This is a genomic window from Pseudomonas sp. CFBP 5748 (assembly GCF_053850495.1).
Genome location: NZ_JBSPTN010000013.1, coordinates 1 through 113,337 on the forward strand (window position 1 = coordinate 1; position 113,337 = coordinate 113,337).

The 113,337-nt window shown below is 60.2% G+C and carries 104 protein-coding genes, 4 tRNA genes and 1 pseudogene (1 of these 109 only partly in view); 52 read left to right on the plus strand and 57 right to left on the minus strand.

Annotated features, from left to right (window positions below; genetic code table 11):
• Nucleotides 1-83 precede the first annotated feature (83 nt).
• The 6 genes from msrQ to ACWNZ1_RS23990 form a co-directional block, all read right to left on the minus strand.
• Nucleotides 84-704, minus strand: coding sequence for a protein-methionine-sulfoxide reductase heme-binding subunit MsrQ (msrQ, locus tag ACWNZ1_RS23965; protein WP_256453748.1), 621 nt, complete (start codon nt 702-704; stop codon nt 84-86).
• A complete protein-coding gene (gene msrP / locus ACWNZ1_RS23970; protein ID WP_256453749.1) occupies nt 704-1,717 on the minus strand; it encodes a protein-methionine-sulfoxide reductase catalytic subunit MsrP in 1,014 nt (337 codons plus the stop codon). Before msrP ends, msrQ begins: the two co-directional genes overlap by 1 nt.
• Nucleotides 1,718-1,780: 63 nt before the next feature.
• A complete protein-coding gene (pssA, locus tag ACWNZ1_RS23975; protein ID WP_135847183.1) occupies nt 1,781-2,638 on the minus strand; it encodes a CDP-diacylglycerol--serine O-phosphatidyltransferase in 858 nt (285 codons plus the stop codon).
• A 144-nt stretch (nt 2,639-2,782) separates the two neighbouring features.
• Nucleotides 2,783-3,799 (minus strand): ketol-acid reductoisomerase, encoded by a 1,017-nt coding sequence (gene ilvC / locus ACWNZ1_RS23980; protein ID WP_003185459.1) that lies wholly within the window; start codon nt 3,797-3,799, stop codon nt 2,783-2,785.
• 45 nt (nt 3,800-3,844) lie between these two features.
• Nucleotides 3,845-4,336 carry an acetolactate synthase small subunit gene (gene ilvN / locus ACWNZ1_RS23985; protein WP_003205610.1) on the minus strand — a complete coding sequence of 164 codons (492 nt, stop codon included), beginning with the start codon at nt 4,334-4,336 and terminating at the stop codon, nt 3,845-3,847.
• Nucleotides 4,337-4,338: 2 nt separating this feature from the next.
• A complete protein-coding gene (locus tag ACWNZ1_RS23990; RefSeq protein WP_135847184.1) occupies nt 4,339-6,063 on the minus strand; it encodes an acetolactate synthase 3 large subunit in 1,725 nt (574 codons plus the stop codon).
• Nucleotides 6,064-6,464: 401 nt separating this feature from the next.
• Here ACWNZ1_RS23990 and ACWNZ1_RS23995 point away from each other — a divergent pair, with 401 nt between their 5' ends.
• Nucleotides 6,465-6,887 carry a DUF4124 domain-containing protein gene (locus ACWNZ1_RS23995; RefSeq protein WP_406550150.1) on the plus strand — a complete coding sequence of 141 codons (423 nt, stop codon included), beginning with the start codon at nt 6,465-6,467 and terminating at the stop codon, nt 6,885-6,887.
• A gap of 6 nt (nt 6,888-6,893) precedes the next feature.
• Here ACWNZ1_RS23995 and ACWNZ1_RS24000 read toward each other — a convergent pair whose 3' ends face one another.
• The 3 genes from ACWNZ1_RS24000 to mrcB are packed head-to-tail and all read right to left on the minus strand — an operon-like array spanning nt 6,894 to nt 10,277.
• A complete protein-coding gene (locus ACWNZ1_RS24000; protein WP_256453751.1) occupies nt 6,894-7,223 on the minus strand; it encodes a YqcC family protein in 330 nt (109 codons plus the stop codon).
• Complete coding sequence (locus ACWNZ1_RS24005; protein WP_135847186.1) at nt 7,223-7,942, minus strand: hypothetical protein; 720 nt, start codon at nt 7,940-7,942, stop codon at nt 7,223-7,225. Before ACWNZ1_RS24005 ends, ACWNZ1_RS24000 begins: the two co-directional genes overlap by 1 nt.
• Before the next feature lie 16 nt (nt 7,943-7,958).
• Nucleotides 7,959-10,277 carry a penicillin-binding protein 1B gene (gene mrcB / locus ACWNZ1_RS24010; RefSeq protein WP_256453752.1) on the minus strand — a complete coding sequence of 773 codons (2,319 nt, stop codon included), beginning with the start codon at nt 10,275-10,277 and terminating at the stop codon, nt 7,959-7,961.
• A gap of 116 nt (nt 10,278-10,393) precedes the next feature.
• On the opposite strand from mrcB, the gene ACWNZ1_RS24015 reads away from it, so the two are divergent.
• The 3 genes from ACWNZ1_RS24015 to ACWNZ1_RS24025 all read left to right on the plus strand — a co-directional run bounded on the left by ACWNZ1_RS24015 (nt 10,394) and on the right by ACWNZ1_RS24025 (nt 12,890).
• Nucleotides 10,394-11,950: a bifunctional aminoglycoside phosphotransferase/ATP-binding protein gene (locus ACWNZ1_RS24015; RefSeq protein ID WP_265072384.1), complete on the plus strand. Its 1,557-nt coding sequence runs from the start codon at nt 10,394-10,396 to the stop codon at nt 11,948-11,950.
• Between the two features lie 91 nt (nt 11,951-12,041).
• On the plus strand, nt 12,042-12,383 hold the full coding sequence (locus ACWNZ1_RS24020; RefSeq protein ID WP_135847189.1) for a pentapeptide repeat-containing protein: 342 nt from the start codon (nt 12,042-12,044) through the stop codon (nt 12,381-12,383).
• Between the two features lie 234 nt (nt 12,384-12,617).
• Nucleotides 12,618-12,890: a TfoX/Sxy family protein gene (locus ACWNZ1_RS24025; RefSeq protein ID WP_135847190.1), complete on the plus strand. Its 273-nt coding sequence runs from the start codon at nt 12,618-12,620 to the stop codon at nt 12,888-12,890.
• Between the two features lie 245 nt (nt 12,891-13,135).
• On the opposite strand, the gene ACWNZ1_RS24030 is transcribed toward ACWNZ1_RS24025, so the two are convergent.
• The 4 genes from ACWNZ1_RS24030 to ACWNZ1_RS24045 are packed head-to-tail and all read right to left on the minus strand — an operon-like array spanning nt 13,136 to nt 16,685.
• Nucleotides 13,136-13,984, minus strand: coding sequence for a ChaN family lipoprotein (locus tag ACWNZ1_RS24030; RefSeq protein WP_256453753.1), 849 nt, complete (start codon nt 13,982-13,984; stop codon nt 13,136-13,138).
• Nucleotides 13,985-14,005: 21 nt separating this feature from the next.
• Complete coding sequence (locus ACWNZ1_RS24035; RefSeq protein WP_256453754.1) at nt 14,006-14,773, minus strand: heme ABC transporter ATP-binding protein; 768 nt, start codon at nt 14,771-14,773, stop codon at nt 14,006-14,008.
• Nucleotides 14,773-15,756, minus strand: a complete 984-nt coding sequence (locus tag ACWNZ1_RS24040; RefSeq protein ID WP_178084338.1) for a FecCD family ABC transporter permease — start codon at nt 15,754-15,756, stop codon at nt 14,773-14,775. Before ACWNZ1_RS24040 ends, ACWNZ1_RS24035 begins: the two co-directional genes overlap by 1 nt.
• A 50-nt stretch (nt 15,757-15,806) precedes the next feature.
• A complete protein-coding gene (locus ACWNZ1_RS24045; RefSeq protein WP_135847194.1) occupies nt 15,807-16,685 on the minus strand; it encodes a heme/hemin ABC transporter substrate-binding protein in 879 nt (292 codons plus the stop codon).
• Nucleotides 16,686-16,947: 262 nt separating this feature from the next.
• Here ACWNZ1_RS24045 and ACWNZ1_RS24050 point away from each other — a divergent pair, with 262 nt between their 5' ends.
• On the plus strand, nt 16,948-17,265 hold the full coding sequence (locus ACWNZ1_RS24050; RefSeq protein ID WP_135847195.1) for a Rieske (2Fe-2S) protein: 318 nt from the start codon (nt 16,948-16,950) through the stop codon (nt 17,263-17,265).
• Here the strand turns inward: ACWNZ1_RS24050 and sfsA are convergent.
• Entirely contained in the window at nt 17,221-17,976 is a 756-nt protein-coding gene (sfsA, locus tag ACWNZ1_RS24055) for a DNA/RNA nuclease SfsA (protein ID WP_135847196.1), read from the minus strand. The two genes, ACWNZ1_RS24050 and sfsA, sit on opposite strands and share 45 nt — an antisense overlap.
• On the minus strand, nt 17,976-19,148 hold the full coding sequence (locus tag ACWNZ1_RS24060; RefSeq protein ID WP_135847197.1) for a pyridoxal phosphate-dependent aminotransferase: 1,173 nt from the start codon (nt 19,146-19,148) through the stop codon (nt 17,976-17,978). Before ACWNZ1_RS24060 ends, sfsA begins: the two co-directional genes overlap by 1 nt.
• Before the next feature lie 329 nt (nt 19,149-19,477).
• On the opposite strand from ACWNZ1_RS24060, the gene dksA reads away from it, so the two are divergent.
• The 15 genes from dksA to ACWNZ1_RS24135 all read left to right on the plus strand — a co-directional run bounded on the left by dksA (nt 19,478) and on the right by ACWNZ1_RS24135 (nt 39,514).
• Nucleotides 19,478-19,921 (plus strand): RNA polymerase-binding protein DksA, encoded by a 444-nt coding sequence (gene dksA / locus ACWNZ1_RS24065; RefSeq protein WP_135847198.1) that lies wholly within the window; start codon nt 19,478-19,480, stop codon nt 19,919-19,921.
• Between the two features lie 232 nt (nt 19,922-20,153).
• Entirely contained in the window at nt 20,154-21,044 is an 891-nt protein-coding gene (gluQRS, locus tag ACWNZ1_RS24070) for a tRNA glutamyl-Q(34) synthetase GluQRS (protein WP_135847199.1), read from the plus strand.
• 77 nt (nt 21,045-21,121) lie between these two features.
• The gene (locus tag ACWNZ1_RS24075; protein ID WP_003176118.1) at nt 21,122-21,298 is read left to right on the plus strand and encodes a hypothetical protein; all 177 of its coding nucleotides are present in this window, start codon (nt 21,122-21,124) and stop codon (nt 21,296-21,298) included.
• Entirely contained in the window at nt 21,282-24,236 is a 2,955-nt protein-coding gene (locus tag ACWNZ1_RS24080) for a sensor histidine kinase (RefSeq protein WP_178084278.1), read from the plus strand. The genes ACWNZ1_RS24075 and ACWNZ1_RS24080 overlap by 17 nt, the downstream gene beginning before the upstream one ends.
• Nucleotides 24,237-24,258: 22 nt before the next feature.
• The gene (locus ACWNZ1_RS24085; protein WP_256453755.1) at nt 24,259-25,692 is read left to right on the plus strand and encodes a sigma-54-dependent transcriptional regulator; all 1,434 of its coding nucleotides are present in this window, start codon (nt 24,259-24,261) and stop codon (nt 25,690-25,692) included.
• A gap of 741 nt (nt 25,693-26,433) precedes the next feature.
• A complete protein-coding gene (locus ACWNZ1_RS24090; RefSeq protein WP_135847202.1) occupies nt 26,434-27,828 on the plus strand; it encodes a polynucleotide adenylyltransferase PcnB in 1,395 nt (464 codons plus the stop codon).
• 3 nt (nt 27,829-27,831) lie between these two features.
• Nucleotides 27,832-28,317, plus strand: coding sequence for a 2-amino-4-hydroxy-6-hydroxymethyldihydropteridine diphosphokinase (folK, locus tag ACWNZ1_RS24095; protein WP_135847203.1), 486 nt, complete (start codon nt 27,832-27,834; stop codon nt 28,315-28,317).
• 301 nt (nt 28,318-28,618) lie between these two features.
• Nucleotides 28,619-29,419, plus strand: coding sequence for a 3-methyl-2-oxobutanoate hydroxymethyltransferase (gene panB, locus ACWNZ1_RS24100; RefSeq protein WP_135847204.1), 801 nt, complete (start codon nt 28,619-28,621; stop codon nt 29,417-29,419).
• Nucleotides 29,416-30,276: a pantoate--beta-alanine ligase gene (gene panC / locus ACWNZ1_RS24105; RefSeq protein ID WP_135847205.1), complete on the plus strand. Its 861-nt coding sequence runs from the start codon at nt 29,416-29,418 to the stop codon at nt 30,274-30,276. Before panB ends, panC begins: the two co-directional genes overlap by 4 nt.
• A 184-nt stretch (nt 30,277-30,460) precedes the next feature.
• Complete coding sequence (gene panD / locus ACWNZ1_RS24110) at nt 30,461-30,841, plus strand: aspartate 1-decarboxylase (protein ID WP_007963888.1); 381 nt, start codon at nt 30,461-30,463, stop codon at nt 30,839-30,841.
• Nucleotides 30,842-31,182: 341 nt separating this feature from the next.
• Nucleotides 31,183-32,847: a glucose-6-phosphate isomerase gene (gene pgi / locus ACWNZ1_RS24115; protein WP_135847206.1), complete on the plus strand. Its 1,665-nt coding sequence runs from the start codon at nt 31,183-31,185 to the stop codon at nt 32,845-32,847.
• A 148-nt stretch (nt 32,848-32,995) separates the two neighbouring features.
• Entirely contained in the window at nt 32,996-34,933 is a 1,938-nt protein-coding gene (gene acs, locus ACWNZ1_RS24120; RefSeq protein ID WP_256453756.1) for an acetate--CoA ligase, read from the plus strand.
• A gap of 204 nt (nt 34,934-35,137) precedes the next feature.
• On the plus strand, nt 35,138-36,154 hold the full coding sequence (locus ACWNZ1_RS24125) for a class I SAM-dependent rRNA methyltransferase (protein ID WP_135847208.1): 1,017 nt from the start codon (nt 35,138-35,140) through the stop codon (nt 36,152-36,154).
• Between the two features lie 119 nt (nt 36,155-36,273).
• The gene (locus ACWNZ1_RS24130) at nt 36,274-39,207 is read left to right on the plus strand and encodes a DUF748 domain-containing protein (protein WP_256453757.1); all 2,934 of its coding nucleotides are present in this window, start codon (nt 36,274-36,276) and stop codon (nt 39,205-39,207) included.
• A 10-nt stretch (nt 39,208-39,217) separates the two neighbouring features.
• Nucleotides 39,218-39,514 (plus strand): DUF2845 domain-containing protein, encoded by a 297-nt coding sequence (locus ACWNZ1_RS24135; protein ID WP_256454432.1) that lies wholly within the window; start codon nt 39,218-39,220, stop codon nt 39,512-39,514.
• A 311-nt stretch (nt 39,515-39,825) separates the two neighbouring features.
• On the opposite strand, the gene ACWNZ1_RS24140 is transcribed toward ACWNZ1_RS24135, so the two are convergent.
• Entirely contained in the window at nt 39,826-40,179 is a 354-nt protein-coding gene (locus ACWNZ1_RS24140; protein ID WP_135847211.1) for a BON domain-containing protein, read from the minus strand.
• A 346-nt stretch (nt 40,180-40,525) separates the two neighbouring features.
• Nucleotides 40,526-40,951, minus strand: a complete 426-nt coding sequence (locus ACWNZ1_RS24145) for a pilin (protein WP_135847212.1) — start codon at nt 40,949-40,951, stop codon at nt 40,526-40,528.
• Between the two features lie 224 nt (nt 40,952-41,175).
• Between ACWNZ1_RS24145 and pilB the strand changes: the two genes are divergently transcribed.
• From pilB to yacG, 5 genes are read left to right on the plus strand one after another with little or no spacing between them, the layout of a single operon-like run.
• Nucleotides 41,176-42,876 carry a type IV-A pilus assembly ATPase PilB gene (pilB, locus tag ACWNZ1_RS24150; RefSeq protein ID WP_135847213.1) on the plus strand — a complete coding sequence of 567 codons (1,701 nt, stop codon included), beginning with the start codon at nt 41,176-41,178 and terminating at the stop codon, nt 42,874-42,876.
• 2 nt (nt 42,877-42,878) lie between these two features.
• On the plus strand, nt 42,879-44,096 hold the full coding sequence (locus tag ACWNZ1_RS24155) for a type II secretion system F family protein (protein WP_135847214.1): 1,218 nt from the start codon (nt 42,879-42,881) through the stop codon (nt 44,094-44,096).
• A gap of 1 nt (nt 44,097) precedes the next feature.
• Entirely contained in the window at nt 44,098-44,967 is an 870-nt protein-coding gene (locus tag ACWNZ1_RS24160) for a prepilin peptidase (RefSeq protein ID WP_135847215.1), read from the plus strand.
• Nucleotides 44,968-44,978: 11 nt separating this feature from the next.
• Nucleotides 44,979-45,602, plus strand: coding sequence for a dephospho-CoA kinase (gene coaE / locus ACWNZ1_RS24165; RefSeq protein ID WP_135847216.1), 624 nt, complete (start codon nt 44,979-44,981; stop codon nt 45,600-45,602).
• Entirely contained in the window at nt 45,599-45,805 is a 207-nt protein-coding gene (gene yacG, locus ACWNZ1_RS24170; RefSeq protein WP_135847217.1) for a DNA gyrase inhibitor YacG, read from the plus strand. Before coaE ends, yacG begins: the two co-directional genes overlap by 4 nt.
• Here the strand turns inward: yacG and ACWNZ1_RS24175 are convergent.
• The 3 genes from ACWNZ1_RS24175 to ACWNZ1_RS24185 all read right to left on the minus strand — a co-directional run bounded on the left by ACWNZ1_RS24175 (nt 45,802) and on the right by ACWNZ1_RS24185 (nt 47,255).
• Nucleotides 45,802-46,017, minus strand: coding sequence for a hypothetical protein (locus tag ACWNZ1_RS24175; protein WP_003185533.1), 216 nt, complete (start codon nt 46,015-46,017; stop codon nt 45,802-45,804). The two genes, yacG and ACWNZ1_RS24175, sit on opposite strands and share 4 nt — an antisense overlap.
• A 63-nt stretch (nt 46,018-46,080) precedes the next feature.
• On the minus strand, nt 46,081-46,767 hold the full coding sequence (locus ACWNZ1_RS24180; RefSeq protein ID WP_135847218.1) for an energy-coupling factor ABC transporter permease: 687 nt from the start codon (nt 46,765-46,767) through the stop codon (nt 46,081-46,083).
• A 74-nt stretch (nt 46,768-46,841) separates the two neighbouring features.
• The gene (locus ACWNZ1_RS24185) at nt 46,842-47,255 is read right to left on the minus strand and encodes a tautomerase family protein (protein ID WP_135847219.1); all 414 of its coding nucleotides are present in this window, start codon (nt 47,253-47,255) and stop codon (nt 46,842-46,844) included.
• Nucleotides 47,256-47,406: 151 nt separating this feature from the next.
• On the opposite strand from ACWNZ1_RS24185, the gene ACWNZ1_RS24190 reads away from it, so the two are divergent.
• From ACWNZ1_RS24190 to ACWNZ1_RS24210, 5 genes are all read left to right on the plus strand, one after another.
• On the plus strand, nt 47,407-48,300 hold the full coding sequence (locus ACWNZ1_RS24190) for a LysR substrate-binding domain-containing protein (protein ID WP_406550151.1): 894 nt from the start codon (nt 47,407-47,409) through the stop codon (nt 48,298-48,300).
• Between the two features lie 68 nt (nt 48,301-48,368).
• A complete protein-coding gene (locus ACWNZ1_RS24195) occupies nt 48,369-48,995 on the plus strand; it encodes a DUF1780 domain-containing protein (RefSeq protein ID WP_003205682.1) in 627 nt (208 codons plus the stop codon).
• Nucleotides 48,992-49,519: an MOSC domain-containing protein gene (locus ACWNZ1_RS24200; protein ID WP_135847221.1), complete on the plus strand. Its 528-nt coding sequence runs from the start codon at nt 48,992-48,994 to the stop codon at nt 49,517-49,519. Before ACWNZ1_RS24195 ends, ACWNZ1_RS24200 begins: the two co-directional genes overlap by 4 nt.
• A 52-nt stretch (nt 49,520-49,571) precedes the next feature.
• Nucleotides 49,572-49,745 carry a DUF3094 family protein gene (locus ACWNZ1_RS24205; RefSeq protein ID WP_039593877.1) on the plus strand — a complete coding sequence of 58 codons (174 nt, stop codon included), beginning with the start codon at nt 49,572-49,574 and terminating at the stop codon, nt 49,743-49,745.
• A 60-nt stretch (nt 49,746-49,805) separates the two neighbouring features.
• Complete coding sequence (locus ACWNZ1_RS24210) at nt 49,806-51,104, plus strand: NAD(P)/FAD-dependent oxidoreductase (RefSeq protein ID WP_135847222.1); 1,299 nt, start codon at nt 49,806-49,808, stop codon at nt 51,102-51,104.
• Nucleotides 51,105-51,287: 183 nt separating this feature from the next.
• Here the strand turns inward: ACWNZ1_RS24210 and ACWNZ1_RS24215 are convergent, their stop codons facing one another.
• The 9 genes and pseudogenes from ACWNZ1_RS24215 to rluD all read right to left on the minus strand — a co-directional run bounded on the left by ACWNZ1_RS24215 (nt 51,288) and on the right by rluD (nt 58,148).
• Nucleotides 51,288-52,151, minus strand: coding sequence for a methyl-accepting chemotaxis protein (locus tag ACWNZ1_RS24215; RefSeq protein ID WP_406550194.1), 864 nt, complete (start codon nt 52,149-52,151; stop codon nt 51,288-51,290).
• Nucleotides 52,143-52,913 (minus strand): annotated as a pseudogene (locus ACWNZ1_RS24220) (MCP four helix bundle domain-containing protein); the annotation flags it as partial. The pseudogene ACWNZ1_RS24220 and the gene ACWNZ1_RS24215, both read right to left, overlap by 9 nt.
• A gap of 145 nt (nt 52,914-53,058) precedes the next feature.
• Nucleotides 53,059-53,135 (minus strand) — tRNA-Pro (locus ACWNZ1_RS24225).
• A gap of 93 nt (nt 53,136-53,228) precedes the next feature.
• A tRNA-Lys gene (locus tag ACWNZ1_RS24230) sits at nt 53,229-53,304 on the minus strand.
• Between the two features lie 5 nt (nt 53,305-53,309).
• A tRNA-Pro gene (locus tag ACWNZ1_RS24235) sits at nt 53,310-53,386 on the minus strand.
• A gap of 7 nt (nt 53,387-53,393) precedes the next feature.
• Nucleotides 53,394-53,469, minus strand: a tRNA-Asn gene (locus tag ACWNZ1_RS24240).
• Nucleotides 53,470-53,769: 300 nt separating this feature from the next.
• Nucleotides 53,770-56,334 carry an ATP-dependent chaperone ClpB gene (gene clpB / locus ACWNZ1_RS24245; protein ID WP_135847224.1) on the minus strand — a complete coding sequence of 855 codons (2,565 nt, stop codon included), beginning with the start codon at nt 56,332-56,334 and terminating at the stop codon, nt 53,770-53,772.
• A gap of 129 nt (nt 56,335-56,463) precedes the next feature.
• The gene (gene pgeF / locus ACWNZ1_RS24250) at nt 56,464-57,189 is read right to left on the minus strand and encodes a peptidoglycan editing factor PgeF (RefSeq protein ID WP_265072389.1); all 726 of its coding nucleotides are present in this window, start codon (nt 57,187-57,189) and stop codon (nt 56,464-56,466) included.
• Nucleotides 57,186-58,148, minus strand: coding sequence for a 23S rRNA pseudouridine(1911/1915/1917) synthase RluD (rluD, locus tag ACWNZ1_RS24255; protein ID WP_003205696.1), 963 nt, complete (start codon nt 58,146-58,148; stop codon nt 57,186-57,188). The genes pgeF and rluD overlap by 4 nt, the downstream gene beginning before the upstream one ends.
• A gap of 151 nt (nt 58,149-58,299) precedes the next feature.
• Between rluD and ACWNZ1_RS24260 the strand changes: the two genes are divergently transcribed.
• From ACWNZ1_RS24260 to ACWNZ1_RS24275, 4 genes are all read left to right on the plus strand, one after another.
• Nucleotides 58,300-59,316: an outer membrane protein assembly factor BamD gene (locus ACWNZ1_RS24260; RefSeq protein WP_265072390.1), complete on the plus strand. Its 1,017-nt coding sequence runs from the start codon at nt 58,300-58,302 to the stop codon at nt 59,314-59,316.
• 125 nt (nt 59,317-59,441) lie between these two features.
• Nucleotides 59,442-59,675: a PP0621 family protein gene (locus ACWNZ1_RS24265; protein WP_135847227.1), complete on the plus strand. Its 234-nt coding sequence runs from the start codon at nt 59,442-59,444 to the stop codon at nt 59,673-59,675.
• Nucleotides 59,665-61,254, plus strand: a complete 1,590-nt coding sequence (locus ACWNZ1_RS24270; RefSeq protein WP_135847228.1) for a two-component system sensor histidine kinase NtrB — start codon at nt 59,665-59,667, stop codon at nt 61,252-61,254. The genes ACWNZ1_RS24265 and ACWNZ1_RS24270 overlap by 11 nt, the downstream gene beginning before the upstream one ends.
• Nucleotides 61,251-62,597: a sigma-54-dependent transcriptional regulator gene (locus tag ACWNZ1_RS24275; protein WP_135847229.1), complete on the plus strand. Its 1,347-nt coding sequence runs from the start codon at nt 61,251-61,253 to the stop codon at nt 62,595-62,597. The genes ACWNZ1_RS24270 and ACWNZ1_RS24275 overlap by 4 nt, the downstream gene beginning before the upstream one ends.
• A gap of 85 nt (nt 62,598-62,682) precedes the next feature.
• Here the strand turns inward: ACWNZ1_RS24275 and ACWNZ1_RS24280 are convergent, their stop codons facing one another.
• From ACWNZ1_RS24280 to ACWNZ1_RS24315, 8 genes are all read right to left on the minus strand, one after another.
• Nucleotides 62,683-63,048 carry a DUF6124 family protein gene (locus tag ACWNZ1_RS24280; RefSeq protein WP_135847230.1) on the minus strand — a complete coding sequence of 122 codons (366 nt, stop codon included), beginning with the start codon at nt 63,046-63,048 and terminating at the stop codon, nt 62,683-62,685.
• A 781-nt stretch (nt 63,049-63,829) separates the two neighbouring features.
• A complete protein-coding gene (thiO, locus tag ACWNZ1_RS24285; protein ID WP_280944389.1) occupies nt 63,830-64,930 on the minus strand; it encodes a glycine oxidase ThiO in 1,101 nt (366 codons plus the stop codon).
• 54 nt (nt 64,931-64,984) lie between these two features.
• Entirely contained in the window at nt 64,985-65,386 is a 402-nt protein-coding gene (locus ACWNZ1_RS24290) for a type IV pilin protein (RefSeq protein ID WP_135847232.1), read from the minus strand.
• 10 nt (nt 65,387-65,396) lie between these two features.
• The gene (locus tag ACWNZ1_RS24295; protein WP_265072392.1) at nt 65,397-68,498 is read right to left on the minus strand and encodes a pilus assembly protein; all 3,102 of its coding nucleotides are present in this window, start codon (nt 68,496-68,498) and stop codon (nt 65,397-65,399) included.
• Nucleotides 68,485-68,961 (minus strand): pilus assembly PilX family protein, encoded by a 477-nt coding sequence (locus ACWNZ1_RS24300; RefSeq protein ID WP_135847234.1) that lies wholly within the window; start codon nt 68,959-68,961, stop codon nt 68,485-68,487. The genes ACWNZ1_RS24295 and ACWNZ1_RS24300 overlap by 14 nt, the downstream gene beginning before the upstream one ends.
• A 10-nt stretch (nt 68,962-68,971) precedes the next feature.
• Complete coding sequence (locus ACWNZ1_RS24305) at nt 68,972-69,685, minus strand: PilW family protein (RefSeq protein WP_135847235.1); 714 nt, start codon at nt 69,683-69,685, stop codon at nt 68,972-68,974.
• Nucleotides 69,682-70,143 carry a type IV pilus modification protein PilV gene (gene pilV / locus ACWNZ1_RS24310; protein WP_135847236.1) on the minus strand — a complete coding sequence of 154 codons (462 nt, stop codon included), beginning with the start codon at nt 70,141-70,143 and terminating at the stop codon, nt 69,682-69,684. Before pilV ends, ACWNZ1_RS24305 begins: the two co-directional genes overlap by 4 nt.
• Nucleotides 70,140-70,622, minus strand: a complete 483-nt coding sequence (locus ACWNZ1_RS24315) for a GspH/FimT family pseudopilin (protein WP_256453761.1) — start codon at nt 70,620-70,622, stop codon at nt 70,140-70,142. Before ACWNZ1_RS24315 ends, pilV begins: the two co-directional genes overlap by 4 nt.
• Nucleotides 70,623-70,709: 87 nt before the next feature.
• Between ACWNZ1_RS24315 and ACWNZ1_RS24320 the strand changes: the two genes are divergently transcribed.
• The gene (locus ACWNZ1_RS24320) at nt 70,710-71,249 is read left to right on the plus strand and encodes a GspH/FimT family pseudopilin (RefSeq protein ID WP_256453762.1); all 540 of its coding nucleotides are present in this window, start codon (nt 70,710-70,712) and stop codon (nt 71,247-71,249) included.
• On the opposite strand, the gene ispH is transcribed toward ACWNZ1_RS24320, so the two are convergent.
• The 6 genes from ispH to murJ form a co-directional block, all read right to left on the minus strand.
• Nucleotides 71,203-72,150 carry a 4-hydroxy-3-methylbut-2-enyl diphosphate reductase gene (gene ispH, locus ACWNZ1_RS24325; RefSeq protein WP_135847239.1) on the minus strand — a complete coding sequence of 316 codons (948 nt, stop codon included), beginning with the start codon at nt 72,148-72,150 and terminating at the stop codon, nt 71,203-71,205. The two genes, ACWNZ1_RS24320 and ispH, sit on opposite strands and share 47 nt — an antisense overlap.
• A 182-nt stretch (nt 72,151-72,332) precedes the next feature.
• A complete protein-coding gene (fkpB, locus tag ACWNZ1_RS24330; protein ID WP_116833486.1) occupies nt 72,333-72,770 on the minus strand; it encodes an FKBP-type peptidyl-prolyl cis-trans isomerase in 438 nt (145 codons plus the stop codon).
• A complete protein-coding gene (gene lspA, locus ACWNZ1_RS24335) occupies nt 72,763-73,287 on the minus strand; it encodes a signal peptidase II (RefSeq protein WP_135847240.1) in 525 nt (174 codons plus the stop codon). The genes fkpB and lspA overlap by 8 nt, the downstream gene beginning before the upstream one ends.
• Nucleotides 73,280-76,111, minus strand: coding sequence for an isoleucine--tRNA ligase (gene ileS / locus ACWNZ1_RS24340; RefSeq protein ID WP_135847241.1), 2,832 nt, complete (start codon nt 76,109-76,111; stop codon nt 73,280-73,282). The genes lspA and ileS overlap by 8 nt, the downstream gene beginning before the upstream one ends.
• 13 nt (nt 76,112-76,124) lie before the next feature.
• Nucleotides 76,125-77,063, minus strand: a complete 939-nt coding sequence (ribF, locus tag ACWNZ1_RS24345; protein WP_178084279.1) for a bifunctional riboflavin kinase/FAD synthetase — start codon at nt 77,061-77,063, stop codon at nt 76,125-76,127.
• 129 nt (nt 77,064-77,192) lie between these two features.
• Nucleotides 77,193-78,731, minus strand: a complete 1,539-nt coding sequence (murJ, locus tag ACWNZ1_RS24350) for a murein biosynthesis integral membrane protein MurJ (RefSeq protein ID WP_135847243.1) — start codon at nt 78,729-78,731, stop codon at nt 77,193-77,195.
• Between the two features lie 254 nt (nt 78,732-78,985).
• Here murJ and rpsT point away from each other — a divergent pair, with 254 nt between their 5' ends.
• Nucleotides 78,986-79,264, plus strand: a complete 279-nt coding sequence (gene rpsT, locus ACWNZ1_RS24355) for a 30S ribosomal protein S20 (RefSeq protein WP_003185593.1) — start codon at nt 78,986-78,988, stop codon at nt 79,262-79,264.
• Between the two features lie 200 nt (nt 79,265-79,464).
• On the opposite strand, the gene ACWNZ1_RS24360 is transcribed toward rpsT, so the two are convergent.
• The 6 genes from ACWNZ1_RS24360 to rplU all read right to left on the minus strand — a co-directional run bounded on the left by ACWNZ1_RS24360 (nt 79,465) and on the right by rplU (nt 85,387).
• Entirely contained in the window at nt 79,465-81,498 is a 2,034-nt protein-coding gene (locus tag ACWNZ1_RS24360; RefSeq protein WP_456027927.1) for a toxin-antitoxin system YwqK family antitoxin, read from the minus strand.
• A gap of 81 nt (nt 81,499-81,579) precedes the next feature.
• A complete protein-coding gene (locus ACWNZ1_RS24365; protein ID WP_135847245.1) occupies nt 81,580-82,035 on the minus strand; it encodes a CreA family protein in 456 nt (151 codons plus the stop codon).
• A gap of 9 nt (nt 82,036-82,044) precedes the next feature.
• The gene (gene proB / locus ACWNZ1_RS24370) at nt 82,045-83,163 is read right to left on the minus strand and encodes a glutamate 5-kinase (RefSeq protein WP_135848070.1); all 1,119 of its coding nucleotides are present in this window, start codon (nt 83,161-83,163) and stop codon (nt 82,045-82,047) included.
• A gap of 203 nt (nt 83,164-83,366) precedes the next feature.
• Entirely contained in the window at nt 83,367-84,590 is a 1,224-nt protein-coding gene (gene cgtA / locus ACWNZ1_RS24375; protein WP_135847246.1) for an Obg family GTPase CgtA, read from the minus strand.
• 190 nt (nt 84,591-84,780) lie between these two features.
• Nucleotides 84,781-85,038 (minus strand): 50S ribosomal protein L27, encoded by a 258-nt coding sequence (rpmA, locus tag ACWNZ1_RS24380; RefSeq protein ID WP_003176049.1) that lies wholly within the window; start codon nt 85,036-85,038, stop codon nt 84,781-84,783.
• A 34-nt stretch (nt 85,039-85,072) separates the two neighbouring features.
• A complete protein-coding gene (gene rplU / locus ACWNZ1_RS24385) occupies nt 85,073-85,387 on the minus strand; it encodes a 50S ribosomal protein L21 (protein ID WP_003176051.1) in 315 nt (104 codons plus the stop codon).
• A gap of 239 nt (nt 85,388-85,626) precedes the next feature.
• On the opposite strand from rplU, the gene ACWNZ1_RS24390 reads away from it, so the two are divergent.
• From ACWNZ1_RS24390 to ACWNZ1_RS24400, 3 genes are all read left to right on the plus strand, one after another.
• Nucleotides 85,627-86,595, plus strand: coding sequence for a polyprenyl synthetase family protein (locus ACWNZ1_RS24390; protein WP_280944391.1), 969 nt, complete (start codon nt 85,627-85,629; stop codon nt 86,593-86,595).
• A 195-nt stretch (nt 86,596-86,790) separates the two neighbouring features.
• Nucleotides 86,791-87,132, plus strand: a complete 342-nt coding sequence (locus ACWNZ1_RS24395; protein ID WP_135847249.1) for a zinc ribbon domain-containing protein YjdM — start codon at nt 86,791-86,793, stop codon at nt 87,130-87,132.
• 204 nt (nt 87,133-87,336) lie between these two features.
• On the plus strand, nt 87,337-87,594 hold the full coding sequence (locus ACWNZ1_RS24400) for a PA4570 family protein (RefSeq protein ID WP_116833489.1): 258 nt from the start codon (nt 87,337-87,339) through the stop codon (nt 87,592-87,594).
• A 115-nt stretch (nt 87,595-87,709) separates the two neighbouring features.
• Here the strand turns inward: ACWNZ1_RS24400 and ACWNZ1_RS24405 are convergent, their stop codons facing one another.
• From ACWNZ1_RS24405 to ACWNZ1_RS24420, 4 genes are all read right to left on the minus strand, one after another.
• On the minus strand, nt 87,710-88,327 hold the full coding sequence (locus ACWNZ1_RS24405; protein ID WP_135847250.1) for an FKBP-type peptidyl-prolyl cis-trans isomerase: 618 nt from the start codon (nt 88,325-88,327) through the stop codon (nt 87,710-87,712).
• 204 nt (nt 88,328-88,531) lie between these two features.
• The gene (locus tag ACWNZ1_RS24410) at nt 88,532-89,020 is read right to left on the minus strand and encodes a TIGR00645 family protein (RefSeq protein WP_014340287.1); all 489 of its coding nucleotides are present in this window, start codon (nt 89,018-89,020) and stop codon (nt 88,532-88,534) included.
• A 131-nt stretch (nt 89,021-89,151) separates the two neighbouring features.
• Entirely contained in the window at nt 89,152-89,493 is a 342-nt protein-coding gene (locus ACWNZ1_RS24415; RefSeq protein WP_135847251.1) for a PA4575 family protein, read from the minus strand.
• Between the two features lie 346 nt (nt 89,494-89,839).
• Nucleotides 89,840-92,278 carry a Lon protease family protein gene (locus ACWNZ1_RS24420; protein ID WP_135847252.1) on the minus strand — a complete coding sequence of 813 codons (2,439 nt, stop codon included), beginning with the start codon at nt 92,276-92,278 and terminating at the stop codon, nt 89,840-89,842.
• 290 nt (nt 92,279-92,568) lie between these two features.
• Here ACWNZ1_RS24420 and ACWNZ1_RS24425 point away from each other — a divergent pair, with 290 nt between their 5' ends.
• The 7 genes from ACWNZ1_RS24425 to lanM all read left to right on the plus strand — a co-directional run bounded on the left by ACWNZ1_RS24425 (nt 92,569) and on the right by lanM (nt 99,883).
• Nucleotides 92,569-93,057, plus strand: a complete 489-nt coding sequence (locus tag ACWNZ1_RS24425; protein ID WP_135847253.1) for a DUF3015 domain-containing protein — start codon at nt 92,569-92,571, stop codon at nt 93,055-93,057.
• Nucleotides 93,058-93,145: 88 nt separating this feature from the next.
• The gene (locus ACWNZ1_RS24430; protein WP_456027928.1) at nt 93,146-94,999 is read left to right on the plus strand and encodes an Lnb N-terminal periplasmic domain-containing protein; all 1,854 of its coding nucleotides are present in this window, start codon (nt 93,146-93,148) and stop codon (nt 94,997-94,999) included.
• 112 nt (nt 95,000-95,111) lie between these two features.
• Nucleotides 95,112-95,468 (plus strand): hypothetical protein, encoded by a 357-nt coding sequence (locus tag ACWNZ1_RS24435; protein WP_135847255.1) that lies wholly within the window; start codon nt 95,112-95,114, stop codon nt 95,466-95,468.
• Between the two features lie 72 nt (nt 95,469-95,540).
• Nucleotides 95,541-96,032 (plus strand): GreA/GreB family elongation factor, encoded by a 492-nt coding sequence (locus ACWNZ1_RS24440; RefSeq protein WP_135847256.1) that lies wholly within the window; start codon nt 95,541-95,543, stop codon nt 96,030-96,032.
• Between the two features lie 226 nt (nt 96,033-96,258).
• Complete coding sequence (locus tag ACWNZ1_RS24445; protein WP_178084280.1) at nt 96,259-96,402, plus strand: hypothetical protein; 144 nt, start codon at nt 96,259-96,261, stop codon at nt 96,400-96,402.
• A 160-nt stretch (nt 96,403-96,562) separates the two neighbouring features.
• Complete coding sequence (locus ACWNZ1_RS24450; RefSeq protein WP_280944392.1) at nt 96,563-96,721, plus strand: hypothetical protein; 159 nt, start codon at nt 96,563-96,565, stop codon at nt 96,719-96,721.
• Nucleotides 96,722-96,805: 84 nt separating this feature from the next.
• The gene (gene lanM / locus ACWNZ1_RS24455) at nt 96,806-99,883 is read left to right on the plus strand and encodes a type 2 lanthipeptide synthetase LanM (protein WP_456027929.1); all 3,078 of its coding nucleotides are present in this window, start codon (nt 96,806-96,808) and stop codon (nt 99,881-99,883) included.
• A gap of 175 nt (nt 99,884-100,058) precedes the next feature.
• On the opposite strand, the gene ettA is transcribed toward lanM, so the two are convergent.
• On the minus strand, nt 100,059-101,723 hold the full coding sequence (gene ettA, locus ACWNZ1_RS24460) for an energy-dependent translational throttle protein EttA (RefSeq protein WP_135847259.1): 1,665 nt from the start codon (nt 101,721-101,723) through the stop codon (nt 100,059-100,061).
• Nucleotides 101,724-101,994: 271 nt separating this feature from the next.
• Here ettA and ACWNZ1_RS24465 point away from each other — a divergent pair, with 271 nt between their 5' ends.
• The 6 genes from ACWNZ1_RS24465 to ACWNZ1_RS24490 all read left to right on the plus strand — a co-directional run bounded on the left by ACWNZ1_RS24465 (nt 101,995) and on the right by ACWNZ1_RS24490 (nt 111,183).
• Nucleotides 101,995-105,843, plus strand: a complete 3,849-nt coding sequence (locus ACWNZ1_RS24465; RefSeq protein WP_265072397.1) for a sensor domain-containing protein — start codon at nt 101,995-101,997, stop codon at nt 105,841-105,843.
• A 225-nt stretch (nt 105,844-106,068) separates the two neighbouring features.
• The gene (gene glyA / locus ACWNZ1_RS24470) at nt 106,069-107,322 is read left to right on the plus strand and encodes a serine hydroxymethyltransferase (RefSeq protein ID WP_135847261.1); all 1,254 of its coding nucleotides are present in this window, start codon (nt 106,069-106,071) and stop codon (nt 107,320-107,322) included.
• A 224-nt stretch (nt 107,323-107,546) separates the two neighbouring features.
• Entirely contained in the window at nt 107,547-108,086 is a 540-nt protein-coding gene (locus tag ACWNZ1_RS24475) for a hypothetical protein (RefSeq protein WP_256453768.1), read from the plus strand.
• 304 nt (nt 108,087-108,390) lie between these two features.
• On the plus strand, nt 108,391-109,704 hold the full coding sequence (locus ACWNZ1_RS24480; RefSeq protein ID WP_256453769.1) for a C4-dicarboxylate transporter DctA: 1,314 nt from the start codon (nt 108,391-108,393) through the stop codon (nt 109,702-109,704).
• Between the two features lie 59 nt (nt 109,705-109,763).
• The gene (locus tag ACWNZ1_RS24485; RefSeq protein ID WP_256453770.1) at nt 109,764-110,468 is read left to right on the plus strand and encodes a FadR/GntR family transcriptional regulator; all 705 of its coding nucleotides are present in this window, start codon (nt 109,764-109,766) and stop codon (nt 110,466-110,468) included.
• Between the two features lie 22 nt (nt 110,469-110,490).
• Nucleotides 110,491-111,183 (plus strand): GntR family transcriptional regulator, encoded by a 693-nt coding sequence (locus tag ACWNZ1_RS24490; RefSeq protein WP_135847265.1) that lies wholly within the window; start codon nt 110,491-110,493, stop codon nt 111,181-111,183.
• 146 nt (nt 111,184-111,329) lie between these two features.
• Here the strand turns inward: ACWNZ1_RS24490 and yjiA are convergent, their stop codons facing one another.
• The 3 genes from yjiA to ACWNZ1_RS24505 all read right to left on the minus strand — a co-directional run.
• Nucleotides 111,330-112,298: a GTPase gene (gene yjiA / locus ACWNZ1_RS24495; RefSeq protein ID WP_265073117.1), complete on the minus strand. Its 969-nt coding sequence runs from the start codon at nt 112,296-112,298 to the stop codon at nt 111,330-111,332.
• Between the two features lie 203 nt (nt 112,299-112,501).
• On the minus strand, nt 112,502-112,699 hold the full coding sequence (locus ACWNZ1_RS24500; RefSeq protein ID WP_003182142.1) for a YbdD/YjiX family protein: 198 nt from the start codon (nt 112,697-112,699) through the stop codon (nt 112,502-112,504).
• Nucleotides 112,700-112,715: 16 nt separating this feature from the next.
• A protein-coding gene (locus ACWNZ1_RS24505) for a carbon starvation CstA family protein (RefSeq protein WP_135847266.1) crosses the window boundary here: on the minus strand, nt 112,716-113,337 show its final stretch. Its footprint extends 1,445 nt past the window's final position; 622 of the gene's 2,067 nt are visible here — the last part of the coding sequence; its start codon lies off the right edge, out of view; the stop codon is at nt 112,716-112,718.

The window sequence follows — 113,337 nt, forward strand, 5'->3', positions numbered from 1 at the left end:
TTGAAACTCAAGGAGTTTTCCGTTTCGACTGCGCCGGAAGTGGGGCGAATTATAGACGTCCAGAATTTGCCGTCAACCCTTAATTACGCTTTTGTTGCAGATTGAACCTTGCGCCCCTTTAAACGCGGGATTCGGCGCATAACCGGCGGCACCCTCAGCATCAACAGCACGAAGCCTATAAAGGCGTAAATAGACCACTCTTTCAGATCCGCCCGCACAATCCACAACATATGCAGCAACCCAAGCCCCAAAATCAGATAAACCAGGCGATGCAACTTCTTCCAGCGCACACCCAGTCGCCGCTGACTGTAGCGATTGGATGTGATCGCCAGCGCGAGCAGACCGAGAAACCCAAGGGCCCCGACAATAATGTAAGGTCGCTTGCTCAGCTCAACGCCCAGTTGCGACCAATCGAACCCCAATATGAAAGCTGCGTATCCACTCAGGTGCAGCACCACATAAGCAAAACACCACAACCCCAACTGACGCCTGACCGCGATCCACCCCGCCCACCCCGTCAGTTTCTGCAGCGGCGTCATACTCAAGGTGATCAACAGCAAGATCAGCGTACCCAATCCGAGCCGATCCACCAGGACCTTGCCCGGGTCAGGCCCCAAGGTGTTCATCAACGCTTCGTAAAGCCAGAACAACGGCCAAACCGCCGCGGCGACAAAGACGCCAATTCGCCAGACTGGAAAACGCATCAGTAGTCCTTCCTCAAGTCCATCCCTGCATATAAAGAAGCGACTTCATCCTGATAGCCGTTGAACATCAACGTATCGCGAACATTGGGACTGAATAACCCGCTCGGCAAACGGCGTTCGTGCGCCTGGGTCCAGCGCGGATGATCGACCGTCGGATTGACGTTGGCATAGAAGCCGTATTCATCGGACGCAATACTTTGCCAGGTCGTCTTCGGCTGCTCGCTAACCAGGCTGATACGTACAATCGACTTCACACTTTTGAAACCGTACTTCCACGGCACCACCAACCGCAACGGCGCGCCGTTCTGGTTCGGCAACTCCCGTCCGTACATCCCAACCGCCAGGATTGCCAGCGGGTTCATTGCCTCGTCCAATCGCAGGCCCTCGACATAAGGCCAGTCGATCAAGGCGAAGCCGGAGCGCTGCCCGGGCATGGTTTTGGGATCCTGCAGGGTTTCGAAGCGGATGTATTTCGCCTTGGAGGTCGGCTCGATCTGCTTGAGCAGTGCGGAAATGGGAAAGCCAATCCACGGGATGACCATCGACCAGGCTTCGACACAGCGCAGTCGATAAATCCGCTCCTCCAACTGATAGGGCTTCATGAAGTCTTCCAACCCATAACGCCCCGGCTTGCCCACCTCCCCGTCCACCACCACGCTCCAGGGTTCGGTTTTCAAGGATCCGGCATTCGCCGCCGGGTCGCCCTTATCGGTCCCGAACTCATAGAAGTTGTTGTAGTGGGTGGCGTCTTTGAACGGCGTAATGGGCTCATTCTTGACCGTGACCGCGCCCCATTGAGTGGACGGCAGTTTCTCGGCAAACCAGGATGGTGCCTTGCCGGGCTCGACATCGGCATACCGCGCCGCGTCGGCAGCACTGGCCCAACGCGGCAGGCTACTCACGGCGAGGCCGGCCATGGTCGCACCCAGCATTTGACGACGAGATAGATAGAGGGATTCGGGCGTGACGTCCGATTCACGGCAGTCGGACGACTTGGGGATCTTGATCAGCATGACAACTCCGCAGTATTGGAGGGCAGGTGCACCAATAGACTGCGGAGTATGGGGGAAATTACATCACTCGGCGCTTTTGTGGCGACGCAGGTGCAACAGGTATTGAACCGGGCCGGACGCCGCGTAAGCGAGGAATACCAGTAACAGAATTCGCGGCGGATCACTGAAGACCACCGCGAACACCAGCACCACCGCCAGAATCGCAACGAATGGCACACGCCCCTTCAAGTCCAACTCCTTGAAGCTGTTGTACTTGATGTTGCTGACCATCAGCATCCCGGCCGCCGCTACCAGCAACGCCACCAGGAACGACATTTTCGAACCCTGGATGCCATAGTCGCTGAATGCCCAGACCACACCGGCCACCACACCTGCAGCTGCCGGACTGGCCAAGCCGATGAAGTAACGCTTGTCAGCCTTGCCTACTTGGGTGTTGAAACGCGCCAGGCGCAACGCCGCACCGGCCACATAGATGAAGGCGACCATCCAGCCGACCTTGCCCATGTCCCCCAGCGCCCAGCCGAAAGCTAACAAAGCCGGCGCCACGCCGAAGGCCACCATGTCGGACAGCGAATCGTACTCGGCACCGAAAGCGCTCTGGGTATTGGTCATGCGGGCCACGCGCCCGTCCAGACCGTCGAGCACCATGGCAACAAAGATCGCAATGGCAGCGAAGGCGAAGTAACGACTCGCCCCAGCACTGTCACCGGCGCTCAACGCGGCCTGAGCGCTCATGGAACTGATGATGGAATAGAAACCGGCGAACAGGTTCGCGGTGGTGAACAGATTCGGCAGCAGATAGATGCCACGATGCCGGACCTTACGGCCTTCAGCGTCATGGCCTTCTTCGATGTGCTCATCGATGGGTAGCAGGCTTTCGGCGTCAGGAGCCTGGTTTGGCTCGTCGGGACGTTCGCTCATGGACAATACCTTGCAACGGTGTGAAAAAATTCGACAGGTGTCTGGGACGACGGTTCGACCGCAAACGATGCAGCTTTATACCAGAAGCCACCGCCCAAACGAAAAAACGCGGCCAAGGCCGCGTTTTTCGATCAAGCTCGCGACTTAGTTCTTGGCCTTGTCGACGATCTTGTTGGCACCGATCCACGGCATCATCGAGCGCAGTTGCTCGCCGATGATTTCAATACCGTGGGCGGCGTTGTTACGACGCTTGGCGGTCATCGAAGGATAGCCGGTGGCGCCTTCACTGATGAACATCTTGGCGTATTCGCCATCCTGAATGCGTTTCAGGGCGTTGCGCATAGCCTGGCGGGACTCGGCGTTGATCACTTCCGGACCGGTCACGTATTCGCCGTATTCAGCGTTGTTGGAGATCGAGTAGTTCATGTTGGCGATACCGCCTTCGTACATGAGGTCAACGATCAGCTTCAGTTCGTGCAGGCACTCGAAGTAGGCCATTTCTGGCGCGTAGCCCGCTTCAACCAGGGTTTCGAAGCCGGCTTTGACCAACTCGACGGTACCGCCACACAGAACGGCTTGTTCGCCGAACAGGTCGGTTTCGGTCTCGTCCTTGAAGGTAGTTTCGATGATGCCGGTACGACCGCCGCCGACGCCAGCTGCGTAGGACAGGGCCACGTTCTTGGCATTGCCGGACGCATCCTGGTAGATCGCGATCAGGTCAGGGATACCGCCGCCTTTCACGAACTCGGAACGTACGGTGTGGCCCGGGGCCTTCGGCGCGATCATGATCACGTCGAGGTCGGCGCGTGGCACAACCTGGTTGTAGTGGATCGCGAAGCCGTGGGAGAAGGCCAGGGTGGCGCCTTTCTTGATGTTCGGCTCGATTTCGTTTTTGTACAGGGCAGACTGGAACTCGTCCGGGGTCAGGATCATGACCAGGTCGGCGGCAGCAACGGCGGAAGCCACGTCGGTGACTTTCAGGCCATGGGCCTCAGCCTTGGCAACGGTAGCCGAGCCCTTACGCAGGCCAACAGTCACGTCAACGCCGGAGTCTTTCAGGTTGCACGCCTGGGCGTGACCTTGGGAACCGTAGCCGATGATGGCGACTTTCTTACCCTGGATGATCGACAGGTCGCAGTCTTTATCGTAGAAAACTTTCATGAATTTCCCCTCTATCCGGCCTTTCAGGCCATTCGCTAATTTGGTTTAGATGCTCAGTACTTTGTCGCCACGGGCAATCCCGGTGACGCCACTGCGTACGGTTTCCAGAATCGAGGCAGTGCCGATCGATTGAATGAAGCTGTCGAGCTTGTCGCTGGTACCGGTCAACTGAACGGTATAGACGCTGGCGCTGACATCGACGATCTGCCCACGATAAATATCGGTAGTGCGTTTGATCTCGGCACGCTGTGCGCCGGTGGCCTTGACCTTGACCAGCATCAGTTCGCGCTCGATGTGAGCGCTTTCCGACAGGTCCACCAGCTTGACCACCTCGATCAGCTTGTTCAGGTTTTTGGTGATCTGCTCGATGATTTCATCGTGGCCAACAGTGGTCAGCGTCAGACGCGACAGGGTCGGGTCTTCGGTTGGCGCCACGGTCAGGCTTTCGATGTTGTAGTTGCGCTGCGAGAACAGGCCCACTACACGAGACAGAGCACCCGGTTCGTTTTCCAGAAGCAGGGAAATAATATGTCGCATGATTAGGTACGCTCCGTCTTGCTCAGCCACATATCGCGCATGGAGCCGTCTTTGATCTGCATCGGGTAGACGTGCTCACTGGTGTCGACCGCAATATCGATCACCACCAGGCGGTCCTTCATGGCGAACGCTTCCTCCATCTTCGACTTCAAATCTTTCGATTCGGTGATGCGTACGCCGACGTGACCGTAGGCCTCTGCGAGCTTGACGAAATCAGGCAGCGATTCCATGTAGGAATGCGAGTGACGGCTGCCGTAGCTCATGTCCTGCCACTGGCGAACCATGCCCAACACACCGTTGTTCAGGATGACGATCTTCACCGGCAAACCGTATTGCAGGCAGGTGGACAGTTCCTGGATGTTCATCTGGATGCTGCCCTCGCCCGTGACACAGGCAACGTCGGCATCCGGAAAACTCAACTTGATGCCCATGGCCGCCGGAAAACCGAAGCCCATGGTGCCCAGGCCACCGGAGTTGATCCAGCGGTTGGGCTTGTTGAACTTGTAGTACTGCGCGGCGAACATCTGGTGCTGGCCCACGTCGGAGGTCACAAAGGCATCGCCCTTGGTCACTTCGCACAGGGTTTCGATTACGGTCTGCGGCTTGATTATGCTGCCGTCGCCCTTGTCATAAGGGAACAGGCCACGATCGCCACGCCATTCATCAACCTGCTTCCACCAACTGGCCACGGACTCCTTGTTCGGAGCCTCGCCGATTTCCTTGAGGATGGCGACCATTTCGGTCAGCACGCTCTCTACCGGACCGACAATCGGCACGTCTGCCTTGATGGTCTTGGAGATGGACGCCGGGTCGATGTCGATGTGGATGATCTTGGCGTTCGGGCAGAACTTCGCCGGGCCGTTGATGACACGGTCGTCGAAGCGCGCGCCGACTGCCAGGATCACATCGGCATGGTGCATCGCCAGGTTGGCGGTGTAGCTGCCGTGCATGCCGAGCATGCCGATGAACTGGCGATCGGTGCCCGGGTAGGCACCCAGGCCCATCAGGGTATTGGTGACCGGCAGGTTGAGCATTTTTGCCAGTTCAGTCAGCGGCGCTGAGCCACCGCCAAGGATCACACCACCGCCGGAGTACAACACAGGGCGCTTGGCCGCCAGCAGCATTTCAGCTGCCTTGCGGATTTGCCCGGAGTGACCGCGTACGGCCGGACTGTAGGAACGCAGCTTGGCTTTTTTCGGGAAGATGTATTCGAACTTCTCGGCCGGGTTGGTCATGTCTTTTGGGACATCGACCACGACCGGGCCCGGACGACCGGACTCAGCCAGGTAGAAGGCCTTCTTCATGACTTCCGGGATTTCCGACGCGTGCTTGATCATGAAGCTGTGCTTCACGATCGGCCGGGAAATACCGATCATGTCGGTTTCCTGGAACGCATCGGTGCCGACCATAGTGCTAGGCACCTGACCGGAGATGATCACCATCGGGATAGAGTCCATGTACGCCGTGGCGATACCGGTGATGGCGTTCGTGGCGCCTGGACCGGAAGTCACCAGTACCACGCCGGCCTTGCCGGTGGCACGGGCATAGCCGTCAGCCATATGAGTGGCCGCCTGCTCGTGACGAACCAGGATATGGGTCACTTCCGGTTCTTTGAACAGGGCATCATAGACATGAAGAAGAGCACCACCGGGGTACCCGTAGATATATTTGACGCCTTCGTCACGCAAAAAGCGGACGAGCATCTCACCGCCAGATAAAAGCTCCACGTTGTTCACCTCTAAAACGCCAGAATACCGACCCACAACAAGGGGACGGGTCTTAATAGGTTTACTTCTCGGCAGAGCATGAGCGACGGTGGTCGCCGACTACGTCAGCACTGACTGAGCAAGTATTGGGATCGTCCCAAGTGTTGCGGGCCTTTCCCACCCAGCGCGAGGTAACGCGTTGCGGGTGTAACAGGTCGGCGCGGATGTGCGCCTCATGATCTGCCGAGTGGGTCTGCTTCTGGCAGTCCCTCTACAGCGGACTTTGGATTCTTCTGTTTCGTCTTCTGCAAGTCAAGTCGTCAATGTACTTTATTCGAAGTAAGCGCATGAGAACGCAAGAAAAAACCTTTAAACGGCAACTGTGTTAGCTTCAATTGCGCAACCCACGACAAGGAAACAGCATGCGAATGTTCTTCTTGATGGCCAGCTTGCTGGTTGGCCTGAGCCCGACGTGCATGGCCGGTCAGGTCTACAAATGGGTGGACGCCCAAGGCGTGACGCATTTCGGAGCCCAGCCGCCCGAAGGCGTGCAGACCACGACCGTGATCAAGTCCTCGCCGTCCGTCGCTAAACCACCAGCGCCCCCCTCTGGTGGAGTCATTGGCGACCAGAAGGCTATCGATCAACAGGTAAAGAAACAGATCGCAGAACAGCAGGCCCAGCTCAAGGTGTTCTGCGATCAGGCCCGGACCAACCTGGCGCAATTGCAGAACAACCCGAGGGTGCGTGAGGACGTGGAAGGGGAAATGCGTCGCCTCACCGATGAAGAGCGACGCCAGCGGATCGATGAGACCCGCAAGCAGATCGAAGAACATTGCCAGTAATAGCGATCAACCGACGTCGCTGATCAACTGGTCAAACTGCGACAGCAGCCGCTGCAACTCGATGCCCTGCCCTGGCCGCTGGGCATAGACCATTTCAGCCATGGCGAGGATGCCTGAGGCGTTGGGCAGCGGTAGGTCATTTTCCAGGATGGCTTTCATCCGTGGCAGGAAAATCCATTGCAGCCATTGCTCGAAGTCCAGGGTATCCACCGCGAACGGCTCGACGCTGGCCAGCGCTTCGACGGAAGGCGAAACGCTGCTCCACCAGCCTTGGACCCTCAACTCCCGCTCGATCAGCAGCAACTGCTCGGCAATCTGGGGAAAACGCGTATCCATCAGAGCGAAACCTTAGCCTTCTGACGGGCCAACGCCGCGCCAGCGGAATCGCCTTGTTTCTCGCGAGCCTGGGCGATCAATTCCCACAAGCTGGCCTGAAGCGCCGGACGACCGCTGGTGAGTGTCAGGCCGCGACGGGCGAGTTGTTCGGCTTGCGGCGCATCGCCCTGGGCCATGCGCACCTGGGCCAGGCGATAAAGCACCTGCGGTTCACGCGGTGCTACTCGCTGAGCACGCTCCAGGCTGGAGGACGCACCATTGAGGTCGCCGCCGGCCTGCTGCTGTTGCGCGGTAGTGAGCAGGGCCAGCACCGGACCGTCCAATTGCTCATCGGCGGACAAACCACCCGAACTGGCCGACGGAATGCGGCTCGGCGTCGAAGGCATGCTGTAGCTGCCCTGATCGATCGGCGAGGTCTCGATAGGCCCCGGGGTAATGGGGCCCGGCGTGATCGGCGTGCTGCTGATCGGCGCCGAGGTCGTAGCGCCACCACCCGGCACCATCACCACGACACCGGTGTCGCCTTGAGGGATCGCCTGAGGCTGGCCCTGCACCGGCCGCTTTACCGTCGTTTGCCGGAAACCGCCGTTGGCCGAGATCCGCTCACTGTTGGAAACAGCGGTGCCGGAATCAACGACCGGAATCGAACCGCGCTGTACGGTAGAGCAGCCACTGAGCAAAGCCACGGCCGTTACCGCTGGAATCAACCACTTGTTCACTTGAAACCCTCTTTGCTTAATTCACCCAATCCTTGACCCAATCCATCACCGACTCGGCGGGACTCGTGCTGCCACAGGCAGCACCGGGTGGCGGCTCGCTGCCGCGAATATACGGCATCTGTACAGCGCCCGGGCAATTGGCGTCGGAACCTTGTCCAGTGCGCGAATCGACCCAGGCCTGAACGATATTGTCCGGTTGTGGCATGTCCAACGGCAATGGGTCAGCCTTGCGCATGAAACTGGTCCAGACCTGCAACGCCCCCGTGGCGCCGGTGAACGGGGTCTTGCCGTTATCATCACGTCCAAGCCAGACCACCGCCAGCAGATCCTGGCTGAAACCGGCAAACCAGCTGTCGCGCGAATCGTTACTGGTACCGGTCTTGCCCGCCAGGTTCAAGGTCCGGGGCAGCACGTTATAAACCGAACTGCCGGTGCCTTCACGCATGACCCGCTGCATCGCGCTCTGGATCAGATAAATGGAAGCCGGATCAAAACGCTGCTGGATCTGGAACGGGTAACGCTTGAGCGGTTCGCCATCGGCGGTCAGCACGCTACGGATCCCGCGCATCGGCGTATTGAAACCACCGTTGGCCAGGGTCTGGTACATGGCCGCCACTTCGATTGGCGTGAGACCACCAGCCCCCAGCAGCATCGATGGGAAAGCCGGGAATTCGCGGCTTACCCCCAGGCGCGCCAGGGTCTTGAGTACGTTCGGCACGCCGATTTCCAACCCGAGGCGAGCCGTCGAGAGGTTGTAGGAATGCGCCAGCCCCTGGTACAGGAACACCGTCCCGTGGGAGCGGCGATCGTAGTTCTGCGGTTTCCAGACCTGCCCATCCGCCCCTTTGACCGAGAACGTTTCGTCCGACAGCCAACTGGTCAGCGTGTACTGGCTCGGTTTCTCCAGCGCGGTAAGGTACACCGCCGGCTTGATCAGCGAGCCGATCGGCCGCACAGCGTCCAGCGCCCGGTTGAAACCGGCGAAGCTGGCCTGGCGGCTGCCGATCATGGCCTGGACTTCGCCGGTTTCCGGGTTGGTCACCACCATGGCGGCTTCGACTTCGTCAGCGCCCTTGCGCCCGCCCAGCCGTTTGAAGGTGTCCTCGACCGAGGCTTCGGCCTTCATCTGTAGGATCGGGTCGAAACTGGTGAAGATGCGCAGACCTTCTTCGGTCAAGTCTTCGTCGCGGTAGTCTTCACGCAGCTGGCGCTTGACCAGGTCCATGAAGCCTGGGAACGAGCTGTCCGCCAGACTGCCGCGCTTGGTCACGCCCAGTGGCATTTTCTTTGCCGCTTCAACCTGCTCGGCGGTCGCCACGCCTTGTTGTTGCAACAGGTCGAGCACCAGATTGCGCCGCTCGAGGGCACGCTCCGGATTACGCCGCGGGTTGTAGGAAGACGGCCCCTTGACCATGCCCACCAGCAACGCCACCTGATGCAGCTTGAGCTCGGACAATGGCTGGCTGAAGAAGAACTGGCTGGCGAGACCGAAACCATGCACCGCCCGCTGACCGTCCTGGCCGATAAACACCTCGTTGAGGTACGCCTCCAGGATCTCCGGCTTGTCGTAGTGCAGCTCCAACAGCAGCGCCATCATGGCTTCGGTGAGCTTACGAGACAGACTGCGCTCGTTGGTCAGGTAGAAGTTCTTGACCAACTGCTGGGTCAGGGTACTGCCGCCCTGGCGCATATGGCCGGAGGAGGTGTTGACCCAAATGGCCCGGGCAATCGACTTGGGCGAGACGCCGAAGTGATGGTAGAAGTCGCGGTCTTCGACGGCGATCAGCGTATCGAGCAGGAACGGCGGAACCTGGTCGATCTTGATCAGGATCCGGTCTTCAAGGTTCTTGGGGTACAGGCCACCAATCAACAGCGGCTCGAGGCGCACCACCGACAAGCTCGCATTGTTGGCGCCAGTCAGCGCAGCTACATAGTCGCCAGAGAAGCGCACCCGCACCGGTTGCGCCTGCTCCATGCCTTCATAGAACTGGAAACCGCGGGTATTGAGGTCGACGGTATTGCCATTGACCGAGGCCGCACCCGGACCATTGGCCACGCTTTCACGGCGATAACCCAAGGCATCGAGTTCGGTCAGGAAATCATCCTTGCTCAGCTTCTGTCCGACGAACAGCTCCAGCGGCCTGGCGTAGACCTTGGCCGGGATCGTCCAGCGCTTGCCGGAGAACTTCTCCTGGACCACGGCATCGAGATAGACCGCAAAACCGGCGAGCACGACAAGGCCCACCAGGCTAAGTTTAAGGGCCCAGCCCAGCCAGGGCCGCAGGCGGCTGGCGGGTGGTTTCTTGGGGGTACGGGGGGATCGGGTACGAGTCATGGCGGCGGATTATACGCACTTTGCGGCGGTTCAACATGAGCCCGACGAGGTTTGCGTTAACGTCGCTTGCGGCCATAATGACGGCCTTGAATTTTCCAGTCTCTGAAGGACCGCCCGTGAGCCAATCCCTGATCGCCGCCCTGCAAAACCCGGCCCTCTACCCGCATCCCGTCGAAGGGTTCCAGGTCATCGAAACCCACATTTCCTGGGTATTGCTCACCGGGCCATACGCCTACAAATTCAAAAAGCCGGTGAACTTCGGTTTCCTCGATTTCACCAGTCTCGAGGCGCGCGAGCATTTCTGTGGCGAAGAGCTGCGCCTTAACCAGCGCTTGACCCAGGACCTGTACCTGGAAGTCCTGCCAATTACCGGCAGTGCCGAAGCGCCGCAATTGGCGGGCGACGGCCCGGCCATCGAATATGCCCTGAAGATGCGTCAGTTCCCCCAGAGCCAACTGCTCAGCACGCTGCAAGCCAACGGTGAACTGACCACCGCCCACATCGACGAAATGGCCACGCAGATCGCCCAGTTCCACCTTTCCACGCCCAAAGTGCCAGCCGACAATGCGGCCGGCACCCCGGACAGCGTGATGGCGCCGGTGCGGCAGAACTTCGAACAGATCCGCCCGTTCCTCAGCGACAAAGCTGACCTGTTGCAACTCGAAGCGCTGCAAGCCTGGGCTGAAAGCAGCTTTGATCGCCTCAAGTCGCTGTTCATCCAGCGCAAGGCCGAAGGTTTCATCCGCGAATGCCATGGCGATATCCATCTGGGCAACATCACGCTGATCGACGGCAAAGTGGTGATTTTCGACTGCATCGAATTCAACGAGCCCTTCCGCTTCACCGACGTCTACGCCGACACCGCGTTCCTGGCGATGGACTTGGAAGACCGTGGCCTCAAGTCGCTGGCGCGGCGATTCGTCAGCCAATACCTGGAACTGACCGGCGATTACCGGGGCCTTGAACTGCTGAACTTCTATAAGGCCTATCGCGCCCTGGTCCGCGCCAAGGTTGCGCTGTTCAGCATGCCGGCCGAAGCCGATCCGGTGCAGCGCGCCACCACCCTTCGCCAATACCGCAACTACGCCAACCTGGCCGAAAGCTACAGCACCATTCCGTCACATTTCCTGGCCATTACCCACGGCGTTTCGGCCGTAGGCAAAAGCCACGTCGCCATGCGCCTGGTGGAAGCACTGGGGGCGATTCGCCTGCGTTCGGACGTAGAGCGCAAGCGCCTGTTCGGCGAGCAACATGTGCCCAACGATCCACAAGCCGGTATCTATAGCAGCGACGCCAGCAGCGCCACCTACGCGCGCCTGCATGAGATCGCCGACATGATCCTGCACGCCGGATTCCCGGTGGTGGTCGACGCCACCTACCTCAAGCGCGACCAGCGCGATGCAGCAGCGAAAGTGGCCGAAGCCACGGGCGCACCATTCCTGATTCTCGACTGCAACGCACCGCAAGCGGTCATCGAAGCCAGACTCGCGCAGCGTCAGGCCGATCAGAAAGACCCTTCGGACGCGACTCTGGCGGTCATCGCTGCACAACAGGCCAGCCGTGAAGCCCTGACCCCGACGGAAATCCTTTGCAGCAAACGGGTCCAAACCAACGAAAGCGGTACCCTCGACGTCGTGGTTGCGCAGATCCGTCAGCGCCTGCCAGGCCTGTAGAAAACTATTTCGGCCGTGAAGCGAGACCCGGCTTCACGGCCGCCAAATAGTGGCACTATACTGGCGTCATAAAACCAACAGGTGCTATGAAATGAGCCTCCCCAAGCTTCTCAATACCCCGCTTTATGCCTTGCTGCGCAAAGACGATATTGCAGGTTTCAACAGTGAGCGCCCTCAAGGTCCGGTCGACATGCGCGGCGGTGATTTTCGTGGCCTTGATCTGCGGGAACTGAACGCCGACGACGTTGATTTCAGCGACGCTTACTTCCGCTCCGCTGATTTGCGCGGCATCGATTTTCGCAAAGCGTCACTGGAAGGCGCGAGCCTGGCCCACGCGCAGATATCCGGCGCCTACTTCCCGCCTGAGCTGTCTGCCGACGAGATTCTGATGTCGATGAACTTCGGCACCCGGCTGCGTTACCGCACCCGCTGATCCTGTGGAAACCGGGTAGGCCAAGATGCGGCCGCCCCGCCACAGACCGACCCGAACTCCAGCGCCCCCGCCCGCGCTGGAGGACGTATCGTGCGGCACCTTCCCTCCGCATCGTGCGTAATGCATTAGAAGCTTTTGCGTCGAATCCCACCAAAGAATCACGCTTTTCCTACTGACCGCTACACTGCTCAGAAGCTTGCCCAATGCACCAATCGGCCGTCGCAAGGAGGCTCGATGAATGATGAGTTGCAACACCTGAAGAATCTCGGCAAGACATCAGCCCAGTGGCTGCATGCCGTCGGTATACACAGCGCCTCGGATCTACGCCGGCTTGGCGCGGTGGACGCCTATCGGGCCGTGCGCACTCGCGGCTTCCGGGCTTCCAAGGTGTTGCTGTATGCGATCGAAGGCGCATTGATGGATGTGCACTGGAACGACCTCCCCGCCGAACGCAAGGAAGCCCTGAATCAACAACTGGACGCTATCTCGACGCGGCATAAAGCCTGACTACCCTCGTTTTGCCGACTGACGTGGTAACCGTTCAGGTTATTTCGGGAAATCGAAAAACAATGTTTGACATGGTAATGAGAATCGCTATGATTACCACATCCGGTCGCGAGACTGGTCGATATTTGAACAGCCCTTGGTTCGGACTCTCAGATATCTCCTCATCAGGCTAATCACGGTTATTTGACCCGGCTTTTGCCGGGTCTTTTTTTGCCTGGAAAAAGCCTCTCTTCTTTAGCGCGATCTCACCCCTTGGTGTGTTCACGCATCTGTGCGCAGTAATCCTGAGGCGGTGTGGCCGGGGTGTACCACACATAGTCGGCCATGGTTGATGTCACGTCGCTGCCTTCCTCGGCCAGCATCAAGACGATCGGAGCTTCGCTGGCCCCAAGATCCAGCGCATGCAGCGGCACACCAACATCCTTTCGCCCATGCCAGGCGCCGGCGAACAACAATGCGGGGGTGGGCGCGTCCAGTAGACGTTCAGCCATGCGCCGGTCACGCTGCTGCTGGACCGCCAGCATCGCCGGCATTTGCGATTCAGGCAGCAGGCCGCAGTGGGATTCACGGATCTGTCCCAGCAGTTCCCCCTTCACAACCGTCGCATTGGTGCGAACGCCGCTCAAGCCCGGCGCTTGCCGATAGAAACGCTGGATCTCGGCGGCGTCCAGATTGGCCGCCAGCAAAGGATAAGGTTGCGTCAAGACGAACTCGATGACAGGCCCATACAGGCTCCAGTCCCAGCCCGGCGACCAATCCAGCGCACCGGGCAGGTCCTTCGGCAAGGTCGATAACTGGCGAACGGCAGCAATCCGTGGTTGCTGCTGCGGCGTCAGCATTTCCAGCAACAGACTGCCTTGAGCCCGCCTCTCGGCCAAGGCCTGAAGCAGCCATAGCTGTAGCGCGTGGTGATCGCGATTGTCGTGTTTTTCACCCACCACCACTCGAGACGCTGTCGCCAAACGCTCGACCAGCGCCTGGGGCGTGACGACCTGACCAGTGTGCAAGTCTCGGATCCGCCCGCTGACCGGGGGCGGCGCAATGCTCTGACAAGCCGTCAAGACACTCAATGTCAGGATCAGGATCAGCCGCACGTCTACATCCTCAAGAAACCCTCAACGGGCAATGATCAATGGATGCCCGCGCTCCGGATGGGACTGCACCAGCACTTCCAGGCCAAACACCGCTTTGAGCGGTTCCGGGCGCAGCACCTGCTGCGGCGTGTCCAGGGCCACGGGCCGGCCAGACGCAAGCAGCAACAGACGATCACAGTAACGCGCCGCCAGGTTCAGGTCATGCAGGATCACCAACACGGCAGCGCCGCGATCGGCGAATTCACGCACCGCCTGCAGGATGGTGTGCTGATGCAGTGGGTCGAGCATCGAGGTCGGCTCGTCCAGCAACAAAGTTTGACCCGCCTCACCCGGCCACAGTTGTGCCAACACCCGCGCCAGATGCACCCGCTGACGCTCGCCCCCGGACAACGCCAGGTAACTGCGTCCGTGCAGATGCGCCGCGTCCGCGGCTTGTAGCGCCGAGGCGACGATTTGATCATCGCGTACCCGGCCACTCTGATGCGGCAGGCGCCCCATGCCGACGACTTCCTCGACACGGAACGCAAAGTCCAGGGTCGAGGACTGCGGCAAGACCGCCAGGCGGCGAGCGCGCTCGGCACCGTCCCACTGGGCCAGCGGTCGATCGTCGAGCCAAACCTGGCCCTGGGCCGGACGCAATTGGCCGCACAGGCCGGCCAGCAAGGTACTTTTCCCCGCGCCATTGGGCCCAAGCACGCCGAGCACTTCACCGGGATTGAGTTGCAGATCGACGTCCGCCAGCACGCTTTGCCGACCACGATGAATGTGCAGGTTCTGCGCTCGCAACATCAGGCGCGCCCTCGCAACAATAAATAAAGGAAGAAAGGCGCCCCGATAAAGGCCGTGACGATACCAATCGGCAGTTCCGCCGGGGCCAGCGCCAAGCGTGCCACCAGATCGGCGAACAGCAGCAGGCTGGCACCTGCCAACACTGAAGCTGGCAGCAACACGCGATGGTCGGGGCCCGCTATCAGTCGCACCAAATGCGGCACCACCAACCCGACAAAACCGATCATGCCCGCTGCCGCCACCGCCGCGCCAACGCCCAGGGCCGTGCAGAACACCAATTCACGCTTGAGGCCTTCAACATCAACGCCCAAATGGGCCGCTTCGGACTCACCCAACAACAGCGCATTGAGCGCTCGGGCCCGACGTGGCAACCAGAGCGCCACGCCGGCGCTGACCAGCAACAACGGCCACAACCGCGCATAGCTGGCGCCGTTAAGACTGCCCAGGTTCCAGAACGTCAGGGTGCGCAGGGTCGCGTCGTCCGCCAGGTAGGTGAACAGGCCGACCGCCGAACCGGACAACGCGGTCAGGGCGATGCCGGCCAGGAGCATGGTCGCCACGTGGGTCTGGCCGTTGCGCCGACCGAGGCGATAGACCAGGGCCGTGACCCCAAGCCCGCCAAGAAACGCACACAACGACAACACATAAGGGCCGAACGCTTCGGGCAACCCACCCAGCGCCGAACCAGCGACAATCGCGAAGGCCGCCCCCAGCGCCGCGCCGCTGGACACGCCCACCAGCCCCGGGTCGGCCAGCGGGTTGCGGAACAGGCCCTGCATCGCCACACCGGACAATGCCAGCACTCCACCCACCGCCAACCCCAGCAAGGTGCGCGGCAAACGGATCTGGCCGAGGATCAGCTCAGCCTGCTCCAGACCATCGGCAGCGACCGGCAGACCCAGCAGGCGCAACGCGGCGCGCAAGGTGTCGAACAGCGGCAAGCTCACCGGCCCCAGGGCCAGGGACAGCCAGATCGCCAACAGGCACAGCAGGCTCAGGCCGATGAATAAGGTGCGCGGCTTGACCACCGGCCTCATGGCGCCTTGGCCGACGCGGCCGGATAGAACCCATCCGTCAGTTTCACCAGGCTTTGCGGCAACCGTGGCCCCAGCCCGCCCACCAACAACGTCGGGTCAAGTTCCATGACGCGTCCATCCCTGGCGGCCCGGGTCGAGGCAAGGATCGGGTTTTCCTTGAACAATGCCGCGCGGGCTTCTTCACCCTTCAAGGCACGGTCGGCGAAGACCAGCACCTCAGGATTCAGCCCGGCGAGGTTCTCCATGGAAAATGGCTTGTAACCGCTATGGGTCGCCAGATTGTGACCACCCGCCTGCTGCAACAGCCAGTCGGCGGCGGTGCCCTTGCCGGCAACCAAGGGTTTGCCGCCGGCGCCCCCGATCAACAGCAACACGCCGGGCGTCTTTTGCTTGAGTTGGATTTCGCTCACCCGGGCTTTTTGTTGGGCAAGCTGCTGTTGATAACCGTCGAACAGCTGCGCGGCCAGGGCCTCGGCCCCCAGCAATTGCCCCAGGTGCCGCAAATTGCCTTGCAGGGTCGGCAGATCCGGCGTGGCCGAGAACAGTTCGACCTGTACGCCGGCGCCGCGGATCTGCGACAGCACCGGGGGCGGCCCCATTTCTTCAGTGCCCACCAGGATCTGCGGGCGCAGGCTCAGCACGCCTTCCGCCGACAGCTGACGCTGATAACCGATACTCGGCAGGGCCCGCAAGGATTCGGGATGCTGGCTGGTGGTGTCCACACCCACCAGTTTCGATTCACCACCCAGCGCGCTGACCCACTCCGACAAGGCACCACCGGCGCTGACCCAGCGCTGCGGCAAATCGGCCGCAGTGGCCCACGGGCTGGCCAGCAGTGCGACACACAACCAAACAACACGGATATTCAGGCGCATCAGGCAGCTTCCTCAAAGAAGTTGTTCACAGGACCGGGCATGGACGTGCCAGGCCAAGTATCCTCAGTCACCTGCGAAGAAGGCGCCATTTGATAATTGTTTTCATTTGACCGTCAAGCATGAACCTTTTGCCACACGAAACCTGTGGGAGCGAGCTGCTCGCGATAGCGGTGTGTCAGTCACTGAAGTGTTCAATGTGGCGCCGTCATCGCGAGCAAGCTCGCTCCCACAGGGGCTCTTCAACACAAATATCGAGACACACATGAAGCTTCTTTGTACCGCTGCCCAATTGCCTGACAACGGCAGTCGTGGCTTCGACATCAATGGCCGCAAGGTGCTGATCGTGCGCCGCGCAGGCCGGGTTTATGCGTACCTCAACCGCTGCCCGCACCGCGGCGTGCCACTGGAATGGCAACCCGACCAGTTTCTCGACCCCAGCGCCAGCCTGATCCAGTGCGCCACCCATGGCGCACTGTTCCTGATCGAGGACGGTGAGTGCGTGGCCGGTCCCTGCGCCGGTCAATTCCTGGCGGCGTTAGACAGCCGGGAGGACGAACAAGGGATCTGGGTCGAGCTGTAGCGGTTCGAGCAGTACCGGCAATGGACGGTCCACCCACATCTCCTCCGGCGTCAGGCTGACCCCATAAGCCAGCACCTCGACACCTGCCGCCACCGCGTCGCGCAAGGCGGCCGCATACAGCGGGTCGATTTCCTGCGCCGGACGCACGGCCTCAATGCCGCTCAGGTTCACGCAATACAGCTGCACCGCCCGCACACCTTCCCGGGCCAGGCAGGCGAGTTCGCGCAGATGTTTGGCCCCGCGCTGGGTCACCGCGTCGGGAAACGCCGCCACGTTCGTGCCATCGAAACCCAGCGTGACACTTTTGACTTCGACCCAGGCCGAACGGTTGTCGTAGTCCAGCCGGAAATCGATACGGCTGTTTTCCTGACCATAGGCCACTTCACGCTTGAGCCCGGTAAACCCGTTCAATTCGGCGATGATCCCGGCGCGCAAGGCCTCTTCGATCAAGGCGTTGGCCCGCGCCGTGTTGATGCAGGCGAGCCGCCCCTGAGGGGTTTCGCCGACTTCCCAAGTACCGGGCAGCTTGCGCTTGGGATCACTGGAGCGACTGAACCAGACTCGCGCACCCTCTGTCATGCAATTAAGCATCGAGCCGGTGTTCGGGCAATGAATGGTCAGCAGTTCGCCATGAACGGTCTCGATATCGGCGAGAAAGCGCTTATAACGTCGAATCAGACGCCCTTCTTCCAACGCAGGAGAAAAACGCATCAGCCTTGCCAGCTCCGCAGTCCGCGCTCGATTCGCGCCACCGCTTCCTGTAGCCGCGGCAGGCTCTGGGTGTAGGCGAAACGCACATGGTGGCCGGCCTGATGGCGGCCGAAATCCAAACCTGGCGTAAAGGCCACATGTTCGGTTTCCAGGAAATACTGGCAGAACGCAAAGGCATCGCCGCCGAACGCGCTGATATCGGCGTAGAGGTAAAATGCCCCTTGCGGCTCCACCGCAATACCGAAGCCCAACTCACGCAAAGCCGGCAGCAGAAAGTCGCGGCGCAACGCGAACTCGGCCCGACGTTGCTCGAAGATCTCGATGGTGGCGGGTTCAAAACAGGCCAGGGCCGCGTACTGGGCCATGCTTGGTGCGCTGATGTAGAGGTTCTGCGCAAGCTTTTCCAGCTCGCCGACGGCGGCCGAAGGCGCCACCAGCCAACCCAGTCGCCAGCCGGTCATACCGAAATATTTGGAAAAACTATTAAGAACAAAGGCGTCGTCGTCGACTTCCAGCACGCTGGCGGCGTCGGTGCCGTAGGTCAGGCCGTGATAGATCTCATCCACCACCAGATGGCCGTTGTGCCCGCGGATGGCCTTGGACAACCCGGCCAGTTCGTCCCGGGTGAGGATCGTCCCGGTCGGGTTGGCCGGCGAGGCCACCAACGCGCCCACGCTGTCCTGGTCCCAATAACGGTTCACCAGGTCCGGCGTCAGTTGGTAACGCACATCCGGGCCCACCGGCACCAATTGCGCCGCGCCTTCCACCAACCGCAGGAAGTGACGGTTGCACGGATAGCCGGGATCGGCCAGCAACCAGTGCTTGCCTGGGTCCACCAGCAGGGCGCTGGCCAGCAGCAACGCGCCGGAGCCACCCGGGGTGATCAGGATACGCCGGGGGTCAATGTCCACCCCGTAGCGCTGCTTATAGAAACCCGCGATAGCTTCGCGTAATTCGGGAATGCCACGGGCCGCGGTGTAACGGGTCTTACCCGCTGCCAGCGCTGCCTGGCCGGCCTGGATGATCGGCTCGGCGGTGGTGAAGTCTGGCTCGCCGATCTCCAGGTGGATGACGTCGTGCCCGGCGGCTTGCAATTCATTAGCGCGGGCCAGCAGCGCCATCACATGGAAAGGTTCGATGGCGCGGCTGCGCGCACTATAGGGCTGAGCCATTAGCCTTCCTTACGTAAGAAAAAGAACCGATTCTACCCAAGCCGGGAACGAGCGCGAACCTAAAGAAGTCAGAGCCCTCGGATTGCTGGAAATGACTCCGGCGATTGGCCCAGGCTTGACTAGAATCAAGCATTGAGCAGGATTACATCTGCACCGAACCGAACCCGACCACGCTTTACAAAGCCCCCGACGGCCGCAGGCTCGACAACCGGGAGTAGCGCGGCCCGATTTGATCTGGTAAGTTCGCCCGCTTGCAGCCGCAGGGCCGGCAGGTGTCGGTGATGGAGCAATCCTGCGTAGTGGATTACAAGAGTAGAGGCGGTCCATTCATGCCCACCCAAGCAAAGCAAAACCCAAATAACACGCTCAGCGGGTTTGAGCCTTACGTCTCGCAACCTGGCGAAGAGTACATGGGCGCCCCCATGCGCGCGCACTTCACCAAGATCCTGAATAAGTGGAAACAGGACTTGATGCAGGAAGTCGATCGCACTGTGGATCACATGAAAGACGATGCAGCGAACTTCCCCGACCCGGCCGACCGTGCCAGTCAGGAAGAAGAATTCAGCCTCGAACTGCGTGCCCGTGACCGTGAGCGTAAGCTCATCAAGAAAATCGACAAGACGCTGCAACTGATCGAAGACGAAGAATACGGTTGGTGCGAGTCCTGTGGCGTCGAAATCGGCGTCAAGCGACTGGAAGCCCGTCCGACTGCCGACATGTGTGTCGACTGCAAGACCCTGGCGGAAATCAAGGAAAAACAGGTCGGCAAGTAATTGCCTGGGCTGTAACGAAAACGGAGCGTTCACACGCTCCGTTTTTGTTTCTGGCACTTTCTATGCGCCCGGCGAATCCCTTGTGGGAGCGAGCTTGCTCGCGATAGCGCAGTGTCAGTCAACTTAATACTGGCTGATCCGACGCCTTCGCGAGCAAGCTCGCTCCCACAGGGGATGGGTTTCGTCATCAAGATATGTATTCCTACCGCTCGGACTCAGTAACATTCTCCCCATGACTGCCACCACCCCCTACATCGGCCGCTTCGCCCCCACCCCCAGCGGCCACTTGCATTTCGGCTCGCTGGTCGCTGCGTTGGCGTCATACCTGGATGCCCGGGCTGTCGGCGGGCGCTGGTTGCTGCGCATGGAGGATCTTGACCCGCCCCGGGAAGAGCCGGGCGCGCAAGCGGCGATTTTGAAGGCACTGGAAAGCTACGGGTTTGAATGGGACGGCGAGATGGTCCGCCAGAGCGAGCGCCATGACGCTTACGAGCAAGTCATCAACCGCTTGTTCAGCCAGGGCCTGGCCTATGCTTGCACCTGTTCGCGCAAGCAACTGGAGGCGTATCAGGGCATTTATCCGGGACTGTGTCGCAACGCTGGGCATGGCACCGAAAACGCCGCCATCCGCCTGCGCGTCCCTGAGCTTGAGTACCACTTCACTGACCGGGTACAAGGCGAGTTCCGCCAGCATCTGGGCCGCGAGGCCGGTGACTTTGTGATTCGCCGTCGTGACGGGCTCTACGCTTATCAACTGGCGGTGGTGCTGGACGACGCCTGGCAAGGGGTCACCGATATCGTGCGCGGCGCCGACCTGCTGGACTCCACGCCGCGCCAGTTGTACCTGCAAGAACTGCTCGGGCTGCCACAACCGCGTTACCTGCACGTGCCGCTGATCACCCAGCCGGACGGGCACAAGCTTGGTAAGTCCTATCGCTCGCCACCGCTGGCGGCCGATCAGGCCACGCCGCTGCTGTTGCGGGCGTTGCGCGCGCTGGGCCAGCAACCGGGCTCAGAGCTGGCCGACGCCAGCCCACGGGAGCTGCTGGATTGGGGCATTCGCCACTGGGATGCGGCCAAGATCCCGCGCACACTGAGCCTGCCCGAAGCGCAAATACGTTGACGGCCCTTGCAGCTTGGCGCCCATCCGTTACCATCGCCGCACGTTTTCGGGCACGCGCATAAATAAGAGAGGCCGGGATGTATATCTATCGCTTGGTCCTGCTCCTGGTAGTGGGGATTTACCTGTTCTCCCCGGCGATCATGGATTGGTGGATCGATGCCACGGGTGCCTGGTATCGGCCGTATCTGCTCTGGCTGATTCTGATTGTCGTGACCTTCATCCTGCAGAGCCAAAAAGATGCCGATGAGCTTTAGCCTGACCCAGATGATCCTGATCAGCGCCGCCTACTTGGCAGTGCTGTTTGGTGTAGCCTGGATCAGCGAACGGGGCATGATCCCCCGGGCGATCATCCGCCATCCGCTGACCTACACCCTGTCGCTGGGCGTCTACGCCAGCGCGTGGGCGTTCTATGGCACGGTCGGGCTGGCGTATCAGTACGGCTATGGGTTCCTGTCCAGTTACCTCGGCGTGTCGGGCGCGTTCCTGCTGGCGCCGGTATTGCTCTACCCGATCCTGAAAATCACCCGCACCTACCAACTGTCGTCCCTGGCCGACCTGTTCGCTTTTCGCTTTCGCAGCACCTGGGCCGGCGCCCTGACCACGATCTTCATGCTAGTGGGCGTATTGCCGCTGTTGGCCTTGCAGATCCAGGCCGTGGCCGACTCCATCAGCATCCTCACCCGCGAACCGGTGCAGCACCGGGTCGCGCTGAGTTTCTGCGCCTTGATCATCCTGTTCACGATTTTCTTTGGCTCCCGGCACATCGCAACCCGGGAAAAACACGAAGGCCTGGTGTTCGCCATCGCCTTCGAATCGGTGATCAAGCTGATCGCCATCGGCGGCGTCGGCCTCTATGCCCTGTACGGCGTGTTTGATGGTCCGCAACAGCTTGAGCTTTGGCTGCTACAGAACCAGACCGCCCTCGCCGCCCTGCATACGCCCCTGCAGGAGGGACCGTGGCGCACGCTGTTGCTGGTGTTCTTCGCGTCGGCGATCGTGATGCCGCACATGTACCACATGACGTTTACCGAAAACCTCAACCCGCGCTCGCTGGTCAGCGCGAGCTGGGGCCTGCCGCTGTTCCTGCTGCTGATGAGCCTGGCGGTGCCGCTGATCCTGTGGGCCGGGTTGAAACTGGGGGCCAGTACCAATCCAGAGTACTTCACCCTCGGCATCGGCATCGCCGCCAACAGCAAGGCCCTGGCCTTGCTGGCGTATATCGGCGGCCTGTCGGCGGCCAGTGGCCTGATCATCGTCACCACGCTGGCGCTGTCGGGGATGGCCCTCAACCACCTGGTGCTGCCGCTGTATCAGCCGCCAGCTGAAGGCAATATCTACCGCTGGTTGAAATGGACCCGGCGGGCGCTGATCGTCGCGATCATCATGGCCGGCTACGGGTTCTACCTGATGCTGGGCGACGGCCAGGACCTGGCCAACCTGGGCATCGTCGCATTCGTTGCCACCTTGCAGTTCCTGCCTGGCGTGTTGTCGGTGCTGTATTGGCCGACCGCCAACCGTCGCGGCTTTATCGCCGGCCTGCTGGCGGGGATCCTGGTGTGGCTGGTGGCCATGCTCCTGCCGCTGCTGGGCAACTTGCAGGGTTTCTATATTCCGCTGCTGAACATGATCTATGTGCTCGACGACACCAGTTGGCACATGGCAGCCATCGCCTCCCTGGCGGCGAACGTGCTGATGTTCACCCTGATCTCACTGTTCACCAACGCCAGCAGCGAAGAGGCCAGCGCCGCCGAAGCCTGTGCGGTGGACAACGTTCGTCGCCCGCAGCGCCGCGAGCTGCACGCCGCCTCGCCCCAGGAGTTCGCCACGCAACTGGCCAAGCCCCTGGGCGCCAAAGCTGCGCAAAAGGAAGTCGAACAGGCCCTGCGCGACCTTTATCTGCCCTTCGATGAGCGCCGCCCCTACGCCCTGCGTCGCCTGCGGGACCGGATCGAAGCCAACCTGTCCGGCCTGATGGGCCCCAGCGTGGCCCAGGATATGGTCGAGACGTTCCTGCCTTACAAGGCTGGCGGCGAGAACTACGTCACCGAAGACATCCACTTCATCGAAAGTCGCCTCGAGGATTACCACTCGCGCCTCACCGGCCTGGCCGCCGAACTGGACGCCTTGCGTCGCTATCACCGCCAGACCTTGCAGGAACTGCCGATGGGCGTGTGTTCCCTGGCCAAGGACCAGGAAATCCTGATGTGGAACAAAGCCATGGAAGAGCTGACCGGGATCGCTGCCCAGCGCGTGGTCGGTTCGCGCCTGAGCACCTTGGGCGAACCGTGGAAAGGTTTGCTGCAAGGCTTCATCGACCTGCCGGACGAGCACCTGCACAAACAACACCTGGCCCTCGACGGTCAGACCCGCTGGCTGAACCTGCACAAGGCGGCGATCGACGAGCCGCTGGCACCGGGCAACAGCGGCCTGGTATTGCTGGTGGAAGACCTGACCGATACCCAGATGCTCGAAGACAAGCTGGTCCACTCCGAACGACTGGCGAGCATTGGCCGGTTGGCCGCCGGGGTCGCCCACGAGATCGGCAACCCGATCACTGGCATCGCCTGCCTGGCGCAGAACCTGCGCGAAGAGCGCGAGGACGACGGCGAACTGACGGAAATCAGTGGCCAGATCCTCGAACAGACCAAGCGCGTGTCGCGTATCGTTCAGTCGCTGATGAGCTTCGCCCATGCCGGCGGTCACCAACATAACGATGAGCCCGTCTGCCTGGCCGAAGTGGCCCAGGATGCCATTGGTCTGCTGGCGCTCAACCGGCGCAATTTCGAAGTGCAATTTTTCAACCTGTGCGACCCGGATCATTGGGTCGACGGCGACCCCCAGCGGCTCGCCCAGGTGCTGATCAACCTACTCTCCAACGCGCGGGACGCCTCACCGGCCGGCAGCGCGGTGCGGGTCAAGAGCGAAGCCAGCGAACACACGATCGACCTGATCGTCGAAGACGAAGGCAGCGGTATCCCACAGAACATCATGGACCGATTGTTCGAACCCTTCTTCACCACCAAGGATCCTGGCGAAGGCACCGGTCTGGGCCTCGCACTGGTCTATTCCATCGTTGAAGAGCATTATGGACAAATCACCATCGACAGCCCGGCCGATGTACAAAGCCAACGCGGCACCCGTATCCGGGTCACCTTGCCGCGTCATGTCGAAGCGACGTCCGCTGTGAACTGAGACCGTCGAGAGAATCGAATCAATGCCGCACATTCTGATCGTCGAAGACGAAACAATTATCCGCTCCGCCTTGCGCCGCCTGCTGGAACGCAACCAGTACCAGGTCAGCGAAGCCGGTTCAGTGCAGGAAGCACAAGAGCGTTTCAGCATCCCGACATTTGACCTGATCGTCAGCGACCTGCGCCTGCCCGGCGCTCCCGGCACCGAGCTGATCAAGCTCGGCCAGGGTACGCCGGTGCTGATCATGACCAGTTACGCCAGCCTGCGCTCGGCGGTCGACTCCATGAAAATGGGGGCCGTGGACTACATCGCCAAACCGTTCGACCACGACGAGATGCTCCAGGCCGTGGCCCGCATCCTGCGCGACCGACAAACGGCAACCGGTAACCCATCGGAACCCGCCGGCAAGGCCCCTGCCTCCGCGAAGGTCGGCGCCAGCAACCATAACGGCGAAATCGGCATTATCGGTTCCTGCCCACCCATGCAGGACCTGTACAGCAAGATCCGCAAAGTGGCACCAACCGACTCCAATGTCCTGGTCCAGGGTGAGTCCGGTACCGGTAAGGAGCTGGTGGCCCGCGCGCTGCATAACCTCTCTCGTCGGGCCAAGGCGCCGATGATCTCGGTGAACTGCGCGGCGATCCCGGAAAGCCTGATCGAGTCCGAGCTGTTCGGTCACGAGAAAGGCGCGTTCACCGGCGCCAGCGCCGGACGTGCCGGGCTGGTGGAAGCGGCGGACGGTGGCACGCTGTTCCTCGATGAAATCGGTGAGTTGCCGTTGGAAGCCCAGGCGCGATTGCTGCGCGTGCTTCAGGAAGGCGAGATCCGCCGGGTCGGGTCGGTGCAGTCGCAGAAAGTCGACGTCCGCCTGATCGCTGCGACCCACCGTGACCTCAAGAGCCTGGCGAAGATCGGCCAGTTCCGCGAAGACTTGTATTACCGCTTGCACGTCATCGCCTTGAAACTGCCGGCCCTGCGCGAGCGTGGCGCGGACGTCAACGAAATTGCCCAAGCGTTCCTCGCCCGCCAGAGCGCGCGGGTCAACCGCACCGATCTCAAGTTCGCCCCGGACGCCGAGCAGGCCATTCGTCATTACGCCTGGCCGGGTAACGTTCGAGAGCTGGAGAACGCGGTCGAGCGGGCGGTGATCCTGTGCGAGAGCCCGGAAATCTCCGCCGATCTGCTGGGTATCGACATCGAACTGAGTGACCTGGACGACGAAGAGTTCATCGGCCTGGCCCCACAACAGGGCGGTGCGGCCAACAACACCAGCCACGAACCCACCGAAGACCTGTCCCTGGAGGACTACTTCCAGCATTTCGTCCTGGAGCACCAGGACCACATGACCGAGACCGAACTGGCCCGCAAGCTGGGCGTAAGTCGCAAGTGCCTGTGGGAACGCCGCCAGCGCCTGGGTATCCCGCGACGCAAGACCGGGGTGGCCAGCGAAAGCTGATTTGTGGGAGCAAGCTCGCTCCCACAGGAGGACAGGCTCGAAGAGCCATGAATGTGAAAAAACTGTTACCTCAGCTTTTTCACGTAACAGAAGCCGGGGTTTACGGTAACGAAACCCCGGCTTTTTTTCGTCCCGAAAAAACCGACATATCCTTAGAACCCCCGGTTTTTCTAGCCTTCGCAAAAGTTGGCACGCACCCTGCTATAGCTTTGGTACAAGAACAATAACAAGCAATGCAAAAGACAATAAAAATAAGACGAATCGACTCACGCACAATAAAAACAAGACGGCGAGAGGCGCAGCTAACTGATTCTTTTGGAGAGGCGTTGTATTTGGGGCTAGCCCCACAACCAGGCCGAGAACAATAAAAACTGTCTCAAGACAGGTGCCTGAACTGGTTGGATCGATTGATCACTGCAACACAGCGACCAAAGCAATCCGTTTGCTCTTGACTCCCGATTGGGAGGGTCACGAAGGGAAAACCTCGTGGCGCGGGCACTCAACAAAAACAAGAAGCCCGAAACCAATAATAAAAATAGAGCACGTAACTAATTCTGGGGGAGCTTCGGCTCCCCTTGTGGTTTCTGTCTTTCCCACCCGAAAGCCTACAAGGCTTGTGGCGCAAGCCTGCAGCTCAAAACTGCTCCGTCCTACACCATCCCTCGACTAAATGCTAGAATCCCCGCCCATCTGCGGTCATTCTTCGTTTTTGGCCGAATATTCCTTCAAACAGTGCATCCCATGCTGAAGAAGCTGTTCCAGTCATTCCGTTCTCCCTTGCGTCGTACGCAACACATTCGCAGCACGCCTGAAGTGCTCAACAGCGGCCAGCATTCGCTGCAAAAGGCCCAGTTCAGCCGTTATGCGGTGAACATCGTCGAACGCCTGCAGAACGCCGGTTACCAGGCCTACCTGGTCGGTGGCTGTGTGCGCGACATGCTGCTCAACATCACACCCAAGGATTTCGACGTTGCCACCAGCGCCACGCCGGAACAGATACGGGCCGAATTTCGCAATGCACGGATCATTGGCCGGCGCTTCAAGCTGGTCCACATCCACTTCGGTCGCGAAATCATCGAAGTGGCGACGTTCCGCGCCAACCACCCGCAAAGCGAAGAAGAAGACAGCAACCAGTCTTCTCGCAACGAGAGCGGGCGTATCCTGCGCGATAACGTCTACGGCACGTTGGAAGAAGACGCGCAACGCCGCGACTTCACCATCAATGCCCTGTATTACGATCCGGTCAGCGAACGCATCCTCGATTACGCCAACGGTGTACATGACATCCGCAATCGCCTGATCCGCCTGATCGGCGATCCGAAGCAGCGTTACCAGGAAGACCCGGTGCGGATGCTGCGGGCCGTTCGTTTCGCCGCCAAGCTGAATTTCGGTATCGAAAAACACAGCGCCACGCCGATTCGCGAACTGGCGCCAATGCTGCGGGAAATCCCTTCGGCCCGCCTGTTCGAAGAGGTGCTCAAGCTGTTCCTGTCGGGCCACGCGGCAGATACCTTCGAGATGCTGGTGGACCTGCAACTGTTCGACCCGCTGTTCCCGGCCAGCGCCGAGGCGTTGGAGCACAATCCGACCTACACCCACACCCTGATCAGTGAAGCGCTGATCAACACCGACTTGCGCATCAAGCAGAACAAGCCGGTGACCCCGGCGTTCCTGTTCGCCGCATTGCTCTGGCCGGCCCTGCCGGCCCGGGTGCTGCGCCTGCAAGACCGAGGCATGCCGCCGATCCCGGCGATGCAGGAAGCCGCCCACGAGCTGATCGCCGAACAGTGCCAGCGCATCGCAATTCCAAAACGTTTCACGATGCCGATCCGCGAGATCTGGGACATGCAGGAACGCCTGCCACGGCGCAGCGGCAAACGTGCCGATCTGCTGCTGGACAACCCGCGTTTCCGCGCCGGCTACGACTTTCTACTGTTGCGCGAAAGCGCCGGCGAACAGACCGATGGCCTGGGCGAATGGTGGACCGACTATCAGGACGCCAATGACAGCGAACGCCGCGACATGATTCGCGAGCTCAGCAGCAAGGAGGACGGCACCACCGGCCCACGCAAGCGGCGGCGCAGCAGCGGTGCCAAGCGCAAACGCGCCGGGGCACCGAGCGCATCGGGCGAGTAATCGATGGAGCGCATCTACATCGGCATGGGCAGCAACCTGGCCGAACCCGCTGAACAATTGCGCTGCGCCGTCCAGGCGCTGGCGCAACTGCCCGACACCCGGTTGGCGGGCGTTTCAGCGTTCTATCAAAGCGATTCCCTGCTGCCCGGCCAGCCGCGCTATACCAATGCGGTGGCAGCGCTGGACTGCCGACTGGCGCCGCTGGTCCTGCTCGATGCGCTGCAAGCCATCGAAACCGGGCAAGGTCGCGAACGCCTGGAACGCTGGGGCCCGCGCACGTTGGATCTGGACATTCTGCTGTTCGGCGATCGCCTGATCGACGAGCCCCGCCTCAAAGTCCCCCACTACCACATGCAGGCCCGGGCCTTTGTACTCTATCCGCTGGCCGAGCTGGCCCCCGCCGACCTGCGTCTGGCCGATGGGCGCCTGCTCAAGGATTTGCTTGCGGCGTGCCCGTTTGTAGGCCTGGAACGCTTGCCTGCGAACTGATGCAAATCCCCCCTGTGGGAGCGAGCAAGCTCGCTCCCACAGGTTCCAGCACCGGGCAGTCATTCTGGGACGCTCATCTACGCTGAAACGCATCAGTAACCCCGGTAACACCCAGCGGTAACACATCCAATTGACTTCCCGAGAGCTCCTCACGACTATAGGCGTCCCGTTGCCGCCAACGCGGCGTTGAAGGGCGCAATCCAGGCCTTACAAGCACCACACATAGAGGGTGCGCCTGTGTAAATGACGAATCATGCGCGTTACTCGCAGTAGTTCACGAGCGCCTAATGAGGACTTTTTCATGCCAGCTATTACCCTGACCACACTGCAAGGTCTCAAGCAAAAAGGTGAGAAAATCGCCATGCTGACCTGCTATGACGCGACCTTCGCCCACGCCTGCAACGAGGCCGGTGTCGAAGTGCTGCTGGTGGGCGATTCCCTCGGCATGGTGCTGCAAGGTCACGACAGCACGCTGCCGGTGACCACCGCCGAGATGGCCTACCATGTGGCCGCCGTCAAACGCGGTAACACCGATGCGCTGATCCTCGCCGACCTGCCATTCATGTCCTACGCCACCCTCGAACAAACCATGACCAACAGCGCCATGCTGATGCAGGCCGGCGCCCACATGGTCAAAGTCGAAGGCGCACTGTGGCTGGCCGATTCGATTCGGCTGCTGGCCGAGCGCGGCATCCCGGTGTGCGCGCACATGGGCTTGACCCCACAGTCGGTAAACATTCTCGGTGGCTACAAAGTCCAGGGGCGCAATGAGAACCAGGCACGGCAGATGCGCGCCGACGCCATTGCACTGGAGCAAGCCGGTGCAGCGATGTTGCTGCTCGAATGCGTGCCCAGCGAGCTGGCGGAAGAAATCACCCAGGCAGTGAAGATCCCCGTGATCGGGATCGGCGCCGGCAACGCCACCGACGGCCAGGTGCTGGTGTTGCACGACATGCTCGGGCTGTCGATCACCGGCCGAGTGCCCAAGTTCGTGAAGAACTTCATGGCTGGGCAAGGCTCCATCCAGGCGGCCCTGAGCGCTTACGTTGCCGAAGTCAAAGCAGCGACCTTCCCAGGCGTTGAACACGGATTCTCTGCATGAACACCGTCAAAACCGTACGTGAACTGCGGGCTGCCGTAGCCCGCGCCCGCGGTGAAGGCAAACGCATCGCCTTCGTGCCGACCATGGGCAACCTGCACAGCGGCCACGTGGCGCTGGTGACCAAGGCGGCACAGCGCGCCGACTTCGTGGTGGCGAGCATTTTCGTCAACCCGCTGCAATTCGGCGCCGGCGAAGACCTGGACAAATACCCCCGTACCCTGGCCGCCGACCAGGAGAAACTGCTCCAGGCCGGCTGCCATCTGCTGTTCGCCCCCAGTGTCGAAGAGATGTACCCCGACGGCATGGCCGGACAGACGCGGGTCAGCGTCCCGCAATTGTCCGAAGGCCTGTGCGGTGCCAGTCGGCCAGGGCATTTCGAGGGCGTGGCGACGGTGGTCAGCAAGCTGTTCAACATGGTCCAGCCTGACCTGGCAGTGTTCGGCCAGAAGGACTTCCAGCAACTGGCAGTGATCCGCGCGCTGGTCCATGACTTGAACATGCCGATTCAGATCATCGGCGAACCCACCGTTCGCGCCGAGGACGGCCTGGCGCTATCGTCGCGCAACGGTTTCCTCAGCCCTGAACAGCGCGCCGTCGCGCCGGTGGTCTATCGCGGCCTGAGCCAGATTGCCGAGGCCATCAGGCAGGGCCAACGGGATTTCCCGGCGTTGGTTGCCGAGCAGCTCAAGCAACTGGAAGCCGCCGGCCTGCGTCCCGATTATCTGGAAGTCCGCCATGCCCGGACCTTGCGTCCGGCCACAGCCGAGGATCGTGACCTGGTGATACTGGTGGCTGCATTCCTGGGTACAACGCGCTTGATCGACAACTTGCACCTGGACCTCGATACGCCCGCCTGACCCCTCACCTCCCCCTGTGGGAGCGAGCTTGCTCGCGAAGACGCCGGCACATTCAACATTGATGTGACAGACACACCGTCTTCGCGAGCAAGCCCGCTTCCACAAGGGGACTGCAGTGTTATTGCCGCTTCGGTAGCCTTCGGGCAAACTGCCCGCCGTTCGGACCCGACCAGAGGAAACACTCATGCACGCCATCATGCTCAAGGCCAAGCTGCACCGCGCCGAAGTCACCCACGCGGTGCTCGATTACGAAGGCTCCTGCGCCATTGACGGTGAATGGCTGGACCTGTCGGGGATCCGTGAATACGAACAGATCCAGATCTACAACGTCGACAACGGCGAACGCTTCACCACCTACGCCATCCGTGGCGAGGAAGGCTCGCGGATGATCTCGGTCAACGGCGCCGCCGCCCATAAAGCCAAGGTCGGTGACCGCGTCATCATCTGCGCCTACGCCCATTACAGCGAAGCCGAGCTGGTCAACTTCAAACCCCGCATGCTGTACATGGCACCGGGCAACGAACTGAGCCACACCAGCAATGCCATCCCGGTTCAGGTTGCCTGACCAAACCCGCGAACTCCCTGTGGGAGCGTGCTTGCTCGCCAAGGCGATGTGTCTGTCACATCAATGTTGAATGTGCCGCCGCTTTCGCGAGCAAGCCCACTCCCACAGTTGATCAGCAATATCCCCAGCACCTCCGTCTGTCGGACCATTCCTGGCCTGTTTGTATAAAAAAGTACCAGGAACCGGTCTGACAAAGTCAAGACAGATCGCAACGCGAGGTTTACTGTAGTCGCCCTGCGCCCAGAGATCGTGTCGACGCAGTTGTCCGGACGCCTACCTAGGGCCGCGCCGGAATTTTTAGTGTACAAAAGGTCGTTCAAGTAAAAAGGAAACCCGCAGCGATGGCGTATTACCGAACCCCTCATGACGTGACCGCTCTGCCTGCCTGGCAAGCGCTGAATGACCACCGCAAAGCCATGCAGGATTTCAGCATGCGCGAAGCGTTCAATGCCGATCCGCAGCGTTTCACCCAATTCACCCTGTCGAGCTGCGGCCTGTTTCTCGACTATTCAAAAAACCTGATCAACGCCCAAACCCGCGACCTGCTGGTGGGCCTGGCCAATGAAGTCGAGCTCAAGGGCGCGATCAAGTCGCTGTTCGAAGGCGAAATCGTCAACGCCTCCGAAAACCGCCCAGCCCTGCACACCGCCCTGCGTCGGCCGGTGGGCGACAAGTTGCTGGTGAACGGCGTCAACGTGATGCCGGACGTGCACAAAGTGCTGAACCAGATCACTGACCTGGTGGGCCGCATTCACGACGGCCTGTGGCGTGGCTACACCGAAAAGCCGATCACCGACGTGGTGAACATCGGCATCGGTGGCTCCTTCCTCGGCCCGGAGCTGGTGTCCGAAGCGCTGTTGTCCTACGCGCATAAAGGCGTGCGCTGCCATTACCTGGCGAACATCGACGGCAGCGAGTTCCACGAGCTGACGATGAAGCTGCGCGCCGAGACCACGCTGTTTATCGTCTCGTCGAAATCCTTCAACACCCTCGAAACCCTGAAGAACGCCCAGGCTGCCCGTGCCTGGTATCTGGCCCAGGGCGGCTCCGAAGCGGAGCTGTATCGCCATTTCATCGCGGTATCGAGCAACAACGCCGCCGCCGTGGCCTTCGGCATTCGCGAAGAAAACATCTTCCCGATGTGGGATTGGGTTGGCGGACGTTACTCGCTGTGGTCGGCCATCGGCCTGCCGATCGCCCTGGCCATCGGCATGTCGAACTTCAAGGAATTGCTCTCCGGCGCCTATTCCATGGACCAGCATTTCCAGAGCGCGCCGTTCGAGCAGAACATGCCGGTGCTGCTGGCGCTGCTGGGCGTGTGGTACGGCAATTTCTGGGGTGCGCAAAGCCATGCGATCCTGCCGTATGACCACTACCTGCGCAACATCACCAAGCACTTGCAGCAACTGGACATGGAATCCAACGGCAAGAGCGTGCGCCAGGACGGTACGCCGGTGTCGACCGACACAGGCCCGGTGATCTGGGGCGGCGTCGGTTGCAACGGACAGCACGCTTACCATCAGTTGCTGCACCAAGGCACCCAGTTGATCCCGGCTGACTTCATCGTGCCGATCGTCAGCTTCAACCCGGTTTCCGACCATCACCAGTGGCTGTACGCCAACTGCCTGTCCCAAAGCCAGGCACTGATGCTGGGCAAGACTCGCGCCGAAGCCGAGGCCGAGCTGCGGGACAAGGGCGCGAGCGAAGAAGACGTGCAGAAACTGGCATCGCACAAAGTGATCCCCGGCAACCGTCCGAGCAACACGTTGGTGGTTGAACGCATCAGCCCACGTCGCCTTGGCGCACTGGTGGCGTTGTATGAACACAAGGTATTCGTGCAAAGCGTGGTCTGGGGCATCAACGCCTTCGACCAATGGGGCGTCGAGCTGGGCAAGGAACTGGGCAAAGGCGTCTACAACCGCCTGGTGGGCAGCGAAGAAAGCCCCGCCGACGATGCTTCGACCCAGGGCTTGATCAACTACTTCCGTGGGCGTCATCGCGGGTGATAGTCTGACAGGGCGGCTCACCCGCCCTGTCGCTTTTCGTTTAAGACAGTTCCTACGGCTCGGGTCACCCGCAAACCGTGGAGGGCATGGCACCTACGAGGGTCGTGTAGCTCCCCTCTTGTCGCAAAAACAAGAATAAGGAACCGTCATGTTCGATATCAGCCAGTTCCCCCAAGCCGATGCCGTCCGCCGGGCTGCGCAACTGAGCCAGGACGAGTACAAGCGACTCTATAAAGAATCCATCGAACACCCCAGCGCCTTCTGGGCCGCACAGGCCACGCGCTTTCTCGACTGGATGACGCCTTGGCAAACCGTCCAGCGCTATGACCTCAAGAGCGGCGACGCGACATGGTTCGCGGGTGGCAAGCTGAACGTCAGCGCCAATTGCATCGACCGTCACCTGGACACGCGCGGCGACCAGACGGCAATCATCTGGGAAGGCGATAACCCCGCCGAATCGGCAGAAATCACTTACAAAAAACTTCACAACCATGTTTGCCGCCTGGCCAACGTGCTGAAAAGCCGTGGGGTGAAGAAAGGCGATCGGGTCTGCATCTACATGCCGATGATTCCGGAAGCCGCCTACGCCATGCTCGCCTGCACCCGCATCGGCGCAGTGCATTCGGTGGTGTTCGGTGGTTTCTCGCCGGACTCTCTGCGCGACCGGATTCTCGACGCCGATTGCCGCACCGTGATCACCGCCGACGAAGGCGTGCGCGGCGGGCGCTTCATCCCGCTCAAGCGCAACGTCGACAAGGCCCTGGAAAGCTGTCCGAACGTCAGTACGGTATTGGTGGTCGAGCGCACCCAAGGCGAGATGGGCTGGGTTGAAGGGCGTGACCTGTGGTACCACCAGGCCATGCACGAAATGAGCGACGACTGCCCGCCCGAACCGATGGACGCCGAAGACCCGCTGTTCATCCTCTACACCTCCGGCAGCACCGGCAAACCCAAGGGCGTGCTGCACACCACCGGCGGTTATCTGCTGCAAGCGGCGATGACGTTCAAGTACGTGCTCGATTACCGCGACAACGAAGTGTTCTGGTGCACCGCCGACGTCGGCTGGGTCACCGGCCACAGTTACATCGTCTACGGCCCGCTGGCCAACGGCGCCACCACGCTGATCTTCGAAGGCGTCCCGAGCTATCCCAGCAGTTCGCGTTTCTGGCAGGTGATCGACAAACACCAGGTCAACATCTTCTACACCGCGCCGACGGCCCTGCGTGCGCTGATGCGCGAAGGTCCCGGACCGTTGCAGGAAACGTCGCGCAAAAGCCTGAGATTGCTCGGCAGCGTCGGTGAGCCGATCAACCCGGAAGCGTGGGAATGGTACTTCAACGTGGTCGGCGAACAGCGCTGCCCGATTGTCGATACCTGGTGGCAGACCGAGACCGGCGGCATCATGCTCAGCCCTCTGGTGAGTGCCCCGCGGCTCAAACCCGGCTGCGCTACCCAGCCGATGTTCGGCGTGCAACCGGTATTACTGGATGAAACGGGCAAGGAAATCAGCGGTGCCGGCAGCGGCGTACTGGCGATCAAATCCAGCTGGCCGGGACAAATCCGCAGCGTCTACGGCGACCATCAACGCATGGTCGATACCTACTTCAAGCCCTACCCCGGCTATTACTTCACCGGCGACGGTGCTCGTCGCGACGAAGACGGCGATTATTGGATCACCGGGCGCATCGACGATGTGATCAACGTCTCCGGGCACCGCATCGGCACTGCCGAAATAGAAAGTGCCCTGGTGTTGCACGACAACATCGCCGAAGCAGCGGTGGTCGGTTACCCCCATGACCTCAAGGGCCAGGGCATCTACGCCTTTGTCACACCGATGAACGGGGTCGAGGCCAACGACGAATTGAAGAAAGAATTGCTGGCCCACGTCAGCAAGGAAATCGGCAGTTTCGCCAAACCGGAACTGATCCAGTGGGCGCCAGCGCTGCCCAAGACCCGTTCGGGCAAAATCATGCGGCGAATCCTGCGCAAGATCGCCTGCAATGAACTCGACAGCCTCGGTGATACCTCGACCCTGGCCGATCCGAGTGTGGTGGAGGGGTTGATCGACAAGCGCCTGAATCGCTGAGCCAAACACAGACCCCGTGGCGAGGGCGCTTGCTCCCGCTGGAGTGCGTAGCGCTCCCAAAAATCATAGGGCCGCTGCGCAGCCCAGCGGGAGCAAGCGCCCTCGCCACAGGAGCGTATCTGGTTCGCAACCTTATGCGACCTCAAACCTGATCCTTCATAACTGCTAAACTCCCGCGCCTCATTTCCTTAAGGCGCGCTCGGCATGTCTTCCTTGAATCAGGCGCTGCGCGCCGCCCTCGACCAACGCCAGGACCTGCTCGGCCAGTTGCATCAGCAAGGCACCGATTGCTATCGCCTGTTCCACGGCAGCCAGGAAGGCGCCCCCGGCCTGACCATCGACCGCTACGGCCCGCAACTGCTGGTGCAGAGCTTCCATCAGTCACTGGAGCGCGATGCCTTGCTGCAGCTGCACGGCATCGTCAACGAGCGCCTGGGGCTGGAAACCCTGCTGGTCTACAACGATCGCGCCCGGGGCAATTCGCGCATCGACCGCCAGGACACGGTGTACCAGGCTGACGAAGCCGCCTTGCAAGACCTGGTCGGCCATGAATGGGGCCTGAACTATCGCGTTCGCGGGCGCCATGCCGGACAGGATCCCCTGCTGTTTCTCGATCTGCGCAACGCCCGGGGCTGGGTCAAGGAACACAGCCGAGACAAAAGCGTGCTGAACCTGTTCGCCTACACCTGTGGCGTAGGCTTGAGCGCCGCAGCCGGTGGCGCGCGCGAGGTGTGCAACCTGGACTTCGCCGAAGGCAACCTGGCGGTGGGGCGCGAGAACGGCCTGCTCAACCCCGCTTTGCCGCCCATGGAATTCGTGCAATCGGATTACTTCCCGGCGATCCGCCAACTGGCTGGCCTGCCCATCAGCCAACGCCGCGGGCAGAAACTGCCCAGTTATGTGCGCCTGGAACAACGCCAGTACGACCTGGTGCTGCTCGATCCGCCGGCCTGGGCCAAGAGTGCTTTTGGCACCGTCGACCTGTTGCGCGACTACCAGAGCCTGCTCAAACCGGCGCTGCTGAGCACCGCCGACAATGGCGTGCTGATCTGCTGTAACAACCTGGCAAAAGTGCCCATGGACGACTGGCGCGAACAAGTGCTGCGTTGCGCGGAAAAGGCCGGCCGACCGGTGCGTGAATGGAGCGTGCTGACACCCGGCGACGATTTCCCCTCCCTGGACCAGCAGCCGCCGCTCAAGACGTTGATCCTCCAGCTCTAAGCCGGCGCCTGAATTCTCATGCACAAAACAGACAAATCTCATAAATCACAGTGGCTTCGGAACCGTAAACGCATGCCATACTCCAAGGCACTCCGAATTCACACTAGATGAAGCCACACATGCCCAAAGGATTGATTCGCGCTTTCGGCGCCCTGTTGACCGCACTGGCCCTCTACAGCCTGTTGGGTTTTCTGATATTGCCGGGCATCGCCTTGCGGATCGCCAATCAGCAACTGGCCGAGTACGCGACGGTGCCGGCCCAGATCCAGCGTATCGAACTCAATCCTTTCAGCCTTGAAGTCAGCCTTTGGGGCCTGAACATCGGCGAACCGGGCAAAGAGCAGGTCGGCTTCGAACGGCTGTACGCCAACCTGCAGCTCGACAGCCTGTGGTCCGGCGCCCTGCACCTGGTCGACATCGAGCTGGACAAGCCCAAGACCGAGGTGATGTTCACCAAGGACGGTCAGTTGAACCTGCTGGGCCTGTTCAAACTGCCGGCCAGCGAACCGACCCCGGCCGATCCCGAAGCCAAGCCATTCCCCCTGCGGGTTGATCGCATCAAACTCGCCAGCGGTTATGTACATTTCCAGGACCTGCGTCCCAGTGAGCCCATCGAGTTCCTGTACGACACTCTCGATTTCGAGCTGAAAAATCTCAGCACCCTGCCCGATGACAACGCCGACATGACCCTGGTGGCCGCCGGCCCCGCAGGCGGGAAAATCGACTGGACCGGTAACTTCAGCCTCACGCCGATCGCCTCCGAAGGCACACTCAAGGTCACCGGCGGCCAGATGAAAGCCTGGTGGCCCTACGTGCGCGACGCGGTGCCGCTGGTATTGGAAAACGGCGTACTGAACCTCAGCACCGACTACAAGCTCAACCTGTCCAAGGGCACCGAGCTGCTGCTCAACAATGTCGCTGTCAGTGTCGCGCCCTTCTCCATCAAGGCGCCCGATGGCCGTCCGCTGGTGAGACTCGAACGCCTGGATGTCAGTGAAACCACGGTGGACCTGGCCAAGCAGCAAGTCATCGTCGGCAAGATCCGCAGCCAGAAGCTGGAAACCTGGGCTGCACGCGAGGCGGACGGGCAACTGGACTGGCAGAAACTCTTCGCCAGCCAGCCGAGCAAACCGCAAGTCAAGGTCGAGCCGGCCTCCGCCCCGGCCGCCGCCGACTCGCCGAAACCAGCAGCTGAAACGGCCAGCAAACCGTGGCAGGTGTTGTTGAAGGACGTGCAGTTGCGCAATTATCAGGTGCACCTGGCCGACCGCCAGGCACAACCTGCCGTGGCACTGGAAGTCGGCCCGCTGAACCTTGACCTGCAAAACTACGACACCCTCAACGGCTCGCCTTTTACCCTCAAGCTGGATACCGGGGTGGGTAAGCAGGGCAAGATCCTCGCCGATGGCGAGGTGAACCTGAACCCGATCACCGCCCGGCTCAAGGTCAAGACCCAGGACATTGACCTGCGGGTCGCCCAGTCGTATATCAACCCGTTCATTCGCCTGGAGCTGCGCTCCGGGATGCTCGGCAGCGATCTGGCGGTGGATCTCAAAAGCACCGAACCACTGGCATTCGCGGTCACCGGTCGCGCCCAGGTCGATCAACTGCATACCCTCGACACCCTCAAGACCCGCGATTTCCTCAAGTGGCAGCGCCTGGTACTCGACGGTCTCAGTTATCAACACGGTGACAGCCTGTCCATCGACAAGGTCAACCTGTTCCAGCCTTACGCGCGCTTCATGATCAACGACGATCGCACCACTAACGTCGATGACCTGCTGATTCCGCAACCGGCCGACAGCGGCGCGAAGAAAGCCGCGGCAAAACCGGCTTCTCAGGAAAAACCGCTGGGTATTCATATTGGCGGCATCGCCATCAACGACGGTTCGGCCAACTTCGCCGACTTCAGCCTGACGCCCAATTTCGCCACCGCCATCCAGCAGCTCAACGGCCAGATCGGTACCATCGACAGCCGCGAGGCCAAGCCAGCCAGCGTGGACATCAAGGGTAAGGTCGACCGCTACGCGCCTGTCACCATCAAAGGTGCGCTCAACCCCTTCGACCCGATGGCCAGCCTCGATATCGCCACCAGTTTCAAACGGGTCGAGCTGACCACGCTGACGCCGTATTCCGGCAAGTTCGCCGGCTATCGCATCCGCAAGGGCCGGCTCAGTCTCGACCTGCATTACCGGATCACCAAGGGCAAGCTCCAGGCAGAAAACAAGGTGGTGGTCGAACAACTGCAACTGGGAGAAAAAGTCGACAGCCCGGATGCCGTGAGCCTGCCCCTCAAACTGGCGGTCGCCCTGTTGAAGGATTCTGAAGGCAAGATTTCCATCGAGCTGCCGGTTTCCGGCGACCTCAACGATCCGCAATTCAGTGTCATGCCGATTGTCTGGCAAACCTTGCGCAACCTGGTGGTACGAGCAGCCCAGGCGCCGTTCAAACTCATCGGTGGGTTGGTGGCCGGCGGCGGTTCGGAAGATCTGGGCAGCGTTTCGTTCGCGGCGGGTTCGAGCGATCTGAGCAAGGAGAACGAAGGCACGCTGCTCAAACTGTCCGAGGCCCTTGGCAAACGCCCGGAGCTGCGCCTGGAGATCGAAGGCACCGCTGCCGAGAGCAGCGACGGGCCGCTGCTCGCCGCCCAGCGCCTGGAGCGCGAATACCAGTACAACTACTTCAAGATGCTGCAGCGCCGGGGCGACAAAGTACCGGCCCAGGCCTCCTTGCTGCAGGTACCCGAGGATGAAAAGCCCCCGCTGCTCGAAGGCATCTACCGCACCCGTCTCAAAACCCAGCCGCCGGCCGAATGGACGCAACTGGATAAAAAGGCGCGTATCGAGAAACTGCGCGAAGGCGTGATCAAGTTCTGGAGCGGCAGTGACGTGCTGTTGCGCCAACTGGGGCAGGAACGCGCCAGCAGCATCAAGGACTTCCTGGTGGACAAAGGGCAATTGGCCGACGACCGTGTGTACTTCATCGACGCCAGCCTCGGCCAGGCTGAGAGTGACGGACGCGTAATCACTCCCCTGCATCTGGATGCTGAATAAGATGAATAAGATGAAGCGTCGGTGGGCGTTCAGCCTGGGTCTACTGCTCGCCGCCAGCCAGGCATCGGCAGCCAATACGCTGCGCTGCGGCAGCCAGTTGATCAGCGTCGGTGACCGCGCGAGCGAAGTACTGCAAAAGTGCGGGGAGCCTGCGGCGCGGGATGACCTGGGCTATAAACGCAGCGTCAATCGCCGGGAAGAATACCCGGTGGAGGAATGGACCTACGGCCCCAACAGTGGCATGTATCAGTACCTGCGTTTCGAGCAGAATCGGCTGGTGGAGATCACCAGCAAGCGGGGGCGCTGAGTCGTCCATGACCCTGTGTGGAATGTACCCCCGCCATCGCGAGCAAGCTCGCTCCCACAGGTGATCGAGTTCTTTCAGGAGGAATGCAATCCAATGTGGGAGCGAGCTTGCTCGCGATGGCGGCAACTCCGAGCCAGAGCCTGACCCGCAAATTTAGCCATCCCGGAATAGAACAGGCCCCCGGCACGAATGCCGGGGGCCTGTAATGGCCACGTCCGTGTGGCCTTTCGCATGAACTGCAAAGCAACGGCAAACGTATGTCTTGGCCCGCTTGCCGTGCCCTCTCCCAGTCCAGGCGAGAAGTCGTAGCCTTACTCGGACTTCAGGCCATCAGCCGATACGGCTTTCACACCTTTGATCTTTTTGGCGATCGCCACGGCGGTGTCTTTTTGCGCATCAGTGACTGCGGTAGTCGAAGACAGGGACACAACACCTTTGTTGGTTTCGACTTTGATGTCGGTACCTGGAATGCCTTTTTCGGTAACCAGGTCAGCTTTGACCTTGGTGGTGATCCAGGTATCGGAAACGTCTTCTTTGGCCTCTGTCACTTCGCCAGCAGCCAGCATCATCGGCGCCTGGGTCGCTTGAGTGGTCTCGGCGAATGCGCTAGCCATGGTCAGGGTCAGTGCGGTAGCAGCGGCGGCAGTGATAGCGAACTTCTTCATACGAGTAACTCCTGTTTTTCTCAAAAACTGCCGGAGGTGAATCCCGGCAGGGTTATCAGGAGTAGTGCGAACGCTGTGCCAGTTTTGAATCATCGACTAATTCGTTATAAATCAAACAGTTAAGCGAAGCTGTTATTTTCGCAATCATGCAAAATGCATGAAGCGTTGATTCTGGACATGCAACTTGCGGTTTTTCGCATTTCGCTAAGCCGCTGAATTGTCGGACTTTTATTCAACGACACAATAAGCATTTTCTTGAACAAGTCGTGCCGCCATGAACACGCTGGGGCACGATACAAAAAACCCCGCTGTGTTAAGGCGGGGTCGATCATTTCAAGCCTTGTTACTAACCAGCAGCGGCAGCAGCACCGGTACAGCCGGCGGGCAGATACTCTTGAGCGGCATTGGAACCGCACGTCCAGGCACCCGCAGCTGTGCGAGAAAGAGTGATCGTCTTACCGGCTACGGCAGCAGGGGCGTTGGTGAGGGTACAGACGATAGTGCCTGCACCCGCTGCGGCGGTACCTGTGATCGTAATTGTGCAGTTACTGGTAGGCGAGGTTATGTTCATGTTAGCCACAGAGGGATCGGTACCTTGATTCATGGCGTCCTCATACGGCACCTTCAACGCAGAAATCTCCGCCAACCCGGCGGTGGCCTTGGCCCGCGCCTGGTACTTGGAATACTGCGGCAACGCGAACGTCGCCAGAATGCCGATGATCGCCACGACGATCAGCAGCTCGATCAGCGTAAAACCCTTCTGCTTGTTCATAGACATCTCCATAGCATGAGGTGAAATCTCATGTCCTGATACGGCCGTTGCACGGCACATGCCAACCTCCCCGGCCCCGCAGGCAGAGGGTTTCAACCGTCACAAGCCCGACGTCCTACCCAAACAACCGCACTATCTGACGTTTTTTGTCACCCCTCCCCGCTGGTTTGGCGTCGATGCTTGACTAGGCTATAAGTCATGAACTGTCAGCCGCCGGTATTCCCATGAATGACATCGCCCTCAGCGGCCTGACCAAGCAATTGGTATTGGCCGAACTGATCACCGAGCAAAATGCGCAACAGGCGTACCAACAGGCCCAGCGCAGTCGCATGCCCCTGATCAGTTATCTGGTGCAAAACAAACTGGTCCAGAGCCGCCAGGTTGCGGAAATCGCTTCGGAACATTTCGGCGTCGCCCTGCTGGACCTCAACAGCCTGGACAAAGACACCCAACCCAGCGGCCTGGTCAGCGAAAAACTGGTGCGCCAGCATCACGCCCTGCCGTTGTGGCGACGCGGCAACAAGCTGTATGTGGGCATTTCCGACCCGACCAATCACCAGGCCATCAATGACATCCAGTTCAGCACCGGCCTGACCACCGAAGCCATCCTGGTGGAGGACGACAAGCTCAGTGACGCCATCGAGAAGTTTTTCGAGTCCAGCAGCACGGGCCTGGAAGGCATGGGCGACGTCGACCTCGACGGCCTGGACATCGAGTCGATCGATGAACACAAGCAGGACTCCATCGCCGGCCAGGACACCGACGATGCGCCAGTGGTGCGCTTCGTCAACAAGATGCTGCTGGACGCGATCAAGGGCGGCTCTTCCGACCTGCACTTCGAACCCTATGAAAAAATTTACCGGGTGCGGGTGCGTACCGATGGCATGTTGCGGGAAGTGGCCCGGCCTCCGATCCAGTTGGCCACCCGTATCGCCGCACGCCTCAAGGTGATGGCCAGCCTCGATATCTCCGAACGACGAAAACCCCAGGACGGACGCCTGAAAATGCGCCTGTCGAAAAGCAAATCCATCGACTTCCGAGTCAACACCCTGCCCACCCTCTGGGGCGAAAAAGTGGTGATCCGGATACTCGACCCGTCCAGTGCGCAAATGGGTATCGATGCCCTGGGCTACGAACCGGATCAGAAAGACCTGTACATGGCCGCCCTCAAACAACCACAAGGGCTGATCCTGGTGACCGGGCCGACCGGCTCGGGCAAGACCGTGTCGCTCTACACCGGGCTGAATATCCTCAACACCGTGGACATCAACATTTCCACCGCCGAAGACCCGGTGGAGATCAACATGGAAGGCATCAACCAGGTCAATGTGAACCCGCGCCAGGGACTGGATTTTGCCCAGGCCCTGCGCTCGTTCCTGCGCCAGGACCCGGACGTGATCATGGTCGGCGAGATCCGCGACCTGGAAACCGCCGAAATCGCCATCAAGGCCGCCCAGACCGGGCACTTGGTACTCTCGACACTGCACACCAACAGCGCCGCCGAAACCCTGATCCGCCTGCAGAACATGGGCATTCCGGGCTTCAATATCGCCACGGCGGTGCACCTGATCATCGCCCAGCGGCTGGCGCGCAAGCTGTGCAACCACTGCAAGAAAGCCATCGAGATCCCCGAGGAGACCTTGCTCAAAGAAGGTTTCCCTCGGGAACGCATCGGCACATTCACGATCTATGAGCCGGTCGGTTGCGAACAGTGCAACCACGGCTACAAAGGGCGCGTGGGGGTTTACGAAGTGGTCAAGAATACGCCTGAGCTGCAACGGCTGATCATGGCCGAGGGCAACTCGCTGGAAATCGACCTGCAAATGCGCAAGGACGGTTTCAATGACCTGCGCACATCGGGGCTGCTCAAGGTGATGCAGGGCATGACCAGCCTCGAGGAAATCAACCGGGTCACCAAGGATTGAACATGGCGGTCAAAGCAGTCAAAACCGATGTCTACACGTGGGAAGGCAAAGACCGCAAAGGCACAAAAATGACCGGCGAACTGACCGGTCAGAGCCCGGCCTTGATCAAGGCTCAGTTGCGTAAACAGGGCATCAACCCGGAGAAGGTGCGCAAGAAGTCCACCTCGATATTCAGCAAGGGCAAGCGCATCAAGCCGTTGGATATCGCCCTCTTCACCCGCCAGATGGCCACGATGCTCAAGGCCGGCGTGCCTCTGTTGCAGGCGTTCGACATCATTGGCGAAGGCTTCGACAACCCCAACATGCGCAAGCTGGTGGACGAGGTGAAACAGGAAGTCGCAGCCGGCAACAGCTTCGCCGCATCGTTACGCAAGTGCCCGCAATATTTCGACGACCTGTACTGCAACCTGGTGGACGCCGGTGAACAGGCTGGCGCCCTGGACACGCTGCTGGATCGCGTTGCGACCTACAAGGAAAAGAGCGAAGCGCTCAAGGCCAAGATCAAGAAAGCCATGACCTATCCAGCGGCCGTGGTCCTCGTCGCTGCGGTGGTCACGGGGATCCTGCTGGTCAAGGTCGTGCCGCAGTTCGAATCGGTATTCTCCGGATTCGGCGCACAGCTGCCAGCCTTCACGGTGATGGTCATCGGTCTGTCGGAATTCATGCAGCAATGGTGGTGGGTGGTGCTCGGCGGGCTGGTGGGGGCGTTTTTTGGCGTGAAATACGCCCTCAGGCGCTCCGAGGCCTTTCGCGACTGGCGCGATAAATGGCTGCTCAAGCTGCCACTGATCGGCACTTTGATGTACAAATCCGCCGTGGCCCGCTACGCCCGCACGCTGTCCACCACCTTCGCGGCCGGCGTGCCGTTGGTGGAGGCACTGGATTCGGTGTCCGGCGCCACCGGCAACGTCGTGTTCAAACGCGCCGTGCAACGCATCCGCCAGGATGTCTCGACCGGCATGCAGTTGAATTTCTCCATGCGCGCTTCAGGTATCTTTCCGAACCTGGCGATCCAGATGACCGCCATCGGCGAAGAATCCGGTGCGCTGGACGACATGCTCGACAAGGTGGCGAGTTTTTATGAGGCCGAAGTGGACAATCTGGTGGACAACCTCACCAGTCTGATGGAACCCTTCATCATGGTGGTCCTGGGGGTGGTCGTCGGTGGCCTGGTGGTTGCCATGTACCTGCCCATCTTCCAACTCGGCTCAGCGATCTGATATGCCCCTGACTGACTTCTTCGTGCTGTATCCACTGGCCTTCGTGCTCACTGCGTTATTGCTCGGATTGATCGTCGGCAGTTTCCTCAATGTCCTGGTGTGGCGCCTGCCAAAGATGCTCACCCGCGAATGGCGCCTGCAAGCCCACGACCTGTTGGGACTGCCGGCCGAAGCACCCGGCCCGATCTACAACCTGATGCTGCCCCATTCCCAGTGCCCTCACTGCGACCATCGCATCCGCGCCTGGGAAAACATCCCATTGTTGAGCTACCTGATATTGCGCGGTCGCTGTTCCAACTGCACCGCCCCCATTGGCAAGCGTTACCCGCTGACCGAACTGGCCTGCGGCGCCTTGTCAGCGTTCGTCGCCTGGCACTTCGGCTTTGGCTGGCAGGCCGCGATGGTGATGGTGTTGAGCTGGGGCCTGCTGGGCATGAGCCTGATCGACGCCGAGCATCAGTTGCTGCCCGATAGTCTGGTATTACCGTTGTTGTGGCTGGGCTTGATCGTCAACAGCTTCGGCCTGTTCGTTTCCTTGAACCAGGCGATGTGGGGCGCGGTGGCCGGCTATCTGACGCTGTGGTCGGTGTTTTGGGTATTCAAGTTGCTCACCGGCAAGGAAGGTATGGGCTACGGGGATTTCAAGCTGCTGGCGATGCTGGGTGCCTGGGGTGGCTGGCAGATCCTGCCGCTGACCTTGCTGCTGTCGTCGCTGGTGGGCGCGGTTATCGGAGTCATTGTGCTGCGCCTGCGTGATGCCCCTGGGTCGACGCAGATCCCCTTCGGACCTTATCTGGCAATTGCCGGCTGGATTGCCTTGCTCTGGGGTGGTCAAATAACCGACTTCTATTGGCAGTCTGTCGGTTTCTAATGTCGATGTTTATGAATAGCTCCGTGAAACAACCCTGGATCCTCGGCCTGACCGGTGGCATCGGCAGCGGCAAAAGCGCGGCAGCCCAGCACTTCATCGACTTGGGTGTGCATGTCATCGACGCCGATCACGCGGCGCGCTGGGTGGTCGAACCGGGGCGCCCGGCGCTGGCTGAAATAGCGGAACACTTCGGCCCAGGCGTATTGCAGGCCGACGGTACGCTGGACCGAGCGGCGCTGCGCAAACTGATCTTCGAAAATGCCGAAGAACGCCGCTGGCTCGAGGCGCTACTGCATCCATTGATCGCCGAGGAAATCGTTCATCATCTGGCCCAGGCACAATCGCCCTACGCGATTCTGGTATCGCCGCTGTTGATCGAGTCGGGGCAGTACGCCATGACGCAACGAATCCTGGTGATCGATGTGCCGGAACAACTACAGATCGAACGCACCCTGCAGCGCGACCAGATCAGCGAACAGCAGGTCCAGGCGATTCTCAAGGCCCAGTCCAGCCGCCAGGACCGCCTGAGCCATGCCGACGACGTGGTGGTCAACGACCGCGACCTCGCCTGGTTACACAGCGAGGTCGAGCGCCTGCATCACTTTTACCTTACTTTGCGTGGAGGCCAGTCATGAGCCAAACCCCAACCGTTGATTGCCCAACCTGTGGCGCCCCTGTCGAATGGAGCCCGGAGAACACGTTCCGGCCGTTCTGCTCTGATCGCTGCAAACTGATCGATTTGGGCGCCTGGGCGTCGGAAGAACACAAGATCCCGGTCAGCCCCGATGCCGAGGATGAGCTGTTCAGCGAAGATTTCGAGCCTCGCTCACACCACTAAGGCCGCATGAAGCCGTAATCCTGTTCATCGTCGAGGTTTTCCGCCAGGAAGCTCAATTCATCGGCCAGGTCTTCAACACTGCGCACGGTCTTGCTCTGCTGCACGATCGCACTGAGCAAGGCCCGCAGGCTCAAGCCCGGGTCGAAGCCAATTTCCATAGCGGCGTCGTGGCTACGCCTGATCTCTTGTCTCGCCCACTCATAAACACTCATGGTTGTGCTCCTGGAAGTTTTCCAGAGCATGAAGGGGGTGTGATTGTGCAGCCTTGACGTGAATCAAGGCTTGTCGTCATCGTTCCAGGGCGCCGACAGATAGCGCGTGCGGTTGAACGTCTCCAGCCATTCGGGGCTGAACACCACCAGGGCACTGACCACCATTCCGTTGATGAAGGCCTCGGGAAAGATGATCAGCCAGAGGTAGCCGATGAAGTCTTCCAGCCAGTAAGGCATGGCGAATACACCGTCGTACCACAGCAAACCGAGCCCCAGCAGCAGGCACAACAACGCCGACAGCGCCGCGGCGAGAAACCCCGAGCAGAAGATATACACAAACAGATTGCGCGGCCGGGCACGCTCCACCAGGATCGCGCAGCATTCGGTGACCAACACGGGCAAGAGAATCAACAGCGTACCGTTGACACCCACCGCCGCCATGTCCTGACGGCCCAGCAACACCAGCGCGAACTGGGCCAAGAGGCCGCCGAGAATCGCCAGCGGCCAATCCAGCAGCAGCGTCACGGCGGTCATGCCGATGAAGTGATACGAAACGCCCGTATCGAAATCCCGTCGCACCAGCCACAACATGAACAGCGCCAACACCGTGCCGAACAGCAAATGCTGGCGACGGCTGTCGGTGAACAGCTCAACCCACGGCGCCCGCGACACCGCCCAGAGCAGCACCGGCACATAAATCAGCCAGCCGCCTGCCAGGGTCTGCGGTGAAAGCAGTTCGGCACCGATCATGGACTACTCCTGCGAGAACTTGAAAACGGTACTGCGCTTATTCAAGCGGCCGGCCTCAAAACGCAGTTCGTTCGCTACTCGGTCGCGACACTCCCTGCTTGTTGTACCAATGCCATTGCAAACTTACCAAAGCCCACCGACCAATCCGAATAGTCATTCTCATGCATGAAGATGAAAACGTCCTGCGGGCGAACCTGAGCCTGGACACCGAGATTGTCAGCAATTTTTTTGTAGAGCTCCCGCTTCATCGCATCACTGCGGCCTCTACGCATCGTAATCTCAATCACGATCAAATTGTCGGAACGCGCCACACCGTTAAAAGTGCGGCTGTAAAAAAACTGCTCCGGATCATAGTCCGCGACCAAGTTGAACAATTCATCCTCGGGCATACCAATGCTCTCGACCAACGCTTGGTGTATGGCATCGACAATGCGCTGGCGTTGTTGCTGGCTGGTGCCTTTGATAACGGCGGTACGAACGAATGGCATGTGAGGTGCTCTCAATTTGATTTGAAGTGTTCCTCAGTTCTGGCGACCCTGAACCGTCAGCAGATACTTGGTTAACCAAGGAATTCTGCAAAATCCGGACGGTGCCTGATACCGATTTATACGCCCCATGTAATTGAGTTAAAGTCACTTCATGAGACGTCGACTCCCCCCACTGAATGCACTACGTACCTTCGAGGCGGCTGCCCGACTGGGAAAAATGACGGCTGCCGCCGAGGAGCTGTCTGTCACGCCCGGCGCTGTGAGTCGCCAGGTACGTCAGCTGGAGCTGAGTCTTGGCGTGGATCTGTTCGAAGGCCCGAAAAACAAACCGCAGCTCACCGCTGCCGGAACAGAGCTCCTGCCGGATTTGACGGCCGCGCTGGATCAGATCGAGGCTGCGGTAGGCAGAATCCGAGACACTGCGACAGGCACCTTGGACGTCTCCTGCTTCAGCACGTTTACGGTCAAGTGGCTGATACCCCGTCTTTTCGACTTCAATACGACTTACCCCGATATCAAGATTCGCTTGAGCTCCCCGGTCCACACGACCGATCCAGGTCGAGACCGATATGACGTGATGATCACGGCTGAACAGGGCGTCGTTGGAGACCCAAAAAACACCGTCCTGCTGTTTCCTGAACGGCTGGGCATCGTTCTGTCGCCCACATTATCCGCGCGTATTCAATTAACTGACTTGAACTCGATTTTCAGCCATCCCCTCCTGCATACAAAAACCCGTCCAGATGCCTGGATAAACTGGGGGGATGCGATTGGATACCGGGGCACTCCGCCGACCGGATTGGAATACGAGCACTATTACTTTACGTTGGAGGCAGCGATTGCCGGCCTGGGGATTTGCGTCGCCCCATGGCACCTGGTGGCCGACGACATTCGCCTTGGTCGTCTAGTGGCACCGTTCGGATTCCACCCAAGCCGCTACGCCTATATCGCAAAGCGAAGTGCCCAACACAGCAAAAAACTGGAGCTATTCTGCGCCTGGTTGGTGCGCCAGGCTGAACAGGACGGGCTAGCGGGCCCTACCTGATCGAAATTTTGCCCTTTCACGGCAAGCTTTATTTTTTATGATCACATTTGGACGCTAAGCTTGGGCTCATGGATGACTCCGATTATTTACGCCTGCTGACCATCGCGGCCGAGCAAGCCAACGCCTTTCTCTCCAATGCCCGCAAATGGGAGCGTGAGCGTTGGGTTTGCCAGCGCCTGCTCCAAGGGCTGAACGTGCCCTATCGTGCCGACGAGTTCGCGCCCGCCGGGGAGCCGCCGGACGTTTTGTTTCGGGACGCCAACTTCGAGGTGTTTTTCGTCCTCGACGAAGGTCGTCGCCTCAATGACGAATGGCGCGACGAACTGCAACGCCGCCGCAGCGCGTTCTCCCTCAGCCAACTGGTGCGCCGTGAAGCCAAGCCCCGGCGGATCCCGGCCAACGAGTTCCTGATGCGGCTGGCCCCGACCCTGCGCAAAAAAGCCCACAACTACACCGAGCGCGGCATGGACCTGGGCGACCTGGACATCATCGCCTTCGCCAGCCTCAAGCGTGAAGTGCTGGACCTCAACAGTCACTTCCCGCCGCCGACCGAATACCTGCGCCAGGGTTGGCGCTCGCTGTCGCTGGTGGGGCCGACGTTTGCGCGGGTATTGTTCGCCCATCCCGACGCGCCGGACTTTCTGCGCAGTAACCTGGGGCGCAGCATTGTGTTCGATGTCGGGATCAGCCTGTGAGTCCCTTGCAAGAACTGATTGCCGCAGTGCCCCAGCAAGGCCGCGTACGCTGGATCGGCGTGCGCCCCCAAGGCCATGCGCCAATGATCGAACTGGACGCCGTGGAGGCCCGCCTGGAAGCCGGCCTGACGGGGGATCATGCCCGCCCCGGCGTGCGCAATGCGCGGCAAGTCACCTTGATTCAGTGGGAACACCTGGCCGTGATCGGTTCACTGATGGGCCGCCCGGCGGATCGCCCCGTATTGCCGCAAGAGCTGCGCCGCAACCTTGTGATCAGCGGCATCAACCTGTTCAGTCTCAAGGGCCGACGCTTTCGCATCGGCCAGGCCCTCTTCGAAACCACCGGCTGGTGCCAGCCGTGCGCGCGACTGGAACGCAACCTCGGCGAAGGGACATTCCAGGCCGTACGCGGCCATGGCGGAATCACTGCACGGGTGTTAAAAAGTGGAATCATTCGCCTGGACGACAGCTTGCGTGTCGAACCTGTTCCGGCGAGCGGCTACGCTGCTTTCAATGCCGGATAGCCGGACGCTGTAGCGTCTACACCTTTCGCAACGTCTACCTGACGAGGCCTTTATGACCAGCCGCCTGAACCCAGATGACCAGAAGCATGTCGAAGAGTACCTGCAACTGTCCCAGCACCGAGTCGAGCGCCGGCCTTTCCGGCCGTGGATGCTCCTGGTGGTGGTACTGGCCATCACGATTGGCCTGGGCCTGTTGAGCCGATTGATCAGTTACCTGACGCTATGAGTTGCATTGCACTCGCTCGGGTAACGGCACCGATTTCCTTTAGCCTTGCGAGATATCCCCATGACTCATCGTATTGTCATCGTTGGCGGCGGCGCCGGCGGTCTGGAGTTGGCTACCCGTCTGGGTAAGACTCTGGGCAAGCGCGGCACGGCCAGCGTGATGCTGGTCGACGCGAACCTGACCCACATCTGGAAACCGCTGCTGCACGAAGTGGCCGCCGGCTCCTTGAACTCCTCCGAAGACGAACTCAACTATGTCGCCCAGGCCAAATGGAACCACTTCGAGTTCCAGCTCGGGCGCATGAGTGGGCTGGATCGCGAGAGCAAGAGAATCCAACTGGCCGCCACCTATGACGAGGCTGGCCTGGAGCTGTTGCCAGCCCGGGAACTGGGCTACGACAGCCTGGTGATTGCCGTCGGCAGCACCACCAATGACTTCGGTACCGAAGGCGCGGCGCAACATTGCCTGTTCCTCGACACTCGCAAGCAGGCCGAGCGCTTCCACCAGCAACTGCTCAATCATTACCTGCGCGCCCACGCCGGCCAGACCGATGTGGTGGAGCGCATCAGCGTCGCCATCGTCGGTGCCGGTGCGACCGGTGTCGAACTGGCGGCCGAGCTGCACAACGCCGCCCATGAGCTGGCGGCCTACGGCCTGGACCGGATCAAACCGGAAAACATGCACATCACCCTGATCGAAGCCGGGCCACGGGTCCTGCCGGCATTGCCCGAACGCATCGGTGGGCCCGTGCACAAGACCCTGGAGAAACTCGGGGTCAATGTCATGACCAACGCCGCTGTTGGCCAGGTAACGGCCGACAGCCTGATCACCGTCGATGGCAAGGTCATCGACGCGAGCCTGAAAGTCTGGGCCGCCGGGATTCGCGCACCGGATTTCCTCAAGGACATCGACGGCCTGGAGACCAACCGAATCAACCAATTGCAAGTGTTGCCGACGCTGCAAACCACCCGCGATGAAAACATTTTCGCCTTTGGCGACTGCGCCGCCTGCCCGCAACCAGGCAGCGACCGCAATGTTCCACCTCGTGCCCAGGCAGCCCACCAGCAGGCATCGCTGCTCGCCAAGTCGTTGAAACTGCGGATCGAAGGCAAGGCACTGCCCGAATACAAATACACCGACTACGGCTCGCTGATCTCGCTGTCGCGCTTCTCGGCGGTAGGCAACCTGATGGGCAACCTGACCGGCAGCGTGATGCTCGAAGGCTGGCTGGCGCGGATGTTCTACGTGTCGCTGTACCGCATGCACCAGATGGCGCTGTATGGCATGTTTCGCACGGCGATGCTGATGCTGGGCAGCAAGATTGGGCGTGGGACTGAGCCTCGGCTGAAGTTGCACTGAGGGCGAACCGCTGACGACTGCGGTGTATCAGCAACATTGACACTGAATGATCTACCGCAATCGCGAGCAAGCTCGCTCCCACAGGGTGACCGCGATCAACTGTGGGAGCGAGCTTGCTCGCGATGACGGCGGCACAATCAATACTTAAGCTCGGACAGAATCTCTGTCCGAGCTATCCATCAATCAAACCTGAAACCGCTGCACCATAGTGCGCAACGAATTCGCCAGTTGCGACAACTCATGGCTGGACGCGCTGGTCTGGTCCGCGCCGGTGGCCGAGCGCACCGACAAATCCCGAATGTTCACCAGATTGCGATCAACCTCACGGGCCACTTGTGCCTGTTCTTCGGCGGCGCTGGCGATCACCAGGTTGCGTTCGTGAATCTCGTTGACCGACGCCGTGATGGTCTGTAGCGCCTCCCCCGCCCGCTCCGCCATCGCCAGGGTGCTGGCGGCGCGGCTGGAGCTGGCCTGCATGGAGTCCAGCGCCTGGGTGGCGCCGCTGCGCATGCCCTGGACCATCTGCTCGATTTCCTGGGTCGATTGCTGCGTGCGGTAAGCCAGCGCCCGCACCTCATCGGCCACCACCGCAAACCCACGACCGCTTTCGCCGGCCCGGGCCGCCTCGATGGCCGCGTTGAGGGCCAGCAGGTTGGTCTGCTCGGCGATGGCCCGGATCACATCCAGGACCTTGCCGATATCCTGTGATTGATTGGCCAAGGACTGCACCAGGCCACCCGTCACCTGCACATCGCTGGCCAGGGCACCAATGGCGTCGACCGTGTCGCTGACCCGCTGCTGCCCAAGGGACGCCGATTCACTGGACTGACGCGTGGCATCGGAGGTGGAAACGGCATTGCGCGCGACTTCCTCCACGGCAGTGGTCATCTCGGTGACGGCGGTGGCGGCCTGTTCAATTTCGTTATTCTGCTGTTGCAGGCTGTGGGTGCTGTCGAGGGTGACGGCGTTCAGCTCATCGGCGGCGGTCGCCAACTGTGTAGCCGAGCCGCTGATGCCCTGCAGGGTTTCACGCAAGTTCTGCTGCATGGTCGCCAACGCCTTGAGCAAGCGGCTCACTTCGTCGCTGCCGTGGGCCTGGATCGGTCGGGTCAGGTCGCCTCGGGCGACGTTCTCTGCGGCATTCAACGCCTCGCCCAAAGGCTTGACGATACTGCGGGTGAGCAACATCGCCAGGGCCACCGTCGCCAGGGCGGCGAGCACAATGAACAGGCTGACGATCATCCGGGAATTGACGTAGTGCTCCTGGGACTTCTGGCTCTCGATGGAGACTTGTTTGGAGAACAGTTCCGCCAGGTCGTTGAGTTGTTTGCCGGAACCGTCCACCACGGTCTTCATGTCCACCAGCAGCAGCTTGATCAGCTCGTCTCGACGCCCCTGCTCTGCCAGGACGAAGGATTGGGCGATGCCCGTGCGGTAAGCGGCGAAAGTTTGCTTGAACTGCTCATAAAGCGCCTTGCCTTCAGGCGTGACGACGAGCTTTTCGTAACTGGCGATTTTTTCGCTCAGCTCTTTGTCGCGGGTGTCCATTTGCCCACGGTACACCGGGATATTCTTCGGATCCTGGTCCAGGGCCATGCGCAGGGAAATCGTGCGAATGCGCAACATCCATTCACGGATCTCGTCACCGCCGCGAATACTGGGCAGCCACTGGGTTTCTACCGCGACTTCACTGTCACGGATACTCGACATCTGTCCCAGCGCAAACACCCCGAGCAACGCCACCAGTACGGCGATCAAAGCGAAACCCAATGCGGCACGGGGGGCGATATTCAGTTGACGAAGAACCATAGGGAGCGCCTTTTTTATTGTTGGCCTGAGATGGGGCCATGCCCCTGTTGGCGGGTTATCGGCAACTTGTACGATGACTTAACACTGTTTGCTTTTTCGCAGGCAAAAAAAATCCCCGTATCTTTCGATACGAGGATTTTTAGTATGGTCGGGGTAAGGGGATTCGAACTCCTGACATCCTGCTCCCAAAGCAGGCGCGCTACCGGACTGCGCTATACCCCGGTAAAAAAAAGGCGACCTTCGCAAGTCGCCTTCTCGATCAGCGCTTTTGGCCTCTGATCTTAAGATTCGATTCCAGCGAGCTGGTTTCAAAAATGGTGGGTCGTGTGGGATTCGAACCTACGACCAATTGGTTAAAAGCCAACTGCTCTACCAACTGAGCTAACGACCCAAAAATGGTCGGGGTAAGGGGATTCGAACTCCTGACATCCTGCTCCCAAAGCAGGCGCGCTACCGGACTGCGCTATACCCCGATTGAAATGGCTCCGTGACCAGGACTCGAACCTGGGACCCAATGATTAACAGTCATTTGCTCTACCGACTGAGCTATCACGGAACTGATATTTCAAGTTACAACGTTGAAGCTAGCTTCAACCTCTTCTACCCTTACGCATCGCTGCGTTCGTGTGTCTGAGGCGCGCTATTCTACAATCTTAAAAACCTCTGTCAACCCCTTAAATTGCTTTCAAGACAATGATTTGCAACTTATTTTGGGTTTCTTCTCACCGAGAAGTGCCCCTTGGGGGTGACGTACTGCGGGGCGCACTTTACAAGCCTTTTCCTTTGAGTTCAACGGCCTGATGAAAAAAATGGCCTCGCAGTGCGAGGCCATTCCAATCACCCGATACGCTGGCTTTCAGTTGAAGACGATTTCATCGTTCTCCACAGTGCCCGTCACGGTTTCGCCTGGCATGAAGCGACCCGACAGAATCAACTGCGCCAGCGGGTTTTCGATCCAGCGCTGGATCGCCCGCTTCAGCGGCCGTGCGCCATAGACCGGGTCGTAACCCACTGCGATCAACTTGTCCAAGGCCTCGCTGCTCAACTGCAGCTTCAGCTCCCGTTCGGTAAGGCGGCTGCGCAGGCGACCCAACTGGATCTCAGTGATGCCGGCGATCTGATCACGGGCCAACGGCTCGAAGATCACCACTTCGTCGACCCGGTTGATGAACTCCGGCCGGAAGTGGGTGGAAATCGCATCCATCACCGCAGCGCGTTGCGCCTCGCGATCACCGACCAGCTCCTGGATCTGCGCCGAGCCCAGGTTGGAGGTCATCACGATCACGGTGTTGCGGAAGTCCACCGTGCGCCCGTGGCTGTCGGTCAGGCGGCCATCCTCCAGCACTTGCAGCAAAATGTTGAACACATCCGGATGGGCCTTCTCGACCTCATCGAGCAGGATCACCGAGTACGGCTTGCGCCGCACAGCCTCAGTCAGGTAACCGCCCTCTTCATAGCCGACATAGCCCGGTGGCGCACCGATCAGCCGCGCCACGGAGTGCTTCTCCATGAACTCGGACATGTCGATGCGCACCATGGCCTCCTCGGTGTCGAAGAGAAACTCGGCCAGCGCCTTGCACAACTCGGTTTTACCGACACCGGTCGGGCCGAGGAACATGAACGAACCGCTCGGACGATTGGGGTCCGACAGCCCGGCACGGGAACGGCGTACGGCATTGGACACCGCCACCACCGCTTCTTCCTGGCCAATCACGCGCTGGTGCAGCAGGCTTTCCATCTTCAGCAGCTTGTCGCGCTCGCCTTCGAGCATTTTCGACACTGGAATGCCGGTCCACTTGGAGACCACCTCGGCAATCTCTTCTTCAGTGACCTTGCTGCGCAGCAACTGGTTTTCGCTCTTGCCGTGCTGGTCGACCATTTGCAGGCTGCGCTCCAGGTCCGGGATCACCCCGTACTGCAGCTCGGCCATGCGGTTGAGGTCACCTTTGCGGCGGGCCGCTTCCAGTTCCTGGCGGGACTGTTCGATTTTCTGCTGGATTTGCGCCGAACCCTGGACTTCGGCTTTCTCCGAGTTCCAGATTTCCTCAAGGTCGGAATACTCGCGCTCGTGACGAACGATTTCTTCCTGCAACCTTTCCAGGCGTTTCTTCGCCGCTTCGTCGCTTTCTTTCTTCAGGGCCTGGGATTCGACCTTGAGCTGGATCAGGCGCCGTTCCAGACGATCCAGCACTTCGGGCTTGGAATCGATTTCCATGCGGATGCGGCTGGCAGCTTCGTCGATCAGGTCGATGGCCTTGTCCGGCAACTGACGGTCGGTGATGTAACGGTGGCTGAGCTTGGCCGCCGCGATAATCGCGCCATCGGTGATCGCCACCTTGTGGTGAACTTCATAGCGTTCTTTAAGGCCACGCAGGATGGCAATGGTGTCTTCTTCGCTGGGCTCTTCCACCAGCACTTTCTGGAAGCGCCGCTCCAGTGCCGCGTCCTTCTCTATGTATTGGCGGTACTCGTTGAGCGTGGTCGCACCAACGCAGTGCAACTCGCCACGGGCCAGCGCCGGCTTGAGCATGTTGCCGGCGTCCATCGAACCCTCACCCTTGCCCGCGCCGACCATGGTGTGCAATTCGTCGATGAACAGAATGATCTGTCCTTCCTGCTTCGACAGTTCATTGAGCAGGGACTTGAGCCGCTCTTCGAACTCACCACGGTACTTGGCGCCGGCGATCAACGCGCCCATATCCAGGGACAGCAGCCGCTTGCCCTTGAGGCCGTCCGGCACCTCGCCGTTGATGATGCGCTGTGCCAGACCTTCGGCGATGGCGGTTTTACCCACACCAGGCTCACCGATCAGCACCGGGTTGTTCTTGGTGCGGCGTTGCAGCACCTGGATCGTGCGGCGGATTTCGTCGTCGCGGCCAATCACCGGGTCGAGCTTGCCTTCCTCGGCGCGCTTGGTCAGGTCGACGGTGTATTTGTCCAGCGCCTGACGGGACTCCTCGTGATTGGCGTCGTTGACCGCTTCGCCGCCACGCAGGTTGTTGATGGCGTTTTCCAGGGCTTTCTTGCTGACGCCCTGGCCGAGCAACAATTTGCCAAGCTTGCTGTTCTCATCCATGGCGGCGAGCAGCACCAGCTCGCTGGAAATGAACTGATCACCTTTTTGCTGGGCCAGGCGATCGGCCTGGTTGAGCAGCCGCGCCAGGTCCTGGGACATGTTCACGTCACCGGTCGGATTCTGGATCTTGGGCAGTTGGTCGAGTTCCTTGGCCAGCTCTTTGCGCAGGCTGTTGACGTCAAAGCCCACCTGCATCAGCAGGGGCTTGATGGAACCGCCCTGCTGCTCGAGCATGGCCTGCATCAAATGCGCCGGTTCGATACCGGGATGGTCCAGGCCGACGGCCAACGACTGGGCATCGGACAGGGCCAATTGTAATTTACTGGTTAAACGGTCAATACGCATGGGTCACCTTCCTTTTGAGCAGGCCGGACCTAAACACATCCTGAATGAAGAAACCTGCCAGATACCGTTATAGATGTGGTCGATTCTGGGAGTTTCAAGCAGTGCGCTATTGATACAGGTCAGAGAAGTCTAGCGTTCGATCCAGATCAGGGAGGCGAAGCGACCGGTGCGCGGATTGCGCCGGTAGGAAAAGAAGCGTGGATCAGTCACGGTGCACAGACCACCACCGTAGACCGCCGTGACCCCACGCGCCGCCAGCCGCAGACGGGCCAGCGCATAGATGTCGGCCAGGAACTTGCCCGCGTTGTGGCTCGGCACAAAGGCTTGTGCCGCCTGGGGCAGTTGCGCGATGAACGCATCACGCACCTCAGGCCCGACTTCGAACGCTTGCGGGCCGATGGCCGGGCCGAGCCAGGCGAGGATTTCGTCGGGCGGAACCTGGAGACTGTCGAGAGTAGTTTCCAGCACGCCGTTCGCCAGCCCGCGCCATCCAGCATGAGCCGCCGCGACACGGGTGCCGGCGCGGTTGCAGAACAGCACGGGCAAGCAGTCCGCCGTCATCGCCGTGCAGGCGATTCCCGGCGTGGCGGTCCAACTGGCATCGGCGGTCGCCACCTGGGCCGGGTCGGCTTCGACCACGGCAACCCCATGGACCTGCTGCAACCAGGCCGGGCGTATGGCAAACCGATCGGTGAGACGGCGACGGTTCTCGGCGACGGCCACGGGGTCGTCGTCAACATGATCACCAAGATTGAGGCTGTCGAACGGCGCCAGGCTGACGCCGCCCGCACGGGTGGTGACGCAGGCCTTTACCCGGGCCGGCGCGGGCCAGTCGGGTATCAGCCAGTCACTCATCCGATGAACGCCTCGCGGTCCTGCTTGAGCAGCGTCAGCAGCCAGACAAAGTCATCCGGCAACGGCGACTCCCAGCTCATGCGCTTACCGGTGGTCGGATGATCCAGTTCCAGAAAACGCGCGTGCAGCGCCTGGCGCGGGAAATTCTTCAGCGATTCGACCATGGTCTGGCTGGCAGCCGGAGGAATGCGGAAGCGACCGCCGTAGGCCGGGTCACCCACCAACGGGAAGTTGATGTGGGCCATGTGCACGCGAATCTGGTGAGTCCGGCCGGTTTCCAGCTTGACCCGCACATGCGTGTGGGAACGGAAACGTTCGAGCACGCGGTAATGGCTCACCGCCTGCTTGCCGCCCTCCATTACCGCCATGCGCTGGCGCTGCTGGCCGTGACGGCCGATGGGTGCGTTGATCTTGCCACCGGCGGTGACCACGCCGATCACGATGCACTCATAGATGCGGCTGACGCTGCGGCTTTGCAACTGCGTAACCAGCTGTGTCTGCGCCTGGATGGTCTTGGCCACCACCATCAGACCGGTGGTGTCCTTGTCCAGACGGTGCACGATGCCGGCGCGCGGCACATTGATGATGTCCGGCACATGGTGCAGCAGGGCGTTGAGCAGGGTGCCATCGGCATGACCGGCCGCCGGATGCACCACCAGGCCCGCAGGCTTGTTGATCACCAGGATGTCATCGTCTTCGTAGACGATGTCCAGGGCAATGTCCTGGGCGACCCATTCTCCCTGGGCCTCCTGCTCGGCAGTCAGCTCTAGGATGGCGCCGCCGTGGACGATGTCGCGCGGGCGAATGACCGCCCCATCCACAGTCAGGCGGCCGTCCTTGATCCAGGCGGAAAGGCGCGAGCGAGAGTGCTCGGCGAAGAGTTGTGCGGCGACTTGATCGAGGCGTTGGCCGCCCAATTCGGACGGCACCTCTGCGCGAAGTTCTATTTTATCGGACATGCTCGGACTAGGCGTCGGCACAGCCTTTGGTTTCGGCTGCGCGCTTGTGGTTAAATACGGCGTCTTTTGCCCCGAGGCTTTTCAACGGGGCGCTCATCATAACAGGACGGCCCCGCCCAAGACAGCGGCCGTCATAGGGACGCAAGCCGCCATGCAAGTGAAACACCTGCTGCTGATCGCCATCCTCGCATTGACTGCTGCTTGCTCGTCGAAGGAAGTCGTAGACGAAAACCTGAGCGAAGTCGAGCTGTACCAACAGGCGCAGACCGACCTGGACAACAACAGCTACACCAGCGCCACAGCCAAGCTCAAGGCCCTGGAGTCGCGGTATCCGTTCGGTCGCTACGCCGATCAGGCTCAACTGGAGCTGATCTACGCCAACTACAAGAACGCCGAGCCGGAAGCTGCAAAATCCGCCGCCGAGCGCTTCATTCGTCTGCACCCGCAGCACCCGAACGTCGATTACGCTTATTACCTCAAGGGCCTGACCTCCTTCGACCAGGACGTCGGCCTGCTGGCGCGCTTCCTGCCGCTGGACATGACCAAGCGTGACCCGGGCGCCGCGCGCGACTCCTACAATGAGTTCGCCCAGCTGACCAGCCGCTTCCCCAACAGCCGCTACTCGCCGGACGCCAAGCAGCGCATGATCTACCTGCGCAACCTGCTGGCCGCCTACGAAATCCACGTGGCTGACTACTACCTGACCCGCCAGGCCTACGTCGCCGCCGCCAACCGTGGCCGCTACGTGGTGGAAAACTTCCAGGAAACCCCATCCGTGGGCGACGGCCTGGCGGTGATGACCGAAGCGTACCAGCGTCTGCACCTGGACGATCTGGCCGCCACCAGCCTGGAAACCCTCAAGCTGAACTACCCCGATCACCCGTCCCTGGTCGATGGCCAGTTCACCCCACGGGTTGACGAAGCCGACAACCGTTCGTGGCTGAGCAAGGCCACCTTGGGCCTGATCGAGTCCCGTCCCCCCCTGCCGCCGGGCGAAACCCGCGCCAACCAGGACGTGCAGCGTCAGTTCCAGGATGCCAAGGAAGCCATTCCAAACGAGCTCAAGCCCAAGGACGAAAATGGCGACGTGATCGAAGAAGAAGAGCCTGAGAGCGAATCCACCGATCGCTCCTGGTTCAGCTACATGACCTTCGGCATGTTCGACTGAGGCCAAGGCATCAGCAAAAAGGGAGACCCAGCGGTCTCCCTTTTTTGTGCCTGGCTTCTATTGCGCTGTGCGCCGTTCCAGTCCTTGGCTAAACTGCCTGATCACTCGCCAAAAAGCCGCCCATCATGCTTCGTCTATTGATTTTGTTCGCCGTCGTTGCCTCCGCCATATGGATCTTTCGCGGGATGAAAAACAACGGTCGCACCTCACGCCCTACCCAAGAACAAGACGCACCGCCCATGGTCCGTTGCGCCCATTGCGGCGTACACCTGCCCCGTGACCGGGCCCTGGCTCTCGAACAACAGTGGTATTGCAGCCAGGCTCATCTCGAGCAAGGCCCGGGCAGTCGTGATCGCTGAGGCCTCGAGCCCCCGCGTCAAACAGGCGCAGCGCCTGCTGCGCCTCTATCACCTGTATCGCCTGAGCATCGGCATCACCCTGGTGCTGTTGATCTCCAGCAAACTGGACAATCGTCTGCTGGAGTTCGCCAACGACGACCTGCTGCGCAGCGGTAGCTGGTTGTACCTGGTGCTGAACATCCTGCTGGTGGTGTTCCTTGAGAACACTCGCCGCCCTGCCCGGCTGTTTGGCCTGGCACTCACCGACGTGCTGTTGCTCTCGTGGCTGTTCTTCGCCGCCGGCGGCGCCCCCAGCGCCATCGGCAACCTGCTCATTGTTTCGGTGGCCATCGGCAATACGCTACTGCGAGGTCGCATCGGCCTGTTGATCGCCGCTGTCGCCACGATCGGTATCGTCGGCTCGAGTTTCTTCCTGGACCTCGGCGATTCGAACCGTCCCAGCAGTTATCTGCAGGCCGGAACCCTGGGGGCGCTGTGCTTTGCCGCGGCCCTGTTGGTACAAGGCCTGACCCGGCGACTGGAAGCCAGCGAAACCCTGGCCGAGCAACGCGCCAGCGAAGTGATCGGCCTCGAAGCGCTCAATGCGCTGATCCTGCAACGCATGCGCACCGGCATCCTGGTGCTCGACCGCCAGCGTCGGGTGCAATTGGCCAACGAGAGCGCGCTGAACCTGCTGGGCATGCACGATCTGGTCGGCCAGCAGCTCGACGATTACTCCATCGCCCTGGTCGAAAGCCTGCAACTTTGGCGCAACAACCCCAGCCTGCGCCCGCCCAGCCTGACCGTTACCAGCACGGGCCTGACCCTGCAACCGAGCTTCATCGCCTTGGGCCACAACGAGCAACATCAGATCCTGGTCTTTCTCGAAGACCTGGCCCAGGTTGCCCAGCAGGCCCAGCAACTGAAACTCGCCTCCCTCGGGCGCCTCACCGCCGGCATCGCCCACGAAATCCGCAACCCCTTGGGCGCCATCAGCCACGCGGCGCAATTACTGCGCGAATCCGAGGAACTGAACGACGCGGATCGACGTCTGACGCAGATTATTCAAGATCACTCCCAACGAATGAATCGCGTCATTGAAAACGTCCTGCAGCTGTCTCGCCGCCAGCAAACCACGCCGCAGCGCCTGGACTTGCGGGCCTGGCTCGAGCAATTCGTGCGTCAGGCCCAAGAAAACGCAAGCGAGCACCAGCAGTTGCACGTGAGCATCGACCCAGGCGACTACACCACGCTGATGGACCCCGACCAGTTGACGCAAGTGCTCGACAACCTGCTACGCAACGCCTGGCGCCACAGCGCGCAGGTCCATGAACAGGCCGAGGCCTGGCTGAAACTGTTCATCGATCCCCATAGCCAGTTATCCACGCTGGACATCATCGACAACGGCCCTGGCGTGACGCCGGACCAGCAGGTGCATTTGTTCGAACCCTTCTTCACCACCAGCAGCCAGGGCACCGGCCTTGGGCTCTATCTGTCCCGTGAGCTGTGCGAAAGCAACCAGGCCCGCCTAGACTTCAAACCACGCCAAGGCGGCGGCTGCTTTCGCATCACTTTTGCTCACGGACGGAAACAGATTTGAATACTCGCTCACGGCAACGAATCCTGATCGTCGATGACGAGCCGGACATCCGCGAACTCCTGGACATCACCCTGGGCCGGATGAAACTCGACACCCGCAGCGCCAAGAACCTTACCGAGGCCCAAGCCCTGCTGGCGGGCGAAACCTTCGACCTGTGCCTGACCGACATGCGCCTGCCCGATGGCACCGGCCTGGAACTGGTGCAACACATCCAGCAGCGTTACCCGCAACTCCCCGTGGCAATGATTACGGCCTACGGCAGCCTGGAAACCGCCATCGACGCCCTCAAGGCCGGGGCCTTCGACTTCCTGACCAAACCGGTCGACCTGGGTCGCCTGCGAGAACTGGTCACCAGCGCCTTGCGCCTGCCGCCGATCGCCACGCCGGTCGCCACCATCGAGCGCTGCCTGCTGGGCGATTCCCCGCCGATGTGCAGCGTACGCAAACAGATCGAAAAACTCGCCCGCAGCCAGGCACCGGTGTACATCAGCGGTGAGTCAGGCTGCGGCAAGGAACTGGTCGCCCGGCTGATCCATGAACAGGGTCCCCGTTCCAACCAGGGGTTTGTGCCGGTCAACTGTGGGGCAATTCCCACGGAGCTGATGGAAAGCGAGTTTTTTGGCCATCGAAAAGGCAGCTTCAGCGGCGCCATCGAAGACAAACCCGGGCTGTTCCAGGCCGCCCACGGCGGGACGCTGTTTCTCGATGAAGTGGCCGACCTGCCCTTGGCAATGCAGGTCAAACTGTTGCGAGCGATCCAGGAAAAGGCCGTGCGCGCCGTCGGCGGCCAGCAGGAAGAAGTGGTGGATGTACGCATCCTCTGCGCCACCCACAAGGACCTGGACGGCGAAGTGGCCGCCGGGCGCTTTCGTCAGGATCTGTACTATCGGCTGAACGTCATCGAACTGCGCGTCCCGCCCTTGCGTGAGCGTCGCGAAGACATCGAACCGCTGGCCAATCACATGCTCCAGCGGCTGGCGGCCAACACCGGTAGCCCACCGGCCAGGTTGCATCCCCAGGCGTTGGACGCTCTGAGGAACTACCGCTTCCCGGGCAACGTGCGGGAACTGGAAAATATGCTCGAACGTGCCTACACCCTTTGCGAACAGCAACAGATTGAAGCTGACGACCTGCGCTTGGCCGAGAGCAGTAGTGCTATCGACGCCGGCAACCCCGATTTGATGCAGGTCGACAACCTGGAAGATTACCTGGAAGACGTCGAGCGCAAGCTCATCCTCCAGGCCCTGGAGGAAACCCGCTGGAACCGCACGGCGGCGGCGCAGCGGTTGAAGTTGTCGTTTCGGTCGATGCGGTATCGGTTGAAGAAGTTGGGGTTGGATTAAAGCGCGGTCCTGAAGCCCCTACTTACCCTGTGGCGAGGGAGCTTGCTCCCTCGCCACAGGTTTTGTGGTTGCCTTGGCAGCTCTTCTAGCCTTGCGCCACCGGCACCTGTTTATCCAGAACTCGATTGGCCAACAACTCGCTCAGCTCAATCAACTGCTGCACTCCCAAGGCAACATGTCGCCGCGAGCCTTCGAGCTCGAAGGCCAGGTCGCTGACCGTTGCGTTGGCAGAGGCCAGGGTTTCGCTAAGGTTGGTGAGGAGGCATTCGGTGTCGATGCTGTCCACGACAGTGAATAGCTGGTTTGAGGCGGGTTTCTTTTTGGCTTCAGGTTTTGGGCCGAGGTAATAGTCGAGGGCACGCTGGGCGGCTTCATCGAGTTTTTGAGAATCGAGCCCGCCATGGGCTGACGAGGGATCGGTTTCGGGGGGATTGGGTGTGACTTTGATCATCGTGCATCTCCAAGTTTTGGAGCTGCCACCGATCGCCGCGACGCGATTGGGAGTGGCAGCTGTACGCAGGTTCGCGGACCGAACTTGGAGCCTCCGGCATACCCGAAGGTATCCCACGCACAGCCAGCCATGACGGAACGACAAATACCGAAGCACTGTCGTCGACTGGAATTATGCACCAAGTTAGCGGGCCGCGACGCCCGGACGCTGAATTGGCAGCGACGGAAAAAGGTTAACGAGAGACCTTCCCACCCGGCAACCGCCAGAACTCGTCGGAAAATTCGGTTTGAATTAGGACCTTGTCCGACCATTCCCACAAAGTCTGGTCAGCTGTAAGGGCGGTGTGTATATCCGTTTCTGCGGTAACGGCTGCTGACGGTTCCGCCCTTACGGCGGCTCACTTTTGAGAAGCGCAAAAGTAAGCAAAACGCTTTATGCCCCACCACTCGGTGCCTCGCTTAGGCTCGGCATGCCCGAACGAAGGCATTGCTCCGTGGGCCCGCCGCGAAGGGCCATCCATGGCCCAGCGCGGCTATCCCGGCATCCATGCCGGGATGCCCACTACGCAATGCCTGCGTTCGGCCATCGTGGTTAACGGGGCGCCAAAATCTACGTCCTCCGCGAGGCGGCCTTATAGCCGACCTGACTCTTGGTGAGACCGCGTTTCTCCTGTGGGAGCCAGCCTGCTCGCGATAGCAGTGGATCTGCTTGCATCAGCGTTGGATGTGCCGCCGTCTTCGCGAGCAGGCTCGATCCCACAACTGGATCTGAGTATAGAACCTTACAACCGCCCCGCCGGCGCATAAGGCACAGGATCAATCACCGGCTCACGCCCCAACATCAGATCAGCAAACAACCGACACGACGCCGGCGCCAACACCAACCCATTGCGATAATGCCCACAGTTCAACCACAGCCCCGCAAACCCCGGCACCTCGCCGATATAAGGAATACCTTCAGGCGATCCAGGCCGCAACCCAGCCCAGTGCCCAACCACCTCAGCCCCCGCCAGCGCCGGAATCAGCTGCTGGGCCGAAGCCTTCAGACTCTCCAGCGCTTTATCGGTCGGGGTCTTGTCGAAGCCTTCACGCTCCAGCGTGCTGCCGACCAGAATATGCCCGTCACGACGCGGGATTGCATAACGCCCCTTCGCCAGAACCATGCTCGGCAGAAAATCCGCCGCGCACTTGTACAAAATCATCTGGCCCTTGACCGGCTCGACCGGCAACTTCAGCCCCAGGGTCTTGAGCAGCTCACCACTCCAGGCACCAGCCGCCAGCACCACCTGATCGCCACGAATCTGTCCCGCCGAGCTATTCACCCCAACGATACGCTCGCCATCGCGAATGAACCCACTGACTTCACAGTGCTCATGCAGCGTGACATTGGGCAGCGCCTGCAACGCCGCCTTGAGCGATTTCACCAGCCGGGGATTACGCACATTGGCCACGTCAGCCATGTAGATCGCCCGGGAAAAACCCGTACCCAGTACCGGCACCGCATCATGGACGGAGGAGATATCCACAGCCCGCAATGGACGCCCTTCCCGTTCGGCCCAGGCCAACGCCTCGACTTGATCGTCAAGGTCCAGCCAATACAGGCCGGTGACGTGCACCTGCGGATCGATACCGGTAGCTGCGAGCAGACGCTGCCCCAGTTGTGGATAAAAATCCTGCGACCAGTGGGCCAGCGCAGTGACCGCCGGGCTATAGCGCCAGGGATATAGCGGCGACACGATACCGCCGCCGGCCCAGGACGACTCCTGGCCGACACTGGAACGGTCCAGCAGCACCACGCCTTGCCCTTCGGACGCCAGATTGAACGCCGTCAGCAGGCCGATGACTCCGCCGCCGACAATCACCACTTGCTGTTGCCTGGTCATGTTCTGATTCGACTCATAAGACAGAGGGTGCAAGCGTGCACCCGAATAAAAAACTCAGCGGCCCCAGCAATCCTTGGCGGTCAGCCCGGCGGCCTGGTTGACCATGTCTCGCGTGCCCGTGTTGTTGATCCTGAAATCACCGCACTTGTCCGTGGCCATGGACGAACCGCTCTTGCGCACGGCGGTCAGGGTGAAGCTCTGGTCCGCCAGTGTCTGGGTAATGGTATAGAAATCGTTGCCGCTGCTCAGGCCGGTGGCGTTGGTGTAGACGTTGTTCTTCGAGTAGTAACGTTCGAGAATCTGCGCCTGCTCCGACAATAGCCCGGCAACTTCAGCGCGTCGGCCCTTCTTCATGTACTCGGTCAGGCTCGGGTAGCCGATGGTGATCACGATACCGATGATCGCAATCACGATCATGATTTCGATCAAGGTGAAACCCCGGTTGGATCTGCGCATAGCTTACCTCTCACTGTATTTGCCGCCACATGATACGACGGCTGCCACCCACGGATTTTTCCAGCAGGTCGGTGATACCACCACCGGAGTCATTCACGATCATGTTGGTGGCCCCGCTGGCGCTGACCACAGCGCTCAAGGTCGGGATACCACCGGTGAAAACCACCCCGCTGGAAATCGTGTCGGCGCTGTTGAGCGTGCCATCACCGTTGGTGTCGAGCACGGCATAGTTGAGCATCTTACCGTTGAACGCATCCAGTTCGATCAGTTTGCCGGTACCAAAGCTGGCACACGGGTCAGTGGTGTCTACAGCGGCCGTAGTAAAGACCACGCGCCCGAGCACCAGATTGGCCGGATTGATCACCCGCTCCCCGGTCAGCACATTGTTGTACACCAAGGGCAGGTACCAACCTTTCTTCGATGGATAGTTCACATCGGTCTGGCTGGTGGTCACGAATTGCCCCGTGCTGCCCGAGAACACCCCCGTAATGGACTGGGCCTGCAAGCTCGACACCGTGATTTGCCCCGCCCCGCCAGTGGCATCCCAGATTGAGTAGAACCCCTGCAGATCCTTGTTGAGTTTATCCGCCGTCTCATTGAATTTACCGGTGCCGAAAAAGACCTGGGTGCCGCCCTGGGGGTTGTTCGCCAGCAGCGGTTGAACGGTGATCGGCTGGGTCGCGCCACCGGGCGCCGTGAACAATGGCTGACCGGAAAACGCTACGCCCCAGGCGGTTGGAGAAGTGCCGCTGAGGTCAAACTTCCACATCCGTCCTTTCAAGTCGCCACCGTACGCAGCCTGCACCACGTTCTGGGAGTTGACCCGCAGCTTGACGGACGACAAGCCATTACCGGTCTCGCTGCTGTTGATCACGATTTTCCTGATCAACGAACCGTCGCGGATATCCACCACGTACAACGCCGCCACACCGCTGTTGCTGCCGTAGCCATTGGAGATGAACGCAGCCCAGCGGCCGTCCGCCAGGCGGGCGACTTCAGGGCGGGCATAGGCGTAGCCCAAATCATTGAAGGCATTGGCGGTGTTGGCAACCGTCGGCGCGCTGATTTCCCACAACGCCCGCAACACATCGCCCGCCGCCGCATCGAACAGCTGAACCGCATAGAACGTTTTGCCCCCGGCACCGGTTCCGCCCAGGGCCACCGTTTTCCAGGCACTCCCCGACTGGGTATCGAATACACCGATCTGTCCATCCACTAAAAACTTGTGGCTCACGCCATTGATGTAGTTGGTGTCGGCAATGTCCTGCAATGACGGCAGCACGCTTGACGGCATGTAGGCGTAGCGCCGGGTACCGTTGGCGCTGTTGATGACACTGAAAAAACCATCGTTGGCGTTCACCACCAGGTTGGTGTCCATGTTCGCCGCCTTGGTCGTCAGGTAGGTGCTGTAGCTGGTGTCGTTCAGCAAATCCGCAGCGGTCTGCTCATTGGGCGATGCCAGCACCAGCGGCGAATTGATGATGTCCCCCAGCAACACGCTGCGTACCTTCAAGCCGGTTTTATTGACGCCCTTGCTCCACTCCACCAAGTCGTTGCCGGTGATCCCCGTGGGCAGGTTCTGGCTGAGGCTGGTTTGCTGGGCGGGTGAAAAATTACCGTAGGCCAGTGTCACTGGCGCGTTGGTCGCCGTGTTCCAGGATTGATAGATCGGCGCCGTGGCGCCGGGCACGATCACGGTGTCGGTAGTCCATTGCACCGCGGCCCTGTCGACCGTGCCTGCCGGGGTGAAGCCAAACGCCCGGACAGTGCCGCGCCAATCCTTGGGGTCATAGGTGGTCTGGTAGTAACTGGAGGTGCTGGACACCGTGGCGGCGTTGGTAGTGCCAGCGCCGCCGGACCCGGCCTTGGAGGTGATGTCGCTCAAGGCAGATGACAGGGCATCGTTCAGGCCTGCGCTGTCGCTCGCCGGATAATACTTGCCCGCGCCGTAGCGGGCAGCGTCGGACAGCATCGTATTAGTGACGGCAAACCCCACCGTGTAGGTGTTGAGGTACTGGCGGGGAAAATCCGCAGCGTTCCAGCTTTGGCCGGTGGCGTCGGTACCGGTGGAGCGCATGTCGATGTCGAAGGCGAACTTGGCGATGTCGTCCAGGTAAAGCGTGTCGCCCTCCGCGTCACCGTTACGGTTAGCACCGTCGTTGGTGCTGATGCCATCCCAGTTCGGCAGACGGGAACCGCCTAACGGGTCGTTGGTGGGAAAGGTGCGGTCATAGGTGGGCAAACCGTCGGTGATCACCACACCGAAGTTTTTCTGGCAACGGTACTGGATCGGGCTGGTGTAGGTACTCGGTGTGCCGTTGTAGTACGGCGCCATGCCCCTGAAGTATCGAGTGACCTCGTAATAGCTCTCGGCGAGCGGCGTATTCGCGACAGCGCCCAAGGCGTTAATCGCGTTGATCAGCGCACTGTAGTTGCTGTTGGCCTGGGTCTGGGTCACGCTACCGCTGACCGGCGACAGGTCGCTGACGGCACGGGCAATGTAGCCCCCTGGGCCGGAGTTGCTGAAGTTGGGTGGGTTGAAGGTGGCCAGACCGATGCGCAAAGCGCGGTTGTTGGCGACCAGATCGTTGGAGACGTCCCGTGCCACGTTGATTCGATAGTCGGTGGGGATCGAGCCGGTGGTGAAATCCCGGTTCGAGCCGTTGGCCAGGGTCACCAGATACGCCAGGTACTTGGCGGTGTAACGGGTATCACCGCTCCCCACCGGGTCCGGCAGCCGCAGACAGATTCGGCCAAGGTTGGGCCGGTAGAAACCGTACCAGCCAGACGAGCAGCCACCCCGAAACAGACTCAATAACAAAATGTTCGAGTCTTCCGGATCCAGCTCATACCTATCGTTGCAATTGTTATTGGCGTTGCATGCATAAGTGCGCGTTTGCGTCACCGTCGGATCAAACCCCGCCGCCCAAATAATGTTATTCATACTCCCCGAGTCATCGATCAGCAGCATCACGTTCGGCGTAACGGCGCCGGCACTCAGCAGCGGCGAGTCCGAAGGCGTGAAGGCATAGGCCGGGGCCATCAGGTAAAGGCTGAGCAACGCCCCCCACACCATCTGCATCCAGCCACGGCGCACCTCAGTATTTCGCATAAATACTCTCCACCACGCTGCGCTGGTTATTCCCCACCACAGCCACCGCCGTGATCCTGTACAGCGTCGCCGAGGTATTGCTGGGCACATTGACCGCCGCGAGCGTGGTGCCTATGTTCTGCACGCCATAAAACCCACCGGCGGCGGCAACCCAGAGCACACCCGAAGATGAACGTCCTGCAGCGTTAACGGTCGCCGACTCAGGCGGCGGCGCGCATTGGATCGTGGTGGTACAGACTGGCAAGGAATAGGTCTCGACCTGCACCGCGCTCTCACCGATCCTCAACGCCGCCTCGGCCACCTGGAAAGACTGGTTGCGCAACATGACGCTGCTGGTCATTTTTTCCTGAAGGGTGGCGCTCTGCATCGATGACAGGCCAATCAGCGTCAGGAGCAGCAGGAAAACCAGGCTGACCAGCAAGGCCATGCCACGCTGGCTGTGCTTGATAGGCGTCGAATTCATCAGTCGCCCCTCACAAAAGCCGGTTGCGCAAAGCGGCAACCACGTTGAAGGTCTGCTCACGCACCGCGTTCTTCGGATCAAAGAGCGTCAGGGTCAGGCGCACGCTGCGAATCAGCGCCGGATCCGTTGGATTGCTGCTGTAACTCGACGCCGCGATGTCCGTCGCGCTGCTGGCCACACCGAACGTCACATCGAAGGCTCGGACGTTGTCCACCAGCACCGCCAAGGTCGGGTTACCGGCACCTGTGCCCATCGACAACTGGTTATTACTGAAGCTGTAGATCAGCCGCCGTATCGGAAACGCCATCTGCCCGGCCGCCGGTACCCGTACCCCGGTGTAGGCCGTTGCCGAGGTGCGGCAATCGGAGACGACGGTCCAGGTCGGCGCGCCACCGCCACTGCCGACATCCGTCGTCACCAGGGTCAGTTTCAGGTTGGCGTGATCCCAGCGGATCGGGGTGATCTGGCTGGCATTGAAATCATTGGCCGTGGAAGCATCGGTAATGGTCCCCAGGCAACCGAACATGCCCACCATGCGAATCTCCTGGACCATTTTGCTCAGGGCAAACCGTGCGTCTTCCTGCATCACCGCCGCCGCACCCTGGCTGATGTAGGTGTTCTTGGCGGCAATGAAAATCTGCACCACGCCCAAGATGACGATCAGGCTGAGCACCAGCGCGATCATCAGTTCGATCAGGCCGAAACCCCGGCAATGCCTGTTCATGGCGGCGTCCCCACCGGGTCGACGGCGACGCGGCTGGTCAGCACAAAGCTGCGCCGCGCCTCGGCTGCGTCGGCCGTGTTGGCGGCCCGGGCATCGTCCCAGGAAATGGTGATGGTATAGACCCGCTGGTTCAACCCGATGGTACCGGTGGCCGTGGCGCCGCCGAAGGCAATGATGTTGGTCTTGAAGTCGTAGAGGTCCTGGTCCCGGGCGACGCTGAGGTTTGGCGAATTGGGTGGCGTGACGGTGTAGTCGGCGCCGGAGTTGGCGCGGATGCGGTCCAGCATGTCATAGGCGATGAAACTGGCCTGGCTGGTCATGCGCGAGCTGTCGGTGTACTTGAGGGCATTGAGTTGGATCATCGCCGCCCCCAGCAAACCCACGCCGAGGATCAGCACGGCCACCAGCACTTCGATCAGTGTCATGCCCTCCTGCGCCCTTTTACTGCAATCCTTCATCCGCAACTTCCACCCAGTACGATTCTTCCATTGAGGCAAACACTCAGCGTCCTGCTCTGCGCCCCCCTTACATAATTGAAACTCACCGGCGTGGCCGGGGCCGACAACCCGCCAAGGTTGTTGAAGTCTATGTTGGTCACCTCTGAGGTTAGCGTCAGAGTGACGCCACTGCCCATCGCTGGAACAACCCGCAATACATTGGTCGGGGTGGCCGGGTTGCCAGTGTTGTCATACACCATCAATTCACCGCTCCAGGCACCGCCCTGGGCCGTGGGTCGAATGCGTGTGGTGATACCTCGGTCGATCGCCTCCATCCGGGCAAAGTTCAGCGCTCTGCGCAGATCGCCGATCTCGGTATCGGCCTTGGTGCTCTGCATCGACCCGGTAAACGCCGGCACCGCCAGGGTGATCAGGATCAGCAGCACGCCAAGGGCCACCAACACCTCGATCAGCGTGAAACCTTTTGTACGAAGACCCATCGGTGCCCTCCGTTGCCGTCGGCTATACCTGCTTGTACACGCTAGAACAAACCCTCGCCACAACAAGCTCTCCAGGGAGGAGACGTTATGTATCAACAAGGCTTCAGCCTGATCGAACTGCTCATGGGACTGGCAATTGCGGCAATTGTTCTGCCGTGGGCCGGCTCCGGCTACAAAGCGCTGATCGAATCCACCGAACGCAAAGACGCCGCGCTGCTATTGGCCAGCGGCTTGCGCAGTGCCCGCAGTGAAGCCATCACGCGCAACCGAACAGTCGTGATCAGAGGGATAGACAATGATTGGGGCCGGGGCTGGCGGATCACACTGGACGACGATGAGAAGACATTGCTGATGGAGCGCAGCGGCCGCGCCCGGGTGATTGGCAACTGGCCGGTGAAACGTTCGGTGAGGTTCAGCAGCCAAGGCGAAGCGCTACTGCCCAGCGGCGCGTTCCAGGCCGGCACATTGCATGTCTGTGCCAAACGCGAGCCGCTCAGCCACCATCAGGTGGTGCTGGCGCGCACCGGACGCATCAGCCTGCGCAGCGAGAAAGCCGAGCAGGCCGTGTGCGAAAAAGGACTTAAAGCAGGGAACGGACGCGTAGCTCTTTCGGCATCGAGAAAGTGATGTTCTCCTCGCGACCGGCCAATTCATCGGCACCGGTTGCGCCCCAGGCCTGCAATTGCTGGATCACACCACGCACCAGCACTTCCGGCGCGGAAGCTCCGGCGGTGATGCCGATCCGCTCGACGCCGTCGAACCAGCTGCGCTGCATGTCCTCGGCACCGTCGATCAGGTAGGCCGGGGTGGCCATACGCTCGGCCAGCTCACGCAAGCGGTTGGAGTTGGAGCTGTTCGGGCTGCCGACCACCAGGACCACATCGCATTCGTTGGCCAGTTGCTTGACCGCGTCCTGACGGTTCTGGGTGGCGTAGCAGATGTCGTCCTTGCGCGGACCACCGATGGCCGGGAAACGAGCACGCAGGGCGTCGATCACCCGACTGGTGTCGTCCATGGACAGGGTGGTCTGGGTGACAAAAGCCAGGCTCTCGGGATTACGGACCTGCAAGGCCGCAACGTCCTCCTCGTCCTCGACCAGGTAGATCGTCCCGCCATTTTTGGCGTCGTACTGGCCCATGGTGCCTTCGACTTCCGGATGACCCTCGTGACCGATCAGGATGCACTCACGACCGTCACGGCTGTAGCGCGCGACTTCGATATGCACCTTGGTCACCAGTGGGCAAGTCGCGTCGAATACCTTCAGGCCACGGCCGGCGGCTTCGGTGCGCACCGCCTGGGAAACCCCGTGGGCGCTGAAAATCACGATGACGTCGTCCGGGACCTGGTCCAGTTCCTCGACGAAGATCGCCCCGCGGCTACGCAGGTCTTCGACGACGAATTTGTTGTGGACCACTTCGTGACGCACATAGATCGGCGGCCCGAAGACTTCCAGGGCGCGGTTGACGATTTCGATCGCCCGGTCCACGCCGGCGCAGAAGCCACGGGGGTTGGCGAGTTTGATTTGCATGCTGTGCCTCGTGTCTTGCGCGCAAGAATTGCCTGTTGATCGAACCAAGGGCTCGGAAAACATGGAGATCGAATGTGGGAGCGGGCTTGCTCGCGAAGAGGGCCTTACATTCAACATTGATGTTGGCTGACACTCCGCCTTCGCGAGCAAGCCCGCTCCCACACTAAACCGCATCCGGTCAGTTACAACGCCTTCACTTCGATGATTTCCACCTCGAAGCTCAAGGTCTTGCCCGCCAGCGGGTGATTGAAGTCCACAGTCACCTGGGCGTCGTCGAAAGCCTTCACCACACCCGGCAGCTCGGTATTGGCTGCATCGTTGAAGATCACCAGCAGGCCCTGGGACAGTTCCATGTCCTGGAACTGGGAGCGTGGCATGGTCTGCACGTTTTGCGGGTTGGGCTGACCAAAGGCATTTTCCGGTGGAACCACTACGGTGCGCTTGTCACCGGCCTTGAAACCGAAAATCGCCGCTTCGAAGCCTGGCAGCAGGTTGCCGTCGCCGACCTTGAACACGGCCGGGGCCTTGTCGAAGGTGCTGTCGACGGTGTCGCCGTTTTCCAGGTGCAGGGCGAAGTGCAGCTTCACTTCAGTGTTTTGAGCGATACGCTGCTCAGTCATGGACGGTTTCTCCGGTTTTCTTGCTCTTGAACATGTCCAGGGCGAGCATCACCGCGCCCACGCTAATAGCACTGTCGGCAAAGTTGAACGCCGGGAAATACCAGCGGTTCTGCCAATGCACCAGGATGAAATCGATCACATGGCCCAGGGCAATCCGGTCGTAAAGATTGCCCAGCGCGCCGCCGAGCACCAACGCCAGCGCCACCGCCAGCCAGGTCTCGTCGCGGCCCAGGCGCTTGAGCCAGACCACCAGCACGCCGCTGACCACAATGGCGATCAGGGCGAACAACCAGCGCTGCCAGCCCGAACTGTCGGCCAGGAAGCTGAACGCTGCGCCGGTGTTGTAGGCCAGGGTCCAGCTGAAGTAGTCAGGAATGACCACGATCTGCTGGTACATGGTCAACGAGCTTTCGAAGTAGAACTTGCTGGCCTGGTCGATGACCAGTACCAGCACGCTCAACCACAACCAGCTCAGCCGTCCGAAACGGCCCGCTGTATTAGGCGCCACATTAGGCATAGTGACGAACCTCACCGCTGCCGCTGATGTTGTCGACGCAACGACCGCAGATTTCCGGATGCTCCGGGTTCACGCCGACGTCTTCGCGGCAGTGCCAGCAACGGGCGCACTTGGTGTGGTTCGACTTGACGATCTTCAGCTTCAGGCCGCTGACCTCAGTGACCACCGCATCGGCCGGTGCCTGCACCAACGGCGCGAGACTGGCGGTGGAGGTGATCAGCACGAAACGCAGCTCGTTGCTCAGCTTGGCCAGATCGGCGCTCAGGGCTTCCTCGGCGTAGAGGGTCACTTCGGCCTGCAGGTTGCCACCGACGGCCTTGGCCGCGCGCTGGATCTCCATTTCCTTGTTGACCGCCACCTTGACCGCCATGATCCGATCCCAGTAGGCACGGTCCAGTTCGAAGCCTTGCGGCAACTCGGTCAGGCCTTCGTACCAGGTGTTGAGCATTACCGATTCGTTGCGCTCGCCCGGCAGGTACTGCCACAGCTCGTCGGCGGTGAACGCCAGGATCGGCGCGATCCAGCGCACCAGCGCTTCGCTGATGTGGAACAGCGCGGTCTGGCACGAACGGCGCGCCTTGCTGTTGGCGCCAGTGGTGTACTGGCGGTCCTTGATGATGTCGAGGTAGAAACCGCCCAATTCCTGCACGCAGAAATTGTGGATCTTGGAGTAGACGTTCCAGAAGCGGTACTCGCCGTAGTGTTCCTGTAACTCGCGTTGCAGCAACAGGGTACGGTCCACGGCCCAACGGTCCAGCGCGAGCATTTCTTCGGCCGGCAGCAGGTCGGTGGCCGGGTTGAAGCCGGTCAGGTTCGACAACAGGAAGCGCGCGGTGTTACGGATCCGCCGGTAGGCGTCCGCGCTGCGCTGCAGGATCTGGTCGGAAACGGCCATCTCGCCGGAATAGTCGGTGGACGCCACCCACAGACGCATGATGTCGGCGCCCAGGGTGTCGTTGACCTTCTGCGGCGCGATCACGTTGCCCAAGGACTTGGACATCTTGCGGCCGGACTCATCAACCGTGAAACCATGGGTCAGCAGCTCGCGGTACGGCGCGTGGTTGTCGATGGCGCAACCGGTCAGCAACGAGGAGTGGAACCAGCCGCGGTGCTGGTCCGAACCTTCCAGGTACAGGTCGGCACGCGGGCCGCTTTCGTGACCCATCGGGTGCGAGCCGCGCAGAACGTGCCAGTGGGTGGTGCCGGAATCGAACCAGACGTCCAGGGTGTCGCTGATCTTGTCGTACAGCGGGGCTTCGTCGCCCAACAGTTCGGCGGCGTCCATCTTGAACCAGGCCTCGATGCCTTCGACTTCGACGCGCTTGGCCACCTCTTCCATCAGCTCGACGGTGCGTGGGTGCAACTCGCCGCTTTCCTTGTTCAGGAAGAACGGGATCGGCACGCCCCAGTTGCGCTGGCGCGAGATGCACCAGTCCGGACGGTTGGCGATCATCGAATGCAGGCGCGCCTGGCCCCAGGACGGAACGAACTGGGTGTCTTCGATGGCTTTGAGCGAACGCTGGCGCAGGGTGTCGCCAGTGGTTGGCTGCTTGTCCATGCCGATGAACCACTGCGCGGTGGCGCGGTAGATCAGCGGGGTCTTGTGGCGCCAGCAGTGCATGTAGCTGTGTTCGATGATGGTGGTGTGCAGCAGCGCGCCGACTTCGGTCAGCTTATCGACGATGGCCGGGTTGGCTTTCCAGATGAACTGGCCGCCAAAGAACTCCAGCGACGGCACGTACACGCCATTGCTCTGCACCGGGTTGAGGATCTCATCGTTGACCATGCCGTATTTCTTGCAGGTCACGAAGTCGTCAACGCCATAGGCCGGCGCGGAGTGAACCACGCCAGTGCCCGCACCCAATTCCACGTAGTCGGCCAGGTACACTGGCGACAGGCGGTCATAGAACGGATGACGGAAATTGATCAGCTCCAGCGCCGAACCTGGCGCGGTGGCCAGCACCGAGCCCTCGAGGTTGTAGCGGGCCAGGCAGGATTCGACCAGCTCTTCGGCCAGCACCAGCAGCCTGTCGCCGACATCGACCAGGGCGTAGTTGAATTCCGGATGGACGTTCAGTGCCTGGTTGGCCGGGATGGTCCACGGGGTGGTGGTCCAGATCACGATCGACGCCGGTTTGCTCAGCTTGCCCAGGCCAAACGCGGCGGCCAGCTTGTCTTCATCGGCGATAGGGAACGCGACGTCGATGGTCGACGACTTCTTGTTTTCGTACTCGACTTCCGCCTCGGCCAGGGCCGAACCGCAATCGAAGCACCAGTTCACCGGCTTGAGGCCCTTGAACACGAAGCCACCCTCGACGATTTTCGCCAGGGCACGGATTTCGCCGGCTTCGTTCGTGAAGTCCATGGTCTTGTACGGGTTGGCGAAGTCGCCCAGCACGCCGAGGCGGATGAATTCGGACTTCTGCCCTTCGATTTGCTCGGTGGCGTAGGCACGGCACAGCTCGCGGGTCTTGTCCGCGCCCAGGTTCTTGCCGTGGGTCACTTCGACCTTGTGCTCGATCGGCAGGCCATGGCAGTCCCAGCCCGGAACATACGGCGCATCAAAACCCGACAGGGTCTTGGAGCGGATGATCATGTCCTTGAGAATCTTGTTCAGCGCGTGACCGATGTGAATGGTGCCGTTGGCGTACGGAGGGCCGTCGTGCAGGACGAACTTCGGACGATCCTTGCCAATTTCGCGCAACTTTCCGTACAGGCCAATGCTGTCCCAACGCTGCAGAATCTGTGGTTCGCGCTGAGGCAGGCCGGCCTTCATAGGGAAGGCGGTGTCCGGAAGGTTTAGCGTGGCTTTATAGTCGGTCATTTAAGGCTCTTCATTAGCGATTGGCGCTGGTTGCGACAAGGGCACGGGCGGCGGCGATATCTGCATGGATCGCCGTCTTGAGCGCCTCCAGAGAGGCAAAACGCTGCTCTTCACGCAGCTTTTGGTGGAAAACCACCGTCAAACGCCGGTCATACAGATCGCCGGCAAAATCCAGAACATGTACTTCGAGGTGGGCCTTGCCATCCCCCTGGACCGTGGGCCGTACGCCGATATTGGCGACACCGGGCCAGGTCTTGCCGTCGATCTCGACACTCACCAGGAACACCCCGGTCAGCGGCACACGACGACGCTTGAGTTGCACGTTGGCGGTCGGCGTGCCCAATTGGCGCGCCAGTTTCTGCCCGTGCAGGATCCGCCCGGCAATCCGGTACGGCCGGCCGAGCAAGCGCTCGGCCAATTCGAAGTCGGCCGCCGCCAGGGCATTGCGGACCTGGGTGCTGCTGACACGCAGGCCATCCATTTCGACAGTCTGCGCCGCTTCGACAGTGAAGCCCTGGGCGATACCGGCCTGTTGCAGGTAATCGAAATCCCCTGAGCGGTCGCAACCGAAACGGAAGTCGTCGCCGACCTCCAGATGTTTCACGTCCAGACCGTCCACCAGGATGGTGTCGACGAACTCGGCCGCGCTGAGCTTGCTCAGGCGCTGATTGAAGGCCAGGCACAGGACCCGGTCGACACCTTCGGCGGCCAGCAATTGCAGTTTGTCCCGCAACCGGGCCAGACGGGCCGGTGCGGTGTCCGGGGCGAAAAACTCCCGCGGCTGCGGTTCGAAGATCACCACGCAACTGGGCACGCCCAATTCCAGCGCACGCTCGCGCAGCCGCGCCAGGATAGCCTGGTGGCCACGGTGAACACCGTCAAAGTTGCCAATAGTGGCGACACAGCCCCGATGCTGGGGGCGCAGATTGTGGAGGCCTCGGACCAGCTGCATAACGCGCTTCTTGCTCATAAAGTGGCCGATTATAACCACACCCGGCGGCCGACGACAGGCAACACCGTCACCCAAAGTGATCGAACCGACAAAACCGCTGCCCGGCCCGGGATTATCGAGGGCCGAGCCTCAGCCCAAGGCCTTGCGATTGAAGTCGCGCAGACGGAAACCCATCAGCAGCAACATACCGAAATACGCCACTACGCCAGCGACGACCAGCACGCCCAGGCGCAGGAAACGCTCGAGCATCTGCCCTTCGCCCCAGGCCGGCATGAAATGCATCGCCCCAAGCAAGACCGCCGACATTACCGCCACGGCGACCAGCAGCTTGAGGCCGAACTTGCCCCAGCCCGGTTGCGGCTGATACATCTTCTGCTTGCGCAGTTGATAAAACAGCAGCCCGGCGTTGAGGCAAGCGCCGGCACTGATCGCCAGGGCCAGGCCGGCGTGCGCCAGCGGACCGATCAGCAACAGGTTGAACAACTGAGTCATCACCAGGGTAAAGATGGCGATTTTCACCGGTGTGCGGATGTTTTGCTGGGCGTAGAAGCCTGGCGCCAGCACCTTGATCACGATGATCCCGAGCAGGCCCACCGAATAGGCAATCAGCGCGCGCTGGGTCATCGAGGCGTCGAACGCATTGAATTGACCGTATTGGAACAGCGAAACCGTCAGCGGCTCGGCCAGGATCCCCAGCGCCAGGGCGCAAGGCAAGACCAGCACGAAACACAGGCGCAGGCCCCAGTCGAGGATGCGCGAGTACTCCTGGCGGTCCTGGCTGGCGTAGGTCTTGGCCAGGGTCGGCAACAGGATCGTGCCCAGGGCCACGCCCAGTACGCCGGACGGCAACTCCATCAGGCGGTCGGCGTAGTACATCCACGACACCGAGCCGGCCACCAGGAACGAGGCGAAAATGGTGTTGATGATCAGGGAAATCTGGCTCACCGACACCCCAAGGATGGCCGGCAACATCTGCTTCATCACCCGCCACACACCACTGTCACGCAGGCTCAGCCGCGGCAGCACCAGCATGCCGATCTTTTTCAGGTGCGGCAGTTGATACAGCAACTGCGCCAGGCCACCCACCAACACCGCCCAGCCGAGAGCCATCACCGGTGGGTCGAAATACGGCGTCAGGAACAGCGCGAATACGATCATGCTGACGTTGAGCAGGGTCGGCACAAAAGCCGGCACGGAAAAACGGTTCCAGGTATTGAGGATCGCGCCGGCCAGGGACGACAGGGAAATCAGCAATATATAAGGAAAGGTCACCCGCAGCAGGTCCGAGGTGAGCTGGAATTTCTCCGGGGTATCGGTAAACCCCGGCGCCGTGGCCCAGATCACCCATGGCGCGGCGAGCATGCCGGCGGCCGTGACCAAGGCCAACACCAGCGTCAGCAGACCGGTGACGTAGGCAATGAACGTGCGGGTCGCCTCGTCGCCCTTCTGGCTTTTATATTCCGCCAGGATCGGTACGAAAGCCTGGGAAAAAGCGCCTTCGGCGAAGATTCGTCGCAACAGATTGGGCAATTTGAAGGCGATGAAGAAGGCGTCGGTGGCCATTCCGGCACCGAATATCCGTGCGATCAGCGTGTCGCGAACGAACCCCAGGACACGGGAAAGCATCGTGATAGAGCTGACGGCAGCCAACGATTTGAGCAGATTCATGAAAAGAGTTTTTGCCTGTCGATAAACAGCAGGCGAACAACGCGCCCACTTATGCGATACTCCGCGCCGCTAAACAGTGCAGAGCCAAAGTCCGCGAGTTTACAGGTCGCACGCCGGAAAGAAATCCTTCGGTGCGCTGCACCTGCCATTCAGCGGAACGCGTCACCCGCCCTTGACAAGACCTCAACTCATCGGCATGATTCGCGGCCTATTTTGTTTGCTATTTCCTAAAAAGTCTTTCGAGGAGCTCGACGGTGGCCAACACACCTTCCGCCAAAAAACGTGCAAAACAGGCTGAGAAGCGTCGCAGCCACAACGCCAGCCTGCGTTCCATGGTCCGTACCTACATCAAAAACGTAGTTAAGGCCATTGACGCAAAAGACGCTGAAAAAGCTCAAGCTGCTTACGTTCTGGCTGTGCCAGTTATCGACCGCATGGCCGATAAAGGCATCATCCACAAGAACAAAGCTGCTCGCCATAAGAGCCGCCTGAATGGCCACGTAAAGGCCCTGAACGTTGCCGCTGCTGCCTAAGCGACGCGCTCGTTAAAAAACCGACCCCAGGGTCGGTTTTTTATTGCCTGGGATTTAACACCTTTCCTTGCGGGAGCGGTGGGTCAGCCGGCATCCATGCTGGATGTGATGACTTCTTCGCGAGCAAGCCCGCCCCCACACTGGATCTTTAGCGGGCACAAGCTTTGTGTTCGGCACAGCCCCTTGCGGGAGCAGCCCCGCTACTCACCAAAATTGAAAACCACTGGCTTGGGCGGAGGGCAACCACCAGGTGGTGGGAAATTCTGTACACCGACCTCATCGTAGCCGGTGTAACACCCCACTATCTTGTCATCCTTGAAATTCATGCGACGCTCAACCACGCCCGTCGGGTAGTAGTAAACCGTCTCACCTTCACGCTTGGCGTATGAGTAATCCTTGTATTCCTTCCCCTCGACCGTTATCAGACGAAAGCCCTGCTTGGCCTCGGAGAACTTTAACTGACCGTCGGGGTAGTACTCCCTGTGAATGACGCGATCATCCGGCTCCAGCAACACCTCACGGACATTACGCCCATCCTGGGTGTGGCGAGCACTTTGCTCGTTTCCGAACAGGTACTCGCTCTCAGAGTCGAAATGGCCGTTGTTGAAAGCCCCTCGCTGCCTGCCGCAGCGCTTGATGCTGGTGTACTTGCCATCAGGCACATGGCAGTAGTTCCTGTCAGCGATCAGCACGCCATTCGCATCAAAGGATTGCAGATTCCCAATGGGCTCACCACCCTCGTAGGTTGCCACCGTGTCGGGCTGGCCATTGGGGTAATAGAGGCGAAACGGCCCCTCTTTCGAACCATGCCGCCACGAGATATCCGAAAGCAGCACCGCACCGTCGTCACTGTAGGTCAGGGCACGCCCTTCGATCTGGCCATTGGCATAGTTGGCCGAATAGGTGAGCTTGCCATTCGCTGCGTAGGTTTGTTTCAAGCCATCCAGCACACCCGCGCGGTAATGCTCGACGAGCCGCAAGACACCTGCGGCATCCACTTCGCGCAATTCGCCTTGCTTCTTATCAGCGACGAAATCCACAGCCTGGACACCACCACCCTCTACATTCAATTTCCAACGACCCTCCCGCACACCCCGCACGTAATGCCCCTCACCCCAGGGCATTTTCCACTCCCCGTGCTGCCGGCCCGCCACGAAATCTCCACGCTGGACAACCACCCCCTGACTCACGCGCTCGGAGGGCCCATCAAAATCACCGTGCTTGTAAGTGTCGAAGCCCGACATCTGCTCATCATCGTGCGCCTCGATCGTCCAGCGCCCCTCGTAGAAATCGTCGACGATCATGCCCTTGGAAACCGTACTCCCATCACTGACGACCCACGGCCCCTGGCGCAACCCATCCACATAGGCACCGATGGACTCGTAGCCCGACTCGTCGAATTCAGCCCACTTACCCGACCGTTTACCCTGAACATACGAACCCAGCGCCCAGAGCCGTCCATCACCCAAAGCCGCCCACGGACCATCCTCGGAGCCCTGGTACACCTTTGGATTGGTTTCCCAAGCCATCCGACTGACACGGTAGGCAGAACCCACATCCTCGTCCTGGGGAGGCACGCGCTCATAAGTCAGCGTGAGCCAGCGCCCTTCGCGTTGCTGGAAAGTTTTCTTGTAGGTGTCGCGATGAGGATCCTCTGCCGACTGCCCCACTGAAGCCGGGACACCATCGACACCAAAGTAGCCCACCAGCGTGCCACTCGCGGGCTCCAGTGTGTCGAACTCGGCGATGCCGGTCTTGGGTAACACAGCGCTGTAATCGTAGGGCGGTAACTTGCCCAGCTCTTTCTGAACCAGTGCGGCAGTGAGGGCCTTGTGATCAGTGGCAATACAATCCAATACCGGCTGCAGCGTCTCCAGCCGGCGATACCGACCAGTGGCCGGCACGAAGCGATAACCGTGAAGTGCGGACTGCCCCTTGGCGCGGGACAGCACGATCAACGTCTGCAGATCGCTGTCGAGACTGGCGTAGAACACCGACTCGATGCTCGCATCGCCATACGTGTCGAGCGCTTGCGGGACACCGTCCGGCGAATCGCACAAGCATGAATAGCCGACGACACCCTGCGCCTCGCGGATAAAGGCCAAGGTCGCACCACTCTCCTGGGAGACCTTGATCACCGGATGAGCCAAGGGCTTTGCGTTATAAAACGGTTCCGCCAACGCCTCGACGCAAACCGAACAACCCAGCACAAACAACAGCAAAAACCCACGCATACGAATCCCTTCGCGCCTGAAGCACAACACATTCATAGAGTTTGAAAGAGCGAGCCGATCGGCTCGCCCATTATTCGAGACTTAACGCCACGGCAAGATCGGAATGGCCGTCACCGCATTCTGCGGGCTGCCTTCGATCACGCGGTCGCTATAGACCAGGTACACCAGCGTGTTGCGTTTCTTGTCGAGGAAACGCACTACCTGCATGGTCTTGAACACCAGCGAAGTGCGCTCCCTGAACACCTCTTCGCCGTCCTTGAGTTCACCCTTGAAGCTGATGGGCCCAACCTGGCGACAGGCGATGGACGCCTCGGCGCGGTCCTCGGCCAGACCCAGACCGCCCTTCACGCCGCCGGTCTTGGCTCGCGACAGATAGCAGGTCACACCGTCGACCTTGGGATCATCGAACGCCTCGACCACGATCCGGTCGTTCGGCCCGACAAACTTGAACACCGTCGATACCTGGCCGATTTCTTCGGCCGAAGCCAGCAGCGGCAATGCCAGCAGCAAACCGATCAATCCTTTTGCCAAACCCATGATTTTTCCTTAGACGAGGATCAGGTTGTCACGGTGAACCAACTCAGGTTCAGCCATGTAACCCAACAGACCGACAATCGCATCAGACGACTGACCGATGATTTTCTGCGCTTCCAACGCGCTGTAGTTGGCCAGGCCACGGGCGATCTCTCGACCATCCGGCGCCACGCACACCACCATTTCGCCACGACGGAAACTGCCCTGGACCAGCTTCACACCCACCGGCAGCAGGCTTTTGTTGCCCTGGGCCAAGGCCGACACGGCACCAGCATCCAAAACCAAAGTGCCACGGGTTTGCAGGTGGCCGGCCAGCCACTGTTTGCGCGCCGCCAGCATGCCGCGCTCAGGCGAGAGCAAGGTACCAATGCGCTCGCCCGCCTTCAGACGATCCAGCACACGTTCCAAGCGACCGCCGACAATGATGGTGTGAGCCCCGGAGCGCGCCGCAAGACGCGCGGCACGCAGCTTGGTCTGCATACCGCCACGACCCAGCGCACCGCCGGTACCGCCCGCCACCGCATCCAGCGCCGGGTCATCGGCACGGGCTTCGTAGATCAGCTTGGCGTCGGGGTTGTTGCGCGGATCGGCGTCGAACATGCCGTCGCGATCCGTAAGAATCACCAGCAGGTCCGCCTCCACCAGGTTCGCCACCAGCGCGGCCAGGGTGTCGTTATCGCCGAAACGGATTTCGTCGGTGACCACCGTGTCGTTCTCGTTGATCACCGGGATGACTTTGAGCTCAACCAACGCCCGCAAGGTGCTGCGGGCATTGAGGTAACGCTTGCGGTCAGACAGGTCATCATGGGTCAGCAGGATCTGCGCCGTATGACGACCGTGCTCGGCAAAGCTCGACTCCCAAGCCTGCACCAGCCCCATCTGGCCGATGGCGGCAGCGGCCTGCAATTCGTGCATCGCGCTGGGTCGCGACGTCCAGCCCAAACGGCTCATACCCGCTGCCACAGCCCCCGAAGAGACCAATACCAGCTCGACGCCAGCCTCATGCAAGGCCACCATCTGCTCGACCCACACCGCCATCGCCTGACGATCCAGGCCCTTGCCATCCGCTGTCAGCAGTGCGCTGCCGATCTTCACGACCCAGCGCTGCGCACCCGTCACCTTGCTCCGCATCATCTTCAACCTTTGCCAGCGAACGGCGCGACCCAGCGCCGCCCATGGGATTATTCGTATTTGCGTTTTACAGATACCAAAACGCCGCTCGAATGAGCGGCGCCTTGGAAACCGGCTGGCTGCGATGATAACACCGCGCCTCGCCGGATGAACTGTCATCGCGGGCAAGCCTTGCTCCCACAGGAGCTCGACTTGCCGCAGAGTCAGTCGCGAACGTAGATGATTTCCGGACCGTCTTCGTCATCCACATCTTCTTCGTCCCAATCGTCGTCACCGATGTCATGGACCGACTTCACGCCGCTGCGACGCAGGGCACGCTGGTCATCCAGCGCCTGCAACTGGGCACGGGCCTCGTCTTCGATACGCTGATCGAGTTCGGCCAGCTCTTCCTTGTAGACCGGGTCATTGGCCAGGCGATCGGCGCGATCTTCCAGGTAACGCATGATGTCGTGGCACAGGCGCTCGGTGCCTTCTTTGGCAATGGCCGAGATCACATAGACCGGACCTTCCCATTCCAGGCGATCGACGATCTCCTTGACCCGCTCCTCGTGCTCTTCTTCGAGGATCTGGTCGCACTTGTTCAGCACCAGCCAACGGTCACGCTCGGCCAGGGCCGGGCTGAACTTGGTCAGCTCGCTGACGATGACTTCAGCAGCATCGGCGGCATCGGTGTCATCCAGCGGCGCCATGTCCACGAGGTGCAGCAACAGGCGAGTACGGGACAAGTGCTTGAGGAAGCGAATCCCCAGGCCGGCACCGTCGGAAGCACCTTCGATCAGCCCCGGGATGTCCGCGACCACGAAGCTCTTCCAGCGATCGACGCTGACCACGCCCAGGTTCGGCACCAGGGTGGTGAACGGGTAATCGGCGACTTTCGGCTTGGCTGCCGACACCGAGCGAATGAAGGTACTTTTACCAGCGTTCGGCAGGCCCAGCAGGCCCACGTCGGCCAACACCTTCATTTCCAGCTTCAAGTCGCGCTGCTCACCCGGCTTGCCTGGGGTGGTCTGGCGCGGCGCACGGTTGGTACTGGATTTGAAACGGGTGTTACCCAGGCCGTGCCAGCCGCCATGAGCGACCAGCAGACGCTGGCCAGCCTTGGTCAGGTCGCCAATGACTTCCTGGGTGGCGGAGTCGATCACCGTGGTGCCGACCGGCACGCGCAGGACCAGGTCTTCACCTTTTTTGCCGGTGCAGTCGGTGCTGCCGCCGTTGGAGCCACGCTCGGCATCGAAGTGCCGGGTGTAACGGTAGTCCACCAAGGTGTTGAGGTTTTCGTCGGCGAGCATGTAGATCGAGCCGCCATCGCCCCCATCACCACCGTTCGGACCACCATTTTCAATAAATTTTTCCCGACGGAAACTCATGCAGCCATTGCCGCCGTCGCCAGCCTTTACTCGAATCGATACTTCATCAACAAACTTCATGACACACGCCTCTCGCCATACGGACGAGCCAAAAAAACAAGACATAAGACTCTTGCAAAAATGAGCGCAGCGACCTGATGACACGCCCCAACCGCAGCGCCGACAGCCCATACAAACAGTTTTGCAAGAGACTCACCCCACAAACGAAAAAGCCCCGTCGCAAGACAGGGCTTTTCCAGCGATCTCGCAATTAAGCTGCGACAACGCTCACGTAACGGCGGTTGAACGCGCCCTTTACTTCAAACTTGATCACGCCTTCGATTTTCGCGAAGAGAGTGTGATCTTTACCCATGCCAACACCGTAACCGGCGTGGAATTGGGTGCCGCGCTGACGCACGATGATGTTGCCCGGAATGATCTTCTGGCCGCCATACATCTTCACGCCAAGGCGTTTGGCTTCTGAGTCGCGACCGTTACGGGTACTACCACCAGCTTTTTTGTGTGCCATGAGTCAATTCTCCTAGTGAGGAATTAGGCTGAAATTAAGCCTGAATACCGGTGATTTTGATCTCGGTGTACCACTGGCGGTGGCCCATACGCTTCATGTGGTGCTTACGACGACGGAACTTGATGATGCGGACTTTATCGTGACGACCTTGGGAGATCACTTCAGCCACAACGGTAGCGCCAGCAACGACTGGAGCGCCGATGTTCACGTCATCGCCATTGGCGACCAACAGAACGCGATCAAAAGTCACGGATTCGCCGGTAGCGATTTCCAGTTTTTCGATCTTCAGGTATTCACCTGGGGCGACCTTGTATTGCTTGCCACCAGTAACAATTACTGCGTACGACATGGTATTTCTCCGATAATCCTGCTCACCCAGCGCTTTATAAGAAGAGGTATTGGCTGGCATGGCTGCATGGGCTGGAAGGCCCGGATGCAATTGCGTAAGGCAGGTGCTGCCCAGGAAGTTCAGGGTGCGCGATTGTACGCAAGGTGCAACAGCCTTGCAAGTAGCCGTCCATCGCGCCTTGACAGGTCTGGGTGGGGGTCCTAGCATGCCGCGCAACCCTTCTGGAGCACCTGTCGCTGATGCAACCCCAAGCTTTCTACCGCGCGGTGGCGGACGATTTTAGCGCCGTCGACGACATCATCAAGAAGCAGCTGACTTCCCGAGTGCCTCTGGTATCGAAAATCGGCGACTACATCACCTCAGCCGGTGGCAAGCGCCTGCGTCCTCTATTGGTGCTTTTGTGCGGCAAGGCCCTGGGTCGCGAAGGCGACGACATGCGCCTGCTGGCGGCCACCATCGAATTCCTGCACACCGCGACCCTGCTGCATGACGACGTGGTCGACATGTCCGGCATGCGCCGTGGCCGCTCGACCGCCAATGCCATGTGGGGCAATGCCCCCAGCGTGCTGGTGGGCGACTTCCTGTATTCGCGCTCATTCGAAATGATGGTCGAACTGGGCTCGATGCCGGTGATGAAGATCCTGTCCCAGGCCACTCGCATCATCGCCGAAGGCGAAGTGTTGCAACTGTCCAAGGTGCGCGACGCTAGCACCACGGAAGAGACTTACATGGAAGTCATCCGCGGCAAGACCGCGATGCTCTTCGAAGCCTCGACCCACAGCGCCGCCGCCCTGGCAGGCGCCAGCGCCGAACAGAGTGAAGCGTTGCGCACCTTTGGCGATCACCTGGGCGTGGCCTTCCAGTTGGTGGACGACCTGCTCGACTACAAGGGCGACGCCGAGACCCTGGGCAAGAACGTCGGTGACGACCTGGCCGAAGGCAAGCCGACCCTGCCGCTGATCTACACCATGCGCGAAGGTACGCCGGAACAGGCAGCGCTGGTGCGCAAGGCGATCCAGAAAGGCGGGATCGAGGACCTGGAAAGCATTCGTGAGGCGGTTGAAGCGTCCGGCTCGCTGGACTACACCGCGAAACTGGCCCGCGACTACGTCGCCCGCGCAATCAAATGCCTCGATGCACTGCCGGCCAGCGAATACCGCGATGCGTTGGTGGAGTTGAGCGAGTTTGCGGTGGCGCGTACCCACTGATCCTGGCCGATCAGCGAGCTTTTGTGGCGAGGGAGCTTGCTCCCGCTGAGGTGCGAAGCACCTCTTGAAAACGCGGTCGCTGCGCAACCGAGTGGGAGCAAGCTCCCTCGCCACAGATGCTGCGAACACCCATTTCGGCAACAAAACCCTATATAATGTGCGCCCTTTTGTCCTCCTGATACCCAAGGAACCTTAGTGAGCACGTTGCCTCCCTGCCCGAAATGCAATTCCGAATACACTTACGAAGACGGTACCCAACTGGTCTGCCCGGAGTGTGCCCACGAATGGTCTGCCGGCGGCGAAGCCGAAACGGCGTCCGATGACACCGTGAAGAAAGACTCGGTCGGCAACGTCCTGCAGGACGGCGACACCATCACCGTGATCAAGGACCTCAAGGTCAAGGGCACGTCGCTGGTGGTCAAGGTCGGCACCAAGGTCAAGAACATCCGCCTGTGCGATGGCGACCACGACATCGACTGCAAGATCGACGGCATCGGCCCGATGAAACTCAAATCCGAGTTCGTCAGAAAAGTCTGATCCTGCTGTAAACCATCCCGCGCTCGGCGTGGGATGGTGCTTCACCCTCCCCGCTTCAGCCCCGTTTCCCAAGCCCTAGCCAAGCGCCAGCCGTCTTGAGCGGCCACAACCCATCGTCAGAAAAAGAATCGGAACACCAATAGAGACTTGCTATTTAGCGAATAAGAATTATTCTCATCGAACCCCATCAAGGAGATGAGAACCATGACTTATTTGATCGATGCCTGGTTGGACCGCCCACATCCCTACCTCAGGATCCTGCATCGGGAAACCGGGGAAGTCTGCGCGGTGCTTGAAGAAGAAGCCTTGAATGAGCTGCAGGACCAGGGGGATCTGGACCTCAACAGCCTCAATTCCAGCGAACCGTTGGTGCTCAAGGAACTGGTGCGTAATCTGTTTCTGTTCTGCTATGCGCGGGCGTTGCGCCCGACTGGCGATTTCAATGCCAGGTTCCACGGATGAAGCACCAAACCCTGTGGGAGCGAGCTTGCTCGCGATGGCGGTGTGACAATCAACTGGGATGTTGAATGCAAGTCCGCCATCGCGAGCAAGCTCGCTCCCACAGGTATTCAGGGTCTTACAGAACGTCCAGCAGCTCGACGTCAAACACCAGTACGCTGTGCGGCGGAATGCTGCCAACGCCTTGGGCGCCGTAAGCCAGTTCGCTCGGCACGTACAGGCGCCACTTGCTGCCGGCATTCATCAGTTGCAGGGCTTCGGTCCAGCCTGGGATCACGCCGCCCACCGGGAATTCGGCTGGCTGGCCACGATCGTAGGAGCTGTCGAACACGGTGCCGTCGATCAGGGTGCCGTGGTAGTGAGTACGCACCTGGTCTTCACGGGTCGGCTTGGCGCCTTCGCCCTGAGTCAGCACTTCAAATTGCAGGCCCGACGCCAGGGTGGTGATGCCTTCGCGCTTGGCGTTTTCAGCCAGGAATGCAAGGCCTTCGCCAGCAGCCGCTTCAGCCTTGGCAGCCGCTTCGGCCTGCATGATTTCGCGGATGACTTTGAAGCTCGCGGACATTTCGTCCTGGCCCACACGGCTCGGCTTGCCGGCGAAGGCGTCGGTCAGACCGGCCAGGATCGCGTCCAGGCTGACGCCCGGTGGCGGGTTGTCGCGCAGTTGGTCGCCCAACTGACGGCCAATGCCGTAGCTGACGCGGGTTTCGTCGGTGGACAGGTTAACTTCGGACATGATGCTGCTCCGCTGTGCGGACGGCTCGGGAAATTGCCGTGGATGACACAGCGCCTCCCGGAGCGCCCGGAACCAAAAGGGCGAGCAGACTAGCACAGATGCCGGGGCGGGTGACGAGCCCCGCATCAAGGGCCGACCGCCAGAAACGACAACGCCCGCCTGCTTCTCGACAGGCGGGCGTTGCGTCAGGGCGATGAAACGACCTCAGTGCTTGGTCAGTTTATCCAGGTAGCCCATGGCAAATGCCGACACTACGAACGTCATGTGGATGATCACGTACCACATCAGGTGCTCGGGATCGACGTTCTTGGCATCCATGAAAATGCGCAAAAGGTGAATGGAGGAAATGGCCACGATCGAGGCCGCGACTTTCATCTTCAGCGATGAAGAGTCCATGGTGCCCAGCCAGTTGAGCTTTTCCTTGTCGTCGGCGATGTCCAGTTGCGAGACGAAGTTCTCGTAGCCGGAAATCATCACCATCACCAGCAGGCCGCCCACCAGCGCCATGTCGATCAGCGACAGCAGCACCAGGATCAGATCGGATTCAGCCATGGAAAACACGTTGGGGATGACGTGAAAGACTTCCTGGAAGAATTTCAGCGCCAGGGCCAGCAAGCCCAGGGACAGCCCAAAGTAGATCGGCGCCAGCAGCCAACGGGAGGCGTACATTGCATTTTCGATAAAGCGTTCCATTGAGTCTCACACCAGGGCTGAAAAATCGCGGCGAGTATATCAGCCACGACCTGCCCCACAAACGCCGGACCGATCCTTGGTCCCAGCCCTTGTTTCAAAACTTTACTGCCCGCGCCCGTCCGCCGATGCCGTCAATGCAGCGGACGAAACTCGAAACCGTCGACACTGCGACACCGTCCTCCATTGATTTCACGCAGTTGGGCTTGCATGTGCAGGCACCAGATTTGTGGATCGTCGGCCAGCTCATAGCCGTGCAATGTCAGGCTCTGAACGATGGTGTCGAGGATGGTTTCAGCGGCGTTCGGGCCAGGAAACGGGCCTTGAGCCTTGATAGCGGAAGGTTGTTCGCCGGCCATTCCGGCGGCGAAGAGCAAGGTCCACATACCGGTATCCCCCGCCAGGGGGCGAATGGCGCATTCGATACGGGTGACAAGGCCCAGGCATTGGCGAGTGAGGCAAAGGTTGCGCGACATGGCGGCGCCCCTCGGTAGATCCGGTATTCAGCCCAGGGAGGGCTGTTTCGATCCGATGATGACTCTCGTTATCCTTGAGCTGAGGATAGAAGAAAAGTTCCGGCCGCAAGGGAAAGCGAGACCAGAAGGCGCCGAATGGTCATAGTGTGAATATTGACGCCAAAGTGGTGGCACTTTTTTTGGATTAACCCGAAATAATGTGGGAGCGAGGTCTGTGGGAGCAAAGCTTGCTCGCGATGACGCCCTCACAGACAACACCTTTGTTGGCTGTAAAACCGCTATCGCGAGCAAGCTTTGCTCCCACAGACTCGCTCCCACATTGGACTTACTAACGATCAGGAAAGCATCAAGCCGGCTTCGCCTCCACCAATGCCTGCTGCGCCAGTTCCTTTTCCGCTTCCTTGATGTCGTCTTCGCTGATCATCTCCGCAATGACTCGCAGTCGCTCCACCACCCGGGCGTTGACGCTGCCCTCCGGGAATTCGCCGTTTTCATCCGGCTCACCGGCAGGCTCACCCACCAGCAGGCTCAGGGCTTCGTCGGCCTGGCGCACGGCATAGACGTGGAACTGCCCGGCGCGTACGGCGGCCAGCACTTTCTCGTCAAGCATCAGGGTGGCGACGTTGGCCTGGGGAATGATCGCCCCCTGCTCACCGGTCAGCCCACGGGCTTCACAGAGGCGGAAGAAGCCTTCGATCTTCTCGTTGACCCCACCCACTGCCTGCACTTCACCGAACTGGTTGATCGAGCCGGTGATGGCGAAGCACTGCTTCAACGGCGTTTTCGACAAGGCCGAAATCAGCGTGCACGCCTCGCCCAGGGACGCGCTATCGCCGTCCACATAACCGTAGGACTGCTCCAGGGCGATGCTGGCCGAGATCGCCAACGGGAATTCCTGGGCATAACGACTGCCCAGGTAACCGGTGAGAATCATCACGCCCTTGGAGTGGATCGGCTGGCCGAGGTTGACCTCCCGCTCGATGTCCACGATACCGCTGCCGCCGGGATACACCGTGGCGGAGATCCGCGCCGGTACACCAAAGGCCGAGTCGCCCACTTCCAACACCGTCAAGCCGTTGCACTTGCCCACGGCCGCGCCATCGGTGTCGATCAGGATGATCCCCGCCAGCATGTCGTCGAGGATCCGCGCCGAGACACGCCCGGTGCGCGTGGCCTTGGCCTTGAGGGCACGCTCGATATGGCCGGCGTCGGTCATCTCGTCACCGGCCAGCTGGCGAATGAAATCCGCCTCGCTGACCAGTTGGAACAGGTCGCCGATACGCGCCGACAAGCGTCCCTGGTGTTCGGCCAGCCGGGCACTGTAAGTGGCCAGGCGCGCCACCGCATCGGCGGTCAGCGGGGCCATGCCCTCTTCCGAAGTGCGGGTCTTGAGCAACTGGGCGAACTGCTCCAGGCTCTCGTCGCCCATCGGGATGTCTTCGTCGAAATCCACCAGCACGCGAAACATTTCCTGGAAGTCCGGATCCAGGTCCTGCAAGGCGTAGTAGAGCTGGCGGGCGCCGATAATCACGACCTTGACCTGTAACGGAATGTGCTGCGGTGTCAGGGTCACCGTGGCCAACCGACCGAGTTCCCCCAGCGGCGACTCCATTTTCAGCTTGCGCGATTGCAGGGCACGCTTGAGCGCATCCCATACGAACGGCTCGCCGAGCATTTTTTCCGCTTCAAGAATCAGGAAACCGCCATTGGCCCGGTGCAAGGCGCCCGGACGCAGCTGTCGGTAGGTAGTGTAGAGCGCGCCCTGGTCGGTGCTGTATTCGATGCGGCCGAACAGGTTGTCGTAGGTCGGATGTGGCTCGAACACCACGGGCGCGCCACCGCTGGACGGATGACCGACCACCAGGCTCGGGGCGTATTGCTCTTCCAGCAGCTTGCGGGCGATGGCGTCAGTCTTGCTGTCGTCCACCAATTGCTCGACCACGGTCTTGAGCAGATAGACCTGCATCGCTTGCAGGTAGCCACAGACGGCCGCGTTCTCGGCGTACTTTTCCGACAATGGCGCCAGCAACGGTTGCAGGGCCAGGGTGATGGTTTCTTCGTTGAGGTGGCGCAACTGGTTGCTCGACTCGCGCTTCCACTGCGGCAGGCTGGCGAGCTCTTCGTTCAGGCGCTCTTCCAGGGTCGAGATGTCATCATGGAAACGCTCGCGCTCGGCCTCGGGCAATTGGGCAAATTCCGCCTCATCCAGGGCTTTGCCGTCGCTCATTGGCGTGAAGGCGATGTTGCTGCTGTCACGGTACAGCGCGACATCCTTCTCCAGCGCCAGGCGTTCGATCACATCGAGGGCACGGTCGTAGCGCTGGTTGAAGGCGCGGTCGATGGCGCTTTTTTTCTGCTGGTAGGACGGGTGCTCGAACACCGCCGGGAAGGTTGCCAGCAGGTTGTCGATCAGGCCGTTGATGTCGGTAATAAACGCACCCGCGGTACCCGACGGCAGTTCCAGGGCTCGGGGTTCGCGGGGCTCATCGAAGTTGTTGACGTAGACCCAGTCGGCCGGGGTCTGCAGGCGCTTGCCTTCGGCCTTGAGGTAGCGTTTGACGAACGAAAACCGGCCAGTGCCGGGCTCTCCCATCACAAATACGTTGTAACCGGGGCGCGGCATGGCCACGCCGAACTGCAAGGCTTCGACCGCACGTTCCTGGCCAAGCACACCGCGGAAGGGCTCCAGATCATTGGTGGTAGAGAAGCTGAACTGTTCAGCGGAAAACGGACGAGTCAGCGCTTCGGGCGCTAGACGCAAGCTGGCAGCAACAGGATCAGGCATCGGGCTTCCTTACATCAGGCGGGGCAGATAGCGGCATTCTGGCGCTGCCTGTACCTGACTGGCAAGGAGCGCCTCAGGCCAAAGCATAGTCGAGGGGCACAGCCCAGGCCGGACCGGGTAAATTCATGACTTAAAGGATAGTTTTTGCAAAATGTCACGGAACCCTCGGATCGTGCCTAAACTCCAAATTGCGCGGCTGGAACAATAACCGGCCCACTGGCGCCTCCCCCAACAGGAACGAAGGTGCCAGACCCTGTCCATTTTGGTATGCACATAAAGAGAACATAGCTATGAAACGGATTCTTCTCGGTACTCTCTTCACCGCTGTATCCATCAACGCCATGGCTCAGGCACCGGGCGGCCCGGACTGCGGCTGGGGCAACATGCTGTTCGAAGGCCAGCGTGGCACCCCGGCACACTTCCTGGCATCCACCACCAACGGCACCTCCGGTAACGCTACCTTCGGCATGACGTCCGGCACCAACGGTTGCTCGACCAACGCGGCACTGACCTACGGTGGCAAGTCCTGGCTGGCCATGAATGGCATGATGAACGAGCTGTCCGAAGACATGGCCAAGGGTCAGGGCGAAGCGCTGACCACCTACGCCGTGGTACTGGGCGTGGCGCCGGAAGATCGCGCACATTTCTCCGCCGTTACCCACGAGCACTTCCAGCAGATCTTCAGCAAGGCTGACGTGACCGCGGAAGACGTGCATACCAACACCCTGGCCGTGCTGAAAAGCGACCCTCGCCTGGCCAAGTACGCGCCTCAAGCTTAAGCTCGATGCCACTCGCTCCTCTCGGGGAGCGGGTTTTCTTTTTGGGGCCCCTGCGGTCTTTATTTTTCGACTTTCCAAGTAGCCGACTATGCTCAAACGCCTTGCCTGGCTGGCACTCTGTGTGTGCGCCCCGCTGTCCGCCGCGCCTCATGTCGACCCTCAACGTTTGCAGCAACTGGCCAATGACCGATTCTGGATTTCCCTGGGCCATTACGAAACCGCCAAGCTGGGTGGCTGGCGCAGCTATGTCAGCGACAAAAAATTCTTCCTCGCGCCCGACGGCAACGAACACCCCGACCGTGAACTGAGCGCCACGCTGAACGCCTTGTACGGCCCGGCCAGCGCCGGCCAACAACACGCCCAATGCGTGTACCCGGCGCGTACTCGCTGGCTGAAGGCGCAGCTCAACTTGACCGACCTGCCGGCCATCAACTGCAGCGAATTCAATCAATGGTTCAAGGACGTGTCGCCCCACAGTGCGGTGATGATTTTCCCCGCTGCGTACCTGAACAGCCCGTCCTCGATGTTCGGTCACACCTTGCTGCGCATCGACCAGGCCGACGTGCAGACCGACAAGACCGCCCTGCTCAGCTATGCGATCAATTTCGGCGCCTACATCGAAGGCTCCGACAACAGCATCCTTTACGCCTGGAAAGGCTTGATGGGCGGTTATCCCGGCCTGTTCGCCCTGGTGCCATACCAGGAAAAACTCTCCGAGTACCGTAGCCTGGAGAACCGCGACCTGTGGGAATACCGCCTGAACCTGAGCCAGACGGAAACCGAGCGCATGGTCGAGCACGTCTGGGAACTCAAGCAGATTCAGTTCGATTATTTTTTCTTCGACGAAAACTGTTCCTATCGCTTGCTGGAATTGCTGCAAGTGGCTCGCCCCAGCCTGCGCCTGACCGAACAATTCCCGCTGACGGCGATTCCCACCGACACCGTCAAGGCGGTGAAAGAAGCCGGGCTGGTGGAAAGTATCCAATATCGCCCTTCCCGCGAACGGGAGTTGCTCAGCCGCGCCGAACCGCTCAGCGACGATGAGCAGCAATGGGTGCTAAAGGTCAGCGCCGACCAGCAGCAACTGCAAACCCCTGAATTCAAGGCACTGCCGCGCGCACGCCAGGCTCTGATCATCGATGCGGCTTATCGTCTGGAGCGCTATCGGGCCAACGGCCAGGAGCGCGATCCACAACGCTCCCAGCGCAGCTTCGAATTGTTGCGGGCGATCAACCAGAACCCCGCGCCAGAGCTGGACATCCCGCAACCTGGCCTGCCCGAGAATGGTCATGAGTCGCGCACCTGGCAGGCCGGCCTCGGCACGCGAGGCGACCGGGCGTTTGGCGAGTATGGCTTGCGCATGGCCTACCACGACCTCAACGACAACGGCGAGAGCTTCCCACTGGGCGCGCAGATCGAGATCCTGCAACTGAAACTGCGCCAGTACGAAGGCAATGACTGGCAAGTGCAGCAACTGGACCTGGCGACCATTCGCTCCCTGACCCCGCGCAACGAGCTGCTGCAACCGCTGTCCTGGCAGGTCACCGGCGGCCTGGAGCGGGTGCCGGGCAAGCACGATGATGAAACCCTGGTCAGCCACGTCAACGGCGGCGCCGGTGGTACCTGGGCGCTGGGCGAAGATGTGCTGGGCTTTGCCCTGGGCACGGTGCGCGTCGAGCACAACAACGACTTCGCCCAGTTCATCGCCCCGGCCGCGGGCTTCAACAGCGGCGTGCTATGGAAAAACCCGCGGGGCAACCTGAGCCTGGAAGCCAAGGGTGATTATTTCGTCAACGGCGAAGTGCGTCGTAGCCTGAGCCTGAATCAACAGTGGGAGTTGTCCCGCAACCTCGGCTTGCGCTTGAGTGCCCAGCGGGAGTTCAGCCAACTGGCCTCGCCGGAGAACGAGGTGATGCTCGAGGTGAAGTGGTATCACTATTGACCCAGGCCGCACGGGCAAAACGACAAACAGATTAATCACAGTGCTTTCACGTCGGCCTGACGAATCCGCTTCTAGACTTCTCGCATAAGTGGACGCGGCAGGACGGCAGCAAATGAGGCGCGTGGCAGTGGTACTGGGTGTGTTGATGTTGCTCGGCGGCTGTGAAACCACCCATGAAGACCTGATCGCCCGAGGTTATCCACCGGCGTTTGCCGACGGTTACGACGACGGTTGCAGCAGTGGACGACAAGCCGCTGGGGTGATCACCGGCCAGTTCAGGAAAGACGTACCGCGTTATCTCAAGGATGCACGCTACGCTGAAGGCTGGAGCGATGGTTTCCGCCAGTGCCAGGCCATGCGCGAAAGCGAGGAGCGTAACGCCTATCGCGAACGCCATTGGGACGAGCGCGAACGGGCCTGGCAGCAACAAAAAGATCAGGACGCCGCCCGGGCTTATCGCTCGCAGTGAGTCGCCTGCAGACATCCGTTGAAACCAAAAGCCTGGGACCATGGCCCAAACTCCAATGAGAGGAGCAATTCCATGAGTCGTGCCTTCGTCAACGAAGACAATGCCGCTGCCCAGGCCGATCAGCCGGTCGAACGCCAGGTCAGTGCGCAAGCCAATTACGTCACCCCCGCCGGACTCGCCCAATTGCAGGCCCGGGTCGCCGAATTGCAGGCGCTGCACAGCCAGCAGACGGCCAGAGGGGACCAGGCAGACAAGCAGCGCATCGCGGACATTGAAAGGGATCTGCGCTATTTCAACCAGCGTTTGCAAAGCGCGCAAGTCGTTGCGCCAACTTCATCCGATCAAGTGCGGATCGGACATTGGGTGACCTTTGTCGACGAGCATGATCACGAACAGCGCGTGCAACTGGTCGGTGAGGACCAGGCCGATGCGGCCAGTGGACTGATCAACTGGGGCTCGCCGCTGGGGCGAGCGTTGCTGGGAGCGAAGGCAGGGGATGAAGTGATCTGGGAACGACCGCTGGGGAATCTCGCCATTGAAGTCATTGCGATAGCGCTTGATTAAGCGACACTTGTTAAGTGCACCGATAAAACATTTCAAATGTTTCCCATCATCAAAAGGATCGGATAAATAGCTTTAGCACTAGAGCGTGACGACAGCAGATTACATGCCTGTAGCAGCATGTAACTGCAACATAAGGTCATAACGACAAGTTGGTGTTAAATCAGGGGCGTGCTACTGTTTTTTCCGCACCAAAACAGGTGCGCGACAACAGTAGAGGAGAAACATAATGAGCGAACAAATACTGGCAATGTCAGGTGACTTCGACGGTGACTTCAAGTCCTACCAACAAGTTAACAGCCTTGGCATTGAGTCAGCAGCGCTGACCATTGTCGAGTGCGGCACCACAGAGTGCACCGCTCTTTTGTGCTAACCCCTACCCTTTTCAAAGTCACCATGCAACACGACTTTGACACCCCTAATCCAACTTATAAAAAACTTCATTTTACATCCTACAGCTCGGGCGCAATGACTGGCTTCCGATTGACCACAAGTCACTGTACGCGATGTTTAATCATTGATGAGGAAATACCATGAGCGAAAAAATCCTGAACATGTCCGGTGACTTTTATCTCGAATTCGACGCTTACCAAGCGCCCGTCAACAACATCGGCGAAATGCTGGTAACAACAATGGAATGCAATACCTTTGGAACGTGCACCGCCATTGAATGTTCAACAATTATGTGTTAATCCCGGTTAACTTATCACCATACAGGCAACACTTTTAAACATAGAGCAGGCATCGCCTGCTCTATCCATGCCAGGAGCTACGGCATGCTTGTTAACGCTTTGAAGTTGGATCAGCGTGGAAAATACAGATATTCTTCCGACGGCGACATCGCCCTTTTTGAAAACAACCTGACCCGTCTGCATGCTGACGACCAAACCTTGCTGAATCACTTTGGGTTGAACAGTGAGCAGCTGCTCTCTTATATCAAGGAACCTATCAACCAGCAGTGCTTGCCTGCCGATGGCGAAACCGCCTTGAACGCCCTTAAGGCTAAGCTTGCTCGCCTCGACAGCATTAATGTCGAAACAAAAGAAAGCTCAGGCGGCACGGGTAATTTTTATTGGTTCAGCTATCGTTTTTTTCTTTATTTCGTCGACACCTTCAAGGCAGATGTGCGCTATTTGAATGCGTCAACGCACATTGATGAACCCGCGTTGTTTGCAAGCCTTGAACGCTATGTCCTGGCCCGGGTTGAACGCACGGCGGAGCAGAGCCTGGTCCATTATTTGAATACACGGATTGCGAACGGTGATGACATTGACTTGAACGGATTCAATGAGCATCTGCGCACGTTGCCGCTGCTGAAATTTTTCGAATCCTACCCAGTGCTGGCGACACTGCTGTTTGATCTGCTGGAAGACACCCTCCATTACCTTTATGCAGTCATTCACAACTTCGCCGACGATGCTGAAGCGCTGGTGCGGGATTTTTCGATCCCATCCCGGAAAATCGAGGCTATCGAGCTTGGCCTGGGTGACCCCCATGGTCGCGGCGAAACGGTCTGCCAAGTCAAAATCAGCACGACTTCATTGGTCTACAAGCCAAGAGCAAACCGGGAGGCGATTTTTTTCTATGGTCTTCTTGGACAGTTGCGTGAGTGGACCGGCGCGGATTGTTTTTCTATCCACACCCCAAGGATCCTCAGCCACGAGCGACATAGCTGGGTAGAGAAAATCGACAACCTACCTTGTGACAGCGAAGCGGACGTTGGACTGTTCTATGAAAAAATGGGGGCACAAATAGCCGTCATCCATGCATTGAATGGGATCGACTTTCACTACGAAAACATCATCGCGTGCGGCAACAGTCCGGTCATGATTGACCTCGAGTGTTTGTTCACGGCTTCCACCAGCGACCTGCTCACTGACCTGCCCGCTGGCTGCGCACTGTCCAATAGCTTTAAATTGGTCCAGCGGTCGATATGTTCCAGCGGCTTCGTACCCTTTTCACAGCAACTCAATAACGACCAAAGCGGTCTGACCCGACAAGCGCTATTTATCTCGACCCGCCATTCCCTGGTTTTTGACGGTGGCTTTTACCATCTGCGTAAAGTCGAATTCGAACACCACCTGATGCAAAAACACTTGCCGCTTTTGCAGGGTGAGCGCAAGGGGGCCCAAGCTTATAAAGCAGAGCTTCTCCAAGGCTTTGAATATGCCTATGGCGGACTCATGGTTCACCGGCACGCGATCATGCAGAAGCTTGAACAAGCCGCAGGCGAACTGTCGACCCGGGTGTTGCTGAAAAACTCTCAACGCTACGCTGATTTTATCGGGCTGATCCGTCACCCACGTTTTATGCAAAACATGCTCGACAGAGAACTTCTGCTCGCGACCTTGTGGAAAGATTTGAGAGAACCCTATCGGGAAAAGGGCATTCCCCGCTATGAAATAGCCGACCTGCAAAGGTCCAGCATTCCGTGCTTTACCATGCCGCTGAACGCCAACTATTTTACGAGCGCACAGGGTGAAACAATACCGATGGCGGCCGTGGAGCCCCCGCTGGAAAGCTGCCTACAGAAAATAGCCAACCTGTCCCACAAAGACTGGGCCTTGCAACGCACCTTGCTCGAAATCTGTTTGTTCCCAGAACCGAATGGACATCCGCCATCGCTTATCAAGCAAACGCTGGCGAACCTTGAAAAGAAGCCCCTCGACGCGATTCTGAGCATCAGTTCCCGCCTCGAGGAACTCGCGATAGTGGGCGCAGCAGAGGATGTAAGCTGGCTGTCTTTCCATATGCACCCCACGACGCAGAGAAAATACCCGTCGCCAATGGATCACGGGGTGTACTCCGGTATCGCCGGGATTGGCTTGTTTTACCTGAGCCTGTTCAAGGTGAGCGGCAAACCACGCTTTCTGTCGTGCCTGGATCAGGTCCTGGACTCACTGGAACAACGCTTCGGCTTTTTCAAAACCGATTTGACGGTCAGTGCGTATCACGGGCTGGGGGCTTACATCTATCTGCTCATCAATCGTCGCCAGGTCACTGGAGACGCCAGTCACGATAGAAAAATTGCCGGCCTGCTGACCCAGCTGATTGAAGTGCCTCCTGAACACTATGATTTCGACTTCCTGGGAGGTTGTTGTGGTGCGGTGACACTGCTGGCCAATATCCATGCGTTATCGGCACAGGAGGACGTGCTGCCGGCCATCCAACGCATGGTCGACTACATAAAGGACCAAATCCTGATTGAAGATGGCCAGCTTCTACGACGCGATGACCGCTCTGTCATTCTGACAGGCTTGTCCCACGGCCTCTCGGGCGTCATCCATGCCCTGTGCAAAGCCTATGACGTGACCGGCGATGCGACGCTGGTGCCTTTGGCCATCCAGGTGCTCGAGGGGGAAAACCGCTTGAGTCGGGATGGTTTCTGGCTGGACCTGCGCAACCTCGGGCCGGCGGACCATACGTCCAAGTGGTGCCACGGCGACGGAGGCATCCTCATCGCCAGACGACAGCTCATGGAGTCGATGGGGGACGCCCTGGACGAAGCGACCAGGCAGACCGTGCTCGACGATATACAGCGATGCGAGAACAATCTCTGGCAACACGGGTTTGGCGAGGGCTACAACCTTTGCCATGGCGATTTCGGCAATCTGCTCTGCCTGTATGACCTGTATCGGCATTCAGATAACCCCGAGGGTATGAACAGAGTCAGAGAGGCACTTGACGAAGTCTCCCGGCAATTTTTCGAAGGGCCCTATCTCGACAGTGATCGGGTGCCCGATGTCAGTCTGCTGACTGGAATAACCGGTGCAGGCTATGCCTTGCTGTACCAGATGGATCCGACCCTTCCAAATATTCTTTCGCTCGATTTCGCGAAGCAATCCGCGGGATAAAAACAGCCACATACCTTGTGGGAGCGGAATTGCTCGCGAAAGCGCTGGGTCAGTCAACCACAATGCTTGCTTATCCGACGCCTTCGCGAGTAAGCCCGCTCCCACAGGGAATTTGCAGCGCCCATAAAAAAACGGAGCCTTCGAAGGCTCCGTTTTTTATGCAACTGACCGCGAATCAGGCCAGTTTCTTGTGCCGTACACGGTGCGGTTGGGCAGCCGCTTCGCCGAGGCGTTTCTTGCGATCGGCTTCGTACTCGGTGTAGTTACCTTCGAAGAACACCGCTTGCGAGTCGTCTTCGTACGCCAGGATGTGGGTCGCCACGCGGTCAAGGAACCACCGATCGTGGGAGATCACAATGGCGGCGCCCGGGAAGTCCAGCAGGGCTTCTTCCAGGGAACGCAGGGTTTCGACGTCGAGGTCGTTGGACGGTTCGTCGAGCAGCAGGACGTTGCCACCCTCCTTCAAGGTCAACGCCAGGTGCAAGCGACCGCGCTCACCACCGGACAGGTCCTTGACGAACTTCTGCTGGTCGCCGCCCTTGAAGTTGAAGCGGCCCACGTAGGTGCGCGACGGAATTTCATAGTTGCCGATGCGGATCTGGTCGGAGCCGTCGGAAATCTGCTGGAACACGGTCTTGCTGCCGTCCAGGTCTTCGCGGCTCTGGTCGACGCAGGCCAATTGCACGGTTTCGCCGATTTCGATGCTGCCCGAATCCGGTGTTTCCTTGCCCATCAGCATACGGAACAGCGTGGATTTACCCGCGCCGTTACCACCGATCACGCCGACGATGGCGCCTTTGGGCATGGAGAACGACAAGTTGTCGATCAGCACGCGGTCGCCATAGCCCTTGGAGACATTCTTGAATTCGATGACCTTGTCACCCAGGCGCGGACCGGCCGGGATGTAGATCTCGTTGGTTTCGCTGCGCTTCTGGAATTCCTGGGATTGCATTTCCTCGAAGCGTTGCAGGCGTGCCTTGGATTTGGACTGGCGGGCCTTGGCGCCTTTGCGCACCCACTCCAGTTCTTCCTTCATGGCTTTTTCATGGGCCGACTGCTGCTTGGATTCCTGGGCCAGACGATCGGACTTGGCTTCCAGCCAGCCCGAATAGTTGCCCTCGTACGGAATACCCGCGCCGCGGTCGAGTTCCAGGATCCAGCCGGCGACGTTGTCGAGGAAGTAACGGTCGTGCGTGATCGCAACCACGGTGCCCGGGAAATCGTGCAGGAAGTGTTCGAGCCAGGCGACGGAGTCGGCGTCCAGGTGGTTGGTCGGTTCGTCGAGCAGCAGCATGTCCGGGGCGGACAGCAGCAGGCGGCACAGGGCTACGCGGCGTTTCTCACCGCCAGACAGGTGTTCGACCTTCGCGTCCCAGGCCGGCAGGCGCAACGCATCGGCGGCGACTTCCAACTGGCGCTCCAGGTTGTGGCCATCACTGGCCTGCAGGATCGCTTCAAGCTTGGCCTGCTCAGCGGCCAGCTTGTCAAAGTCGGCATCCGGATCGGCGTAGGCGGCGTAGACCTCGTCCAGGCGCGCCTGGGCGTCCTTGATCACGCTGACCGCTTCCTCGACCACTTCACGCACGGTCTTGGTCGGGTCCAGCTGAGGCTCCTGAGGCAGGTAGCCGATATTCAGGTCCGGCATCGGACGGGCTTCGCCGTCGAATTCGTTATCGACCCCGGCCATGATTTTCAGCAGCGTGGACTTACCCGAGCCGTTGAGGCCCAGCACGCCGATCTTGGCGCCGGGGAAGAACGAGAGTGAAATATTTTTCAGGATTTCCCGCTTCGGCGGAACAACTTTGCTCAGCCGATGCATGGTAAAGACGTATTGAGCCATGGTGAACCTAGCGTCAGTGACAGGTGAAAAGAACGAGCCAGGCCATGCGCGGCGCCGGCACTTGATGGTCATCAATGCCTGCGGGCGGATAGAGCCTGGGAATCTGGAGCTGGAACGCTCTTGTTTGACCGGCAAAGCTACCTCAACCGTCGGTCAAGGTCCAGCCGCCAGGGACTGGCACTTTGCCACAAGTCAAGGCATGCTAGCCGCCCTTCGGGCGTCCGGCTTATAGTGCGTGTCGCGCCAGTCCAGCAAACCGCAGGATTACAGCTTGTCCAACGTCACGCCGCCCCTGTCCCCACGCGCACCGACTGCTGTGCCCGGCTCCCCCCTGCGCGGGACACTGAAGAGCGCACTGGCCACGCTGGTGCTGCTGTTGCTCGGATTGCTCTTCTGGCAGTTGCTCGACCAACTGCGCGAAACCCAGCAGCAACAGCGCCAGTACACCATCGAATACACCGCCGACCTGGCCGCGCAAGTCAGCCTGAACATGGCCCTGAACGCGCAAATCGCCCTCAATCTGCTACCGATCGTCGAGCAACCGCAAAGTACCGACGAACAGCAGGCCCTATTGCGCAAACTCCAGCAGTCGTTGCCCGATCTACGCAGCCTGGCGTTGCTGAGCCCGTCCGGCAAGGTGCTCAGCGACAGCGACCCCGCCAGCCGGGACGCCGACTACCTGGGTGAACTGGTACGCCGCAGCCGTGCCCAGGCGCACTATTTCAGCAATGCCGAAGACGGCTCCGTGGTGCATCTACTGTTGCATCAGGCCACCGGTAGCGGCCGGGGCTACTGGGCCCTGCGCCTGACCCCGAGCTTTTTCTCGACCCTGACCAAACAGGCCGATGTGGGCCTGCGCCCGCTGTGGCTGGTGGAAAACCGCCTCACCCAACAGATCATCAGTCGAGACGAGGGGCTGCCCTCGGCCAACGCCACCCGTCTATCGCCGGATGATCTGAACAACACGGTGCTGACCGTGCCCTTGAGCAGCAGCGACTGGCAACTGCGCGGGCTGTTCGACCGACGCCAGGTGCTCGAACAACTGCTACCGGCCTTCATCGGCAAATGCCTGCTGGGCCTGGCGTTTTCGCTGTTGCCGGTGATCGCGCTATTGAACATGCGCCGGCGCCAGCGCCAGTTGCACGAAGGTCGTCGGCGCTACCAGGATATTTTCGAAGGCACCGGCGTGGCCCTGTGCGTGCTTGACCTGTCGGGGCTCAAGGCATTTTTTGAGCAGGCCGGCCTGCACAATGGCGATCAATTGCGCGCCTGGGTGGAACATCCGCACCAGCTCGAGCAACTGCGCCAGGAAATGCACGTCACCGAAGTCAATCAGATGGCGTTGAAGCTGCTCAACGTCGACACCTGCGAGCAGGCCTGGCAATTGCTGGTCGGCAAGGGGCAAGAAGGCAACAACCCGATTGGCTCGAAACTGCTCGAAGCGCTGCTCGACCCGCACAAACAACTGGAACTGGAAATCAAGCTCCAGGATCCCCACGGCCGCGATCAACACCTGTGGCTGGTCCTGCGCCTGCCGGAAAAACAGCAAGACTATAACGCCGTCATCCTCAGTATCAGCGACATCACCAGCCGCAAACTGATCGAGCTCTCGCTGCTTGAGCGAGAAGGCTTCTGGTCCGACGTGGTACGCACCGTGCCGGATCATCTTTACGTGCAGGACGTCATCAGCCAGCGGATGATCTTCAGCAACCATCACCTGGGCCAGACCCTGGGGTACGACCGCACCGAACTGCAACAGATGGGCGAATACTTCTGGGAAATCCTGCTGCATAACGAAGACGCCGATCATTACCACTGCCTGCGCCAGCAGCAACGGCAGGCCGGTTATGCCCAATTGCTGCAATGCCAGCTGCGCTTTCGTCATCGCAATGGCAAATGGCGGCGCTTCGATATTCGCGAGCAAGCCCTGGCCCGCGACCACTACGACCAGGTGACACGGATCATCGGCGTGGCCAAGGACATCACCGAACAGATCGAAGCCAGCGAATCGCTGCGTGACAGCGAACAACGCTACCGGATGCTCGCCGAAAGCATCAGCGACGTAATTTTCTCCACCGACAACAAGCTCTCGCTCAACTACGTCAGCCCATCAGTGCAAGCCGTGCTTGGCTATAACGCGGACTGGATCTTCCAGAACGGCTGGCAATCGACCATCGCCAATCCGCAGCAATTGACCGGCATCTATGCCCTGATGGAGCGGGTCAGCAAGGCCCTCGACAGTCCCGAGCAACTGGCCGAGCTGCGCAACCAGCTGCAGACCCAGCTGTTCCTGTTCGACTGCCTGCGTGCCGACGGACGCAAGATCCCCATCGAATTGCGGCTGGTGCTGGTGTGGGATGAACACGGCGCATTCGAAGGCGTGCTCGGCGTGGGCCGCGACATCAGTCAGCAGCGGCGCGCTGAAAAAGACCTGCGCATGGCCGCCACGGTATTCGAGCATTCGACCTCGGCGATCCTGATCACCGACCCGGCCGGCTATATTGTCCAGGCCAACGAAGCCTTCAGCCGTGTCAGCGGTTATGCGGTGTCGCAAGTGCTGGACCAGTTGCCCAACATGCTGACCGTCGACGAGCAACAGGAAGCTCACCTGCGCTACGTGCTCAAGCAGTTGCAGCAGCACAGCACCTGGGAAGGCGAAGTCTGGCTCAAGCGGCGCAATGGCGAGCACTACCCGGCGTGGGTCGGCATCACCGCCGTGCTGGATGACGAAGGCGACCTGGCCAGTTACGTGTGCTTCTTCAGCGACATCAGCGAACGCAAGGCCAGCGAGCAGCGGATCCATCGCCTGGCCTACTACGACGCCCTCACCCACCTGCCCAACCGCACGCTGTTCCAGGATCGCCTGCACACCGCGTTGCAATCGGCCGAGCGGCAGAAGAACTGGGTGGTGCTGATGTTCCTCGACCTGGACCGCTTCAAACCGATCAACGACTCCCTGGGCCACGCCGCCGGCGACCGGATGCTCAAGGAGATGGCCACGCGACTGCTCGGTTGCGTCGCCGATGACGACACCGTGGCGCGCATGGGCGGCGACGAATTCACCCTGTTGCTGCAACCGCGCGCCAGTCGCGAGATGGCACTGAACCGGGCGATTACCGTGGCCGAACAGATCCTCGCCAGCCTGGTCAGGCCATTCGTGCTCGAAGGTCGGGAGTTTTTCGTCACCGCCAGTATCGGTATCGCCCTGAGCCCTCAGGACGGCAACGAGCTGAGCCAGTTGATGAAAAACGCCGACACCGCCATGTATCACGCCAAGGAGCGCGGCAAGAACAACTTCCAGTTCTACCAGGCCGACATGAACGCCAGCGCCCTGGAGCGGCTGGAACTGGAAAGCGACCTGCGCCATGCCCTGGAGCAGAATGAGTTCGTGCTGTATTACCAACCGCAGTTCAGCGGCGATGGCAAACGTTTGACTGGCGCCGAAGCCCTGCTGCGCTGGCGCCATCCGCGACGCGGGTTGGTGCCGCCGGGGGACTTCATCCCGGTACTGGAGGAGCTCGGGCTGGTGGTGGATGTCGGTGACTGGGTCATCGACGAAGCCTGTCGGCAACTCAAGACCTGGCACCAGGCCAAGGTCCGGGTGCCGAAAGTCTCGGTCAATATTTCGGCCCGGCAGTTCTCCGACGGCCTGCTCGGCACGCGCATCGCCAACATCCTGCGCAGCACCGGTCTGCCGCCGGCTTGCCTGGAGCTGGAACTGACCGAAAGTATCCTGATGCGCGAAGTCAGTGAGGCGATGCAGATCCTGGCCGGGCTGAAGAACCTAGGCCTGAGCATCGCCGTGGATGACTTCGGCACCGGTTATTCGTCGCTCAACTACCTCAAGCAATTCCCCATCGATGTGCTGAAGATCGACCGCACCTTTGTCGACGGCCTGCCGTCCGGCGAGCAGGACGCCCAGATCGCCCGGGCGATCATTGCCATGGCCCATAGCCTCAACCTGGCGGTGATCGCCGAGGGCGTCGAGACCCACGAGCAGCTGGACTTTCTGCGCGAGCATGGCTGCGATGAAGTCCAGGGCTACCTGTTCGGCCGGCCGATGCCGGCCAATCGGTTTGAAGCGCAGTTCAGCAATGATGCGTTGTTCATGCTTGACTGAAAGCTTGTGGTGGCTGGGCGGGCCTCTTCGCGAGCAAGCCCGCTCCCACAGGGGGAACGCATTTCAAAATGTGGGAGCGGGCTTGCTCGCGAAGGGGCCGATCCGGGCACCGCTGAACGCTGCTTGAATCCCATTCGTCCGCGACATGATGTCCTTTCATATGCCTTCCAAAACCGGTTGGGTTAGAATGCCTCCCTTTTCTGCCCCCGATCCTTGAGGACCGCCATGTTCAGCCGTGATTTGACTATTGCCAAGTACGACGCCGATCTCTTTGCCGCCATGGAGCAAGAAGCTCAGCGCCAGGAAGAGCACATTGAGCTGATCGCTTCGGAAAACTACACCAGCCCTGCGGTGATGGAAGCTCAAGGCTCGGTACTGACCAACAAATACGCCGAAGGCTACCCAGGCAAGCGCTACTACGGCGGTTGCGAGTTCGTCGACGTGGTCGAGCAATTGGCCATCGACCGTGCCAAGGAACTGTTCGGTGCCGACTACGCCAACGTCCAGCCCCACGCCGGTTCCCAAGCCAACGCTGCCGTGTACCTGGCGCTGCTGTCGGCCGGTGACACCATCCTGGGCATGAGCCTGGCCCACGGCGGTCACCTGACCCACGGCGCCAGCGTTTCCTCCTCCGGCAAGCTGTACAACGCTATCCAGTACGGCATCGACGGCAATGGCCTGATCGATTACGACGAAGTCGAGCGTCTGGCCCTCGAGCACAAGCCGAAAATGATCGTGGCCGGTTTCTCTGCCTACTCGCAGATCCTCGATTTCCCACGCTTTCGCGAAATCGCCGACAAGGTCGGTGCCTATCTGTTCGTGGACATGGCCCACGTAGCAGGCCTGGTTGCCGCCGGCGTCTACCCGAACCCGGTGCCGTTCGCCGACGTGGTCACCACCACCACTCACAAGACCCTGCGCGGTCCACGTGGCGGCCTGATCCTGGCTCGCGCCAACGCCGACATCGAGAAGAAGCTGAACTCCGCCGTATTCCCGGGCGCCCAGGGTGGCCCGCTGGAACACGTGATCGCAGCCAAGGCGATCTGCTTCAAGGAAGCCCTGCAACCTGAGTTCAAGGCTTACCAGCAACAAGTGGTGAAAAACGCCAAGACCATGGCCGGCGTGTTCATCGAGCGCGGTTTTGACGTGGTGTCCGGCGGTACTGAAAACCACCTGTTCCTGCTGTCGCTGATCAAGCAAGACATCTCCGGCAAAGACGCTGACGCGGCGCTGGGCAAGGCGTTCATCACCGTGAACAAGAACTCGGTGCCAAACGACCCACGCTCTCCGTTCGTCACCTCGGGCCTGCGCTTCGGCACCCCAGCCGTGACCACCCGCGGTTTCAAGGAAGCCGAGTGCAAGGAACTGGCCGGCTGGATCTGCGACATCCTGGCTGACCTGAACAACGAAGCAGTGATCGACGCCGTTCGTGAGAAGGTCAAGGCTATCTGCAAGAAGTTGCCGGTATACGGCGCTTAATCAGCCCGCCAGACCGTAGTTAAAAAGGCCCGCATCGAAAGATGCGGGCCTTTTTTATTAGTCGTTAACCCGACAAGGCCAATTAACCAAGTTATCCGCACTCACATGCAACGCTCGCCACCGCACTTAACTTCCTGCAATACAGATAACACCACCGACAATCAATAAACCAATAACATCCACCTCGTTCCACCTCATAATTCAATACAGGATTCAATTATCACATGGACAGTGAACACTCTTTTCATGCAACACTTAATATGTTTGACGCCCACGTAAATCTACTTGAAACGCTGCATGGCAAACCCGCGATGGCGACCGTCAGTTCATTCAGCGGTGGATTCTTTACCGGCAAACCGCAAACCCATGATCACTCACACCTGCTCGGCATGCGCGCCGAAGCCCAGGCCGTGGACTGCATCCCATTGATGCTGCATTTCCAGCCTACGCCCAATGGCTACATCCTGACCCTGAAAAACCCCGGGGAATACTATAACAAACTGATTAGCAAGAGCTGGCTTGAAGTGCTTGGCGCACAGAATTCAAACACTGTTAATCCGACGCGTTTCATCCTTATCGATCATCAACAAAACATCATCACACGAAAAAACATCAACACCCAGCACACCCCCATCTCGCTCATGACCGCGACTAATAAATATGTCGGCGGATTAAGAATGCGCGGGTCGCCTTATATTTATCTTGCCGAGACCGAAGAAAAGTCAAAGATAACTTTCATCTTGAGCCTGCGTGAAGGAGTGTAGGGTCCGCCCAAAAACATAAAACCAGGTAGCCCCTGTGACGAGAGGTTTGTCCCCTCGCCCCAGGGGCTGCGTCAGGTTGACCGGCTGCAAAATTTTTTATTGGAAGAAAAGGCTCAAGCATAGGGGTTTCACCCAACTGGTAAGACCGGTCAAGCCAAAACCCTACAATTCAGCTTGCATCCCCTGAAAAACAGCGCCTAGACTGCGCCTGCACTGGACAAACCGGTAAGACCACAATAATGAAGTCCTGACGCCAACGGCCCCAGCGCCGACGAACAAGGACACCGAACCAGGAATCCCTCCCATGCTCAAATGGTGCTCGCGGTCGATCTTCCTTCAAGTTGTCCTCGGACTGGTGCTCGGCATCGTCTGCGGGCTTACCCTTCCCGAATACTCTGCACAGCTCAAACCCCTCGGCGACGGCTTTATCAAGCTGATCAAGATGCTCATCGGCCTGATCGTGTTCTGCGTGGTGGTCAGCGGTATCTCCGGTGCCGGTGATCTGAAGAAGGTCGGACGCATCGGCCTCAAGTCGGTCATCTACTTCGAAATACTCACCACCATCGCCTTGGTCCTCGGTCTGGTGCTTGCCTTCAGTACGGGCATCGGCAGCGGGGCGAACATTCATCTGGAACAGCTCTCCAGCGCCGACATGGGTGATATCGCCCAGCGCGGCCAACACATGGTCACCACCTCTCAGTTCCTGATGAACCTGATTCCGAGTTCGGTGATCGGTGCGTTCGCTGACAACAACATTCTGCAGGTGTTGGTGTTCTCGGTATTGTTCGGCAGTGCGTTGAATCTGGTGGGCGACGCGGCTTCGGGCATTTCTCGGTTGATCAACGAACTCAGCCACGTAATCTTTCGCATCATGGGTATGATCGTGCGCCTGGCCCCCATCGGAGTCTTCGGCGCCATTGCCTTTACCACCAGCAAATATGGCCTGGACTCACTGCAGCACTTGGGCAGCCTCGTCGGTCTGTTCTACCTGACCTGCATCGCTTTTGTCGCGGTGATCCTGGGCGTGGTCATGCGTGCGTCGGGCCTGCCAATGCTGCCGTTTCTCAAATACCTGCGCGAAGAGTTGCTCATCGTCCTCGGCACCGCTTCGTCCGACGCGGTGCTGCCACAGGTCATGCGCAAGCTCGAGCACCTCGGGATCGGCAGCTCCACGGTGGGCCTGGTGATTCCGACCGGCTACTCGTTCAACCTGGACGGTTTTTCGATCTATCTGACCTTGGCGATTGTCTTCATCGCCAACGCGACCGGCACGCCCCTGGCCATGAGCGATCTGTTGACCATCTTGCTGGTGTCGCTGATTACCTCCAAGGGTGCCCATGGGATTCCCGGCTCGGCGCTGGTGATCCTGGCCGCCACGTTGACCGCGATCCCGGCGATCCCGGTGGTCGGCCTGGTGCTGGTGTTGGCCGTGGACTGGTTCATGGGCATCGGTCGCGCACTGACCAACCTGATCGGCAACTGCGTGGCCACCGTGGCGATCGCCCGCTGGGAAAAAGACATCGATGTCCCGCGGGCGCGCAAGGTGCTGTCCGGCCAACAAGGCTATACCTTCCAACCCCGTAAACCGGTGGGCAGCGCCCATCATCAGCAATTCTGAAAGACCGCGATGCCGGCCCCTGAACCGGCATCGCCTGATTGATTTTCAAGGAGCCACATGTGATCAGTTCATCAACCGTCGTCAATTCCGTGGTGGAGAAACTCCGCGCCGCCCTCGCCCGGGGCCAATGGCGTTCGGGCGACATGCTGCCTGGCCAGCGTGAACTGGCCGAGCAACTGGGCATCAGCCGGCCAAGCCTGCGTGAAGCGGTGATTGTGCTGGAGACCCTGGGGCTGGTGCGCTCGATGCCCGGCAAGGGCGTGGTGGTGCTGGAGGCCACGGTCAGCGATACGGCCAGTGAAGGCAGTGCCATGGCCGGCGCGAGCCTGGAAGACGTGCTGCAACTGCGCTACACCCTGGAGCCCTTCATCGTCGGCCTTGTCGCCCAGTCCATCAGCAGCAAGGAGGTCGGCCAGTTGCGCCTGACCCTCATGGACATGCGCGAAGCCCTGGAAGCCAACGACAGCGACGCCTGCGCCAATGCTTACATCGCTTTTCATGAAGAGCTGTTTGCCCTGACGTCCAACCCGATCTTCCAGAATGTGGTCCAACAGACCAGCAACGCCCTCAAGCAAAGCGCCGATGTCTTGCGCAATTCGCCCGAACACCTGGCCGAGCGCCTGGAAGAGAACGAAGCCGTGGTGCGCGCCATCCGTGGCAAAAACAGCGCCCAGGCCAGCGCCGAAATGCGCCGGCACATTCTCAGGGAAGGCCAGCGCATGGGCATCGAATTGAATATTCCGGACGACAACCTCGGCACTTGAGCCAAGGCTTGCGGAGACCGCCATGAATACTCTCGTTTCCCATCAACATAACCGCAACGTGCTGGCGGCCCTGCCCTTGCCCGGCCGGATCGGCAAACCGTCGGTGGACGATATCTACCCGCGCATCTTCGATGCCATCCTCGAACAACGCATTGCTCCGGCCAGCCGTTTCACCGAAGAAAGCCTGGGGGATGTATTCGGTGTCAGCCGCAGCATCATTCGCCGGGTGCTGGCCCGTCTGTCCCACCAGCAAGTAGTGATCCTGCGACCCAACCACCGGCCACAAGTCGCGGCGCCGGACCTGGAGCAAACCCGGCAGATCCTGCACGCCCGGCGCCTGACGGAACAAACCCTGGTGCGCCTGGCCTGCAAGACGCCGCAACCGCAGGATCTACGGCGCCTGCGGGAGCTGGTGGAACAGGAACAGCGTTGCCTGGATCGCGGCGAGCGCGGCCCGGCGATACGTCTGTCCGGCGAGTTTCACCTGCAATTGGCGGCCATGGCCGGTAACGCGCCATTGGCGCAATTCCTCGGTAGCCTGGTGCCATTGACCTCGCTGGCCTTGGCCCGGCACGAGATAAAGTCCCGCAGGCATTGCGCCTGGCAAGAGCATCTGGCGATCGTCGAGGCCGTGGAAGGCGGTAATGCCAATGAAGCGGCGCGGCTGATGGACGAGCATCTGGACCATCTGGAGCAAAAGCTGAAGATCAAATAGCTGTTGTGGCGAGGGAGCTTGCTCCCGTTCGGTTGCGCAGCAACCGCCAAAAAGCGAGGGCGGCTACGCCCCCCAGCGGGAGCAAGCTCCCTCGTCACGAGAAGGTCTTTAGCCGCACATTGTTGATGGTCGCAGGCAAAGCGTCGTCAAAGTAGGATGGCTTCGAAGCCTGCGCGGATTTTTTCCTCGGGCAGCTCGTCGGCGATGAATACGATCACGCTTTCCCGGGGTTCATCCGGGGCCCATTCGGTGTCCCAATCGAAACCGTACAGCTTGAGCACGCCCTGGAACACCAACCGCCGGGGTTCATTGGCGATGTTCAACACGCCCTTGTAGCGCAGCAACTGCTTGCCGTGCTCTTCCAGCAACTGGTTCATGAACTCGCTGAGCTTGTCGATATCCAGCGGTTTGTCGGTGCGCAGCACGAGGCTGCTGATGCGGTCGCCAGGGGTGGCCTTGCCGACCGGGCGCAGACTGAACCCCGCGCCCAGGTCGGCATTGAGATTGAAACCACGGATGTCGAGCAGCTCGGCCAGATCGATCTTGCCGTGTTCAACCACCCTGATCGGCGCCCGTCGGTTGATGCGCGTCAGACGCTCGCCAAGGACCTCGACCTGGGCCGCGTCCACCAGGTCGGTCTTGCTCAGAAGCAAGCGGTCGGCGAACCCGACCTGAGCCTGGGCGATGGCCTGTGCCAGGTGGACATCGGCGTGAGCAGCGTCCACCAGAGTCAGGATCCCGTCGAGTATGTAGCGCTCGCGCAGGTCCTCGTCGATGAAGAAAGTCTGGGCCACCGGCGCCGGGTCAGCCAGGCCGGTGCACTCGATGACCAGGCGATCGAAGGCGATCTCGCCGCTGTCCAGGCGCTCCAGCAGCAAGTACAGGGCCTTGGTCAGATCGGTGTGGATGGTGCAGCACACGCAGCCGTTGGCCAGTGTCATGACTTGCACCGGCTCGTCGCCCAGCAATTGGGTGTCGATACCGGCATCACTGAATTCGTTCTCGATCACGGCGATTTTCAGGCCGTGCTCGGCCTTGAGCAGATGACGCAACAGCGTGGTCTTGCCGGCGCCGAGGAAGCCGCTGAGGATGGTGACCGGGATGGGAGAGGACAACATGGTTCTCCTGTTTCGAAATTAAAAGAAGACCACAAGGGTTCTGTGGCGTATGCAAATGCTGAAACCAACCCAAAACAACTGTGGGAGCGGGCTTGCTCGCGAAAGCGCTGTGTCAGCCACATTATTTGCTAACTGACACTACGCCTTCGCGAACAAGCCCGCCCCCACAAGGGTTACATCATCCACCTGCAATCAGCGGATCAACAGCACTTGGGCCCACCCTTGCCACCGTAACGGGCCTCCTGGCGCTCTCGAAAGAACGCCTCGTAGTCCATCATCGGCTTGTCCGGGTGCTTGGTTTGCATGTGCTCGACGTAGTTGTCGTAGTCGGGCATGCCGACCATCAGGCGCGCGGCCTGACCGAGGTATTTACCGAGGCGACTCAAGTCATTGAACATCGTTGCAATCCTCGTTTCAGGCGTCCGGCACAGCCTGGAATGGCGCTTCTTTATCCGTGCGTTCCTTGCTGCCCCAGGCGGCGATGCCGACCTTGAGCGCGTAGAACAGGATGCTGAAGACCACGAACAGGAACAACACCGTCAGCGTTGCGTTGGTGTAGGCGTTGAACACCACGTGCTGCATCTGCTCGATGCTCTTGGCCGGGGCCAGGATCTGGCCGGCGGCCAGGGCATCGTTGTATTTGCGCGCCAGGGCCAAAAAGCCGATCGCCGGGTTGGCGTCGAACAGCTTGATCAGGCCCGCCGTGGTGGTGCAGATCAGCAGCCAGACGGCCGGCAACATGGTCACCCAGACGTAGCGCTGGCGCTTCATCTTGATCAGCACCACGGTGGCGAGCATCAGGGCGATACCGGCCAGCATCTGGTTGGAGATGCCGAACAGCGGCCACAAGGTGTTGATGCCGCCCAGCGGATCGATCACGCCTTGATACAGCAGGTAACCCCACAGCGCCACGCAACCAGCGGTGGCGATCAGGTTGGCGGTCCAGGATTCGGTGCGCTTGAGCGCCGGCACGAACGAGCCGAGCAAATCCTGCAGCATGAACCGCCCGGCACGGGTGCCGGCGTCCACTGCGGTG

What these genes read in the sequence shown, in the direction of transcription:
- ACWNZ1_RS24135 (WP_256454432.1), top strand. Translation starts at nt 39,218, where the DNA reads ATGAAGCGTCGGTGGGCGTTCAGCCTGGGTCTACTGCTCGCCGCCAGC.
- ribF (WP_178084279.1), bottom strand. Translation starts at nt 77,063, where the DNA reads ATGCAGCTGGTCCGAGGCCTCCACAATCTGCGCCCCCAGCATCGGGGC.
- ACWNZ1_RS24420 (WP_135847252.1), bottom strand. Translation starts at nt 92,278, where the DNA reads ATGCCTGATCCTGTTGCTGCCAGCTTGCGTCTAGCGCCCGAAGCGCTG.
- ACWNZ1_RS24020 (WP_135847189.1), top strand. Translation starts at nt 12,042, where the DNA reads ATGAGCCTCCCCAAGCTTCTCAATACCCCGCTTTATGCCTTGCTGCGC.
- ACWNZ1_RS23995 (WP_406550150.1), top strand. Translation starts at nt 6,465, where the DNA reads ATGCGAATGTTCTTCTTGATGGCCAGCTTGCTGGTTGGCCTGAGCCCG.
- ACWNZ1_RS24415 (WP_135847251.1), bottom strand. Translation starts at nt 89,493, where the DNA reads ATGTCGCGCAACCTTTGCCTCACTCGCCAATGCCTGGGCCTTGTCACC.
- dksA (WP_135847198.1), top strand. Translation starts at nt 19,478, where the DNA reads ATGCCCACCCAAGCAAAGCAAAACCCAAATAACACGCTCAGCGGGTTT.
- ACWNZ1_RS24260 (WP_265072390.1), top strand. Translation starts at nt 58,300, where the DNA reads ATGCAAGTGAAACACCTGCTGCTGATCGCCATCCTCGCATTGACTGCT.
- ACWNZ1_RS24175 (WP_003185533.1), bottom strand. Translation starts at nt 46,017, where the DNA reads ATGAGTGTTTATGAGTGGGCGAGACAAGAGATCAGGCGTAGCCACGAC.
- glyA (WP_135847261.1), top strand. Translation starts at nt 106,069, where the DNA reads ATGTTCAGCCGTGATTTGACTATTGCCAAGTACGACGCCGATCTCTTT.
- ACWNZ1_RS24085 (WP_256453755.1), top strand. Translation starts at nt 24,259, where the DNA reads ATGCCGCACATTCTGATCGTCGAAGACGAAACAATTATCCGCTCCGCC.
- pgi (WP_135847206.1), top strand. Translation starts at nt 31,183, where the DNA reads ATGGCGTATTACCGAACCCCTCATGACGTGACCGCTCTGCCTGCCTGG.
- pilB (WP_135847213.1), top strand. Translation starts at nt 41,176, where the DNA reads ATGAATGACATCGCCCTCAGCGGCCTGACCAAGCAATTGGTATTGGCC.
- lspA (WP_135847240.1), bottom strand. Translation starts at nt 73,287, where the DNA reads ATGCCTAATGTGGCGCCTAATACAGCGGGCCGTTTCGGACGGCTGAGC.
- ACWNZ1_RS24475 (WP_256453768.1), top strand. Translation starts at nt 107,547, where the DNA reads ATGGACAGTGAACACTCTTTTCATGCAACACTTAATATGTTTGACGCC.
- ACWNZ1_RS24130 (WP_256453757.1), top strand. Translation starts at nt 36,274, where the DNA reads ATGCCCAAAGGATTGATTCGCGCTTTCGGCGCCCTGTTGACCGCACTG.
- ACWNZ1_RS24400 (WP_116833489.1), top strand. Translation starts at nt 87,337, where the DNA reads ATGACTTATTTGATCGATGCCTGGTTGGACCGCCCACATCCCTACCTC.
- pilV (WP_135847236.1), bottom strand. Translation starts at nt 70,143, where the DNA reads ATGAAGGATTGCAGTAAAAGGGCGCAGGAGGGCATGACACTGATCGAA.
- panD (WP_007963888.1), top strand. Translation starts at nt 30,461, where the DNA reads ATGCACGCCATCATGCTCAAGGCCAAGCTGCACCGCGCCGAAGTCACC.
- ACWNZ1_RS24195 (WP_003205682.1), top strand. Translation starts at nt 48,369, where the DNA reads ATGGATGACTCCGATTATTTACGCCTGCTGACCATCGCGGCCGAGCAA.
- ACWNZ1_RS24425 (WP_135847253.1), top strand. Translation starts at nt 92,569, where the DNA reads ATGAAACGGATTCTTCTCGGTACTCTCTTCACCGCTGTATCCATCAAC.
- acs (WP_256453756.1), top strand. Translation starts at nt 32,996, where the DNA reads ATGTTCGATATCAGCCAGTTCCCCCAAGCCGATGCCGTCCGCCGGGCT.
- ACWNZ1_RS24205 (WP_039593877.1), top strand. Translation starts at nt 49,572, where the DNA reads ATGACCAGCCGCCTGAACCCAGATGACCAGAAGCATGTCGAAGAGTAC.
- ACWNZ1_RS24440 (WP_135847256.1), top strand. Translation starts at nt 95,541, where the DNA reads ATGAGTCGTGCCTTCGTCAACGAAGACAATGCCGCTGCCCAGGCCGAT.
- ACWNZ1_RS24405 (WP_135847250.1), bottom strand. Translation starts at nt 88,327, where the DNA reads ATGTCCGAAGTTAACCTGTCCACCGACGAAACCCGCGTCAGCTACGGC.
- murJ (WP_135847243.1), bottom strand. Translation starts at nt 78,731, where the DNA reads ATGAATCTGCTCAAATCGTTGGCTGCCGTCAGCTCTATCACGATGCTT.
- coaE (WP_135847216.1), top strand. Translation starts at nt 44,979, where the DNA reads ATGAATAGCTCCGTGAAACAACCCTGGATCCTCGGCCTGACCGGTGGC.
- rpmA (WP_003176049.1), bottom strand. Translation starts at nt 85,038, where the DNA reads ATGGCACACAAAAAAGCTGGTGGTAGTACCCGTAACGGTCGCGACTCA.
- ACWNZ1_RS24450 (WP_280944392.1), top strand. Translation starts at nt 96,563, where the DNA reads ATGAGCGAAAAAATCCTGAACATGTCCGGTGACTTTTATCTCGAATTC.
- ACWNZ1_RS24145 (WP_135847212.1), bottom strand. Translation starts at nt 40,951, where the DNA reads ATGAACAAGCAGAAGGGTTTTACGCTGATCGAGCTGCTGATCGTCGTG.
- ACWNZ1_RS24480 (WP_256453769.1), top strand. Translation starts at nt 108,391, where the DNA reads ATGCTCAAATGGTGCTCGCGGTCGATCTTCCTTCAAGTTGTCCTCGGA.
- ACWNZ1_RS24435 (WP_135847255.1), top strand. Translation starts at nt 95,112, where the DNA reads ATGAGGCGCGTGGCAGTGGTACTGGGTGTGTTGATGTTGCTCGGCGGC.
- ACWNZ1_RS24045 (WP_135847194.1), bottom strand. Translation starts at nt 16,685, where the DNA reads ATGCGCCTGAATATCCGTGTTGTTTGGTTGTGTGTCGCACTGCTGGCC.
- ACWNZ1_RS24190 (WP_406550151.1), top strand. Translation starts at nt 47,407, where the DNA reads ATGAGACGTCGACTCCCCCCACTGAATGCACTACGTACCTTCGAGGCG.
- ACWNZ1_RS24315 (WP_256453761.1), bottom strand. Translation starts at nt 70,622, where the DNA reads ATGGGTCTTCGTACAAAAGGTTTCACGCTGATCGAGGTGTTGGTGGCC.
- pgeF (WP_265072389.1), bottom strand. Translation starts at nt 57,189, where the DNA reads ATGAGTGACTGGCTGATACCCGACTGGCCCGCGCCGGCCCGGGTAAAG.
- ACWNZ1_RS24080 (WP_178084278.1), top strand. Translation starts at nt 21,282, where the DNA reads ATGCCGATGAGCTTTAGCCTGACCCAGATGATCCTGATCAGCGCCGCC.
- ACWNZ1_RS24445 (WP_178084280.1), top strand. Translation starts at nt 96,259, where the DNA reads ATGAGCGAACAAATACTGGCAATGTCAGGTGACTTCGACGGTGACTTC.
- yacG (WP_135847217.1), top strand. Translation starts at nt 45,599, where the DNA reads ATGAGCCAAACCCCAACCGTTGATTGCCCAACCTGTGGCGCCCCTGTC.
- pssA (WP_135847183.1), bottom strand. Translation starts at nt 2,638, where the DNA reads ATGAGCGAACGTCCCGACGAGCCAAACCAGGCTCCTGACGCCGAAAGC.
- ACWNZ1_RS24305 (WP_135847235.1), bottom strand. Translation starts at nt 69,685, where the DNA reads ATGAACAGGCATTGCCGGGGTTTCGGCCTGATCGAACTGATGATCGCG.
- ACWNZ1_RS24490 (WP_135847265.1), top strand. Translation starts at nt 110,491, where the DNA reads ATGAATACTCTCGTTTCCCATCAACATAACCGCAACGTGCTGGCGGCC.
- ACWNZ1_RS24140 (WP_135847211.1), bottom strand. Translation starts at nt 40,179, where the DNA reads ATGAAGAAGTTCGCTATCACTGCCGCCGCTGCTACCGCACTGACCCTG.
- ACWNZ1_RS24155 (WP_135847214.1), top strand. Translation starts at nt 42,879, where the DNA reads ATGGCGGTCAAAGCAGTCAAAACCGATGTCTACACGTGGGAAGGCAAA.
- ACWNZ1_RS24280 (WP_135847230.1), bottom strand. Translation starts at nt 63,048, where the DNA reads ATGATCAAAGTCACACCCAATCCCCCCGAAACCGATCCCTCGTCAGCC.
- gluQRS (WP_135847199.1), top strand. Translation starts at nt 20,154, where the DNA reads ATGACTGCCACCACCCCCTACATCGGCCGCTTCGCCCCCACCCCCAGC.
- ileS (WP_135847241.1), bottom strand. Translation starts at nt 76,111, where the DNA reads ATGACCGACTATAAAGCCACGCTAAACCTTCCGGACACCGCCTTCCCT.
- msrP (WP_256453749.1), bottom strand. Translation starts at nt 1,717, where the DNA reads ATGCTGATCAAGATCCCCAAGTCGTCCGACTGCCGTGAATCGGACGTC.
- clpB (WP_135847224.1), bottom strand. Translation starts at nt 56,334, where the DNA reads ATGCGTATTGACCGTTTAACCAGTAAATTACAATTGGCCCTGTCCGAT.
- ACWNZ1_RS24300 (WP_135847234.1), bottom strand. Translation starts at nt 68,961, where the DNA reads ATGAATTCGACGCCTATCAAGCACAGCCAGCGTGGCATGGCCTTGCTG.
- folK (WP_135847203.1), top strand. Translation starts at nt 27,832, where the DNA reads ATGGAGCGCATCTACATCGGCATGGGCAGCAACCTGGCCGAACCCGCT.
- ACWNZ1_RS24295 (WP_265072392.1), bottom strand. Translation starts at nt 68,498, where the DNA reads ATGCGAAATACTGAGGTGCGCCGTGGCTGGATGCAGATGGTGTGGGGG.
- ACWNZ1_RS24390 (WP_280944391.1), top strand. Translation starts at nt 85,627, where the DNA reads ATGCAACCCCAAGCTTTCTACCGCGCGGTGGCGGACGATTTTAGCGCC.
- ACWNZ1_RS24360 (WP_456027927.1), bottom strand. Translation starts at nt 81,498, where the DNA reads ATGCGTGGGTTTTTGCTGTTGTTTGTGCTGGGTTGTTCGGTTTGCGTC.
- ACWNZ1_RS24050 (WP_135847195.1), top strand. Translation starts at nt 16,948, where the DNA reads ATGAAGCTTCTTTGTACCGCTGCCCAATTGCCTGACAACGGCAGTCGT.
- ACWNZ1_RS24410 (WP_014340287.1), bottom strand. Translation starts at nt 89,020, where the DNA reads ATGGAACGCTTTATCGAAAATGCAATGTACGCCTCCCGTTGGCTGCTG.
- ilvC (WP_003185459.1), bottom strand. Translation starts at nt 3,799, where the DNA reads ATGAAAGTTTTCTACGATAAAGACTGCGACCTGTCGATCATCCAGGGT.
- rluD (WP_003205696.1), bottom strand. Translation starts at nt 58,148, where the DNA reads ATGTCCGATAAAATAGAACTTCGCGCAGAGGTGCCGTCCGAATTGGGC.
- ACWNZ1_RS24210 (WP_135847222.1), top strand. Translation starts at nt 49,806, where the DNA reads ATGACTCATCGTATTGTCATCGTTGGCGGCGGCGCCGGCGGTCTGGAG.
- ACWNZ1_RS24500 (WP_003182142.1), bottom strand. Translation starts at nt 112,699, where the DNA reads ATGTTCAATGACTTGAGTCGCCTCGGTAAATACCTCGGTCAGGCCGCG.
- ACWNZ1_RS24160 (WP_135847215.1), top strand. Translation starts at nt 44,098, where the DNA reads ATGCCCCTGACTGACTTCTTCGTGCTGTATCCACTGGCCTTCGTGCTC.
- ACWNZ1_RS24035 (WP_256453754.1), bottom strand. Translation starts at nt 14,773, where the DNA reads ATGTTGCGAGCGCAGAACCTGCACATTCATCGTGGTCGGCAAAGCGTG.
- ACWNZ1_RS24215 (WP_406550194.1), bottom strand. Translation starts at nt 52,151, where the DNA reads ATGCAGCAGAACTTGCGTGAAACCCTGCAGGGCATCAGCGGCTCGGCT.
- ACWNZ1_RS24025 (WP_135847190.1), top strand. Translation starts at nt 12,618, where the DNA reads ATGAATGATGAGTTGCAACACCTGAAGAATCTCGGCAAGACATCAGCC.
- msrQ (WP_256453748.1), bottom strand. Translation starts at nt 704, where the DNA reads ATGCGTTTTCCAGTCTGGCGAATTGGCGTCTTTGTCGCCGCGGCGGTT.
- mrcB (WP_256453752.1), bottom strand. Translation starts at nt 10,277, where the DNA reads ATGACTCGTACCCGATCCCCCCGTACCCCCAAGAAACCACCCGCCAGC.
- ACWNZ1_RS24000 (WP_256453751.1), bottom strand. Translation starts at nt 7,223, where the DNA reads ATGGATACGCGTTTTCCCCAGATTGCCGAGCAGTTGCTGCTGATCGAG.
- ACWNZ1_RS24365 (WP_135847245.1), bottom strand. Translation starts at nt 82,035, where the DNA reads ATGGGTTTGGCAAAAGGATTGATCGGTTTGCTGCTGGCATTGCCGCTG.
- fkpB (WP_116833486.1), bottom strand. Translation starts at nt 72,770, where the DNA reads ATGACTGAGCAGCGTATCGCTCAAAACACTGAAGTGAAGCTGCACTTC.
- ACWNZ1_RS24075 (WP_003176118.1), top strand. Translation starts at nt 21,122, where the DNA reads ATGTATATCTATCGCTTGGTCCTGCTCCTGGTAGTGGGGATTTACCTG.
- ACWNZ1_RS24290 (WP_135847232.1), bottom strand. Translation starts at nt 65,386, where the DNA reads ATGCGCAGATCCAACCGGGGTTTCACCTTGATCGAAATCATGATCGTG.
- proB (WP_135848070.1), bottom strand. Translation starts at nt 83,163, where the DNA reads ATGCGGAGCAAGGTGACGGGTGCGCAGCGCTGGGTCGTGAAGATCGGC.
- ispH (WP_135847239.1), bottom strand. Translation starts at nt 72,150, where the DNA reads ATGCAAATCAAACTCGCCAACCCCCGTGGCTTCTGCGCCGGCGTGGAC.
- ACWNZ1_RS24090 (WP_135847202.1), top strand. Translation starts at nt 26,434, where the DNA reads ATGCTGAAGAAGCTGTTCCAGTCATTCCGTTCTCCCTTGCGTCGTACG.
- rplU (WP_003176051.1), bottom strand. Translation starts at nt 85,387, where the DNA reads ATGTCGTACGCAGTAATTGTTACTGGTGGCAAGCAATACAAGGTCGCC.
- panC (WP_135847205.1), top strand. Translation starts at nt 29,416, where the DNA reads ATGAACACCGTCAAAACCGTACGTGAACTGCGGGCTGCCGTAGCCCGC.
- ACWNZ1_RS24125 (WP_135847208.1), top strand. Translation starts at nt 35,138, where the DNA reads ATGTCTTCCTTGAATCAGGCGCTGCGCGCCGCCCTCGACCAACGCCAG.
- ACWNZ1_RS24265 (WP_135847227.1), top strand. Translation starts at nt 59,442, where the DNA reads ATGCTTCGTCTATTGATTTTGTTCGCCGTCGTTGCCTCCGCCATATGG.
- sfsA (WP_135847196.1), bottom strand. Translation starts at nt 17,976, where the DNA reads ATGCGTTTTTCTCCTGCGTTGGAAGAAGGGCGTCTGATTCGACGTTAT.
- thiO (WP_280944389.1), bottom strand. Translation starts at nt 64,930, where the DNA reads ATGACCAGGCAACAGCAAGTGGTGATTGTCGGCGGCGGAGTCATCGGC.
- ilvN (WP_003205610.1), bottom strand. Translation starts at nt 4,336, where the DNA reads ATGCGACATATTATTTCCCTGCTTCTGGAAAACGAACCGGGTGCTCTG.
- ACWNZ1_RS24320 (WP_256453762.1), top strand. Translation starts at nt 70,710, where the DNA reads ATGTATCAACAAGGCTTCAGCCTGATCGAACTGCTCATGGGACTGGCA.
- ACWNZ1_RS24185 (WP_135847219.1), bottom strand. Translation starts at nt 47,255, where the DNA reads ATGCCATTCGTTCGTACCGCCGTTATCAAAGGCACCAGCCAGCAACAA.
- ACWNZ1_RS24060 (WP_135847197.1), bottom strand. Translation starts at nt 19,148, where the DNA reads ATGGCTCAGCCCTATAGTGCGCGCAGCCGCGCCATCGAACCTTTCCAT.
- panB (WP_135847204.1), top strand. Translation starts at nt 28,619, where the DNA reads ATGCCAGCTATTACCCTGACCACACTGCAAGGTCTCAAGCAAAAAGGT.
- cgtA (WP_135847246.1), bottom strand. Translation starts at nt 84,590, where the DNA reads ATGAAGTTTGTTGATGAAGTATCGATTCGAGTAAAGGCTGGCGACGGC.
- ACWNZ1_RS24430 (WP_456027928.1), top strand. Translation starts at nt 93,146, where the DNA reads ATGCTCAAACGCCTTGCCTGGCTGGCACTCTGTGTGTGCGCCCCGCTG.
- ettA (WP_135847259.1), bottom strand. Translation starts at nt 101,723, where the DNA reads ATGGCTCAATACGTCTTTACCATGCATCGGCTGAGCAAAGTTGTTCCG.
- lanM (WP_456027929.1), top strand. Translation starts at nt 96,806, where the DNA reads ATGCTTGTTAACGCTTTGAAGTTGGATCAGCGTGGAAAATACAGATAT.
- ACWNZ1_RS24180 (WP_135847218.1), bottom strand. Translation starts at nt 46,767, where the DNA reads ATGATCGGTGCCGAACTGCTTTCACCGCAGACCCTGGCAGGCGGCTGG.